The organism is Citrobacter sp. TBCS-14 (assembly GCF_005280805.1).
Taxonomy (GTDB): Bacteria; Pseudomonadota; Gammaproteobacteria; order Enterobacterales; family Enterobacteriaceae; genus Citrobacter; species Citrobacter gillenii.
Window position 1 is genome coordinate 172,562 of the sequence record NZ_SZWM01000164.1, and the last position, 114,794, is coordinate 287,355.

Below are 114,794 nucleotides of genomic sequence, written 5' to 3' on the forward strand. Positions count from 1 at the left end.
CCGCTGTTGCTGATTTCTGGTTTGCTGTCGCTGTATCCGCAAGCGGTGGGCGATCTGTTCCCGGGTGTGCGTTACTGGTTGCTGCAGGCGCACTTTGCGCTGGCGATAGTGAGTCTGTTTTTCATTTTTGGACATCTTTATCTCTGCACCACGGGACGCACCCCGGGCGAAACCTTCAGGTGCATGGTGGATGGCTATCATCGGCATTAAGCAATGATGATAACCTCTAGTGACTTACGGGCCTGGCGCGTCGGGCCCGTGTTGTACCGCTGGTTTCTGCGTTCGTTTCCGGACGGTGGCAGCTATGCGGATGTTCACCGTGCGCTTGAGCGAGAGGGTTTCGGCGACTGGGCGGACAGCCTCGTGGAATATGGCTGGTCTAAATGGCTGGATGAAGCACGTTTTGTGCAGCAGGATATTTTCGCGATGGCGCGTTTAGCCAGCCCGCAAACGGCAGACGACAATGGCAGACAGCTGGCGAGTGCAACGGACAGCGACAGCCTTGGCAGTGCAGGTGATAACGTCAAAATCGCCAGCGCCGGGTACGCCGCACAGATTGCCAGCGCGGGGTACAGCGCCCGCATTGGCAGCGTGGGGTACAATACGCATGTCGGCAGCTCCGGCAATCGCAGCAGAATTGCGGTTGCGGGAAATTCCACGCGCGTCAGCAGCGTGGGAAACGGCACGCGCATCGCCAGTACCGGCATGCGTGTGCGTATCAGTTCGTTGGGCGAGCGCAGCCGTATTGCCAGCAGCGGCGATCTCACGCAGATCGCCAGCTTTGGCCCTGAGTCAAAGATTGCTAACTGTGCTGACAATGTGCACATTATTGCCAGCGGTGAAAATGCGGTCGTTGCCAGTACCGGCGAGGTCGATTCAATCATTCTCGGCCCCGGTGGATGTGCCGCGCTTGCCTATCACGACGGGGAGAGAATGCGGTTTGCCGTTGCCATCGAGGGTGAGAATAATATCCGTGCCGGTGTGAAATACCGGCTCAACGACGACCACCAGTTCGTGGCCTGTTGAGCCGTGGCATTATTTTAGCGCGAACCGATGCCGGGCGACTTTCTCCAGCCCAAAACACAGCAGGTAGTAAACCAGTCCGGTAAAGACAAAAATCGCAGCCGGGTAAATCTGCACGCGGCTGTTCACCTGACCGGCAACCGTCGTCAGTTCAGGGACGTTGACGATAAACGCCAGCGACGTATCTTTTAGTAACCCAATAAAAATCCCCGTCAGCGATGGCAGAATATTACGCAGCACCTGTGGCAGTAAAATCAGCCACAACGTCTGAAACGGGCGAAATCCTTGAGCCACTGACGCCTCATACTGACCGCCAGGCAGCGCGTTTAAGCCCGCATACACGGAGTGCATTACCGAGGCGGCGGTAAACCAGGCTAGCGCCAGCGTGACGGTCGCCGCCCCTGGCAGATCGCTGCCTGTCAGCATGGGCAGCAGGTACCACATCCAGAAAATGACAAAAATGAGCGGAATACCGCGAATAAACTCCGCCCAGACAAACAGTCCCTTGCGCACCACGCCCGGGAACCGCCACGCGCAGCAGGCGAGGAGAATCCCGGCGGGCAGCGCCAGCACCGCAGCGCCAATTGCCATCAGTAACGTGAGCAGAACTCCCCCCGGCTGTCCCTGTGCCGCGCGTCCCCACAGGAGATAGTCCAGATTGTCGGTAATCACCGAAATATTAGCGATCATGCTGTGGACTCCGGATGCTCAAGATGTGGATTTTTACCGCAGATCGTTTTGCCGGTACGGGCCGAGGGCCAAGTCGCGTGAGCAGCATTCCCAGCACAAGCCCAGTGAGCAGATACAGCCCGGTGCCGACGGCAAACGCTTCCAGTGCGTGGGCGTTATAACTCTCGATTTGCCGAACCTGGTAGGTCAGTTCAGCGAAACCAATACCGCTGGCAAGCGATGAGAGCTTCATTAAATTGAGATACTGCCCGACGATTGGCTGCCAGGCGTTAGCCAGGCCCTGAGGCAACAGAATATGCCGAAAGGCCGCCCAGGAAGAAAAACCCTGCGCCACGGCGGCTTCCCGATGCCCGCTGGACACCGCCTGTAAACCGGAGGCGATTTCCTCCACCAAAAAAGCTGACGTAAAAATCCCCAGCCCCCAGGCCGAACAGAGAAACTCCGGCGTTAACCACCAGACCTCTCCCGGCAGAATGGACCACGGGTGCTCAGCATTGATGAAGGTAATTACCCCCCGGGGAAGCAGATTCCATGCGGCGAAATACCAGAACATCAGTTGTACCAGTAACGGCGTGTTGCGAAAAACTGAAACCCACACGCTGACCATGCCACCGGCGATGCGATTACCCGAAAGGCGCAGGCCGAGCAGTAAGATGGCCAGCAATGTGGCGAGTACGATCCCCACCAGTGTCACCCATAGCGTGGTCAGAAAACCTGACATTATCCATTGCAGAGGTTGCCCGCTCAGCACTCCCTGCCAGTCCATTGCGTGCATTATAACGATGACTCCTGATGTAACGGGTCGAGAACTTTTTTCAGGAAACGTCGGGTCCTTGGGTGCTGCGGGCGGGTAAAGAACGCCTCGGGGGGCGCCACTTCGAGAATGTCGCCGCCATCAATGAAAACCACCCGATCGGCAATCTCGCGGGCGAAATGCATTTCGTGAGTGACGACAATCATCGTGATGCCACTATGGGCGAGGTTTTTCATCACCAGCAGCACTTCGCCGATCATTTCGGGATCCAGCGCGGAAGTGGGTTCATCAAACAGGATGATTTGTGGAGAGGAGGCCAGGGCGCGCGCGATGGCAACGCGCTGTTGCTGACCGCCGGAAAGCTGTGCGGCGTAGGCCCCGGCTTTGTCAGCCAGTCCGACCTGTTCCAGCAGCTCAAGTGCGCGTCGTTTCGCCTCCGTTTTATTCCAGCCGTGAACATATTCCAGCGCCAACGAGATGTTCTGCTGCGCCGTCAGATGTGCGTAAAGATTGAACTGCTGGAACACAAAACCAATGCGACTGCGTAACTGACGTAAGGCCGCGCCGCGCAGCTGGCCGATCGGGTGATCATCAATGAAAATATCGCCCCCGCTAAGTGATTCAAGCTGATTGATCAGGCGAATAAGCGTAGATTTCCCTGAGCCGGAAGGGCCCAGAATGGTGACCACTTCACCGGGCTCCACGGTCAGGTTAACGTCATTTAACACCACCTGTGCGTCATACTGTTTATGCACATTGCGCAGCTCGACCCGCGCCTGACGCAACTGCGTAAAATCCGCAGCTGGCGCTGCGGAGCGAGGAAACAGACCTGAGAGCATATTACTTCGCTTCTATTTTAAAGGCGCGGGGCTGGGGATTTTTGGTTTCAGGCCCAAACCAGACATCGTAGATTTTGGCCGCCTGACCGGTCGACTCAAGTTTCAGCAGTTCGTCGTTTACCGCGTTTAACAGCGCCGTTTCGCCTTTTTTCACCCCTACGCCGATCTCTTCTTTACTCAGCAGGTCAGGTAAAATTTTGAAATCTGCTTTATCCGGTGCGCCACCTAACAGGCCCGCCAGAATAGTACTGTCCTGGGTGATGGCCTGAACATTGCCATTGCGCAGTGCGGTCAGCGCCAGCGGAATATCGTCGTAGGCCAGCACGCGTGACTGTGGGAAGCGCTGATGTAGCGCCTGTTCACCGGTAGTGCCTTTCACCGCGCCGATGCGTGCCTTGCTGTAATCATCAAGCTTGTCCGGGGATTTTGCGGGCACCAGGAACTGCTGTCCGGTGACAAAATAGGGGACCGAAAAGTCGATGACCTGCGCCCGCTCCGGCGTAATCGTAATATCCGCAACGATTAAATCGGCCTTACCGGATTGCAACAGCGGAATGCGGTTGGCCGGATTGGTTGCCACCAGTTCCAGTTTTACACCGAGTGATTTTGCCAGCGCTTCGGCAAAATCCACGTCATAGCCGACAATTTTATGTGTTTTCGCATCAACAGAGCCAAACGGTGGGTTAGCGTCGAACGTTGCGACTTTCACCACGCCTGCAGCTTTGATATCGGCCAGTTGATCGGCCTGAGCCTGCGAAGCCATCATGCCCGACGCGGACAATATGCTAAGAGCCAGGATTGATTTTTTAGCGCGCTGAATTTTCGTTGCCATCATTATATGAAATCCCTGTAGTTATTGGTTTGTGCTATTAACGCTCCCATAACTTATCGATGGCGCAAAATAAGAAAAAATTCTTATCTATATACAAAATGATATTAGTGAAATAGCTGTTAATAATGGGTAAATACAATGCAAATTATCCAGAAACGCTACTGTATTTCCATGCGGGCCTGTACCATAAACCGATAACCGATGTGGAATTGGGGGCCAGTCATGCTGCGTGATAATTTTAACGATTTCTATTATCTCAAAGAGGGCCAGGCGCTGCGTGTACGGGTTATTATTTGTATTATCCCAGTCGCAAACAGCACACCGCTGCCTTTGCTCAGCTGATTGAAGCATTGCGCTATACACGCTGACTGGAGATAAAAAAACCGGCATTACGCCGGTTCAGGGATTAGATTTTGCAGGCATCGCCGCAGTCATTATCCGCAATCATTTCCTGTGCTTTTTTGTCTGCATCTTCCAGACGTTCCGCATTGCGCTCTTGCGCTTCATCGAGCCCATCAAAGACCAGATTATCGAGATCAATTTCCATTAGTCACCTGTTCAGGTTCAGCGTTTAACATCCCCCTTATTATATTGCAAAAATGTTGCTGAACAGCAGCGATTCTTGCGATTTAGAGGCGACTATCAAATCAGATGTGCGTATTTTTCCGGTAGCGTGGTCCACAGATGTCGGTTGGCGGCGCTCAGGATGATATCCCGCATGCACTCCCGCGCCGTAACGCCTTGGCGAAGGCGAATGGCTTCCAGCAGCAGGCGGTGCTGTTCTACAGCATGCTCTGTTTCCCTGACCGAAGCCTCCTGTGTCTGTTTAAATGACAGCATCATAGCTGCTGAAAGCGCATTGCCAATCGACATCAAAAACGGGTTATGGCAGGACTTTAACAGCGCCGTGTGAAAGGCCAGATCGCCTTCTTCAAACAGCGCGATCTTATCCTGCTGTTGCCCACGCGACATCAGCGTCCAGGCCTCCTCAATGGCGGCCAAATCGCGGGCAGTGGCGTTGGCGGCGGCCAGCGCGGCGGCGTTAGGTTCGAACATTAGACGCGTTACCACCAGTTGTTCTGCGACATCAGGCGCAATACCCACTTCTTCCATCCAGCCCAGCACGTCGGTGTCGAGAAAACTCCAGAGTTCGCGCGGGTTTACCGTGCTGCGCCGTTTTGCCTGAATTGACAGCAAGCCTTTGGCTGACAGGACATGCAGCGCGTTTCGCACTGAGGTTCGCGAGGCAGAGTACTGCACGGCAAGTTCATTTTCACCGGGGAGCATCTCCCCATCGCTCAGGGTCCCGCAGATGATCTTCATTGCCAGATCGCGGGTGATCGTTTCGGAAATTGTGGCCTGGGGCGTCGTCATAGTGTGCCTTGAAGATAAGAGAGTCCTTTCATTGTAACTATAAAGCAGTAGGTAACGCATACAAGATTTTATTTCATGTCCGTTCAGATTAATAAATATAACGATTTATTGCACTTCTCGATCGCGCTCACAGATCGTTCATATAAAATTAACTACATTCTTGTCATACAAGATTGAGTTATTGAGGTTACAAGATGGCTGGGGCGTGGATTGCGATTGACTGGGGAACGTCTAACTTCCGAGCGTGGTTGATCAACGATAAGGACGTGCTGGATAAGCGCAGCGCCAACTGCGGGCTGCTTCATGTTGGACAAGGTCAGTTTGACGCGACGCTGAAAACGCTGTTAGGCGACTGGCTTACGCATGCCGCGCCGGTCATCGTGATGGCCGGGATGGTCGGCTCACAGCAGGGCTGGCATGACGTGGATTATTGTCCGATCCCAGCCGGGGTCGACAGTTTGATTTCGCGTAGCAAATATTTCATCACCTCATGGGGGAGCGAGGCGTGGATTATTCCGGGACTTCGTCAATCTTCCTCGGGTGAAATACCGGATGTGATGCGCGGTGAAGAGGTCCAGTTGCTCGGGCTGGCTTTACTGGCAGGGCTTGACGATTTTCAGGCGATTTTACCCGGTACGCACAGTAAACACGCTCGGGTCCGGCAGCGGCAGGTCACCGATTTTTCAACCTACATGACCGGTGAGTTGTACCACCTGCTGCTCGCGCATTCGCTGCTCGGACGCGCACTACCGGAAGCCGTTGAGGATGAGTCTGCTTTTTTGCGCGGCGTGAACGTTGCCCGTCGGGACCAGCCGTTAAGCCAACTGCTTTTTTCTGCCCGAACGCTGCGGCTTTCGGGAGAATTGCCTGCTTCCTCGGTAGGCGACTATCTCTCCGGCTTATTAATGGGGGCGGAGTTTACTACGGACTACTCCGGGCAAATCTGGCTTGTGGGCAGCGCGGCATTGACGCGTCGCTATCAGCTTGCCGCGACCGTGTGTGGGGTTCAGACACGCTGCATTGATGGCGATCGCTGTTTTATCGCCGGGATGCAGTCTCTTCAACATCAATTAACAGAGAAACGTAATGGACAGTTTTGATTTTGCCACGCTGTGGCAGAAAACGCCGCTGCCGATGATCGCCATTCTGCGCGGCCTGACGCCGGAGGATGCGCCTGAAATTGGTGATGCACTGCTTGAGGCGGGATTCACCTGGTTGGAGGTTCCGCTAAATTCACCACGAGCGCTCGATTCGATCACGCTGCTACGTGAACGCGCTGGCGCGCATGCTATCGTCGGGGCGGGTACCGTGTTGACGCCTGAACAGGTCGACAATGTCGTGGAGGCGGGCGGGCAGATGATTATCTCGCCAAATATGAACACGTCAGTGATCCACCGCAGCCGGGAACGTGGCGTCATCAGCTTACCGGGTGTGACGACACCGAGCGAAGCATTTATGGCGCTGGAGGCCGGAGCCAGTGGGCTGAAGTTTTATCCGGCGGAAATGATCTCCCCGGAGATACTGCGGGCGATCTGCGTGGTGCTGCCACCTCATATTGTTTGCATGCCGGTTGGCGGCGTTTCCGCCGAGGCGCAGCAGCTGAGACGCTGGTGCATGGGCGGTGCAAAAGGCTTTGGCTGCGGCGGCGGTCTGTACCGTGCGGGCGTAAGTCGTGAACAGGTTCTTCATAACGCACAGGCCTATGCGCAGGCATGGCAACAGGTAAACACCTGATCGTGCATCAATAACCCTTCAAGAGGCTGAAAGATGAATACGCGTACCCTTGATAGCGAAAATAAAAATGCGGTTTATCGTAAAGTGACCCGACGGCTGATCCCGTTTTTAATCCTGTGTTATTTCTTTGCTTACCTTGATCGTGTGAACGTGGGATTTGCCAAACTCCATATGCAGGATGCGCTGAATCTCAGCGATACGGTGTATGGCATTGGCGCGGGCATCTTTTTCATTGGTTACTTTATTTTTGAAGTACCCAGTAACCTGCTGATGCAGCGCTTTGGCCCCCGTTTTTGGATAGCGCGCATTATGGCCAGTTGGGCGGTGCTATCCGCATTAACGATGTTTGTCACCACCCCAACTCAGTTCTATGTCATTCGCTTCCTGCTCGGTGTAGCGGAAGCCGGGTTCTTCCCGGGTATTGTGTACTATTTAACGTTGTGGTTTCCCTCATGGCGCTCGGCGCGCACGCTGGGTCTGTTTATTCTGGTGACTCCGCTCTCGACTATTATCGGCAGCCCGCTGTCAGGGTTGATCCTGAAAATGTTTGAAGGTGTGGGTAATCTGCACAACTGGCAGTGGTTGTTCCTGGTGGAGGCGATCCCCTCATTCCTGCTGGCGTTTGTGGTACTGCGTTATCTCGACAACGATGTGAAATCGGCGACCTGGTTATCGGACCAGGAGAAAGCAGTAATTGAGCAGGATCTGCAAAAAGACCAGTTGGATAAAGACGCCGCCAATGCGGGAATGCCACAACATAGCCTGTCTGCGATGTTGCGTAACCGCTTTGTCTGGCTGCTGGCGGTGATCTTTTTTAGCTTCAACATTGGCTACTACGGGATTAACTTCTGGCTGCCGTCGATCATAAAAAGCTCAGGTGTGCAGGATGATTTAACGATTGGTCTGCTGGCAGCAGTTCCCTATATCTTCGGCGCAGCCTTCATGTTGTGGAACAGTCGTCATTCGGATTTGAAACAGGAGCGTCGCTGGCATATTGCGATCCCGGCAATCGTTGGCGCCATTGGACTGACATTCAGCGCCCTGAATGAAGGTTCAACGTTCTGGATGATGGCGTGGATCTGCGTGGCGATGTCCGGCACGTTATCACTGATTCCCACCTATATCAGCTTGCCTGGGACGCTGCTTTCGGGCACGGCCGCCGCCGCAGGCATCGCATTAGTCAACTCCATCGGTAATCTGGCCGGGTTCTTTGGCCCCACGGTTCTCGGCTGGCTGAAGGACACCACCGGCAGTACCAGCAGTGGATTGTACATTCTGGCGGGATTTCTGGTGCTGTGCGCACCGCTAATTTTCCTCATCCCGGCTCGCCTGGTTAACCCTCGCGATCGAAAAACGGCGGTACAGGCAGAAAACACCGTATTAACCAAAAGAGGTCATATATGAGCAGTTGTGGCAGCGGATGTGGCGGTTGTGGTGGCGAACACTTCAATCCGATCCTCAGTGGTGATGATGGCGCGTTAAAGCGCGCCCTCTACAAATCGATGGGCCACACGGACGAGCAACTTCGCCGTCCGGTGATTGCCGTAGTTAATAGCTACACCAATGCGACGGCGGGGCATGCCAACCTCAATGAGCTGACCGCGCATGTACTGAAAGGGATTGATGAAGCGGGCGGGGTGGGGATGGTATTTGGCACTATCGCCCCCTGCGACGGCATTGCCGAAGGGCATCTCGGCATGCGCTATATTCTGGCGGCGCGTGAAATCATCGCCAGTTCGATAGAAGTGATGATGCGTGCCCACCGCTTTGATGGCATGGTGCTGCTGGGCTCGTGCGACAAAATTGTTCCGGCTATGCTGATGGCGGCGGCGCGACTCGATATTCCGGCGATTCTGCTGAACGGCGGGCCGATGTATCCCGCAGAATATAAAGGCAAACACTGGGACGGCAATATTGTCACCGAGGCCATTGGCTGGAAACGTCGTGGCGAAATTGATGATGCTGAGTTCCGCCATATTGAGGATATTGCGGAGCCGGGACACGGTTCCTGCACCATGTACGGTACCGCCAATACCATGTGCTGTATTGCGGAAGTGCTGGGCATGAGCCTGCCGGGGAGCAGTACGTTGCCCGCTATCTCGGGTGAACGACGGGAGTGCGCCTATGCAACAGGGATGACCGCAGTCGATTTGGTGAAGCGCAGTGTGAACGCCCGTCAGATTATTACGCGCGAATCTATCCTTAATGCGATGACCTATTTATTGGCGACGGGGGGATCAACGAACGCCATTCTGCATCTACAGGCCATTTATTACGAAGCGGAACTGGGCCATCTTCCTCTCTCGGAATTTGACGCCCTCAGTCATCAGGTGCCACTGGTAGCCTCGCTTTATCCTGCATCGGAATACGACATGATCGATTTCTGGGAAGCGGGAGGCGTAGCGGCGGTGGAAAAAGAGATCGTCAATCTGCTCGATCTCACTTGCCTGACGGTGAATGGGCAGACAAAAGGAGAATGGCTGAGAGACGTTCCGGTCACCCGTCGCCCGGAAGTGATTCATACTCTGGCAATCCCGGTGCGAAATGAGTCAGGCGTCGCCGTGCTGCACGGCAATCTTTCGCCGATGGGTTGTGTGGTGAAACCTGCAGCGGTCCCGGATCATTTGATGGTATTCACCGGGCCGGCCGTGGTCTTTAACAGTGAAGACGACGCGGTGGCGACGATCCTCTCGGGCGATATCCAGCCCGGCAGCGTGCTGGTCTTGCGCTATGAAGGACCGAAAGGTGGGCCCGGGATGCCGGAAATGTACAAGCCAATGAAATTCCTCGAAGGGATGAACCTCTCTGATTCCTGCGCGCTGATCACTGACGGGCGTTTTTCAGGCTCGAATCGCGGACTATTCGTGGGGCATATTTCGCCCGAAGCCAGCGATGGCGGTGTACTGGCGTTGGTTGAAAACGGTGACTCCATCAGCATTGATATTCCAAAGCGCGCCTTAACGCTGAATGTGGCCGAGTGCGAGCTGAACGAACGTCAGCAACGTTGCCAACTGGTGCATAAAGAGGTCCCCCGCGGCTTCTTGCGGCTGTATCGTCGCTGGGCGTTACCGGCAGCGCAGGGGGCTGTGCTGGCTGACAGGGAGGACTTTTTATGAGTTCGGTCGATAACATTCGGGGCGTAAATCCCATTGTGGCGATGCCGTTTACGCCGCAAGGTGACGTTGATAGGGTGAGTTTTCGCCGCCTGTTAGCCCATCTTAGTGCCACCGGCGTTAACGGCCTGACGCTGTTTGGCATTGCCAGCGAATTTCCCAAGCTTGACGACAGTGAGCGAGGGCAGCTGGCGGAAACCTTTCTGGCTGAACTGGCGGATAGCCGCGTGTTTCGCGCGATCTCTGTTACTGACCACAGCACCGACCTTGCTGTACGTCGGGCGCGTCGGTATCAGAGTATGGGGGCTGACGCGCTGATGCTTTTGCCACCGTTTTTCCTGCAACCGTCACTTGCGGCCGTTCAGGCGCATATTTCTGCGGTGCTGGAGGCGGTGACTATTCCCGTGATGGTGCAATACGCACCGGGTTAGACCGGATTTCCGGTCACGCCAGCGCAGTTAGCCGAGGTGGCCAAACGCTATCCGCACGCGGTATTTAAGATTGAATGTAATCCGCCGGTGGCGTACACCCGCGAGTTTCTCCTGCATGCACCCGACGCCCACGTACTGAACGGCTACGCCGGTCTGTATATGCTACAAATGCTGGAAGCTCGAGGGAAAGGCGTGATGCCGGGGTGCTCGTTCAGCGAAATTTATGTGCGTATTTATCGTCACTGGCTGGCCGGAGAGCCGCAGCAGGCCGCGCAATTACATGACGCGCTGTTACCCTATATCCAGCGCTGGATGCAGCATTGTGAATACATCATTCAGATTGAAAAAAGGATATTGCTACGTCGGGGGATTATTGCTGATGAGTATTGTCGAAAACCCGGCTGGGCCTTAACGGATGAGGATAGAAATACAGTCGATCGCTTTATTGAACAGTTCGGTTTGTCGGTGTTGTCCGAACCGATAATCTGACATGCACGCCAACGCCGCGCCCCTGAACTGAAACACCGCTCCGGTGCGCGGCGGACCTCGCTAACCACCTCTTTTGTGTCCGTTTTTTAACCCGTCACAACTTGCCAGGATGTTAATAATATGTTTCGCAATCATGCGGCAAGCCTGTTTATTCAGGAACGTGATGCGCGATCATTTTTAACAATATCATGACAAAATCACTATACATATAACTTAATATCTTTTATACATTAATCGTTAACCCCTGTGACTATTCCACAAAAGAGAAAGAGATATGGAACAGATACCTGATAATAAAAACGATAATTTTCAAAAAGATGGCAAAGAGCAGTTCAACCGTTCGATCGGACTTATCTCTAACTTTGCGCTGGGTTTTACCTACCTGTCGCCACTCACCGCCGTGTATTCGCTGTTTGCGCTTGCTGTAACGCTGGCAGGGCCACCGGCGGTATGGTGGATTTTAATCGTCGCCTGTGGGCAGCTTCTGGTTGCGCTGGTGTTTGGCGAAGTGGCGTCTCAGTATCCGATAACCGGAGGGCTGTATCCCTGGGCCAGAAGGTTGTGGGGGAAAAAATATGCGTGGATCGCCGCCTGGATTTACCTGTGGGCGCTGGTGGTGACCATCACCTCAATCGCGGAATACACCTCAACCTTCGTCGAGTCATTATTCCACTATGGTCAGACTCCGGCCACCATGCTGCTGACATCCGTGGTGCTGCTGCTCTTGATGATGGCGGTGAATATGTCCGGGACAAAGAATCTTGCCCGGGTCGCCAAAATTGGTTTCTGGTGTGAGATCGTCAGCGTGATTGCGCTGGGGATTTACCTGCTGATATTCCACCGTTCACAGCCATTCTCGGTGATATTTGATTCAATGGGCGTGCTGGCCCAGGACGGGAGCTACTCCACCGCCTTTATGTCTGCCGCGCTGATGGGCCTGTTTATGTTCTTTGGCTTTGAAGCCTGCGGCAACGTTGCGGAAGAGGTGAAGAACCCAAGCAAAAAAATCCCGATTGCGATGATCCTGAGTATCGTGTTTGGTGCGATCTCGGCCATTATTTCCGTCATGGGGTATCTGCTGGCTTCGCCGAATCTGGTCAGTATTGTCAATGGTAAAACGGCCGATCCGATCCCGGCTATCCTCAATGAGGCCCTGGGGGAAACCGGCGCGACGGTCTTTATCATCGTCGCGATTATCGCCATGCTGTCGTGTATTCTCTCTCTCCAGGCTGCGCTGAGCCGCCTTATCTTTTCTTTCTCCCGTGACAGAATGCTGCCGGGAAGCGAGTGGATGTCCAAAATCTCTAAAAATGGTGTTCCCGATAATGCCATGGTGGTCAGTTGCTTACTGCCGGTGATTATCTGTGTTTGGGTCTATTTCCAGCCCGATAATCTGTCGCGCATTACCGCGTTTGCCGTTATCGGTATCTATATTTCCTTCCAGATGGTCGTGCTGGCAGCGCTGCGCCAGCGCCTGAAAGGCTGGAAACCGGCGGGTGAGTGGACCATCGGTGGTTGGGGGACTCTGGTTAACGTGCTGGCGTTAGCTTACGGGTTATGCGGGATTTGGCTGCTGGCCCAACCCGCTGACAGCAGTGATTTCATCGACCGCTGGACGGTGCTGTTTGGCCTGGCGATTGTGGTGGGTTCGGGGCTTATCTACATGTTCCTGACGCGTCCGTTTGGTCGCTCTGCGGCACCGGAAAATGATGCGATAGCCTACGCAAACAAGCTTAATATGGGGCAGGATAATTAAACAAAGGGCCTTCGGGCCCTTAGAGCCTATCCCCTTAGTGTTGATAGTGGTAAAGAATGAAGTAGTCGCTCTGATACACAATACGGGTATTCGTCGGTGACAGTAATTCTCCCACGCGACAGCGTGGCCAACTGGAGAAGATAATCCGGTTTTCCAGATTGGTCAGAATGACATAGTCAGGTTGGGGGCAGGAGAGCAGTTCTGCCTCGATCTGGCTAACCAGCAGATCGACAGCGGCGACGCCAAGAAACTGGTCATGGTAGTAAACGGGCACCGCCGAGGTCAGTGTGTAAGAAATGTTGCAGATATAGTCGACGTAAGGCCCGTGAATATAGGCTTCACCAGCAGGAGGAGAATGCTTAAACCACTCGAAGGTTCTGAAATCCAGCCGCTGTTGGGTGGCCTGATCTAAATCCAGATGCGCCTGACTCAGACCGTTATCTTTCTTATACCACCACTCCAGCAGCCAATACTCGTTGCGGGTTGGCGTATTCTCAATATGGCTGGCGAATCCGGCACCCGAGCAATAGTGATTGTGATTCAGCGTGTGTTTAATGTGCTGCTGAACAGTGGCTCTCACTGCCGGGTCGAGGACCACCTCTGCCGAGCCTTTTTGTACACCGGCAATCGCCTCGTGGATGCTCCTCGCCAGCGCAACGGTAGACTCTACGGTAGAGACAGTAATATCTTCAATTTTAAGGATTAATGCGCTAAGGGATGTCGAAGAGCTCATGGTCTTTCCTGCCTTCACTGATGGTCAGTTCGCGTTATATTTCAGCTTTTTTTCAATAAGATAATAGGTACAGGTATCGATAATCTGGGTGGCAAACTGCACCGATTCCGTCTCATTATGCGCGGCCAGCGCATCGGCCAGCGCCGAATAGAGCGCAATGATCTCGGCGTGAATAGTGCCAGAACGATAAAGTATAGCGACCAGCGAAGCCCACTCCGCCTGCACCTGCAGCTCCTGATTCGCCAGCCGCGCTGAATGCGAACTGGCGGCGATCGCCAGTAGGCAACGCATATCGGCCTGGGTCATTAATTCGGGTGAATCAGCCTTTCTTAACACCTCAACAAACTCGCGAAATTTAGCGATATCCGCATTGGTCATGCGCCGGGAGGCCAGCCTGGCGCTGTGGCTGATAATGGCGCAATGCATTTCGCCTAAGTCGGAAAGGTAATCGGTGCCAATCGATTTAAACGGATGCAGGACGCTATTTTTGCCATCAATATTTTCGCAAACGAAGCTGCCGCCATTTCGGCCACGAACCGTATGGATAAGATTATTAGCCCGAAGCGTGTTGAGTGCTTCTCTGATGGTGATATGTGAGACGCCCATCATCTTTGCCAGGTCGGTTTCGTTGGGCAGTTGCTCTTTTGGCTCGAGCAATCCCGTAATGATGGCGTTTGAAAGGCGCTGCACAATCTGGTCGGAACGACTGACCTGCCCGATAGGCGCAAATATGACCGCATGAGTAATCATAATCTTTTCTGCACTCAATTCCCTGAAACAACAACCCTTTCTAACACAAGCCTGTCAGGCAAGGAAGGTCAGAATGGTCGCGTTATTTTACCTGCCCATGCACAAAACCGTTGCACAGGCGGATGTGTGTCCCGTTAGCGTCAAATGACGATGAATAACCTTACCGCGAAAATGTAAAATTTAAGTTAAAAATGCGACGTTTATCATACTGTCAATGTTGCGCATTTGAAAAAATTTTACAATATATATATTACATAAGATTCTTTATGTATTAACGGGCAGGAGACAGTCATGAAAACCCTGAAGCATTTTATTAACGGACACTACGTGGCGGGCAGTACCGAAGACGCGTTTGAGCTGGTCAGCCCGGTGGACGGTGAAACATACGCGTTATCGCCCAATGGTGGGGCAGCAGAAGTCGATCTGGCCTACTCGGCCGCCTCTGCCGCGTTCAGTATCTGGAAGAAATCGACGCCCGCACAGCGGCAAAAAGCGCTTCTGGCGCTGGCTGATGAAATCGAACGCAATGTAGAGCGACTGGTTAACGCCCAGAGTCAGGAAACTGGACAGCTGCGCCATTTTATTGAGAAAGAAGAGATCGCGGCCTCCTGCGACGCTATTCGATTTTTTGCCGGTGCCGCGCGCTGCCTTGAAGGGAAGGCTGCCGGTGAATATTCTGCCGGGTTCACCTCAACCATTCGTCGCGAACCGCTGGGTATTGTGGGGCAAGTCACGCCGTGGAATTACCCGTTTATGATGGCGGTGTGGAAGATAGCCCCTGCGCTGGCGGCAGGCAATACGGTGGTGCTTAAACCGAGTGACACCACGCCGGTCAGCACGCTGCTGCTGGCTGAGCTGGCCGCGCCGCTGTTCCCGAAAGGGGCGTTTAATGTGGTATTAGGGAAAGCCAAAACCGGTTCGCTGGTGGTGTCGAACCCGACGGCCTCACTGGTTTCGATTACTGGCTCGGTACGTGCGGGTCTACAGGTGGCCGCGTCGGCGGCGGCAAACCTGACCAAAGCCCATTTGGAGTTGGGCGGTAAAGCGCCCGCCGTGGTATTTGCCGACGCGAATATCGACAGGGCGATTGAGACGATCGCTACCGCCGGCTTTTTCAATGCCGGGCAAGATTGTACTGCCGCCACGCGAATTCTCGTCGAGCAGTCCGTTTATGCTGAGTTTTTGGAAAAATTGATCCAGAAAACAAAAAGCATCAAATTTGGTCCCCCGCAGGATAGGGATGCGCTATATGGCGCGTTGAATAGCCGGAACCAACTGGAGCAGGTGCAAGGTTTTATTGCGCGTCTGCCTGCGCATGCAAAAATTGAAACGGGTGGCAGAGCAGGGCCCGGACCGGGCTTCTACTTTGAGCCAACCATCATCTCCGGTCTGCATCAGCACGACGAAGCCATTCAACATGAAGTGTTTGGTCCGGTAATGGCGATTCAGTCCTTTTCGACTGACGAAGACGCGTTGCACAAAGCCAATGATGTGGAATACGGCCTGGCCGCAAGCGTCTGGACCGGTAACCACGGCCGCGCACAGCGTTTTTGCATTGACCTCGATTTTGGCACGGTGTGGATCAACAACCATATTCCACTGTGTGCGGAAATGCCGCACGGCGGGTTCAAGAAATCCGGCTACGGTAAAGATCTCTCCTCTTATTCACTCGATGAGTACACCCGAGTGAAACATATCATGTGCGATATTTCTGAATAGCGGGTAATACGATGAAAACATTAAAAATAGCTGCGCTGTCGCTGGTGATGTTCTCGGAGTTTAGTCTGGCAGACAGCTCCCCGCTGAACACCGTAAAAGCGTATATGGCGGCCTGGAATGCGCATAACGCGCCGCTCGCAGCGCAGTATCTGGCCGACGACGCGGTCTATTACGATGCCGCCGCCGGGGAGCCGATAACTGGCAGGGAAAAAGCCGAGAAAGAGGTGATTGGAGCATTCATTAAGGCGGTCCCGGATCTGAACTGGAAAATGGTCGGCAAACCCGTCTATGACGAAGATACCGTGGCATTTCGTTGGGAGTTCTCGGGTAAAAATAGCGGCGAATGGGCAGGAAGTCCGCCGACAAATAATCCGATCAAATTTGAAGGCGTCAGCTATATTCATGTTAAGGCAGGAAAAATCACCTGGCAGGGTGATTATTATGATTCTAAAAAACTGGATGAAGAACTCAAGCCAGTGAAGTAGTCGGTGGTCCCCCTTGTGAGAGGGGGACCCTCTCATTTGTGCTGTGTTTAGGGCAGTGTGTGCGTGGCAAAAGGACAAGTTAATGGCAATTACCCGACGTGATTTTCTCAACGGTGTGGCGGTCACCATCGCCGCGGGGCTGACCCCTCTGGATATGGTCAGAGCGGCAGGAAAAGAACATGAATTTATCGATGGAAGTTATTACCCTCCCAGCCTGACGGGGCTGCGTGGTAACCATCCGGGCTCGTTTGAAATGGCTCACGCGCTGGGCCGGGAACAGAAAAAATTTGATTTAACGGCGCTTCCGGTCGAGGAAGAGTACGACCTGGTGGTGGTTGGTGGCGGCATTAGCGGGCTGGCGGCCGGATGTTTCTGGCGGCAACTTGTCGGGCAAAACAGCAAGGTTCTGATCCTCGACAACCATGATGATTTTGGCGGCCACGCCAAACGTAACGAATTTAGCACAGCCGGAAAAAAACTGATCGGCTATGGCGGCAGTGAGTCGTTTCAGTCGCCAGCGCATAATTTCAGCCCGGACGTACAAAAGCTGATGGAAACACTCGGCGTGAGCGCCACCAAGCTCAAAGAGAGTTTTGACGTCAACTTCTATCCAGACTGGCAGCTCAGTCGCGGTGTCTTTTTCGACAAAAAGAATTTTGGCGAGACCAAAATTGTCAGCGGCGATCCGGGACGCGCGGTTTCTGACGATATTCCACCGTACCGGCTCAACGGTCGTAAGATTGAAGACTTTATCAATGATTTTCCGTTGAGTGAGAGCGACCGAAAAGCGCTTATCGATCTGCATGTACGCCCTGGCGACTACCTTCCGGGCATGACGGTCGAGGAGAAAAGTAGCTGGCTGGATACCCACAGCTACAGTGAATTTCTGGCCACGAAAGTCGGTTTAAGCAAAATGGCACTGCTCTATTTCCAGCAGCGCTCCAACGATTTCTTTGCTATCGGTATTGAGGGCATTTCCTGTAGCGATGCCCGGGCATGCGCCTTACCGGGCATGGAAGCGTTAGGTCTGCCGCCGCTGGACGGCGAGTCACTGGCCGACCTCGAAGAGCCGTATGTTTATCACTTCCCCGATGGCAACGCGGGACTGGCACGAATAATGGTCAGATATATGCTCCCGGATGCCTTGCCGGGGACCACCATGGAGGATTCCGTCCTCGCCAGATTGCATTACGAAAAGCTGGATCTGCCGGAAAATACCACGCGTTTGCGCCTCAACAGTAGCGTGATTAATGCGGCCAACGTGCCGGGCGGCGTGGCCGTAACCTATCTGCGTGACGGCAAATTGCATCGTGTGCACGCAAAAAACGCCATCATGGCGGGTTATAATATGATGATCCCGTACCTGGTGCCGGAAATGCCGAAACAACAGCAGGCAGACCTCAAGCTGAACGTAAAGGCGCCGCTGGTGTACACCAACGTAGTGGTGAAAAACTGGCAGGCGTTTAAGCAACTCGGCGTACACGAGTTTTATTCCCCGGCTGCGCCGTACAGTCGCATTAAGCTCGACTATCCAGTCAGCATTGGCGGCTATCAGCACCCGGCGACCCCGGACGATCCGATGGTGATTCATATGGTCTATGTGCCAACCTATCCGGGCAGTAACTTACCGGCGAGAGAACAATTCCGACTGGGACGGGCCTATCTGCTGGGGACCACGTTTGCTGCGCATGAAGAGATGATCCGTGGCCAGTTGCAGGAGATGTTTGGCTCGACAGGCTTTGACAATCAACGTGATATCGCGGCTATTACGGTTAACCGCTGGGCACATGGCTATGCCTATTACGCCAACCCGCTGTTCGACGACATGGATGAAATGGAGAAGGTTGTTGAGCGGGCACGCCAACCCATCGGCCGAATTGCGATCGCTAACTCTGATGCCGACTGGAGCGCGTATGCACATGCGGCGATCGATCAGGCATTGCGGGCGGTTAACGAACTCAAGGGTATGAGGTGATCTATGCGTAATGTAACCGTTCTTGTCGCCTGTTTGTTTAGCGCGACGGTTTCCGCCGCGGACTCTCACGGTGAGTACATCGCCAGAATTTCAGACTGTGTAGCCTGTCACACCGCTGAGGGTGGGGACGCGATGGCAGGGGGCAAAAAGTTTCCCACGCCGGTCGGTGATATTTTCTCGACAAATATCACGCCGGACAAAACCCACGGCATCGGTAACTATTCCTACGAGGATTTTGAAAAAGCGGTGCGTCAGGGCATTGCCAAAGATGGCCATCCGCTTTACCCGGCCATGCCATATCCGTCTTACGCAAAGCTCTCCGACGAAGATGTCCAGGCGCTGTATCGCTACTTTATGCATGATGTCACGCCGTCTGCGACAGCAAATAAAGAGAATGAGATCCCCTGGCTGATTTCAGCCCGCTGGCCGCTGCATATCTGGAACTGGCTCTTTACCGACGCTCCTGCAACGGCTGCGGTAGGTAGCAACAGTACCGATGCCAGTGCCGCGCGGATCCAGCGCGGAGCTTATCTGGTTGAAGGACCCGGCCACTGTGGCTCCTGCCATACCCCGAGGGGAATGGCGATGAATGAGAAAGCCTATACTAATGCCGATGCGCAGTACCTGAGCGGGGCGATGATTGACGGCTGGTATGCGCCGTCCCTTCGGGGCACCGGGATGTCTGAGCAGGAGTTAACGTCGCTGTTACTGACCGGTAAAAGCAAGCATGCTGCGGTTTCGGGTTCAATGGCTGAAGTCGTCAGTGAGAGTACGCAATACCTGACGGATGAAGATGCTGCAGCGATTGCACAGTATCTGCGGAGCCTGAAAAACGCCAAACCGGAGCCGACACGAGCGGGCACCACCACGGCGTCCTGGTCGAATTCACCGCAGGCGGGAAAAGTGGTCTACAACCGTTATTGCTCGACCTGTCACGGTCAGGAAGGCAAGGGCACGGATAACAACGCGCCGTCACTTATCCACAATCCGCTGGTGATGGTTGACGATCCGACTCCGCTGTTCAGGGTGATTTCGCAGGGCGCGGAAACGCCGACCACGCGGGGCAACGTGTCGTTTAAGATGCCAGCGTATAACGGATTGCTGACCGAAGTTGAGATGCGCGATGTGATCAACTATGTACGAAAAAGTTGGGGTGAAGGCAATGGCGAGGTCAGTCAGGAGGAGCTTGCCGGACTTAAACCAGCTACACACTAAGCGTTATGCCTGATGGCGCTGCGCTTATCCGACCTATAAAAACCTTATTGTAGGTCGGATAAGACGCGTTAGTGACGCCATCCGGCAACGTTTATCCTACGTTTGCCTTGATAATGCCCGCCAGCCGGGAAAACGCCGCGGCCATCTCATGTTCTTCAATACTGGCAAAACCCAGCAACAGACCGCTGCGTTTCTCTTCGTTGACGTAGTAACGTGACAGCGGTCGTACCAATAACCCCTGCGTATTCGCCAGCTGTGCAATCATGCTGTCGTCGGCATGGGCTGGCAATTGTAATATCAGATGCAGCCCGGCGTTACTGTTGAACGGTCCCAGATAATCCTCTCCGAGTTGCGTGGCGATCAGGTCCACCAGTGTCTGACGACGGCGGCTGTACAGTTGGCGCATTTTACGGATATGCGCGGCGTAGTAGCCTTCGCGGATAAACTCTGCCAGCGCGGCCTGAATCAAAAGGTGTCCGCCGCGATAGAGGTCGTTATGCACTTTCTTCAGCGGTGCAGCGAGCGGTTTGGGCAGCACAACATACCCGAGTCGGAGGGCAGGATAGAGCGTTTTACTGAATGTGCCGATGTAGATAACTGGACTTTCTTCCTCCAGTCCTTGCAGTGAAGGAATAGGCTGCCCCGAAAAGCGAAACTCGCTGTCGTAGTCATCTTCCACGATCCAACTGCGTGTTTCACGTGCGCGAAACAGTAACTGCCGTCGCCGGCTCAGGCTCATCACCGACCCCAGCGGATACTGATGTGACGGTGTCACAAAAATCAGCTTCGGGGACACCGCTGACGACACTGGCGGTACCATGCCCTGTTCATCAACCGCCATCGCCGAGAAGTTAACCGCGTTGATGCGCAGAATATTTTTGATTCCCCAATAGCCTGGCTCTTCAATCCAGGCGTTATCGCCAGGGTTACACAGGGTGCGGGTCACCAGATCCAACGCCTGGTGAATGCCTTCGGTGATCAGTATCTGTTCAGGAGCACACCTGACGCCGCGCGCGGTACGCAAATAGTCCGCCAGCGTTTCTTTTAGTTCACCGTCGCCACCCGCCGCATCATAGGTGAGAAACTCCGGGCGCAGGCGTCTTGCCAGCCGGTCCTGAATTTTTTTAAGCGTGCGGTGGGGGAAATGTTGCACATCCGGAACGCCAGGAATAAACGCCCCCCACTGGCGCGGGCTGGCGCTGGCATTACCGAGCAGCTCCAGGCAGCGGGCGGACAGGCTGGCGCGGTCTTCCTGTGCGGGGGGGGCGTTTTTTTTATCGGGCCGTTGCGCGAGGTTGTCCAGCACGCTGTCGGTGACAAACGTGCCGCTGCTGGTGCGTGCAGAAATATACCCTTCGGCCTGCAGTTGCTCATACACTCGCAGGACGGTATTGCGCGATAACGCCAGTTCGCCCGCCAGATCGCGCGAAGGTGGCATACGGGTGGCGGGTTTCAAGCTGCCTTCAAGAATGCAGCTGCAGATGGCGGCATACAAACGCCGGTGCAGTTTCTCGTCGGTTTGCTGGCTAAATGCATGCTTGATCACATCTCCGGCAAGTGAACGCATTTGGATCCTTAAAATAAAACGATTTGGCTCTCGATTAAAGTACCAGATGGCGTCTAGATTTAAAGGGTAATTCAACCCTGAATGTGTTTATGAACAAGGTGTAGAGAATGAATAATAAAAACCTGCAACAACGTCGTCTGGATGCAACCCCGCGTGGCGTGGGCGTAATGTGTGACTTTTTCGCCCAGTCGGCAGAAAACAGCACCATTACCGATATCGAAGGCAATCAATATATTGATTTTGCTGCCGGGATTGCCGTCCTGAATACTGGACACCGTCATCCTCGTATGGTGCAGGCGGTTGAAGCGCAACTTCAAGCCTTTACCCACACGGCCTATCAGATTGTCCCGTACGAAAGCTACGTCTCGCTGGCGGAGAAAATCAATGCGGCCGCGCCGATTGACGGTTTGCGTAAAACCACGTTCTTTACCACCGGCGCAGAAGCTGTCGAAAACGCGGTTAAAATTGCCCGCGCACACACCGGCCGTCCCGGCGTGATCGCGTTTGGCGGGGGATTTCATGGCCGTACCTATATGACGATGGCGCTGACCGGCAAGGTCGCACCGTATAAAAAAGGCTTCGGGCCGTTCCCGGGATCGGTTTACCACGCACCGTATCCTTCTGAGTTGCAGGGCATCACCACCGCAGATTCGATAAAAGCCATCGAGCGTCTGTTTAAAGCTGATATCGACGCCAGCCAGGTCGCAGCGATTATCTTCGAACCCGTCCAGGGTGAAGGGGGCTTTGTGGTGGCCCCACCTGAATTCGTTGCCGCTATTCGTCGCATCTGCGATGAGCACGGTATTGTGATGATTGCCGATGAAGTCCAGAGTGGTTTTGCCCGCACCGGCGAGCTTTTTGCCATGGACCATTACGCCCACAAAGCCGATCTGATGACCATGGCGAAAAGCCTGGCGGGCGGTATGCCGCTGTCCGGCGTGGTCGGCAAAGCCGAAATTATGGATGCCCCTGCACCGGGTGGTCTGGGCGGTACCTATGCCGGTAACCCGCTCGCCGTGGCGGCCGCTCACGCGGTGCTTGATATCATTCATGATGAGCAACTGTGCCAGCGAGCAGCAGCGCTGGGTGAACAACTGCGTGCCACGCTGACCGATGCCCGTGCGTGGTGTCCGGAACTTGCCGAAGTGCGTGGGTTAGGATCGATGATTGCCGCTGAGTTTTGTGATGCCAGCACCGGAGAGCCTTCTGCGGCCACGGCGCAACGCGTACAGAAGAAAGCCCTTGAGCAGGGACTGCTGCTGCTTACCTGCGGCCAGTACGGCAACGTGATCCGTTTCCTCTACCCGCTGACCATTCCGCAGGAACAGTTCGTAAAAGCGCTGGAAATTATTAAATCCGTCACTAAATCGTGATAGTGCGCGTATAGCGTCAACCCTGGCCGACGGTGGTACACATCGTCGGCTTTTTTGTTCCTGTCGGTTTCTCAACGTCAATTGATCTTCATCGGTAGAGTTACCTGATTTATTGGAAATGCGTTGCCAGATACCTCGTTATATAATTTAATATATATCGATTTTTCTCCTGTCCAGATGGTATCTATGTTAACTCTTCGTTCATTTTTGCTGGTATGCGCCAGCATGTTGTTTGCGTTTTCGGCGCAGGCAGACCGCACGATAACCGATCAGCTTGGCCGCCAGGTCACGATCCCCGATAGCGTCAATAAGGTGGTGGTGTTACAACACCAGACGCTGAATATTCTGGTTCAACTGGATGCCACGCAGGACATTGTCGGCGTGATGTCGAGCTGGAAAAAACAGCTTGGACCGGCGTTCGCCCGCTTTATGCCGACGATTACGACCCTGCCGACGCCGGGCGATCTCACCAGCGTGAATATTGAAAGCCTGCTGGCTACCCACCCGCAAGTGGTGTTTGTTGCCAACTATGCACCTGCCGAGATGATCCAGCAGATTCAGAATGCCGGGATTCCGGTGGTGGCTATCTCATTACGTCAGGATGCTGCTGGCCAGCAGAACAAAATGAACCCGACTATGGCTGACGAAGAGCAGGTCTACAACGAAGGCTTAAAGCAGGGGATTCGCCTGATTGCCGACGTGGTGGGACGTAAACCGCAGGCTGAAACGCTGATCGACTACGTTTTTTCGGCCAGGGCTAAATTCAATGCGCCGGTAGCGGCGATTGCACAGGCGCAAAAAGTCCGTATCTATATGGCCAACCCCGATCTCATGACTTACGGTGCCGGAAAGTACACGGGCCTGATGATGCAGCATGCCGGAGGGCTAAACGTGGCTGCGGCGAGCGTTAAAGGCGCGCGGCAGGTTTCGCTGGAGCAGGTGTTAGCGTGGAACCCGCAGGTGATTTTTGTCCAGGACCGCTACCCGCAGGTGGTGACGGAGATCCTAAACGATCCCAACTGGCAGAACATCGATGCGGTAAAAAATCATCGCGTCTGGCTGATGCCGGAATACGCCAAAGCCTGGGGATATCCGATGCCGGAAGCGCTGGCGCTGGGTGAATTGTGGATGGCAAAAAAACTCTATCCGGATGCCTATAAAAACATCGATGTTGATGCGCAGGCACAGGATTACTACCACCGTTTTTACCGCGTGAACTGGCAGTCCGATGCTGCTAAGTAATCGCGCTTTCCCCCTGCAACCGATACTGATTACCGTGGTGCTACTGCTGGGTGTTGGCTCACTGTGTGTGGGGCAATATCCGCTGTCGCTGCGCGATGTGTTCTCATTGTTGAGCCATTACGCAGACTCGCAGGGTATGGCGCACCAGGTCGTCTGGACCGTCAGACTCCCGCGTATTTTGATGGCACTGCTGGCGGGCGGCGCGCTGGGGTTATGTGGGGCTACGCTGCAAGGCGTGTTTCATAATCCGCTGGTGGACCCGCATATTATTGGGGTGACCTCTGGCTCAGCATTTGGCGGCACGCTAGCGATTTTGTTTGGGCTTGATCCGTTCCTGATGATGGGGTCGACGTTCTTCTTTGGTCTGGCGGCGTTGATTCTGGTATATGCCATTGCCGCGCTACAGGGGCTGGAAAACACGCTGGTGCTGATCCTCTCGGGCATTATTTTGAGTGGTTTTTTTGCCGCGCTGGTGAGCCTGATTCAATACCAGGCCGATACCGAAGAGACGTTACCCAGCATTGTATTCTGGCTGTTGGGCAGTTTTGCGACCGCCAACTGGCATAAAGTGTGGCTGCTGACGGTGCCGGTCGGCATTGCGGCCATGCTGTTGTACCAGTTGCGCTGGCGAATCAACCTGTTATCACTCAACGATAAAGACGCCACAGCGCTCGGGGTGGCGGTGGTTCCGCTGCGGCGCAGCGTGTTGCTGTGCTGCGCATTGCTGGTTGCGGCGCAGGTCTCCGTCAGCGGCAGTATTGCCTGGGTGGGTCTGGTGATCCCGCATCTGGCCCGCCTGCTGGTAGGCGTTGATCACCGTCGGTTACTCCCCTGTGCTTTCTGGCTGGGCGGCGGTTTTATGATTGTGGTGGATGATATTGCCCGCACGCTGCTACCTACGGAAATTCCTCTGGGGATCATCACCGCCTTGCTCGGTGCGCCGCTGTTTGCCTTTTTGCTGATTCAGTCCAGCCGACGGGGGATACGATGATATCTGCCGCACTTAACGTCGATCAGTTGGAGTATGGCTACCGGATGCCGTTGTTTGCGCCGCTCACGTTCCGCTGTGAGAAAGGCAATATCTGGGCCGTGCTCGGGCGTAACGGTTTGGGGAAGAGCACGTTGCTGGATACGCTGACCGGTACGCTGCCGTTGTTGGGTGGAAACATACAAAGTGAGGGGGGAATGGGTATTGTGGCGCAGCATACGCGCTTACCGTTTCCCTACACCGTTAGCGATGTCGTGCTGATGGGCCGCGCGCAGCATGTAAAGTTATTTGCTCAACCGGGCCAGCAGGATAAAAAGCGGGCGGGAGCAGCTCAATATTGCGCATCTTGCGTCCTGTACCTTTTGTTCACTTTCCGGCGGGCAGCAACAGTTGGTAATGATCGCCCGGGCGTTGGTCACGGATTGTCAAACGCTGTTGCTTGATGAACCCTGTTCCGCGCTGGATTTAGCCAATCAGCAGGTGGTGCTGCAGCTTATCAGCGATCTGGCGTATCGCCAGGGCTGCAGCATACTCTTTACAACGCACGATCCGCAGCATGCACTACAGATAGCCAGTCATACGCTGCTGTTGTTGCCGCAGGGGAGATGGCTGGCGGGGCCAACTCAGGAGATTGTGACGGAAGATAATTTGTTCCAGGCGTACGGTTTACCGCTGCGAAAAATTAGCGTGGACCCGCATCCGACGCCGTTTATCGCGCCGCTGTTTACCATTCATCGTTAAGTGTTTTAAAACCGGCGCTGGCCAAACATGTTTGTCCGTCGCGCGCGAGGATAAAATCAACCAGCGCTTTGACGTTTTTAGACGCCTCGAGCACCGCCAGCTGGTATTCACAGCGAATGTTATGGTCCGTGGGGATCGTTACGCAGCGAATATCGGGCTGCCCGGCAAGTGCTGTTGCATAGTGCGCGTAGCCAATAAACAAATCCGCCAGGCCCTGGCGAATAATCCACGCGCTGGCCAGTTCGCCATTTGGCACCTTAACCGTGTCACGGCCACCGACAAGGGGAATAGCGCGTTCGCGCAGGCGCTGTCCAAGGCCGGGTTCGAGCATATCGAGGCTGTCGAATAATGCCCAGGTATAATCCCCGGAAGGGTCACAGCCGGGGGTTGAGGTGCCAATACGCAGGGTTGGATCTCGCAGTAACTCCAGCCATTCGCCGGTTTTGCGGGTGGTGAGGCTCAGTTGGTTCCAGCAAAAGGTATGCACGGACCGTGCCCTACCGCTGGCCAGCAACTGCTGCGGATGTGCACGATTGGCCGAGGCAAATAAGGCACAAGGTTCACCGGCTTCTATACGTTCGCGTAATAATCCGGCCGGGCCGTATTCCACACAAACGTCAATTCCGCTTAGAGACGTGAACTGGTTTATCAGCGGGGTAAAGGCCAGCCGTAAACTGCCAGCAGCGAAGAGCGTGATGGGGCATGACATAATGTAGTGAGTCCTGAATTCGAGGTCCGAAATGAATGACAGACATCTTAAACGTCATCATATTGTATATGACCAACTATTCGATGCAAATGGCAATAATTATCTGGGTAATAATTTTTTTAAGATATTAACAATTGAATTAATGATTAGCTGTACCCGGAAAGGCTGCTGTGTCTTTTTACTGTAAATCACAAACAGATCCAGATGGGTGGAGAAGTTATCAGGAAGTGTAGGGACCAGACCGTCGATATCTGTTTCTTTAATGATCAACTCGGGCATAAATAAATAACCAAGACCCGCTTTGGCGAGTTCGATTGCGGCATACGAGTTATCGCAGGCAAAATCACCGCTAATGATTATCTTTCTTATTTCTTTACGTGAGTCGTCATTTATATACCAGATGTTATGATTGTCTTCCATATGTGAGAAAAAAAGTATACAGGGACTGTGTCCATAATCTTCAATGGAGTGGATCGGATATCTCGCAATCATGTCGCGGGTGCCATATATATTGGCCGGAATCGATGTGATATTTCGCGCAATAAGTTCGTCATTGTCGGGCAATGAATGCGTAAACAAGATGTCGCAGTCATCACTAAAAGGGACGCCAAGGGTAAATTCAGCGTTGCTGAGGTTACTGGTGGTCAGCATTAATTTAATTTCCGGATGCTGCGCTTTCAACCCAGGAATGACGTACTTGGAGATAAATAACAGCTGACCGGTAGGGGCATGTATCCTGACAAACCCATCAGACGCCAGCTTATAGGCCATTGTAAACTTCTGGATATCTTCACATGACTTCATGTGTTTTTTGACATAGGGGAGAAGCTCTTCACCGAAACGGGTCAATTTTATCGGCCGACAAGAGCGATCGAACACGGAGAATCCAAAACGGTCCTCCAGTTGTTGTAAGGTTCTACTGATATTGGGTTGCGCAATTTTTAGCGTTTCCGCAGCCAGACTCAAACTACGGGTACACGAAAGTTCATAAAGGATACGGAGTTCGTTATCGTTAAAGCTGATTTTCTGGACCACTGAGACCTCAGATATGCCTTGTGAATATTATCTGTATACATTCCCGCACGGCTTCGGCCAGTGTCTTTTGAAATTGAATGTATACAGTCCAGCCAACAAAAATAGCGCAGGCATGTTACGTGAACATACCTTTTAAACGGTTGCACAATAATATTTTAACCAATTCTTATCCATTAAAAGATAGCATGGTTTGTGTAAGAAAACAAAAAAGCAAAATGCGAAAATTACAATGAATAAACGTGTTGTTACGGGGTTCATGACTATTTTGATAATGGGTGGGCGGTAGATAAAGCCTGTTTCTACCCATTTTAAGGTTACTGCAGGAGTGTAGGTAACGCATTATATCTATTACGCATAATGTTATGCACATTGTTTGCGAGACGCATGAGGTGAATCTGACTAGAATACCGCGCAAATTTATGGTCACAGGCTGGATTCAGGGATAACGAGTTAATACTTAAGCAAATTTTACCGAATGAATAACGTTTTATTCACTTTTATTACAAATTAAACCCTGAGCCCTCTGTAAAAGTCGCACACTTATTATGATCGAAAGAACTGCATGGCTTTGCCTGATTGTACACCTGTCGATCATTACGACGCCGGTACTGGCAACAATAACAAGCGAACCTCAATCGTCGCAATGGCAAAGCGAATTACTTGCACGACCTTCTGTTGTTTATGTGCTTCAGGCCGAAGAAACGACGGATTCCGTTGCCGAACGCTTAGGTCTGACGACCACCCAACTGCGCTATTTCAACCAATTCAGAACATTTAACAAACCGTTTGAACAATTAGATCAGGGTGATGAGCTTGATATTCCGGCCCCAGCCTTCGGTGGGAATAAGGCGGCAGGCGCGAGTGACAAGCTACACCAGGAACAGGAAAACGACACCGGGGTTAAACGCCTTGCCAGCGGTGCTTCGGGCCTGGCGAATATTCTGGAAAACGGCGATGCGGCACAAGCGGCCAGCGGTCTGGTCCGTTCGGAAATTAACAGTAAAGCGAATGAAACAGTCACTGGCTGGTTAGGGCAGTTTGGCACGGTACGGGCGCAGTTGAATGTCGGCGAACAATTTTCCCTTGATGACAGCAGCGTAGATTGGCTGGTGCCGGTATATGAAACACAGACGAATGTCTTATTCACCCAACTGGGTTATCAGAATCAGGACGACCGTAATACGCTGAACGTTGGCGTGGGCGTACGTCATTTCAGCCATGACTGGATGCTGGGATTTAATACCTTTTATGACGCCGATTTGAGTGGCGATCATCGTCGCCTTGGCGTTGGGGCTGAACTGTGGCGCGACTATTTTCAACTTGCTACCAACGGGTATTTCAGACTGTCTGACTGGAAGGCCTCGAAAGACGTGGAAAATTATGACGAACGCCCGGCGAACGGTTTTGATGTCAGAGTGCAAGGTTGGTTGCCTGACTATCCGCACCTTGGCGGCAAGTTTATCTATGAGCAGTATTTTGGCGATGAGGTCGGGCTGTCTGGCGAAGACGAACGTGAGAAAAATGCCTGGGCCTTCACGACCGGTATCACCTGGACGCCGTTCCCACTGATGACGCTGGGTATTGAGCAGAGTATGGAAAAGGGTGATGAGCGAGACACCAGCGTGCAAATGGAGCTGGCGTGGCGACCGGGTGAAACCCTGGAATCTCAACTTTCACCTGATGAAGTGGCCTCTCTGCGCGAGCTGGAAGGTAGCCGCTACAGCCTGGTTGATCGTAATAATGTCATCACTCTGGAATATCAGGCACAGGATCTTGTGCAGTTGACGCTTTCTGAAGAGGCGATTCAGGACGCTGAATATACGGTGCATACGATTTCGACCGATGTCACGAGTGAATACCCGCTGGCGCAGGTCACCTGGGATAACGCGGCGTTTCTGGCGGCTGGCGGAGAGTTTCGCGAGCTGAGCGTGAATATGTTTTCACTGACATTGCCTCCTTACCAACGCTCGCCATCCTCAGACGGGACGGCAAACCAGTATCGCGTCGTTGCGATGGCAGAGGATACCGAAGGGAACACCAGTAATGCCCAGACCTTGCTGATTGAGGTTCTACCCGTAAATCTGGCGTTTGGCGATGCGTTACAGGTCACCGGTAACGGTGCGCCCGCTGATGGTAAAACGCCGGTTACTGTGACCGCAACCCTGGTCGATGATGACGGCAAACCGGTTAGCGGAAAAAATATCACCATGGGAATGACATTCGCCGACGGCAGTATCACCGCTGAGGATGTGATGAGCGATGCGGCTGGGCGGGCGATGTACAGCGTGGTCTCTCACGTTGCGGGTCAGGCAACGGCGACGGCCAGGGTGCATGAACTGAGCCAGAGCGCGAAAGTATTGTATAGCCAGGTGAATTCGGGTGTCGATGAAATGTACTCGGCGTTGCTGGTGAACCCGGCGGTGATTCGGGCCGATGGCGAAGATGTTGCTGAAATGACCTACAAAGCCAATAACAGCGAGGGCGAGCCGGTAACGGGCCTCGAGAACGTGTCGTTTCAGGTGTCCGGTGTGCCCAATACCACCTCCACAGTAGTGCGTGAAGTCGCGCCGGGTATCTATCGTGCAAAGTTGAGCGGTATTCATGCCGGGAAAGGCGTGGTGCAGGTTATGCAGGGAAATGTCGTGGCGAAGACCTTGCGCCGTCCGGTTACCCTCATCTCCACCGGTAACCCTGTCGACCCGCCGCAATCTTCTTTAAATGCGACGCCGGGAAGAATATCCGCCAATGGTAACGCGGAATCGACTCTGGTTCTGCAGTTAACCGACAGCAGCGGGAACCCACTGAAAGAAAAAAACGTCCGATTTACCAGTAGCCTCGCCGGAACGACGATCGGCAACGTCACTAACCGGGAGGATGGTACGTATACCGCCACATTGACGGGTACTGCAACCGGAAACGCAAAAATAAGGACGCATGTTAACGGGTTTCTGACCACTATCGCGCCGACGGTGGTCAAGCTGGTACGTGATGACAATTCGGTCAGTCTTGAGGCTGTGGTGGTGCTTGACGATCATGCGCTGGCGGATGGTGTAGATGAGAATGTCATCAAAGTCACCACCTTTAACGCGGATGGGACGCCAGCTGCGGGTGAAACCGTACGACTGTACGCGAACAATCATGCGGATATTCCTCCAGCAGCCACCACCGATGCTAACGGTGAGGTCTCGGTGTCGTTGACCAGTCGGGTCGCGGGTGAGGTCACGGTGATTGTTGAACTTAACGGCAGCACAGAGGAAGTTGAAACGAGTTTTGCCGTTGATGATGACAGCCTGGATCCAGCGAAATCTCAACTGAATGTCGTCCCTGAACGTATTGAAGCGAATGGCAATGCTGAATCATTTATTCACTTTTTATTAAGGGATCAGCAGGGCAACCCGGTTACCGGGCAAAAAGTGACCTTCACCAGTCCTCTGGAGGGCACGACTATCAGTCAGGCTAAGGATAACCATAACGGCCTGTATAAAGCGTCGTTATCTGGCGTAACAGCGGGCGTGGCCGAGATTTCTGTCAACGTGAATGACCATCACTTTGCGGTTACTCCAGTGAGCGTTACGCTCACGCCAAAAGTGGGTGAGGCCGGGCAGGGCGTCACGCAGGTGGTGGCAGACAATGCGCCGGCCAATGGCAGATCGGCGAATCAGGTGAAGGTCACCATACACCATGCGGATGGGCGTCCGGCCAGCGCGCAGGCGGTGCGATTCGTGGCGACTAACGGGGCGGCAGTACCCACCTCGGTGATGACTAATAGCGAAGGCGAAGCAATGGCCATGGTGACCAACCGCATCGCCGGAAAATCCGTGGTGTCGGTGATGTTAAACGGACATGTCCAGCAGGTTGAACTCACCTTTCTGTCTGATGAAGGCAGCGCCACCATTTTCCCTGGCGACCTGCGCATCATAGCGGACAACGCATTAGCTAACGGCACTGCTGAAAATAAAGTCAGCGCGACCGTCAGGGATGCGTTTGGTAATCCTGTGGCGGGGCAGCAGGTGAAATTTAAGGCCAGCCACGGCGTACGTGCTTCTGCACAGGGTGTGACTGATGCGAACGGCGTGATAACAGCGACCCTGACGAGCACGGCTGCGGGACGCAGCGAGGTTGTGGCGCTAATTAATCGTCGCGGCGAGCACGTGTCGGTTAATTTTGCCCCCTTTGCATCATCGGTGAAAGTGCTACGCAATGGGCAAGCGCTGACCACCCATCCGCAGGTGGGCGACCGTTTATCCGCTGTCGTCATGTGCGGTGAAATTGTCTGCGAAGAGCAGCCAGAACATTTTCAGTGGCAGGGGGAAACCGCTGCAGGCAGTAACCAGTTCACCGCGATTCCACAGGCGACGGGCCGTATCTATGTTGTGTCTGGCGAATGGCAAAAACGTGCTTTGCGCGTGGAAACACAAGAATCACCCTGAAACCCGTAATTTCCCGGCTGACGCCTTAATCCCTTTTTATTATTGAGTACGCAAATGAAACGCAAAAACTTTACCTTAACCGCCAGTAGCGCGATGTTAATCCTGTCATTTCCCGCCCTGGCCGTCTTGTCCGATCCAACCGATACCGTAAAAGGACGCGTGCCGGTTATCACCCAGAGCACGATTGTTTCTGCTGATACCAACAGCAACGGCGTCTTCGACATTGGCGATGTGATTTCCATCAGCCAGCAAGGCGCGTTCAGCGACCCGGACGGGGATGCAGAATCGCAAAGAACCTTTCAGTGGCAGGCGGATGGGGCAGATATTTCGGGTGCCACCAGTGATTCCTACACCGTGACGGCGAGTGATTTAGGCAAAAAGATCACCGTGTTGGTTACGCCGCATACTGATCCAACGATAACCGATCCGGATACCGGTATCGCAGTTGCGTCAAATGAGCTGTCAGCGGCTTCTGCATCAACGCCGATCGCCGTACAGATTGATGGCGCAGTGAATGGCTTCCCGCAGGTTGATACTGAACTTAGCGCCGTCGTACAACTGGCTGACGGCAGCGCCGGTGATGCTGGCACCTATCAGTGGAAGATTGAGACCGCGATTGGTTCTGGCGTATACCAAAATATTCCAGGTGCGAACGGTAAGACTTACAAACCGGTAGCCGGGGATCAGAAACGTAAGATACAGATCGAGGTGAATTAATGTCACCCATTGTGCAGCAGCGAAGTGTTCAAGCGCTGCTGCGTATAATCGCCGTTCATTCGGATTGCCTGAGCTATGAAGCTGAATAGTGTCGCGCTCACTCTGCGCAGCGCCGCGGGTGTGCTGGTTGTTTTTGTCGCCACGGAAGCCCTGGCGGTGACAGCTCAGACCGAGACGGTAAAAGGACGCCCGCCCGTGGCCGGTCAACTGCAGGTGATTAACACCTCTGCGCCGGGATTAAATCCGGCTCAGGGAGATACGCTGGAGATTGCGTATCAATTTCACGATCCTGATGGTTTGCAGGAAAGTCCATCAGAGACCCTGTTTCGCTGGTTGGCCGACGAGCAGGTAATCTCAGGGGCGAATGAGCGTCTTTATACGCCCGGCCCCGCGCAGAATAAACGCTACCTGACGTTTAAGGTGTTGCCGGTTGAGATTGAACCTTCCGATCCCGACCGACCGGATGCGCCTTTTGTCAGCCCAAACGCGAACGCGCCGGTGCTACCCGCGCGAGCAGACTTGTCGGCCGCGTTTCATTATGCTTCGCCAGCGCTGCGCTGGGGGGATGCGTATATGCACTGTGCGAACAACGGCATGCGTTTACCAGATGAGGGCGATCTGCAGGATATGTTTGTGACCTACACTCGGGCAAATCGTGTGGGGCAAGATTCTAAAGGCGATTTACGGCATACCTATGGCATTGCTGGACGTAACGCTATCTGGACGACACGCGCGCTCAATGATACGCACCATGCGGTGATTAATGCTTTTACCGATGGGCGTAGTAGCGCGGCGGCAAACGCCAGCAGACAGACAGTGGTGTGCGCGCAAACCGGTATACCTGACATGCTCCCGGCGATCGTCAATTTAGCGATACCGGCGCCCCGCGAAGGGGAAGATGTCACGCTTTCCTATCTTTATCAGGGGAATGAGACGATTCCCGATCGGTCGCGTTTTCAGTGGTTTCGTGCGGATAACGCCGCAGGAACGGCCAGAAAAACGGCAATTCCAGGCGCGGTTGAAAAAAGTTATACCCCCGTTGCAGAGGATGTAAATCGCTATCTGGTGGTGGAAGCCACGCCAGCAAGCTATGACACGGTAATGGGGACAATGGTCAGTACGGTCAGCGAGCAAGTGGCACCAGGCGGCAGCAACGTCCTCCCTGGGAACACGACTATTCACGTCAATGGCGCCACGTTTGATACCGACAGCGGTTTTCCTCGCAGCGGATTGGTTGGTGCCAGTTTCCAGTTGCGCATGAATGGCAATGCTGCCAGCAACCGGGAGTATTCCTGGCATGACGATCGTTCGTGGTTAAGCGTGGATGATAAGGGTGTGGTGACGTTTAACCGTCGGCCTGAAGGCGCAGAGAAAACTGCCACCATTACCATACGGTCGAAAAATGACGGTGGGTCTTATGCTTATACCTTCACGGTCACGAAGTGGTTAATCACTGACGGCAATCCAACAGGATTTAATAATGACTGGTGTGGTAAACAAGATGATGGCTATCGTCGGCCGACTGCAGAGGAATCGACCCGCAACGGCGAGCGAGCGGCTTCAACCGGACGCTGGTGGAGCGAGTGGGGGCCGTTGTACAACTTTGGTGGCAACTGGGTCAACGCACCTTACTGGATAGATGAACTGGGCAGTAAAAATACGTTGAATATGAGTAACGGGATAGTGACGAATACCAGGAAAAGCAGTCACGTGGTCTGTATAGCGGATGTGAATTAAGGCGTTTTTCTTAACGGATGGTTGCCTGTAAGACGGTGAGGAAAGCAGGCAGCCACAGCCAATTGTTGAAGGCCGAATAGCAATTACGTAAGAGTGTTTTTTTGAAAACAAAGAAAGTTTAGATAAGGACGAGAGAGTAAGCACCAAATCAACGGGAATTGATTTGGTGCGTCCGAGTGGACTCGAACCACCGACCCCCACCATGTCAAGGTGGTGCTCTAACCAACTGAGCTACGGACGCAAGATGGTGCGTTCAATTGGACTCGAACCAACGACCCCCACCATGTCAAGGTGGTGCTCTAACCAACTGAGCTATGAACGCAACGTTGTAGGTGACAACGGGGACGAATATTAGCGGCACAGACCGAATGAGGCAAGAGGGAAATTGTGTTTTTCTGCATGTTTTCACGCGATTGCAGAGTAATTAAGCAAGTTGATTATATTTTGTTGATTTTACGGCGTGTTTTTTATTCACCCGATCCTTTGGGTGCACAAGTCAGGCGTGCGGGGGAGAATCAGAACCACTCCAGTAAGTCCCGAATGTCGCGAACATCCGGGGCTTTTTGCTGTTATGGCGAGTCGTTACAGCCGGTATCTTTATGTCTGGCCCAGTCGACCATGCCCTGAAAGTCAACAATGACCACCGACTCATCCCCGACGACCCAGGCATCGTGCCCTGGAGGGATGCGTGACAGATCGCCGGGGCGGCAATCAAATTCACTGCCATCGTCCATTTTTACCCGCAGCACCCCGGCTACGTGGTATTGAAAATGCGGGGCTTCACAACTCTTTGTTCCCGCTATCGACTGGATCGATGTCGCCCATCGCCAGCCGGGCTCCAGCACCGCACGTCCGACGATGGCTCCGCCGATATTGAGAAGTTCCAGTCGTCCATTCGCAAACTCGCGAACCTCATCTGGTATATCGAATGATTTCACATCTGCTTTGTCCATTGCGCACCTCCTTAGCTTGATTACGCACATGGCCGCTCTTCAATTATATCAGCCTGGTTGTTTTTTGTTCGGTTTCGCCATGGGGAATTCTGCAACAGGACCTACCCGTAGACCGGGTTTAAGCCGTGCCCGGATTAGCGTAAAATGTCCGCTTTCTGCCGCAACGCTACTGGCTAACTCAACCAAGTGAATTTTTGATGAAAAATAATCCGACGCTCTCCCTGATGTGTTTTCAGATGCTGGAATCTGGCGCGAGTCGCCGTACGGTGAAAAGGGCTCTGACATCCCGCCGTGTCAAGGGACGTCAGGCTGTGGTGCTGCTCTGCAAGCAAGAGATGGCGCTGCTGAGAAGCGGGAAATTGCGCGTGTCAGAAAACGGGTAATCCCAGCCCACACTTCACTTCCCTTACTGTTTTCTGCGTGACGTCGTGCGCCCGCTCGCTCCCTTTTTGCAATAGCGCCATCAACATGCCCTTATCCTGGATGTAGGTCGCACGGCGTTCTCGCATGGGGGCAATGAGTTCTTGTAAACACACCTCCAGCTCATTTTTACAGGTTTTATCCCCCAGCCCGCCTTGTTGATAGTTCGCTTTCATCTCCGCAACTTTTGCTTTGTTCGGGTGAAAGGCATCCAGATATGTGAACACTATATTGCCGTCTATCTGCCCCGGGTCGGTCACTTTTAAATGGTGAGGGTCGGTGTACATGGCGCTGACCGCGCGATGAATGGCCTCTTCGCTGGCAGAAAGGAGCAACGTATTGCCAAGTGATTTCGACATTTTGGCGTTGCCGTCGATACCCGGGAGGCGGCTGGTTTCGCTGAGCATTGCCTTACAATGCTGTAAAACGGGAGTCGGTAACAGGCTATTCATCTTATGTACAATTTCGTTAGTCTGCTCGAGCATCGGTAATTGATCGTCGCCGACGGGAACAACGTTGGCTTTGAAGGCCGTAATATCTGCCGCCTGGCTGATCGGGTAAACCAGGAAACCAACCGGCAAAGAGCGGGTGAACCCTTTTTGCATAATTTCATTTTTTACCGTTGGGTTACGCTCTACGCGCGCCACGGTAACAATGTTCATATAAAGCGCAGTCAGTTCAGCAAGCGCCGGTAGAGCAGACTGCAAGCAAATTGTCGTGAGTGAAGGATCAATCCCCGCGGCAAGATAATCGGCGAGCACTTCGGGGATGTTATTGCGGATCTTTTGCGGATTGCTGCCGTTATCGGTAAGCCCCTGAAGATCCGCGACCAGCACAAATTGTTGATAATCACGTTGCAGGGCAACACGCTGGCGTAGCGAGCCAACAAAGTGGCCGAGATGTAATGGGCCAGTTGGGCGATCGCCAGTAAGAATAATGGTTTTGTTGTTCATGCCAGACTCCTTAGTCATCAAACCGAAAGGGGTCTTTCAAATGCAAATAACCGCCTTTCGGCGGTTATTTAAAATGGGGAAAACACATTCTGGCCGCCTTTAAGAAGGCTGCCACCACAGGTTGTTATTAACGCTGTTTACATCGTGTTTTGTATTCATTTAATGAACATATCATGGTGTGATGAAGAGGTAAAGCCATGCACGCTGCGAGCTGATTGGCGTGACAACCGTTGTTATCGCGCGTTCTCACGCAACTGTACTTTACCTGTCAGATACGTTGTGGCTTGACCACCAATATGGACACGATCGCCCACTAACTTGCAGCGTAAATCCCCGCCGCGCTCGGACACCTGGCGTGCCAGCATCTGTGTTTTATTCAGTTTCTCAGCCCAGTATGGAATGAGCATGCTATGTGCCGAACCTGTGACAGGGTCTTCCGCAACGGCCTCGCCTGGGCAGAAGAAACGACTGACAAAATCGTATTCCCCATCGCCTGGCGCCGTAATGCAGACCATTTTTCCCAGCGGAAGCATGGCGTGAATATCCGGGCGTACTGCTGCAATCTGCTGCTGATTCTCCATAACGACCATGTAATCACGTGCCACGCGGACTTCTTTGTATTCCGTGATACCCAGCGTTTCCAATAGTAAAGGCGGCGGTATAACCGATTCGGTATTCCAGGCGGGGAAATCAAGCGTCAGCCATTCGCCACTGCGGGTCACGGTCAGCGGGCCAACAAATCGGGTTTCGAAGTGAATTGTGGTGTCCGGGTAGTCAAGATGTTCAAAGATGACGTGTGCAGCAGCCAGTGTGGCATGCCCGCATAAATTAATTTCACCCTGAGTGGTAAACCAACGTAGCTCAAAGCCGCTATCGGTGGTGACAAAGAAGGCGGTTTCTGACTGGTTATGTTGCTGAGACATTTTTAATAATATCTCATCGGGCAACCATTCTGTAAGAGGACACACTGCGGCGGCATTGCCACCAAAAGTGGTGTCGGTAAAGGCATCTATCATGTAAAAATCAATGTGCTTCATCGTATAGTCCTCTTGTTGTTCTCCGGTCATCTCACGCTCTACCATGCCATGACAACGTGCAATTTCGTATTGGTTTATGCTCTTGCAGGCAATAACATATCGCGATATGCCCGCGTTTAGCTCGCTTGCAGCATACCGAAGCTCACGATTCGCGATCGGCCCAACTCTTTGGCGCGATACAAGGCCACGTCAGCGGCGCGCAGCAGGTTGTCGCTTTGGGCGTGCTGTGGGTAGCTGGCAACGCCAATAGACACGTCGATATGGCTGATGTCCGACGTCCCAAAGCGCAGCGTAAGCGCATGCACGCCGTTATAGATGTCCGTCGCCATGCGGTTAGCCTCTTCTTCACCCATGCCGCTGAGCAGGACCAGAAACTCTTCACCACCGTAGCGGAACGCCATCCCACTGTCGCGTATGGCGCGCTGAATAATCGCGGCAACGCCCTTGATAACGCCATCGCCCGCCTCGTGGCCGAACCGATCGTTGACATCTTTGAAGTGATCAATATCAATCATCAGGCAACTGATGGGTGTCTGATTATGTATCGCCTGGCCCATCTGGGTGCGCAAAGTGTCTTCCAGATGATGGCGATTGCGCAGACCGGTCAGCGGGTCGTAGAGTGCTTTTTCCAGTAACGCATCGCGCAGACGCTGATTGGCTAATGCCAGACCGAGCGCTTCTGCCATCAGTTCCAGATACGCGCGGGAAGGCGCGGTATCATCGCTGAGATTCTGAAATGAGAGCAGGCCGATAGCCTCCCCCTGAGCAATCAACGGCACACACAGCGTGTGAGCCTGACATGACTCTGGCAGATGGTAGCAGGCGATGTCCGGCTCGCCGTGGACCGGGGGATGACTCTGCCCGCGACGCACGGCCCAGCATTCGTCCGGGTGGAAGGCATCCGCTTTTCCCTGCGGAGAAAGCCACTCAGCGACGCAGCGCATCTGCCACGGTTCCCGATCAAGAATGTAGAGGCGTCCGGCGACGCCGGGAGCAATATTCGGCGCGAACAGTTGTGCAACATTGATAACGTCAGCGAAGTTCTCACAACCCTGTAAGCGCTGAGTCATCCGTGCCAACAGTTCGCGTATCGCCCAGTCGGCGTCACGCTCTTTCTCCAGCCGCTGCCGTACCAGGCCGTTCTCGCGAAAAATGCGGATGGCCTGTGCCATATCGCCGATTTCATCAATCTGGTTAAAGTTAGGTGTTTCAACCGCGTAATCCTGCGAGGCCAGTCGATGAACGACGTCGCTCAGTCGCACGACGGGGCGTAGCACCCGACGTTTTAAAATAAAGCCGAGGACAAACAAAAACAGCAGTGCCGTCAGTCCGACCATCACTTCAGACAGCGTGCGCAGTGTACGGGACGTCTGCGTGGCGTCCTCAATGGCGTTGCGGGCGCGGCTGTCGAGCATCTGGCGGAAATGGTCTATTTTATCCTGCGTCCGTTCGAGCTCCTGCTCATAGGATTTACCGAAGAGCAGGGCGATAGCCTGCGCCTGCTCTCCGCGCGCGACGCTTTCGATCGCCGTCTGTTGTTCGTTCTGTAGCGTATCAACAATTTGCAATCCCTCGTGCAGGAGCGCCAATTCTTCCCCTGATGCTCCGGTATCCTTCAGTTTTGTCAATCGGTGCTCAACGGCTTTTAGCGAGGTCTCTTTTTGTTGGTAGGCTTGCAACGCATCAGGATCTTTACTGACCACATACAGGCGCGCCAGATCGGACAGTGACCAGGCGTCAATTTCAACTTCTTCGGTCAGCTGATCGAATATATACCGCTGTTCTACCGCCTGTCGTTCGGTGTTATCGGCGTTTGACGCCATTAGCATGACCACGCCGGAGGCGAGGGTCAGGCATACCGTCGCACTGTAGGCCCAGTTGGTGATTGTGGCTATTCGCACCTGTTTATTCCTTTTGCGACGAGTAATGAATGTGCATGATTGAAATTATAGAAAACGTATGATTTTGCGTGACAATAAAAAGGCGACCCCGTGGTCGCCCTTTGTTATCGTCATACCGTTATAAATCTGGAGGATTTTTTCCTTCTTCCATAAAGTCTTTATCGATCTCCTCCACGTTGCCCTCGTGATCGCGCCCGGATAACAGATTCCAGCAGGCAAGGAACAGTGCCGCGATCAATGGGCCAATGACAAACCCGTTAATACCGTAAATCTCCATCCCGCCGAGGGTGGAAATCAAAATTAGATAATCGGGCATCTTGGTGTCTTTGCCCACCAGCAATGGGCGCAAAATATTGTCTACCAGCCCGACGATAATGACGAAGAATCCGACGATAAACAGTCCTTGCCACAACTGCTGTGTGGCAAAGAGGAAAATTGCCGCGGGTACCCAGACAATGGCTGAACCCACTGCAGGCACCAGTGAGAGAAACGCCATCAATGCGCCCCACAGAACGCTGCCGTCGATGTCCACAATGGCAAAAGCAATACCACCGAGTGTGCCCTGAACCACCGCGACCACCGCTGTGCCTTTTACCGTGGCACGGGTGACACCGACAAATTTGGCAAACAGGTGCTGTTTAGCGAAATCGGTCAGCGGTAAAGAATCCAGAATCTGACGCACCAGGTACGGCCCGTCCTTGAGCAGGAAAAACAGCAGATACAGCATGATGCCAAAGCTGATGGCAAAGCCGAATGTCCCTTTGCCAATCAGGAATGCACTGCCGGCGAGGTACTGCCCGCCCTGTAATGCAACATCGGAGAGCTTTTGCTGAATTTGTGCCACGTTATCCAGATGGTGGTCCGCAAGGAATCCTCTGGCCCAGTCAGGAAGATACGACAGGATCGCGGTGACGACTTCCGGGAACTGCGTGTTGTTCTGTTGCAGCTTGCTGTACACCACGTTCAGTTCGATAGCCAGTGATGACAGGATCACCATCAGGGGAATAAAGACAATCAGGCAGATAATGCCAATGGTGATAAGCGACGCCAGCCCGTTGCGATCGCCCAGCGCGCTGCGCAGTTTGTTTTTCACCGGATTAAAAATAGTGGTTAATATCGCGGCCCACAGAATGGCGGAAAAGTAAGGGGACAGCACATCAAAGAACGCCCACGTCACCAGGGCGAGAATGAAAATGAAAAAACCTTTGGTCAGTCCGTTAAAACGCATTAGTGGATCCTGTAAATAAGAAGCAGTCCCGACTATAGAACTGTTCAGCGGATTTACCAACCTGCAACTGTCGGCGTGCCAGGGCACGCTGAGCGAAATGGACGCGAGTCTACCGGGGTTTATTCATGTCCGGTGTTTACTCGTTTACCAATATCTTTGAGCTGAGAATACTTTTCCAGCAACTGCGGAGCATCATCCAGGCTCATGGCAAACATCCACATATAGGTCATCACAGAGTAAATGTGACCCGCATCAGCCCCGCCGCCGAACGTCATGATGAGGATCGTCATGCCAAATAACAGAGCGACCACAATGCCAATGGACAAGTAACCCAGCGCCTCACGGTCGGATAAACAAATACGCAGCCTGGACAACAGGCGGTAATGTTTGCCGAGCGGGGAGGCGGCGGCACTATTGACCATGGCTATCTCTTTTTCCAGTCGATTATTTAATCGCAGGAAAAGCGCTTCGTTTTTGCGCGTATAGCTGCTCAGGAACAGTGAAAAAAAACCAAGAATGACAAGGCAGGCCACACCCGTCCACAACTCTATAACCAGCAGCATGATGGCAGCCCCCAGAATAGAGGCGATCGAGGTGATCAGCGCAGGCAGATGCTTTTCAAAAAAATCGACGAACTCGCGGGAAAGCGCGACCCGTGCTGCAATGGTCGAGGTATTTTGATTGTCCCGACGTTGAGCGAGAATGACGGGAACAGCCAACTCAGCATAGATCCGGGTAAATGTACGGGTATCAACACTCCGACGAGCCGCCCCTATGGCCCACATAATAAAGACCACAACGGCATAAAAAACCGCGTGTAAGGCGTTACCCGCAATAATTGCATTGATGGCAAAGCCGGCCATTAGCGGATACAGCAGATACGTCAGGTTCTCGGCAACTACGAGAAGAAATGTGACCAGGAGTTTTTTACGGTGGCGGCGGGCCAGAGACTTAAGCGTGCCAACTGCACTGTATAAGGATGTGGATTTATCGTGACTCTTCAGGCTTATCATTATCTGTGATTCTGTTAAAATTAATAATTGAGCGGTTGCTCAATTATTGCAGGTCGAGTGTATTTGAGCGGTTGCTCAAAGTCAATGCGGGGTGAATTGATGAAAAAAAAGACAGAAGAGTTGAGAGTACGAATTCTGGATGGCGCGGTGGCGCTGTTTATCGAAAAAGGGATAGAGAAGGTGACAACCCGGGAGTTGACGGAACATCTCGGCCTTTCTCGCAGCCATATCTATCACTACTTTAAGGACTGGCAGTCACTGTGCCTTGCCGCGCTGGAAAGATTTATGCAACAAGAGCTGGACGATTTAGCCGAATCGTTAGCCGGGCGCGAACCTCACGAAAAGTTAAGCGTATTGATCAAATACTACCTTCCTGAAGGTCCGGATGCCGTCTGGCAGCTTTATGACTCTTTATGGCGTCTGGCGAGCCATGACGCCGCTTACGCAGAGCTTGCAGAGCGCAATATGAATTGCTGGATGGAAATGATCGCCGACATTATTCGTGAAGGTGTGGGGTTGAAAGCGTTCCGGGCGCTGGATGCCGAACGTGTTACACGCCAGTTCGTTGCCATGCTTAACGGGTACTCAGAGAACCTGATTATTCATCCTTCACCTGAAAAATGTCAGTTGGCCAGCGACGATCTCCACGACTTTATCAGGCAGATGTTGTAAAGCTGTATAGTTCGCGCGTAGCCAATGTTCAGAAAGGCGAAAAAGGATAGAGCTGATACACCGCTACCATCACGGAGATGCTCAATAATACGCTGATGATAAAGTAGGTTTTGAATGGCTGTTTTTGTGTTTTGTGGCGAAAGAGTTGCTGACCTGCTATCGCGCCGGGCCATCCGCCGACAACGCCAAACATCAGTAATGTGAACTCTGGCACTCTGCGCCAGGCTTTTCGCGCCGCCATTTTGTCCATGCCGTAAATCACCAGCGTCAGTACGTTGGCGAGCAGTAACCATATAATAAAGGGATGAGATGTAAACAGGCTGCCGATCGCGGCGAGGATCAGCAGCAAATAACAACCGCGATTGAGATTCATAGTATTCGCCACAGCCATTTCCAGAGAGTATCGACCCTGCATTGTACGCAATACCCACGGTGAGCTGAACCCCTGTCGGAAGCCGTAACCATAACCTGTTACTCATAAACCTTACTGGAATAATGTTCTATTCTAAAATTTGTCTTTTTAATACCAGACTTGTGCGCAAGGACGCTCACAAATAAAAATACGCGATGCCAATTGACTTACATCAATCTTTAGTCCTATTTTTACTACTCCTTTAGAGATAAATACACATCCCTCTTTAAGGGGTTGTTACAGATATGGACAGAGATGATAGAGGGTTATTGCTAAGAGGAGAGGCTTGACGAGTGGGGAAATTGAAAAGTTAATGGCTGGGCAGGTGTGAATGTCTACATTAATATATTATAAACCGATTTTTATTATATATCGTAATGTATTGTCAGTGCTTATAATTAAAGTGAGCATAGTGTAATGCAGATTCACTTTTATGTATTCAATGCCACCATATTTTCCTTTCAATATCACTGTGTCTTCTCATCGTTCTTCTGATTTCCCACTTGTTATGATAACTTTCATATGAAGTAAATGCGCTAAATAGATGCTGCTTTTAACATTTAACGAACAAATTTCAAGGTGTTTTCAGCCGTTGACTTGAATTTACCAGACGGTCATATTTCAACACGCGAAATATCACTACCGCCCGTGGACGCGGTGCAACGGATTTAACGAACTGGAAACCAAAGAATGAAAAAAGTACTCATCGCTAGCCTGACCTTAGTCGCAATGACCACCGCACCAGCGCACGCCATCAACGCACAGTACCGTGCCCAGTTGGAGCGTTCCGGCTGCAACGAGATGAATGCTGGCAAGGGGTGCGACATCCACAAAACAAAGGCAGAGAATGCAAAAAACGCCGTGAAGCATACACCTAACTCGGTAAATGAATCCAACGTGCCGCAGTACGTTAAAGAGGCTGAGAATATTATCAACCTCAAAGGGATCGCCGCAGAAGAATATTTGATAGAGCGTGGCTGGCGTCAGCAGGCAGATGGCGACTGGGAAAAAGGCGCTCACCTGATGCGCGTCATTGAGGATAAAAAAGGATTTGTGGCAAATGCCCAGATCATCAAGTAATAAAAGACCCCACACCGGGGGCCAGCCTTCGGTTGTTCAAATTCGTTCCTGACGAATTTATCACACAATTACTGACTTTATGAAATTCGAATTATTTTGGATATAGGGGGGATGTTCTTCAGAAATATGTAGTTTATCGCCATGGATAAAGAAAAGCTTTTTAAAGCATAAAATACGTGGCGGTATGATTGGGTGAGCTGTAAATAAAAACATTGACGATATACACAAAGGGTAAATGTAATGAAAGCAAAATTAATTATGGTGTTGCTTTGTTTGTCTGTGGTGGGTAATGCTAACGCTATTAGCGCCTCATACCGTAGCCAGCTTGAGAAATCAGGTTGCACACAAGTTACTGATGGTAACGGCACATGTGATATTCATAAAAGTAAACGCGAAAACATGAAACATCATCACGCGGAATTAGCCCCCGCTGAACGCACTATAGATCAGGCTGTAGCCGGTAAAAAATTGAGTGAGGTTGTTCCCCTACTGGTTGCTAATGGCTGGGAACAGGATGATAACGCACCTTTAGAATTTGTCTCAAAAGAAGGTGTACGGATGATTTTAGACGTTAATCAGTCTAATGATCAGGTACAGGGCGTAAATTTAAAATAATGAATAATCCTATTTTTATACTGTGGGCGGTAGTCTGTTTAGTAGGTTACATCATAACACTTCATCTTTATCGAGTTGATCAATGAAAACTATTTTTAAAATTCTGATGGTTTCTGCGGTTTGTGGTTCCCTCTATGGCTGTGTGGTACCTCTTGCAAATGATGATTATCAGGGAGCTGGCCACCATCATCATAAAAACAATAAGGGTTATAATGAAGAAGCAGGAAATCATAGCCATTATGTGACTCGAGACGGATTCACTCTGCCGCCTTGTGATGAAATCCCCGATGCCTCCCAGGCAGATAATGGCAACCGTTGCTGGTTCGAATGATAAACGATACGCAACTGACAGCGTTGTCGTGTTAGCGCATTGATAGTGCTCGCGTTCAATACTTCAAGGGAGGCGATACGTCTCCCTTTATCATCTTATATATTAAAGGGTTATCATTTCCTTCCCTTATTTACAAGGATGCGCTACTCTCACGAATGCGTTCGCAACCAAAATGGTTCGGGTCTGTATGCGTGCTTATTAAAGGCTACTAAAAATGAAAAAAACAATCCCAGAATATACGCCAGTTGACTTATCTTGTTGGGCAAGGAAGGAGCATTTTGAGGTATTTCAGACCTTTGCTCAAAGCACAATTAACCAAACAGTTCTCTTAGACATTACCGCGCTGTTAAAACATATAAAAGAGGTTGGCTGGAAATTTTATCCTACTATTATTTTCCTGCTTTCTAAAGTCGTAAACAGACATACAGAGTTTCGTATGGCGATAAAGGACAATGAGCTTGTCATATGGAATGAAGTTCATCCAAGTTATACGATTTTCCATAATGAAACGGAGACCTTTTCATCATTATGGAGTCACTACGATGGCAATATTCATCACTTTCAACATGTTTATGCAGAAGACATGGCACGTTATGGTAATAACCTTTCTTACTGGCCTAAGGGAGAGTCGCTGGAAAATATATTTTTCGTGTCGGCCATTCCTTGGGTAAGTTTTACCAGTTTCAATATCAACGTTGCCAACATGCAGAACTTTTTTTCCCCCATGTTCACTATTGGGAAATACTACAACCAGGATGGAAAAGTAATGTTACCCCTCGCCGTTCAGGTACATCATTCCGTGTGCGATGGTTTTCATGTGGCAAGATTGATCAATGAGTTACAAGAGATTAGCGATAACATATTGCACCATTCAGAAGAGCGCAATGCTTGATGTGCCAGACGATCTCTTATTACAAGCAAGGATAGCAGTCATGTCTGCTAAGAGTACATAACCTCCTGCTAAAGGGCTGCTTGAACGTAAAGCCGCCCTTTATTTTGCCTGTGATGAAGCAACAATGTTACTCAGTCATGCCGTGGTTAATGCGCGTTAACGGTTCATTGACATTAAAGATTTTGAATTGCACGTTTTGCACACCCAGCGGCTTCAGACGGGCTGTATGCTTTTTAACATATGCCAGCGCAGTTTCTTCGTCCTGGAACAGGTAGATGCCGCCGGCTTCCTGGGTTGCTTCGTTTTCTGTCCAGATTTTCCAGATAAAGCCAGGCTCCTGGTTAATGGATTCTGCCAGGTCGACAAGCTGGCGTGACATCTCTTCGCCAAACGGGCCCTGAAAATCAAAGTGCAACTGCAATAGTGTGTTTGACATAATTCCTCCATGGATAACGCTGATGCGGGTAAGTCAGTATCTTATTTTTAATTTATTGCACAATAAACGGCAAAAGATCGCTGATTCGCCAGTCGGTTGAAAATTCGTTATGATCCGCTCCCGTACTTTATCATGGCTGCCTGATGTCTACTCTCGTTGATACCTTTATTGCTCCGCCGTGCCATGACGAGATAGAGGTCCTCTATCAGGACGACCATCTGCTTCTTATCAATAAACCCACCGGTTTGCTAAGCCTGTCGGGAAAAAATCCGCAAAATATCGACTCGGTACATCACCGGCTGGTTCAGATTTATCCCGGCTGCACGCTGGTGCATCGACTTGATTTTGGCACTTCCGGGCTGATGGTGATTGCCCGCAATAAGGCTACCAATGCTGCGCTGTGCCAGCAATTCAGCCTACGCGCTGTTACCAAGGTGTATAGCGCCTTGCTCTGTGGGCATTTGAGCGAGGATGAAGGGGTGATAGACGCTGCTATTGCCAAGGATCCGGCGCTGTTTCCGCTGATGTCGATATGCGCCATCAGCGGCAAACCCGCGCGCTCCCGCTATCGGGTTGTCGAGCGCTTTAATCATCCGATGAAAGACGGGACTGTATTGCCATTAACGCGGGTACAGCTTTTCCCCGAAACCGGTCGCACTCATCAGTTGCGTATTCACTGTCAACATCTGGGATACGCCATTTGGGGCTGCGATCTGTACGGGGGGCGTCTGTTGCCGGGTACAGAACGGACGCCACGACTGATGCTGCATGCCAGCGAACTGCATTTTAAGCATCCTGTCAGCGGAGAAGCGATCAACGCCCACAATGGCAGTCCGTTCTGAATAGGGTGGAGACAATAGCCGCCGGGGGGCGGCTATTGCGGGGGGGTTATCGCGCCGCGCGTTGTAAAATAATGGCGGACGGCTGGCGTTGCAGATAACGCATGCGCAGCATCATCATTACTGCAGCAGAGGTCAGACCGATAATAAAGCCGATCCAGAAACCTGCTGGACCCATGCGTTCAACTACCAGGTCGGTCAGTGCGAGGATATATCCGCTCGGTAAACCCAACACCCAGTAAGCGATAAAGGTGATAAAGAAAATGGAGCGCGTATCTTTATAACCACGCAGGATCCCACTGCCAATGACCTGAATCGAGTCCGATATTTGATACACGGCGGCCAGTAACATGAGCTGGGCAGCCAGCGTCACCACTTCAGGATTATTGTTGTAGAGCAGGGCGATGTGCTCACGCAGGGTCACGGTGAACACTGCGGTTAACACCGCCATGCAAACACCGACGCCCAACCCGGTTCTGGCTGCAGTTTGGGCGTCAAGCGTTGACCCCTGGCCCAGACGATAACCCACGCGAATCGTTACGGCGGCAGCCAGCGACATCGGCAGAACGAACATGAGCGAGCTAAAGTTCAGCGCGATTTGGTGTCCGGCCACGTCCACAATCCCCAGCGGGGAAACCAGCAATGCCACTACGGCGAACAACGTTACTTCAAAGAATAATGCCAGCGCAATCGGTAAGCCCAACTGGATCAGGCGCTTCATCACCGCGGTATCGGGTTTCTGGAAACCGCGGACGTTGCGAATATCACGCATTGAGCGCGCACGTTTAACGTAGGACAACATGGCGAGAAACATCACCCAGTACACCGCCGCAGTGGCAACGCCGCAGCCTACGCCGCCGAGTTCTGGCATGCCAAAATGCCCATAGATGAAAATGTAGTTAACCGGGATGTTGACCAACAGGCCGAGAAACCCCATCACCATCGCCGGTTTGGTTTTGGCCAGACCTTCACACTGGTTACGAGCTACCTGGAAGAATAAATAGCCAGGCGCGCCCCACAACAGCGCGCGCAGGTAGCCGACGGCTTTATCGGCCAGCGCCGGATCGATATTATCCATGGAGCGGATAATGTATCCCGCATTCCAGAGCACCACCATAATGAGCACAGATACGCTGCCCGCCAGCCAGAAACCCTGGCGTATTTGATGAGCAATGCGGTCGCGGCGACCCGATCCGTTAAGTTGCGCGATGACTGGCGTCAATGCCAGCAGGAGTCCGTGACCAAATAAGATGGCCGGGAGCCAAATGGAGGTCCCGATAGCGACGGCAGCCATGTCCGTCGCGCTGTATCCACCCGCCATGACGGTATCGACGAACCCCATTGCGGTTTGGGCGATTTGCGCAAGAATCACCGGAATTGCCAGAGCTAATAACTGACGCGCTTCGATTACATACTTTTGCACGTTTACACCATTATATTGTTGTTATTTGAGAGACTAAAAAAGCCGCCTGAGAGGGCAGCAAGAAGAAAATACAGGGGAAATTGCAGTCTATTGTAGCGAGGAATACGTAATTCTCCAGTGAAAAAACAGGTGGGGGCGGTGCATTGCTGGCAACCGCAATTTTCACCTGCTATTGTGCACAACAGATATGTCTTAATTACGTTCAGGAGTTAGAGGTATGTTTACGGGTATTGTGCAGGGCACCGCGAAACTGGTGTCTATTGATGAGAAACCAAATTTTCGTACGCATGTAGTGGAGTTACCTGAATACATGCTGGATGGCCTGGAGACGGGTGCATCAGTTGCACACAATGGTTGTTGTCTGACGGTGACCGACATTAACGGCAATCACATCAGCTTTGACCTGATGAAAGAAACGCTGCGTATTACCAATCTGGGCGAGCTTAAAGTGGGCGATCGGGTCAACGTAGAGCGCGCGGCAAAATTCAGCGATGAGATCGGCGGGCATTTAATGTCAGGCCATATTATGACTACCGCTGAGATATCAAAAATTCTGACCTCAGAAAATAATCGTCAGATCTGGTTTAAGGTGCAGGATGCGTCGTTGATGAAATATATCCTGTACAAAGGATTTATCGGCATTGATGGTATCAGCCTGACGGTTGGCGAAGTAACACCGACGCGTTTTTGCGTGCATTTGATCCCGGAAACGCTGGAGCGTACGACGCTTGGTAAGAAAAAACTGGGGGCTCGGGTCAACATCGAAATCGACCCACAAACGCAGGCGGTCGTGGATACCGTTGAGCGCGTGCTGGCGGCAAAAGAAAGTGCAGTAAATCACGTCACCGGCGAAGTCTAAGCCGGCGCGTTTCCAGGCCCCCGTTGAAGGCGGGGGCGAGAATGACTAGCGTGGAACGCGCAGACCGTGTTCTACGCCACGTGAGAACACCACCTGCCAGAGCTGAATATCACGGGCGCGAAATGCGCCGGCACAGGCGTTGAGGTAGTAGCTGAACATACGTTTAAAGCGCTCGGTGTAGTGATCGGTGATTTCAGGCCAGGTTGCCATAAAGCGCGTATGCCAGGCCATCAGTGTAGTATCGTAATCGGCGCCAAAGTTGTGCCAGTCTTCCATCACAAAATGCGGCTCGCTGGCTTTCGCAATCTGGCGCACGGACGGCAAGCAACCATTCGGGAAAATATACTTATTGATCCACGGATCGACGTTATTGTCGGTTTTTCTGGATCCAATGCTGTGGAGCAAAAACAGACCCTCTGGTTTTAAATTGCGATCGACAACATCAAAATAGGTGTTGTAGTTTTTTGGACCCACATGCTCAAACATGCCAACGGAGACAATGCGGTCGAAACGATCGTGCAGGTCGCGGTAATCTTCAAGCAAAATAGTGACATCCAGCCCTTCACACCGTGTTTGTGCCAGTTTCTGCTGTTCGGCAGAAATGGTCACCCCCACGACGCTGACGCCGTAATGGGCGGCCATAAACTGGGACAAGCCTCCCCAGCCGCAGCCAATGTCCAGCACGCGCATCCCCGGTTTGAGCTGTAATTTTTCGGCGATCATATTGAGCTTCGCCTGTTGGGCTGACTCCAGGGTCGTGGCGTCCTTCCAGTAGGCACAGGAATATTGCATGTAGGGATCAAGCATGCGGGTGAAGAGATCGTTGCCTAAATCGTAGTGTTCTTTTCCGACAACCCACGCGCGTTTTTTATTCTGTAAATTGAACAGGCGCGCGGCGGCGATTCGCAGCGTGTCTTTAAAGTGGCGGGGGAGTTGGCCTTCAAGGCCGGCACGTAAAACCTGAGTAAAAAACATGTCCAGCCGATCGCATTCCCACCAGCCATCCATATAACTTTCACCTAAACCCAGCGAACCTTCCTGTAAAACTCGCTTGTAAAAATCGGGGTTGTTAACGCGAATATCTGCCGGTGCAGTACCATTAATGGTAATGCCCGCACGGTTTAATAATTCACTGGTGATTCGATACCAGTCATCATCTGGTACGCTGACGTCTTCTATACACGATGAACTCATAGCTTCTCCATCACAGGTCGGTGATCAGAACCTTAAAACAGCGTAGACGCTTTTTTGGGCTTTGTGAGAAATCTCACGGAATGAATCCGCGAATCTGTTTTCCGACGTAGAACAGAGGAAGGGAGAACCCCTTACCGAAAAGGCCATCCGTGGTTAAGCGGGAACATGCGTGTTCCCGTTAACACATAAAAATTATCGTTTTTGTAACAACTAGAAATCAGTATAGGCCTGAATTTTTGTGGGTTCAATCAAAAAATATTAGCCCGCTAATTAATTATTCAAGCGCTATGAATGTGATTCGCCGGGCGCAGCAGTAGAAACCTCATCAGCGTGAGAGCGACATTCTTTCTGCGACTGCATTTTGTACCCCAGCGCGGCCAGCAACACCGTAGACAGCATGACGCCAGTAGTGGTGAATAGCGGCGTGCTGATCAACCACGACACAACCAGACTTGCCAGGAAGCATAAGCCCAGTTGAAGCGTATTCTGCAGCGCTGCGGCACGTCCTGTTGCCTGTGGGAAGGGACGCAAAGCCTGAGCAACGACAATCGGATAGATAGCACCGTTCGCTATTGCCATCACGCAGAATGGGATCAGGATTTCGGCCAGCGCAACGTGGTGAATAAAGCCGACCGCCCAGGTAGCGATAACGCTCACCGCATACAGAATGAGCAGCCACGGCAGTAATTGACGACCTTCCCATTTTTGCAGGGCGGCACGACAGCCGTATCCGCCGATCAAAAAGGCGATGGTTTGCGGCACATAGCTCAGGCCAATGACGGCCGGGCTATAGCCCATCTCGCTCAGGATAAACGGCGAGCCGGTCAGCCACGCGAAAAAGCTCGCGGAACAGGCCGCATAAATCAGCACGTTGCCGCGGTAGGTTCTGGAGCGCAGCAGGGTGGCAAAGGTGAGCTTATCCTGGCTATCGTCACGCGCTTTAGCCGTGGGCTTCAGGCGCAGGGCCGGCAGCATCAGGATCAGGGTGATGGCAAACAGGGTGGCAAAAATAGCCTGCCAGGAAAAATGCATCAGGATCCAACTGCCTAATAATGGCGCGAGCGCGGGAGATAACCCGACCAGCGGCATAATGGTGGCAAAGATACGGTTCACTTTTTGCGAGGGATAATAATCAGCAACCAACGCCTGCCAGATAACCGACGCCGCACAGACGCCCACAGCCTGGATAAAGCGCAACACCAGCAAGCCGGTGGCGTTTTCGACCCAAAGCATGCCAAGACTGCTCAGCGCGAAGATGGAGAGGCCCAGTAGCAAAATAGGCTTGCGGCCATAATGGTCGGAGAGTGGCCCCCACAGAAGTTGCGCGATGGCAAAACCCGCTAAGAACAGGCTAAGGCTGGCGCTGACGGCTGATGCTGGGGTTTGCAAATCGGACTGAATAGCCGCAAATGCTGGCAAATACATATCCGTTGCCAGAAAACCGAGCACGCTAAGACCTGCCAGCCAGACTAAAAACCCTTTTCCAGGTTGCATCATTATTTCTCTTTATAAGCAATAGAACAGTGCCGCTGAGTGTAGTGAGTGAAATTCTTGCTGTGAAACGCTAATATTTGCTTATTGATTTCAAATTTTTTGCAGGCAGAGTATGTGGTCAGAATATTCCCTTGAAGTGGTGGATGCAGTCGCACGCAACGGCAGCTTTAGTTCTGCCGCCCAGGAGTTGCACCGCGTGCCTTCGGCGGTGAGCTATACCGTGCGTCAACTGGAGGAGTGGCTGGCTGTGCCTCTTTTCGAACGTCGCCATCGGGATGTGGAATTAACCCCCGCCGGGGCGTGTTTTTTAAAAGAAGGGCGCTCTGTTATCAAAAAAATGCAGATCACTCGCCAACAATGTCAGCAAATTGCCAACGGCTGGCGTGGGCAACTGGCGATTGCCGTCGATAATATTGTCAGGCCGGAACGGACCCGGCAGATGATTGTGGATTTCTACCGTCATTTTGATGATGTGGAGTTAATCGTTTTTCAGGAGGTGTTTAACGGCGTCTGGGATGCGTTATCGGACGGGCGCGTGGAGTTGGCGATTGGCGCGACGCAGGCTATTCCGGTAGGGGGGCGCTATACGTTTCGCGATATGGGAATGTTGAGCTGGAACTGCGTGGTGGCAAGTCACCATCCGCTGGCGTCGATGCCGGGACCGCTCAGTGACGATACGTTGCGCAACTGGCCGTCGCTGGTACGAGAAGACACCTCCCGTACGTTGCCAAAACGTATTACCTGGCTACTGGATAACCAAAAACGGGTGGTAGTGCCTGACTGGGAGTCATCTGCCACCTGCTTATCGGCTGGGCTATGTGTTGGGATGGTGCCGACGCATTTTTCCAAACCGTGGATCGACAGCGGAAAATGGGTTGCACTACAGCTTGAAAATCCCTTTCCTGATGCCGCGTGTTGCCTGACCTGGCAGCAAAACGATACGTCACCCGCACTGAGATGGCTGCTGGACTATTTAGGGGACAGTGAAACGTTGAATAAAGAGTGGCTGCGGGAGCCAGAGTAAGGCTCCCGCACAACAGATTATCGACGATAATCGCGGAACGGACCATCGGCCACGGAGCGACGTTCTACCAGGCGCGGGTGCACCTCAATAGACTGTGACTCTTCGCGTTTATTCACGATACGGTCTAACAGCATGTTAAAGGCCGTTTCACCGAGCGAATCTTTTGGCTGATGAATGGTGGTTAATGCCGGGGTGAAGAAGCGGGCGTTACGCACGTTGTCGTAACCAATCAGCGACACATCTTGCGGGACGCGCAGGCCCATCTCGTCAGCGGCGCAAAGCGCGCCCATCGCCATGATATCACCACCACAGAAGACGGCGGTCGGGCGGTGCGACTGGGAGAGGATCTGCTGCATGGCGCGATACCCGGATTCAGGCTCAAAATCGCCCTGGACAATCCAGTTGTCAGGCACTTTAATCAGCGCTTCTTCCATCGCCTTCATAAAGCCCGCCAGGCGTCCGGCGCCGGTGTTACGCTCCATAGGCCCTGGGATCACACCAATCTCGCGATGACCGCGTTCAACCAGATAACGGCCTGCCATATAACCGCCTTCAAAGGCGTTATCGATGACCGTATCGGTAAAATCGGCTTTGGCTTCGCCCCAATCCATCACCACCATCGGAATATGGCGATATTCTTCGAGCATGGAAAGCAGAGGTTCCGGGTATTCAGAACACATCACCAGCAGACCATCTACGCGCTTCTGCGCCATCATGGAGAGGTAGGCCTGCTGCTTCTCGAGGCTGTTCCACGCGTTGCCCAGAATCAACGTATAGCCTTTCTGGAAGCAGTTCTTCTCAACGGCTTCGATGATTTCCGCAAAGTAGGCGGCTTCGCTGCTGGTCGCCAACAAGCCAATCGATTTAGTGTGATTCACCTTCAGACTGCGTGCCACCGCGCTTGGGGAATAATGTAGTTCTTTAATTGCTGCCCAGACGGCATTGCGCGTTTCTTCCGCGACAAAGCGTGTTTTGTTAATTACGTGTGATACGGTTGTAGTGGAAACGTTTGCTCGCTTCGCTACATCTTTAATTGTTGCCATTACATCTCACTCCAGACCATATCCTAAGTTCCTGAGAATACTCCAGGTAAACGTTTGCCTTCACACACCCTTCGCGCAACATCAGGGTTGCGGTACGCCAGGAAAACGACACGGAACGTCAGGAAGGGGTCAATGGCCGGTACGCTAATCAAGTAAGCGTGGAATTTTGTCTGATCTTTACGAAAAGGGGAAGAGTTAAAAGCATTTATCAATATAAATCGTGAGAGATTTTTACCTTCAAGTGTGCAAAAATGCGCAATATCACTTTTTGTGTGGGAATAAAAAGGAGAAAACTTGATGAGCACCGATCTGAAATTTTCGTTAGTCACCACCATTATTGTTCTGGGTTTGATTGTTGCCAGTGGTTTAACCGCCGCGCTGCATTGATGTATCGCCGAGGGAGAGCTATCTCCCTCATCCCGCCAACCCGTCCTCCCACTGCTATTGTTTGCAAATAAGCAAAAGTCTTTTGCATCTTTGTTAACTTTATTATTTTTGCGATCAATGTCATGCTTTTGACTCTTATTCTGTGTCGTGCCACGGCTCGACGTTACGGAGTCGCTGTATGAAAATAAATTATCCACTACTGGCGCTGGCGATAGGGGCGTTTGGTATCGGCACGACAGAGTTTTCTCCGATGGGGTTATTACCCGTCATCGCTAAAGGCGTCGATGTCTCGATTCCGGCGGCAGGGATGCTAATTAGCGCCTATGCGGTAGGGGTGATGGTCGGTGCACCGTTAATGACCTTATTGCTTTCTCATCGCGGGCGCCGCAATGCGCTGATTTTTCTGATGGCGATTTTTACGCTCGGCAACGTGCTGTCGGCGTTATCTCCCGATTACACTACTCTGATGCTGTCGCGTATTCTGACCAGTCTTAACCATGGGGCCTTTTTTGGTCTCGGCTCGGTTGTAGCGGCAAGCGTGGTGCCAAAGCACAAACAGGCCAGCGCTGTCGCCACCATGTTTATGGGACTCACCATCGCCAATATTGGTGGCGTTCCTGCAGCGACCTGGCTGGGTGAAACCATCGGCTGGCGCATGTCCTTTATAGCAACGGCGGGTCTGGGGGTTATCTCGATGGTCAGCCTGTTCTTCTCGTTGCCGAAAGGCGGAGCAGGGGAGCGCCCGAACGTGCGCAAAGAGCTGGCGGTGCTCATGCGCCCGCAGGTGGTGTCAGCGTTGCTGACTACTGTGCTGGGAGCCGGTGCGATGTTCACGCTCTATACCTATATTTCACCGGTGCTGCATAGCATCACCCATGCCACGCCTGCCTTTGTAACCGGAATGCTGGTGCTGATTGGCGTCGGGTTCTCAATCGGTAACTATCTGGGCGGCAAACTGGCGGACCGCTCAGTCAACGGCACGCTGAAAGGCTTCTTACTGCTATTGATGGTGATTATGCTGGCAATCCCGTTACTGGCGCGTAGTGAATTGGGTGCAGCCATCAGCATGGTAGTCTGGGGTGCGGCAACCTTTGCAGTAGTTCCGCCGTTACAGATGCGTGTGATGCGCGTTGCCAGCGACGCGCCGGGCTTATCATCCTCGGTCAACATTGGTGCGTTTAATCTGGGGAATGCGCTAGGTGCGGCGGCGGGTGGCGCAGTGATATCGGGTGGTTTAGGTTACAGTTTTGTCCCGGTGATGGGGGCAATTGTGGCTGGGATGGCGTTGCTACTGGTCTTTGTCTCCGCGAGAAAACAGCCTGACGAGGCCTGCAGCGTCACGAACTAACGCTAAAACGCAGAAGGGAGTCCCTTCTGCGTTATCATTTTTATGCTGCGAAGTTTTTCGCAACAAACTCCCAGTTCACCAGCGCCCAGAAATGTTCCAGGTAGCCAGGACGCGCGTTGCGATAGTCGATGTAGTAGGCGTGTTCCCACACATCAACGGTCATCAGCGGCGTTGCATCGGTGGTCAGCGGTGTTCCGGCATTTGACGTGGAAACGATAGCCAGTTTGCCATCAGTACCTTTTACCAGCCAGGTCCAGCCAGCGCCGAAGTTTTTGATCGCCGCATCGGTGAATTGCGCTTTGAAGTCAGCGAAGCTACCAAAAGATGCAACAATGGCTTCAGCCAGTTCACCGGTCGGTTCGCCGCCCGCGTTGGGTGCCAGGCAGTTCCAGTAGAAGGTGTGGTTCCAGACCTGAGCCGCGTTGTTAAACACACCACCTTCAGAGCTACGTACGATCTCTTCCAGTGATTTGCCTTCAAACGCCGTGCCTTTGATCAAGTTATTCAGGTTAGTAACGTAAGTCTGGTGGTGTTTGCCATAGTGGTATTCCAGCGTTTCAGCAGAAATGTGCGGCGCCAGAGCATCTTTGGCATACGGTAATGCAGGTAATTCGAACGACATTGCTTCTCTCCTTATTATTTATATTGAGTACACACAATAGCCTCATTGTGAGTAAGGATAGGGTAGCAAATTGAAAGGTTATGCAAAAGAAGAACTTACCCTACAGCACATACTGTAGGGTAAGATTTTAGCGAATTGTTTTTGGCGTCATGACACGACGAGCACCCACATAGTGGCGCTGCCAGTAATCTTCACTCAGGGAGGTGATTTGGATCTCCTGACCGCTACGTGGTGACTGAATAAACTTACCGTTGCCAACGTAGACACCAACGTGATCGGCGGTGCCGCGGCCCTGGGTACGGAAGAAGACCAAATCGCCGTTTTTCAGTTCATCGCGGTCGATCGGTGCTGCGTCGCGCAGGTGGTACATTTCATTGGCAGTACGCGGAATGCGGAACTTCACCAGGTCCTTATACGCGTAATAAACCAGACCACTGCAATCAAAACCGGTTCTCGGCGAAGAGCCACCCCAGCGGTAGGGTTTACCGATCTGGTTCATCAGAGTAGACATCGCGGTTTTGGTCGCTTTTTGCACTTTCACTTTATGGGCATCAGCGAGGGCTACCGGGGCTGTTGATTTTACTTTTACACAGCGCGGCTTGTGACCTTTGCGCGGGGTGCATTTTTCAGTCCAGGTGACCGCAGCGGTTTGTGTTGTTGCGACTTTACTGCGACGGTTGACCGTTTTGGTTGTTTTTGCAGGTGTCGCGGTGCGTTTTTTGGAAGAGGAAGCGGTTTTGGTGCTGGATTTACTGGTGGTTTTTTTTGCCGTTTTCTTGCTGGTTTGTGTGACTTTTTTACTGGCTGTCGCGCTTTTCTTTTTATCTACCGTTTTGAGCGTGTGGGAAACGGCAGGTGTCGTCCTGGCCTGCTTGGAAGCATGGGCCACTGACGTAAAAGGGAGTGTGGTAAAAAGCAAAGCACAGAGCGTGATCGAGATCCGGTTTATCCGCGCCACTGAGCAGTCCTCTATTAGGGCAGGTCTATCATGCCTGCGTGTGATTTTCAAAACTTGATGATTCTAATCTATAGAAACGGGGAAAGTTAATAGCTTTTTTTGTTTAAAATAGTGTTTCGTTACCGACCGCAAAAAAAAACAGCAATCAACGCCAATACTGGCGAAGGGATAATCAATTCCTTGTGCATAAAAGGGATAAGTAATATTCTGAATGCAACTTATGGCGACTGGCGATAAAATAATAACCGTAAGAAAAATGTTATTTTCCGTTGTCAGTCAGACCCGTTACAATGTCAGACTACTGCCGTAAAAGAAGTTAAGGAAGCAAGATAATGAGCACCACTATCGAAAAAATCCAGCGCCAGATCGCTGAAAACCCGATTCTCCTGTACATGAAAGGTTCTCCAAAACTGCCAAGCTGCGGTTTTTCCGCTCAGGCTGTGCAGGCGCTGTCTGCCTGTGGTGAACGCTTTGCTTATGTTGATATTCTGCAAAACCCGGATATTCGCGCCGAGTTGCCGAAATACGCAAACTGGCCAACCTTCCCGCAGCTGTGGGTTGATGGTGAGCTGGTTGGCGGCTGCGACATTTTAATCGAAATGTACCAGCGCGGTGAATTGCAGCAGCTTATCAAAGAGACTGCGGCGAAGTACAAAACCGAAGAGCCGGACGCTGAGTAATCAGCAGAAACGAAAAAGCGACCAGTCTGGTCGCTTTTTTTATGGTCCGCTTATGCCTCTTCAGGCATTGGCAGGGGCCACCCACCAAGGCGTTTCCAGCGGTTAACGATTTCGCAAAACAGCACTGCCGTCCGTTCGGTGTCATACAGCGCAGAGTGCGCCTGGTTGCCATCAAACTCCATTCCTGCAGCCAGACACGCTTTAGACAGTACGGTTTGCCCGAGCGAAAGACCGCTTAAGGCCGCAGTGTCAAAGGTCACAAATGGGTGAAATGGGTTGCGCTTCAGCGAGGCGCGTTCGGCGGCTGCCATCATGAAGCTGTGATCGAAGGTGGCATTGTGCGCAACCATAATCGCCCGATTGCAGCCGCTGTCTTTGATGCCTTTACGCACCATTTTGAAGATGGCGTGCAGGGCGTCGTATTCGCTGACCGCGCCGCGCAGCGGGTTGCTCGGATCAATACCGTTAAACGCAAGTGCTTCTGGTTGCAGATTTGCCCCTTCAAACGGTTCGACGTGGAAATGCAACGTCATGTCCGGCATCAGCCAGCCTTGTTCATCCATTTTCAGCGTGATGGCCGCAATCTCGAGCAGCGCATCGGTTTTGGCGTTAAATCCCGCTGTTTCTACATCAATGACGACAGGATAAAAACCACGAAAACGGTCACACAGACCGGAAAGTTGAGCGTTATCGGACATCTGGGTCTCTTAATACGGGAAAATTGCAGCGCGTATTATGACAAAATGATGAGTATAAAACTACGGGCACAGACGATCTGCGCCCGAGGGGAGGTTAGTCACCCAGGCCGCGGCCTGCGTCTTTCTCTTCGATCAGTTCGATTTTGTAACCGTCCGGATCTTCTACAAATGCGATAACCGTCGTCCCGCCTTTGACCGGACCCGCTTCGCGCGTCACGTTGCCGCCGTTCTGACGAATGCGCTCGCAGGCTTCTGCGGCGTTGTCTACGCTCAGAGCAATGTGGCCGTAGGCAGTGCCCAGGTCATATTTGTCGACGCCCCAGTTGTAGGTCAGCTCAATGACGGCTTCATCGGTCTCAGGACCGTAACCGACAAAGGCCAGAGAATACTTGTATTCAGGGTTTTCACTGGTACGCAGCAGCTTCATGCCCAGCACGTTGGTGTAAAATTCGATGGAACGCTGCAGGTCACCTACGCGCAGCATGGTATGAAGTAAACGCATCTTTTTCCCCTTCAAAAATGGCTAGTACATTCAATATGTTGTTTTAGTATAGCGGCGTTGTTGCGCCGCTATCAATGCCAGAACGGAGATTGCGCAATTACAGGGTCGGATAATCCGTGTAACCCTCTGCACCGCCGCCGTAGAAACTCTCTGCGCGCTGTGGGTTCAGTTCTGCTTTGTGCTGCAAACGTGCGACCAAATCCGGGTTGGCAATATAGGCGCGGCCAAAGGCGACGGCGTCGATCAACCCTTTCTCAATCAGCGCTTCTGCTTTTTCCGGGGTGTAGGCACCAGCACCAATAATCGGACCGTGGAAACGCGCGCGAACTTTCTCGCGGAACGCATCGCTATACGGCTCTCCGCCGGCCCAGTCTGGTTCGGACATGTGCAGATAAGCGATACCACGTTTACCCAGCTGTTCAATCAGGTACAACGCATCGGCTTCTTCATTCGGGCCGTTATCAACGTTCTGGAAAGAGCCGATAGGGGATATGCGGATGCCAATCCGGTCTGCGCCCCATTCTTTGATACCGGCATCAACGACTTCCAGCACCAGACGTGCACGATTTTCGACGCTGCCGCCGTACTGATCGGTACGCTGGTTAGAGGTGGGTGACAGGAACTGGTGTAGCAAATAGCCATGGGCAGAGTGCAGCTCAACCATGTCAAAGCCAGCCTCGCGTGCGTTGGCGATTGCCTGACGGAAATCATTGACGATGCCCGGGATTTCGTCGGTTTCCAGGGCGCGCGGCATTGAGGTGTCGGCACGCGTTGCCAGACCGTTTTCATCGCGCAGCGAGGTACGGGTACCGGCGCTGATGGCGGAAGGGGCAACTGGCGGTTGTCCGTTCGGCTGCAGGCTGACGTGAGAGATACGACCGGTGTGCCACAACTGTACGGCAATATGACCTTGTTCAGCGTGGACGGCGGCGGTGATTTTTTTCCAGGCTTCAATTTGTGCTGCGCTGTGTAATCCCGGCGCACCGGCGTAGCCTTTTGCCTGAGCAGATATCTGAGTGGCCTCGCTGATGATAAGACCAGCGCTGGCGCGTTGGCGATAGTACTCGGCCATCAGCGGAGTTGGGATGTCGCCAGGTTCGATGCTACGCAGGCGCGTCAGTGGGGCCATAAATACGCGGTTGGCCGCCGTGATGGCTCCTACTTTCAGCGGGGAAAACAATTTTTCAGATGACATATTAACTCCAGGTATGAATAGACCGGTCGTCTAGCGATTGGGTAAATAAAAACGCCTGTTAAACGGCAGGCGTTGCAATAATGTTTTTAACGTGTGCCAGCGCATTTTCCAGTGGGGTGGCACTGCGAGACATCTTGGCCTGCAGGTTGGCCCCGAGCCACAGCGCATACAGCACCTGCGCTTGCTGCAGCGGTTCGCCGCTAAACGACAGGCAGTGTGTGTCGCGACCTTTTTCCAGCGCTTGCGCCAGCAGGGTAATAATGTGCCGAGCGCCTTTATCCATCGCCGTACGCATATCTTCAGAGAGATCGCATACTTCAGCCGACAGTTTGACCGTTAAGCAACCGCTAATAATGCCGTGTTGACTAAACTGATTCAGGGTTTCCTGATAGTAGGCGAGGATTCTGTCGCGGTAGTTACCGGCACCCGACGCTAAATGTGTGGCCAGCCGAAGGTGGTAGGCCGCGTAATGGCGTTCAAGCATGGAAACACCGAACGCTTCTTTAGAGCGAAAATAGTGGTAAAACGACCCTTTGGGCACCTCGGCGGTTTTCAGCAGTTCGCTTAAACCCATACCGGTGAAACCGCGCTGCATGCAAAGCTGCTCGCCGGTTGCCAGAAGATGTTCGCGTGTGTCGTGTTCAGTTGCTTTGTTCATGGCATGGAGTGTAATAGACCAGTCGGTCTAATGCAATAGCGCTTGCCAGAAATTCAGTTAGCGTCTTCAATAGGTATAACTATCTTACGTAAGGAGGGGATGTGGCCGAACAGCTGGAGTTTTTCCCCGTCCAGAGCCCGTGCCGTGGGATCTGCCAGTCCGACGAACGCGGCTTTTGCCGTGGATGTTTTCGTAGCCGGGATGAGCGCTTTAACTGGCAGAAAATGAGCGATGCCGAAAAGCAGGATGTGCTGCGTCTTTGTCGTCAGCGTCTGATGCGTAAATTACGTGCAAACAAACCCAGCCCGTCAGAAGAACCGCAACAACCTTCACTCTTTTAAAAGCGTAATTGCGTATACTCGATGCACACTCATTGTTAAGGAAGCTGCTATGGTTCAGCGTATTACTATTGCGCCGCAAGGCCCGGAATTTTCTCGCTTTGTCATGGGGTACTGGCGGCTGATGGACTGGAATATGTCCGCGCGCCAGCTCGTCAGCTTTATTGAAGAACATCTTGACCTGGGCGTAACCACCGTCGATCACGCTGATATTTATGGTGGATACCAGTGCGAAGCGGCGTTTGGCGAGGCGATGAAGCTGGCTCCGCATCTGCGTGAAAAAATGCAGATCGTGACCAAATGCGGTATTGCCACCACGGCACGGGCGGAAAATACCCTCGGTCACTACATCACCGACAGCGACCATATTATTGCCAGCGCGGAGCAGTCGCTGAAACTGCTGGCGACCGACCATATTGATCTGCTCTTGATCCATCGTCCCGATCCGCTGATGGATGCCGACGAAGTGGCTGAAGCGTTTAAGAAACTGCATCATAGCGGCAAAGTGCGTCACTTTGGCGTGTCTAACTTTACGCCTGCGCAGTTTTCCCTGTTGCAATCACGTCTGCCGTTTACGCTGGCAACCAATCAGGTTGAGATTTCCCCGGTGCATCAGCCACTGCTGCTGGATGGCACCTTAGATCAGCTGCAACAACTGCGCATCCGGCCAATGGCCTGGTCCTGTTTGGGTGGTGGACGACTGTTCAATGATGATGCTTTCCAACCGCTGCGCAATGAACTCGCCGTCATTGCGCAAGAATTGAATGCGCAGTCCATTGAGCAGGTGGTCTATGCGTGGATCCTCCGTCTACCGTCACAGCCGCTGCCGATTATTGGCTCAGGGAAAATTGAGCGTGTTCGCGCTGCTATTGAGGCCGAATCGTTAACCATGACCCGCCAGCAATGGTTCCGTATCCGTAAAGCCGCGCTGGGTTACGACGTACCGTAATCGCGTTTTCGGCGTTCCGTCGCTCAAAATTGCGTCACTGGTTTACACTTATCAGTCAGACACATAGTGACGGAGGTCGTATGAAGCGTTTGAGTATCGCCATAATCACCTTACTGGCCTGTGCGGGCGCACAGGCTGCCAGTGAGCAAGTTGAGATGAACCTGGTGACTTCGCAAGGGGTAGGTCAGTCGATTGGTTCAGTAACTATTTCTGAAACTGCGCAAGGGCTGGCGTTTACGCCTGACCTGAAAGCACTGCCGCCAGGAGAACATGGTTTCCATGTCCATGCCAACGGCAGCTGTCAGCCTGCGATTAAAGAAGGCAAAGCTTCTGCCGCTGAATCGGCAGGGGGACATCTTGACCCGCATAAAACCGGAAAACATGAAGGTCCGGAGGGGGCTGGGCACATGGGCGACCTACCGTTGCTGGTGGTCAATGCCGAAGGTCACGCCACAACGGCTGTTACCGCCCCACGCCTGAAATCACTGGATGAGGTCAAAGGTAAGGCGCTGATGGTCCATGTGGGTGGCGATAACATGTCCGATCAGCCAAAACCTCTAGGCGGTGGCGGGGCGCGTTACGCCTGCGGGGTTATCAAATAATCAACGGCTCAGCGTGCCTGGCGGCGGAGCCTGTTCAAGCTGAGACAACGAACAGTGTAAACGCCAGATAAGCGCCGCCAGCTCTTGTGCGGCAGGCTGATGATGATGGGCAAGCGTATCGCAGATGCGCTGTAACTCGTTAAGCGTGGCATTCAGTGGACGCTGCTGGACGCCACGCTCGCTCATCACATCGCGCAGCAGTGAAATACACACGTCCCTGACGCGGGCCAACGGATCGGAGCGCGCTTCCCAGGCGCGCAGCTGCCACACCACATGCGTGCAGTTCAGCAACACGACGCCCCAGCGTAATAACCACCGACGCGCCAGCGCATCCTGGCTGTTACTGAGCTGGCTGACATGATGATAGGTTAACGACTCAAATTCATTTTCGCTGTGTGCCGGATGCCGACTGAGCTGATCGACAAAATCCCGGCGCAGGGCGCGAATATGACGTCGACTCTTTCTCGCGTCTGAGCCTGGCCGCAGGATAGCAAAGGCCAACCAGGATAGCGCTACGCCGGTTATTTTTGCCAGATTATCATTCAGGAAATCGGCGAAGTCATACACCGGCGGATTGGTCACGGCGATAAACGATCCCATAAAGACGATCAATTGCCCCCAAAGCCCCGCCAGAGCAGGCATTTGCAGCTTTAGCAGTTGCATGGTGGCGAGCAGTGGGAAGAGAAACAGAATGAATTGCCACAGGTCGGTAATTTGTACCATCAGACCGAACTTCACCACAAAGCTGAACAATGACAGCAGCACTAACGTGCGCATCAGCAGTGAGAGTGATTTGAACGGGGTGGCAACGGCGGAATACAGTACGCAGCTAATCGCCGCCAGCGTCAGCGCACCCGCGCCGGATTCCCATTGTGCGCCGATGCTCCACGCGCCAATCACCATCAACGTGATGAAGGTACGTAACCCACTCCAGATGGCTTCCGCGTTGTCGGTATGGCGGGCCAGGCCCGGCGTGCGGCTCACGCTGATGCGCTCGGCAGTCACGCCTTTTTCCAGCAAATGCAGATAATGGCTGCTTTGCAGGTAAATTCGGCAGAAATAACGTAGCCGTTGCCAGAAGGCGACATGCCGGTAGTCGTGGGAGTCCTGCGGACGCAGGGGGGCAATAATGCGGGCTACCGTGTAGCTATCGGTATCGGATTTCACCAGTGCACTGAGTAGCTGTTCGATGACTTCCCGGGTGTGAGCAGGAGGATTTGGCCAGTTAAGCAGCATTCTGCGCAGGCTGGAGATCACGCTGGTCAGACGCAGTTGCTGATGCAGCAGTGAATTGAGCAGGGCATTCTGCCGTCGAAAGCGATAGTGGCTCCAGAATGCCTGAATACGCAGCAGATTCATGGTCAGAATCTGGCCGATTACCCCTTCGTGTGCTGAGCGGATCGCATCGGTGGTTTCGGGTTGCCAGAGTAAGCTGGCATGTTCCAGCAAACGCGCGTGCATGTTTTTCAGCGCCGTCAGCAACGCTGTACCATCAGACGTGCTGGGCAGGATCATCATCATCATGCCCCCACAGAGTATCCCGACCATCACTTCGCACACGCGCGCCTGGGCAATATCCCACAGTTGCGTAACCTCAATGGTGTTGACCATCGGAAACGCAATAATAGCCGCGGTGTAGCCTGCCAGTTGAAACGCGTAGGCCACGTTGTTGGTAAAGTGCGCGCAGGCCCAGGTGCATAAACCAATCCAGGCCGACATGCTGAGTAAAAATAACCACGGTTCATTGAGGGTGTGGCCAGCAATAATCAATGCCGCCGTGGCACCAAGCAAACTGCCTGCCACGCGGCCCAGACTTTTGCTGATGACACCGCCCACGGTGGGAAAACTAACCACCGCAGCGGAGGTCATCGCCCAGTAGGGTTCATCCAGATTCAGGTAATAGGCGAATGTTAACGCCAGGCACATCGCGATGGTGTTTCGCAGCGCGTAACGCCACTGTGCCGCGGTGGCTTTCAACCACGGTAAATTGCCCGGCGTCAGGTGAAGCCGTTTCATTTTTTCTGACCAATCGACACGCTGCAGGTGGTACCTGAAACCAGTGTGACATCGTGCGGTAGTGCGTCAAATTCGATACGCACGGGTACCCGTTGCGCCAGACGCACCCACGGTACGGTGGGTTTGATGTCAGGAATCAGACCGGAATCACTCTCTACACTTTGATCGTAAATCGCACGACCAATACTGGAAACGTGACCCTGTAACTTTATATTGCCGCTGTACAATGTAATCAGCGCCGGTGCGCCCTCGCGAATATGGCGGAGCTTGGTTTCTTCAAAATAGCCCATCACATAAAATGAACGACTGTCGACCAGCGCAAACAGGGGTTTACCGGTACTGGCATAATCGCCACCGCGTGTAGAAAGATTCGTCACCCAACCAGCGACAGGAGCTTTAACTTCCGTTTGGGTCAATTGCCACTGCGCTTGCCGTAATTGGGCCTGAGCTGCCTCCACGCTTGCCTGCATCGCTTTCACGTTGAGGTTGGCCGTGTCCAGATCCTCGGCAGAGATATAATTTTGCGACAGATGACGGCGGCGATTGGCTTCGTTATTAGCCTTTGCCAGATCGGACTGTGCTTTCGCCAGCTGCGCCTGTGCATTCAGTTCAGCAATATGAAACGGCGTCTTATCGATAACAAACAGCACGTCGCCTGCATTAACAAACTGATTATCTTTAATATTGAGTTGGGTAATGCTGCCGGAAACCTGTGGGGTGATACTTACCTGCTCCGCACGAACTTTGCCATCGCGCGTCCAGGGAGACTGCATATAATAATTCCACATCCACCAACCCGCGAGAACGGCAACAACTGCGACTATAATAGTGGAGAAGTATTTAACGGTTTTGAGCGACATAATCACCACACAATCAGCATAACAAAGCCCAGACACACGCAAAGCGCAAAGAGCGACAGATCCATTAACAAGGGATGCCAGATTTCGCCGGAGTACATCCAGTCGCGCAGTACGCGATGAACAACCAACCAGAAGATAAATCCGCAGATAAACGCTTTGAAAAGTGGAGGGAAGTAGACAGATGCACCGATCATTAAATCTTGTAGGGGCAATCCTGTTGCATTAAACATAAACTTCACGGGCAAAATCCTTGACGGAAGAGAGCATTGCTATAGGTTTAGCAAAAAAAGGGACAATCAGTCTCTTTAACGCATAATGTCTGAAAAAATGTCATCCGGTAAGCAAATTTGGCAATACATTTGTTTTGGGAATACAAATGCTGCACACTATTCTAAAATCAGCATAACAACTTAGCAAGCTAATTATAAGGAGATGAAATTGGAATCGCCACTAGGTTCTGATCTGGCACGGTTGGTGCGCATTTGGCGTGCTCTGATTGACCATCGCCTGAAGCCTTTGGAGTTGACGCAGACGCATTGGGTGACGCTGCACAACATTCATCAGCTGCCACCGGATCAATCGCAGATCCAGCTGGCTAAAGCGATAGGGATTGAGCAGCCTTCTCTGGTGCGTACGCTCGACCAACTGGAAGAAAAGGGACTCATTTCACGACAGACTTGCGCCAGCGATCGTCGAGCAAAGAGAATTAAACTGACGGAGAAAGCCGAGCCGCTGATCGCTGATATGGAAGCGGTTATCAACAAAACGCGCGGAGAGATTCTGGAAGGGATTTCAACCGAGGAAATTAATCTGCTGATTAAACTGGTTGCCCGACTGGAACACAATATTATTGAGCTACAGTCTCAGGGCTGATGCGAAAATCTACGTGTGGCCAGTATCTGACTGACCACACGTAAATTCGATTAGCGCGGAGAAACGGTAACTTCTTTGCCGTTGCTGGCCATCACAACACGCTGACCTGAAGCGAATTTGGTCGCGCCTTGTTTCTGCACCACCATAATGGTGTTCCCGTCATCCTTACGGATTTCCAGTTCCACACCCTGTGTTTTATTGATCGCACCCTGGACGCTTTGACCTGCTACGCCGCCTGCAACCGCACCTGCCGCCGTAGCTAATGAACGACCAGAACCGCCGCCGACGGTGTTACCAAGGAATCCACCGAGTACAGCGCCGCCGATCGCACCGATGACGTTGGCATCATCGCCACCCTGAATTTGCACCGGACGGACATGAACGATCGTACCGTAGGTTACGTTCTGTACCTGTTTCGCTTCGGATGCGGTATACACGTCACCTGAAAGACTATCACTGTTAACACAACCTGCTAAAGATAATCCCATTAATGAAACAATCAGTGCACGTTTAATCATTTATAACTCTCCTTTACACCACGAAACGCTAATAAAGCACCCTTCATGGTTAAATTATATGGCATTTGTGAGCCTAAGGTCACATGTTCTACTGGAACAATATGAAAATCTTAACCGAAATCAGGTTAACTGAGTATAAACGAATCATTCATCAAATTGATTGAATAGATGGCAGCTTGTCATGATTAGCCATCAAAAATCATCAACGAAGCATGGAATTAATCAGCACTTTATGGTTGAGTGTCAAGGCTAACGTGTTTAAAAGGATGACGTATGAAATCGGGCCGTTTTATCGGTGTTATGTCTGGAACCAGCCTTGATGGTGTTGATGTTGTGCTGGCAGCAATAGATGAAACGATGGTCGCGCAGCAGGCGAGTCTGACCTGGCCCATCCCTCTCCATTTGAAACAGGCTATTCTCGATATCTGCCAGGGGCAGCAACTCACCCTCTCGCAGTATGGGCAACTGGATACACAATTGGGGCGTTTATTCGCCGAGGCGGTAAATGCGCTGCTGGCGCAGCAAAAATTAAAGCCGCAGGATATTGTCGCAATTGGCTGCCACGGACAAACCGTCTGGCATGAGCCGACAGGCAGTGCGCCGCATACCCTGCAAATTGGCGACAACAACCAGATTGTGGCGCATACCGGCATCACCGTAGTCGGCGATTTTCGCCGGCGTGATATCGCGCTAGGCGGGCAGGGTGCACCACTGGTTCCCGCTTTTCATCAGGCGCTGTTGGCGCACCCAACTGAGCGTCGGATGGTGTTGAATATCGGCGGTATAGCTAATTTGTCACTGCTTATTCCTCAGCGCCCTGTACGAGGTTATGACACCGGACCAGGTAATATGCTGATGGATGCCTGGATCTGGCGGCAATGTGGAAAACCTTACGATAAAGACGCGCAATGGGCCTGCGAAGGTACGGTTATTCTTCCGTTGTTGCAAAGCATGCTGAGCGATCCCTATTTTGCCGCGCCGGCACCTAAAAGCACCGGCCGCGAGTACTTTAATTATGGTTGGATCGAACGTCATCTGGCGCAGTTCCCGGGACTGGCCGCGCGTGATGTGCAGACGACGCTTGCTGAACTGACGGCGGTGACGATATCCGAGCAGGTCCTGTTGAGCGGTGGCTGCGAGCGCTTGATGGTCTGCGGCGGTGGAAGCCGTAATCCGCTGCTGATGATGCGCCTGGCGGCACTGTTGCCCGGCACGGAAGTGACCTCGACCGATGAAGCCGGTATTAGCGGGGATGATATGGAAGCGTTAGCTTTTGCCTGGCTGGCATGGCGCACGCTGGCGGGATTACCGGGCAATTTACCCTCAGTTACCGGTGCGACGGAATCCAGCGTTTTAGGCGCTATTTTTCCCGCAAACCCACGAACTCAGAGTTAACTGAAATTATCCTGGCGACGATGCCGGTAAACTAGGGATGTTAGGGAGGGGGTTATTCCCCTCCGGGACCAGGAATGTCTTCAGGATAGGGCTATGAAAAAACTGTTATTGGTATGTTTGCCGGTACTGCTTACCGGCTGTAGTGTCTACAACCAATTTGTCGAGCGTATGCAAACGGATACCCTCGAATATCGCTGTGATGAAAAACCGCTGACCGTGAAATTGAACAATACCCAACAAACGGCAAGCTTTGTTTACGATAATCAGTTAGTGAATCTTAAACAGGGTGTATCAGCATCGGGCGCGCGTTACACCGATGGCATCTATGTCTTCTGGTCTAAAGGCGACAGCGCGACGGTCTATAAACGTGACAGAGTTGTGTTAAATAACTGTCAGTTACAGAACCCGAAGCGTTGAGATTTTCACCTGGGCGGCGCACAATAGCGTCACCCACTGACAATCCGTAGCCCAAACATCATGTCTGATAACGACGAATTGCAGCAAATCGCGCATCTGCGCCGTGAATACACGAAAGGCGGTCTTCGCCGCCGCGATCTTCCCGCCGAGCCGCTTGCGCTTTTTGAGCGCTGGCTCGGACAAGCCTGTGACGCCAAACTCGCCGATCCGACTGCCATGGTAGTGGCCACCGTTGATGAAAACGGCCAGCCGTACCAGCGCATCGTGTTGCTCAAACATTATGATGACAAAGGTTTGGTATTTTATACCAACATGGGCAGCCGTAAGGCGCACCAGATAGAGCATAACCCCCGCATTAGCCTGCTGTTTCCGTGGCATACGCTGGAACGGCAGGTGATGGTGATTGGTAAGGCCGAACGTCTTTCTACGCTTGAGGTAGTGAAGTACTTCCACAGTCGCCCACGCGACAGCCAAATTGGCGCCTGGGTATCAAAACAGTCCAGTCGTATCTCCGCACGCGGTATTCTCGAAAGCAAATTTCTTGAACTGAAGCAGAAGTTTCAGCAGGGGGAAGTCCCGCTGCCAAGTTTCTGGGGCGGTTTTCGCGTGAGTATTGAGCAAATGGAGTTCTGGCAGGGCGGCGAAAACCGCTTACACGATCGTTTTTTATACCAGCGTGAAGACAACGCGTGGAAAATCGATCGCCTGGCCCCCTAAAGATGCAAAATTCTTGTTTTAAGCGCTGGCACTGATGAATCCGGCGCTTTATTCTATGTCTCTTTCGCATCAGGCGAAAAGTCGTGTACCGGCAAAGGTGCAGTCGTTTTATACATGGAGATTTTGATGGCAAGCAGTAACTTGATTAAACAATTGCAAGAGCGGGGGCTGGTGGCCCAGGTGACGGACGAAGAAGCGTTAGCAGAGCGACTGGCGCAAGGCCCGATCGCGCTCTATTGCGGCTTCGACCCTACCGCTGACAGCTTGCATTTGGGGCATCTGGTTCCATTGTTATGCCTGAAACGCTTCCAGCAGGCAGGCCATAAGCCTGTCGCACTGGTAGGTGGTGCAACCGGTCTGATTGGTGACCCGAGCTTTAAAGCCGCCGAGCGTAAACTGAATACCGAAGACACCGTGCAAGAGTGGGTGGATAAAATCCGCAAACAGGTTGCACCGTTCCTCGATTTCGACTGTGGCGACAACTCCGCGATTGCTGCGAACAACTACGACTGGTTTGGCGGTATGAATGTACTGACTTTCCTGCGTGATATCGGCAAGCATTTCTCTGTGAACCAGATGATCAACAAAGAAGCGGTGAAGCAGCGTCTGAACCGTGACGATCAGGGCATCTCCTTTACCGAGTTTTCTTACAACCTGCTGCAAGGGTATGACTTCGCCTGCCTGAACAAACTGCACGGTGTGGCGCTGCAAATCGGGGGTTCTGACCAGTGGGGTAACATTACCTCCGGTATCGATCTGACCCGCCGTTTACACCAGAATCAGGTGTTCGGCCTGACGGTTCCGCTGATCACCAAAGCAGACGGGACCAAGTTCGGTAAAACGGAAGGTGGCGCAGTCTGGCTGGATCCGAAGAAAACCAGTCCGTACAAGTTCTACCAGTTCTGGATTAACACCGCCGATGCCGATGTCTATCGCTTCCTTAAATTCTTCACCTTTATGGACATTGAAGAGATCAATGCCCTGGAAGAAGAAGATAAGAACAGCGGTAAAGCGCCGCGTGCCCAGTATGTTCTGGCGGAGCAGGTTACGCGTCTGGTTCACGGTGAAGAAGGTCTGGTGGCGGCAAAACGCATCACCGAATGCCTGTTCAACGGGAACTTAAGCGATCTCAGCGAAGCCGATTTCGAGCAGTTGGCGCAGGATGGCGTGCCGATGATCGAAATGGAAAAAGGTGCCGATCTGATGCAGGCGCTGGTGGACTCAGAACTGCAGCCGTCTCGCGGCCAGGCGCGTAAGACCATTGCGTCGAATGCGGTAACCATCAACGGTGAAAAACAGTCAGATCCGGAATACTTCTTCCAGGACAGTGACATTTTGTTTGGGCGCTACACGTTACTGCGCCGCGGCAAAAAGAACTATTGTCTGATTTGCTGGAAATAATGCGTTAAGGAATGGGAGTGAGAAATCACTCCCTTATTTTTGTTCAGGTAAAAAAATGAAGAATATCCTCGCCATCCAGTCCCACGTTGTTTTTGGTCATGCGGGCAACAGTGCAGCAGAATTTCCGATGCGCCGTCTTGGCGCCAACGTCTGGCCTCTTAATACCGTTCAGTTCTCTAACCATACCCAATACGGCAAATGGACCGGCTGCGTGATGCCGCCCAGCCACCTGACCGAAATTGTCCAGGGTATTGCCGATATCGATAAACTTAAAACCTGTGATGCAGTGCTGAGCGGCTACCTCGGTTCAGCAGAGCAGGGCGAACATATTCTGGGAATTGTCCGTCAGGTAAAGTCGGCTAATCCACAGGCGAAGTATTTCTGCGACCCCGTGATGGGACATCCGGAAAAAGGCTGTATTGTCGCACCGGGCGTCGCCGAGTTTCACGTGCGCCATGCGTTACCGGCCAGCGATATTATCGCGCCTAATTTGGTAGAGCTTGAGATCCTTTGCGAGCACGCGGTGACCAACGTTGATGAAGCGGTATTAGCGGCGCGTGAGCTGATTGCTCAAGGGCCTGAGGTGGTGCTGGTGAAACATCTTGCTCGCGCAGGGATGAGTCCCGACCGTTTCGAGATGCTGCTGGTCACCGCTGAGCAGGCGTGGCATATCAGTCGTCCGCTGGTGGATTTTGGTGCGCGTCAACCTGTGGGTGTGGGTGATGTGACCAGCGGTTTGCTACTGGTGAAACTGTTACAGGGCGCGACGGTGCAGCAGGCGCTTGAGCATGTAACGGCGGCGGTGTATGAGATTATGATTGCGACCAAAGAGATGCATGAGTATGAACTGCAGGTCGTTGCTGCACAGGATCGCATTGCAAAACCAGAACACTATTTTAGCGCTACGCAGCTGTAATTAATGCCCGATGGCGCTCACGCTTATCGGGCTTACGTTTGTTTGGCTGTAGGCCGGGTGAGCAAGCGCCACCCGGCAACAACCATTAATTTAACCCTTCTGCCTTAAGCGCCGCTGCCACTGCCGGGCGCTCAGCCATCCGCGCCATATAGGCTTCGATATGGCTTAATCCTGCCATATTCAATTTCACAGCATACGCCCAACGCAGTACGGTGAACAGATAAGCATCTGCAATGGAAAAACGCTGGCCGCAGATCCACGGGTTGTCCTGCAGTGAATCGTTCACATACTGCATTTTTTTCTCCAGCAGTGCGCGTACGGTCGGCTTGTACTCTTCCGGCGTATCGGGACGGAATAATGGCGTAAAGCCTTTATGCAGTTCTGTCGCAATATAGTTAAGCCACTCCAGCGTTTTGTAACGCGAGAGGCTGCTGGTTGGGGCAAGAAGCTGGCGATCGGGTACCGAATCGGCCAGGTACTGCATGATGGCCACACCTTCGGTTAGTAGCGTACCATCGTCCAGCAGCAGAGCAGGAACTTGTCCCTTTGGGTTTACCGCGAAAAAATCATCGCCGTTTTCCAGGCGTTTCTTCATCAGATCAACACCATCAAGGGTGAAATCTTTACCGCTTTCGCGAAGCGTGATGTGCGAAGCGAGAGAACACGCGCCCGGTTTGTAGAACAGTTTCATCGGTAACTCCTTTTGGCTGAGGTATATCGTATGGTAGTGCGACCTCAGCCAAAAAAAAAGCCGCTAACATCAGTTAGCGGCCTGAAAAGAAGTTTCCCTGAGAATTACGCTGTTGCGGTCTTAGAGGCTTTCTCGCTGACATCATCGTCCTGAGTCATACGGTTCAGCTTCGGTGCTGTCAGCAGCATCAGAACAGCGATAACTGCCGTTGCAATACCGATTTGCAGGAACACACGGCCATAGACTTCCAGAGACATCAGTGGGTCGGTCACATTCTCCGGTACAGCCATCATGTTAGCAACATAGCCACCGATGATGTTTGCACCGGCAGTGGTCAGGAACCAGCTACCCATGATGAAGCCCATCAGACGCTGTGGTACCAACTGCGCAACCATTGCCAGACCCAGACCAGAGATCATCAGTTCACCGATACTCTGCAGACCGTAGCAAATGATCAGCCAGTTAACGGAAACGATACCCGCATCGGTGGCAAATTTCGCACCCAGCGGTAGGATCAGGAACGCACCGGAACACAGCACCATACCGATAGCAAACTTGGTCGGCATTGGCAGTGTGTCACCCATCTTGTTATAGATAGCGGCAAGGATTGGGCTACCAATGATGATCCAGAACGGGTTCAGTGCCTGATACTGCTCAGGTTCGAACGCGATGCCCAGAATAGAGTGCTCAACGTTACGAATTGCAAAGAAGTTCAGTGATGTCGGCATCTGGCTGTACAGCACGAAGAAGATAATCGCTTCCAGCATCAGAATGAAGGCGACGATCATTTTACGACGCGCGGCACCTTTCATGGCGAAGGCTTCTTTACCGAAGATAAACACGATACCCATAGCCACGACGCCCAGAACCATACGTGCAATGCCCTGGTTGTGCAGTAACCATGTTGCGATAACAATCAACACCACCACGCCAACAATGGTCAGCAGCAGGTTGCGGAAGTTGATCGGCTCAAAGTCTGGTTTAGACCCGTATTGTTTAACCCAACGCTGGCAGAATGCGAAGTTTACGACGGTAATCAGCATCCCGACGACGCTCAGTGCGAACGCGGTGCTCCAGCCGTATCGTGCCGCCAGCCATGGAGTAGCAAGCATTGAGAAGAATGAACCGATGTTGACGGACATGTAGTACATAGTAAATGCACCATCAAGACGCGGGTCATCTTTGGCATAGCAGGTAGAAAGCAGGGAGGATGGGTTCGCTTTAAACAGGCCATTACCGACCGCGATGGCCGCCATACCCATATAAACGATACCAGCATCATGACCGGACCATGCGACCAGCGCATAACCGATAGCCAGTACAATGGCACCCAGCATAATGACACGCTTAGTACCCAGAACTTTATCACCTAACCAGCCGCCAATAGCCACCAGGCCGTAAACCAGGGCACTAAAGGAGGAGAAAAGGGTGATGGAATCCGCTTCTGACATACCCAGTTGTTTCACCAGGTAGACGGCCATAATCCCTTGCAGGCCGTAGTAGCCAAAACGTTCCCACAGCTCAATTGAGAAAATGAGATAGAACGCTTTTGGTTGTTTGAAGGCGTTTAAGCTCACGCTTTCAGTTGGTTTATTGTTTGCAGTAGACACTTTTACCTCTTTTTTTACATCCCATATCTACGGGGGTGTTCAGGTACGTGATGAGTCAAGTTCATCCGTCCGATTGTTATAGTGGGAGGGGAAACGGCAAGTAATGTTCACTATCTTGCCCCTTCAGACAAGAGGTTTGTAATATTCTGTTACATATATCCAGAGTGGTGAAATCATCGGGGCAGGTAAATGTTATCTAGCGTTAAATTTCTTCAATTGAAAAATGGCAGTTTTTTTCACTGTTCAATGGGGGCGAAAATGGCAAAGCGGCGATATGTTCTGCTATTCAGTGTTGAATCCAGTGATATAGGCCATTATCTGAAAAATACCCAGTGTAATGTTTTGTATCGAATCGACGAGAATAGGTCATCTGATTGTCATTTTAACTATAAAAATAAGAAAAATTAACATCAAATTATCAATGTGATCTTGATCACGTATGAATAGAAATTTCTACTACTAAAAAAACGATTAACCTGCTCAGGTGTTAAAGCACAAGAATATTGCATTAGATATACGCAATAGCATGGCATCATTGTCGGGGATTAAGCGATTGGAGAGTGCATAACTAATCGTTATGGTAATAAGGGGCAACGAACGTTACCCCGATTGCATTAGATGTCGACTTTTTCTTTGAATTCACAGAGATCCTCAATGATACAGGAGCCGCAGCGCGGCTTCCTGGCAATGCAGGTGTAGCGACCATGAAGAATTAACCAGTGATGGCAGTCGACTTTAAATTCACTGGGAACGACTTTCAGCAGTTTTTCTTCGACCTGCTCGACGTTTTTCCCTGGGGCGAATTGTGTTCGGTTACACACCCGAAATATATGAGTATCGACAGCGATAGTGGGCCAGCCAAAGGCGGTATTGAGCACCACGTTGGCGGTTTTACGCCCGACGCCAGGCAACGCTTCCAGTGCTGCTCTGTCCTCCGGAACCTCGCCATTGTGCTGTTCGAGCAAAATACGGCAGGTTTTAATCACGTTCTCCGCTTTGCTGTTGAACAATCCGATGGTCTTAATATAAGACTTTACGCCGTCGACCCCGAGTTCTAGCATCGCGGCTGGGGTGTTAGCGACAGGGTACAGTTTTGCGGTGGCTTTATTGACGCTGACATCGGTCGCCTGCGCCGAAAGCAGCACCGAAATCAGTAGCTCAAACGGCGACGTAAAATTGAGTTCGGTGGTGGGGTGCGGATTGTTATCGCGCAGGCGCGTCAGTATTTCCAGCCGTTTTGCTTTGTTCATGACACATTCCCTGTTTCACCCGCCGGAACGTCTGTTAACGCAGCCTGCGCGCGACGTTTCTTCATCTTCTCGTCAATAAGATACTTGATGGCCAGCATCAGCCCCAGCCCGATGAACGCGCCTGGCGGCAGCATGGCTAACAGGAACGGTGTGTCTGTATGGAAAATCTCAATGCGCAGCACTTTTGCCCAGCTACCCAGCAGACCATCAGCGCCATCAAACAACGTGCCGTTGCCGATAATCTCGCGCAGTGAGCCCAGCACAAACATCGCACCGGTTGCCCCCATTCCGATGGAAAACCCATCCAGCGCGGAGAGTGCGGGGCCTTTTTTTGCCGCAAAGGCCTCGGCACGACCAACCACAATACAGTTGGTCACAATCAACGGGATGAAGATCCCCAACGACTGATACAACCCGAAGGCGTAGGCGTTAATAAGCATCTGTACGGCACTGACTACCGACGCGATGATCATGACATAAATAGGAATACGAATCTCAGACGGCGTCCAGCGGCGCAGGGCAGAGATGGTCAGGTTGGTTAGCGTTAAAACCAGTGTGGTAGCAAGTCCCAGCCCAAGGGCATTGGTCGCGGTAGAGGTGACTGCCAGCAGCGGGCACATGCCAAGTAACTGTACCAGTGCGGAGTTGTTTTTCCACAATCCCTGAACAATAACGTCTTTAATTTCGCTCATGGTTTATTCTCCACAGGCGGGAAGTTGAGGAAGTTGTGCAGGCAACGTCTGTGCATACAGGCCTGCGCGTTTCACCGCATTGACGACTGCGCGGGGGGTGATGGTGGCACCGGTGAACTGGTCGAAGTCACCGCCATCTTTTTTCACCGCCCAATGAGGATCGTTTTCAGCAGAGATCGTTTTGCCGCTAAAGTGCGTTATCCAGTCGGACAGTCGAAGCTCGATTTTATCGCCCAGACCCGGCGTTTCATGATGCTCCGTGACCCGCGTACCCAGCACGGTACCGTTAAAATCGACACCAACCAGCAGTTGTATCGCGCCGGAGTAGCCGTCTGGCGCGGTGGCTTCGAGGATGGCAGCGACCGGTCGCTCGTCCTGGCGGGCAATATAAACACGGTGTATCCCTTTACCCAACGCCGGAGCCGTGACCAGATAACAGCTGTCGCGCAGATTATTATTGTAGCGGTCAGTTGGCAGAACCTGATCAAACAGCGCTTTTTGCTGCAGCGTTGCCTGCTCGTCAATCGTAGACTTAGTCAGTTGATTGATTGCCGCTGTTAAGCCCGTAGAACCAGCGGCAAAGAGTGCCAGAGTGATACCGTGTTTACGAATCGTTTTCAACATAGGGTGTCCTTAGCGATGTCCGTACACGCGAGGGCGGGTGTAATAATCAATCAACGGGACCGTGATATTTGCCAACAATACCGCAAAGGCCACGCCATCCGGATACCCACCAAAACTGCGAATCAGCCATACCAACAGACCGGCAAGTGCACCAAAAATCAGCCGACCGCGATTGGTTGTCGATGCCGTAACGGGATCGGTAAGAATAAAGAACGCACCGAGCATGGTTGCGCCAGAGAGCAGGTGCAGCTGTGGTGACGCCAGCGACTCGGGAGAGAAAAGCCAGCCTAACGTCGCACAGACAGCGAGCGACAGCAGGAAACTGACCGGAATATGCCAGCGAATAGCGTTTTTCCACAATAGCATGACGCCGCCCGCCAGCCAGGCCAGGTTTACCCACTGCCAGCCTGCGCCTGCAAGCATCCCGCTGTAAATGGGGTACTGCATAACCTGTTCTACCGTGCGTCCGGCGTGCAACGATGTCTTGAACGTATCAAGCGGCGTCGCCTGGCTAATGCCATCGATACCCATGCGTAAGGTGTTCATATCACCGCTGCTTGAGGTATGTCCGGTAAAAATGACGTTAATGGCGTCAACAAATCCCGGTACCGTGGCCGCAATTTCATGCGGGGGAAGCCAGCTTGTCATCTGCACCGGGAAGGAGATAAGCAGAACCACATAGCCGATCATCGCCGGGTTAAACGGGTTTTGCCCGAGGCCGCCATACAGTTGCTTGGCAATGATCACGGCAAATACGGTGCCTAGGACCACCATCCACCAGGGGGCTAGCGGCGGAAGGCTGACGGCAAGCAGTAGCCCGGTGAGCAAGGCGGAGTTGTCTTTTAAAATAGCGACAACCGGCTGTTTACGCAGTTTCAATACGCCTGCTTCAGCGGCAATGGCGCTGATGGCGGCGAGAAAAATCTGTACCAACGTGCCCCAACCAAAAAACCAAAGCTGAGCGGCAATCCCCGGTAACGCGGCAATTAACACCAGCAGCATAATACGCGATGTCTGGCGCTGGTTATGGGTATAGGGAGAGCTTGCGATTCTGAATACCATTTATTCCTCGTTAACAACCTGCTGCTGGGCGGCCTTTTTAGCCTGAGCGCGTGCAATAGCGGCCGCAACGGCGGCTTTGCGTGGATCAACTGGTTCGGTGGTCTCGGCGACAACCTGCTGCTCAAGTTTGCGTGCTTTAGCACGGGCAATGGCGGCTTCTACCGCGGCTTTACGCGGGTCAACCGGTTCGTCTGTCTCGGCGACGGCCTGCTGCTGCTCAAGTTTGCGTGCTTTAGCGCGGGCAATGGCGGCTTCTACCGCGGCTTTGCTCGGGTCAACCGGTTTGGCAGCCTCGGCGACGGCCTGTTGCTGCTCAAGCTTGCGTGCTTTGGCACGGGCAATAGCGGCTTCTACCGCGGCTTTGCGCGGATCGGTATCGGTGGTGCTGTCGGTAGCAGGCACATTTTCCGCCTGTTTGGCCCGGGCCTGTGCTTTCCGTGCTTCTCTGGCGGCAATGGCTGCACTATTATCCGGTTTCTCTCCGGCCTGAATAACAATCGGTTGTAAAGCCTGTGCTTGTTTCTCTTTCACCCGTGCAAGTGCGGCAGCAATGGCATCGTTGTCCTTCGCGGCAGGCTGAACGGCGGCGCTTTTATGACGTTCAAGACGCGCGGCTTTTTCACGCTCCAGGCGTGCCTGTCTGGCTTCGAATCGTGCTTTTGCCTCTGCGGCGCGTTTTTCTTCCTGGCTTATGGCGTAAATCTCAGCTTTTTCCTGACGGAAATACTGCACCAGCGGAATATTGCTGGGACATACCCACGCACAGGCACCGCATTCAATGCAGTCAGCGATATTGTGACCGATTGCTTTGTCGTGCTGCTGTCCTTTACTGAACCAGTAAAGCTGCTGAGGCAAGAGATCGGCCGGGCAGGCGTCGGCGCAGGCGCTACAGCGAATGCAGCCTTTTTCTTCCTGCTGTTCACCCATTTCACTGGCAGATGGCGCCAACAGGCAGTTGGTGATCTTCACTACGGGGACATCAAGCCAGGGGAGAGTGAAGCCCATTAGCGGGCCGCCCATGATGACCATTTGCTCTGCGGAAGGGCAAAAACCTGCGTCATCAAGCAGGTGGCGAACAGGCGTGCCTAAACGTGCCCAGACGTTGCCCGGACGGCTAACGGCTTCGCCGGTCAGCGTTACGACGCGTTCGGTGATCGGTTCTCCGTCGATCACGGCGCGTTTGATAGCATAGGCCGTACCGACGTTTTGCATCAGGACGCCGATATCCGAGGAGCGTCCACCGTGTGGGACCTGTTTTCCGGTCAGAATTTGGGTCAACTGCTTCGCGCCGCCGGAAGGATATTTGGTTGGGATAACGCGCAGGCTGATATCATGTGAGTCCGCCAGCACCGCGCGCAGCATTGATATCGCTTGCGGTTTGTTATCTTCAATCCCCAACAGGATCTCGCGCGGTTGAAGAATGTGGGCCAGAATGCGGATGCCTTCCACCACCTGAGCTGCACAATCCTGCATCAGGCGATCGTCAGCAGTAATGTAGGGCTCACATTCCGCAGCGTTGATGATCAATGTTTCAATTTTATCGCCGCCGCCCTGCAGTTTTACGCCAGTAGGGAAACCAGCACCGCCCAGTCCGGCAACGCCGAACTGATGAATACGGGCAATAAGCTCTTCTCGGCTGCGGGAACGATAGTCAGCCCAGCCTTCACGCTCAATCCAGTGATCTTCGCCATCTGCATCGATTATGACGCTGAGCTCTGCCAATGCTGAAGGGTGCGCAGTGGAGTGCGGAGCAATGGCCACAACGGTGCCGGAGGTTGGCGCGTGCACTGGCAGCATTTTGCCTCGTCCACGCGTCAGCGCCTGGCCGCGCAGGACGTGGTCACCGACGTTTACGCACAGCTCACCCTCAGCACCAATATGCTGTTTGAGCGGAATCACCAGACGCGGCGGCAGTGGGACTTGTCGCAGCGGCGTGCCGTTTGACTGGGCTTTCATTTCGGGCGGATGAATGCCGCCTTCGAAGTCCCAAATTTTGTTTTTTCTGAATGCAGAGAATAGCTTAAACATGTTGTTCCACGGGAATGATGCGCACGGGGATAGTGTTCAAATCCCACTTCCAGCTATCAGGCGTTTCGGCAACCGGACGTAATTCAATACACTGAGTCGGGCAGGGATCAACGCACAGGTTGCATCCGGTACAGAGATCGCTCATGACTGTGTGCATCGCACGCGTCGCGCCGACGATGGCATCAACCGGGCAGGCCTGAATGCACTTTGTACAGCCAATACAGTTATTTTCATCAATGACCGCCAGCATTCTCACCGGCGTAACGTCCTGTTCATCGCCATCAATAGGCTGCGGATCGACGTTCAGCAGCGTCGCAATTTTTAGCATCACCGCTTCACCACCGGGGGCGCAGCGATTGATTTTTTCGCCCTGACAGCCAATCGCTTCCGCATACGGGCGACAGCCAGGGTAACCGCACTGGCCACATTGACTTTGCGGAAGGATCTCATCGATTTTTTCAACGACCGGGTCGTCCTCAACGGCAAAACGTCGGGAGGCATAGCCTAAAACAGCGCCGAATGCCAGACCCAGTAGACTCACTGCAGCAACGGCAATCCAGATAGCATTCATTACAGCTTCACCAAACCACTAAAGCCCATAAAGGCCAATGACATTAAACCGGCGGTAATCAGCGCAATCGCATTACCGCGAAAAGGTGCCGGAACATCAGCCACAGCGAGGCGCTCACGAATGGCGGCGAACAGTACCATCACCAGCGAGAAGCCGACGGCAGCGGAAAAACCGTACAGCGCCGACTGTAAAAAGTTATGACCGAGGTTGATATTCAACAACGCGACGCCCAGTACCGCACAGTTAGTGGTGATCAACGGTAAGAAGATCCCCAGCAGGCGATACAGAGCAGGACTCGTTTTGCGCACCACCATTTCGGTAAATTGCACGACCACGGCGATGACTAAGATAAACGCCAGCGTACGCAGGTAGATGAGATCGAGCGGGATGAGGATCCAGGTGTCAATCAGCCATGCGCAAATCGATGCCAGCGTCATTACAAAGGTCGTGGCGAGGCCCATGCCCATCGCCGTTTCCAGTTTTTTGGAAACGCCCATAAACGGGCAGAGACCCAGAAACTTGACCAGTACAAAGTTATTGACCAGTACAGTTCCGACAAACAGCAGCAGGTAATCAGTCATTTTTCGGCCTGAAATAAAAAAGCCGCCTATTATCTGACAATCTACAACAGGCGACAACAGGTTAACTGTAGGGTTATTACGGGTTCACAAACGTCGATTTCACGCGCTGCGAACGCTTGAAATAGGGCACCAGCAATGCAGCAGCCAACAACGGGAACAGTAGCTGGCGGACGGCAAAGGCATCCGGAACAGGTGAAAACGCAAAGGCTTTAATAGCCAGTAACACGGAGATCAGTAACCATAAAATATAGTGCTTAGGTACACAGCGTCGGCGTTTGAAAAACGCGATAGTCAGCCACAGCGTGTAGTACCACATGGCGATAGCGGTAATAAAGGAAACGCCCCATAACAGTAAATTAGTGGCGCTTTGTTCGCCGAGCGTCTGAAACGTCTGCGGAGTTGCCAGCGCAGTTACATACAACAGGATCGCCAGCGAAGCGCTCAACAACGCCACTAACAGCCAGGCCAGTGGACCAAGTAGCCAGCCTCCGATACGTTGTGCCGGTGTCGTCGTCATCTCTTCTCCAGATTTACGCGTGCAAACAAACATGCCATTCATTTTGGGGCGATTATTATAAAGCTTTTAACGATGAGCGCTACTTTCTTATTTATTGCACATAATGCCAGACGGATTTTGGCACCTGGCCGATATCAAACAGGCGTCCCCCGGAGATTAGCTCCGCCCGGCGGTGATCCGCCGCGCGATACATATTGATAATGTCGCGATCGTCGGTGAGCGTGTAGTTAAGATGATCGAACAGTTTTTCCAGGCTTTCGAGGGAATTGATTTTGCGGAATTTTAATAAGTAATCCTGAACAGTCATATGTGGAGATCCATATTAAGAAAATAACACCAACGGAGTAGTTAATATTAAAAAATAAACAAGGTTGCACAGATAAAAACGCAGGGTGTGCAAAGATACAAATAAGAGTGTTCGTACTGATAGATACGCAGGCACGCTGAGCACCCGGTCAAAGGGTAACGCGCTTCGCTATCGCAGGCAATAAGTGCCAAGGTGGGGGACTGCACAATTCGCTATTTTTGATAGAAATGACGCTGTTACAACCTAACCCAGCATGACTGCTGGGTTAAAAAAGGAGACCGTGGGTTATTTTTTCTGCACCGTATGCACCGAAGCCGTTGGTTCTGGTGGCTGGTAGTTGTCGATATGCGTGGCAATACCTAAAAGGATGACGGAAACCGCGAGAACAATCCAACCTGTTAACTCAATAAGACGATTCATTACTGACGACATTTGCTTTGATTTATCCTTAAACACAGGAGGCAAATGTTACTTATCAATAAGTAAGACGGCAAGAGCATTGGGAACGATTTCGACGACTTTTTCGCAGCAAGTTATCACTAAGTGGCATATGTTTGACTTAAGTTAAGAAACAACCTTTTCCCTGCAAAGGTTATTAAACTGTTGTGACGTTGCGATGTATGGTGTGAAATAGGTCGGTCCTGAATTGAGAGGCAATAACATGAGTGACAACATCCGCGTTGGGCTGATTGGCTATGGCTATGCCAGCAAAACTTTCCATGCCCCTCTGATTGTGGGCACCCCGGGGCTAGAGCTGGCCGCGGTATCCAGTAGTGACGAAGCAAAAGTGAAGGCGGACTGGCCTTCTGTTACGGTGGTGAGTGAGCCTAAGCATCTGTTTAACGATCCCCGCATCGACCTGATTGTGATCCCCACGCCGAATGACACGCATTTTCCGCTCGCTAAAGCAGCGCTGGAAGCGGGTAAACACGTGGTTGTTGATAAGCCATTTACCGTGACACTGTCACAAGCTCGCGAACTGGATGCGTTGGCGCGTAGCCTGGGTCGTGTGCTGTCTGTTTTCCATAACCGCCGCTGGGACAGTGATTTCCTGACGCTGAAAGCCCTGCTGGCAGACGGAGTGTTGGGTGAAGTCGCTTACTTTGAATCCCACTTCGATCGTTTCCGTCCGCAGGTCCGCGACCGCTGGCGTGAACAGGGCGGTCCAGGAAGCGGTATCTGGTACGATTTAGCGCCGCATCTGTTGGATCAGGCCATTAACCTGTTTGGTTTGCCCGTCAGCCTGACGGTGGACCTTGCGCAGTTGCGTCCTGGCGCACAATCGACAGATTATTTCCACGCCATTTTGACTTACCCTCAGCGTCGGGTGGTTCTGCACGGCACCATGCTGGCTGCCGCCGAGTCGGCACGCTACATCGTGCACGGTTCGCGTGGGAGCTATGTGAAATACGGTCTTGATCCGCAGGAAGAACGTTTAAAAAATGGTGAACGTTTGCCGCAGGAAGACTGGGGTTACGACATGCGCGATGGCGTGCTGACGCGGGTCGAAGGCGAAGAACGTGTGGAAGAGACCTGGTTAACCGTGCCGGGTAACTATCCGGCTTATTATGCGGGTATCCGTGATGCACTGAACGGCAATGGTGAAAACCCGGTTCCAGCACGACAGGCCATTCAAATTATGGAACTGATTGAGCTGGGTATTGAATCGGCAAAACATCGTTCTACGTTGTGTCTTGCCTGATTACGGAAATGCCGGATAAGCGTTAGCGCTATCCGGCACTATCATCGTTATGCCGCTGCGACTTTCTCACGCAACGCACGTTTCTCTTCAGTACTCAAAAACGCCATTTCCAGACCATTAATTTGCGCCTGACGGATCTGCTCGCGGCTCAACCCTGCAGCTGGAGCAGCAACGGTATATTCGTGAATAATATCCACGCCCTGAACCGCGGGATCGTCGGTGTTTAGACTGGCCAACACACCCTGTTCGAGGAACGTCTTCAGCGGATGTGCAGCCAGTGAAGCAACGGTGCTGGTCTGGATGTTGGAGGTCAGGCAGGATTCGATGCCAATTCGCTGCTCGGCAAGAAAATCCATCAATGCACGATCTTCCACAGCTTTAACGCCATGACCAATACGTTCAGCGCCCAGTTCTCTGATCGCCTGCCAGATGCTTTCAGGGCCTGCTGCTTCACCAGCGTGCACGGTAATGTGCCAGCCTGCATCGCGCGCCCGATTAAAATGAGACAGGAACAGACTGCCTGGGAAACCCAGTTCATCGCCCGCCAGGTCCAGTGCGGTAATGTGGTCACGGTGTGCTAACAGCGCATCCAGTTCCTGCAGGCAAGCGGCTTCGCCAAAAGTACGGCTCATAATGCCAATTAAGCGCGCTTCCACGCCAAAAGCCTTGCAGCCTTCACGTACGCCCGCAATCACTGCTTCAACCACGCCCGCGACGGGGAGTTGATGCGCCATCGCCATATAGCCGGGCGAAAAGCGCAGTTCCACATAGTGCAGCCCGTTACGGGCGGCATCTTCAATATTTTCAAATGCCACGCGGCGGCAGGCATCCAGTGAGGCCAGTACCTTCACGCCCCAGTCGAGCTTCGACAAAAAACTGACTAAATCCGGTTCTGTCGAGGTGACCTGCACGTGCGGGATCAGCGTTTCCAGCGTTTGAGCGGGAAGCGTTAAATTGAACTGACGGCCAAGATCGAGAATGGTTTGCGCACGAATGTTGCCATCAAGGTGGCGATGGATGTCGGTTAAGGGGAGGGATTTATCAATCATGGTCGCACTCTTTGTTTTTAGTAAAAGTGCGCACCATTATACAACAGAAACATCATCCGCTAAAACCATCCAGAAAGTAGGTATTCGCTTTGTAATAGCCTAATTTAGGCGTGATATTTGCTGAAATTATAGATGACAGATGTCGTGAGATTCGGAGTGATGATTTATGCTGTGATAACCGCAATTCATGATAATTGTTTTGAGCAGCGGTTATCTGAATAGCAGTTTACGCGACGAGTTTGGTATCGGCCTGGAATAGTTTATTGCACTGCGGGCAAATCAACATGGCACCTTTTTGTACGCGAGAAAAACTGTGTTCAGAATGCGCGGTGCAGTTAGGGCAAGGACATTTGATAAGAAAATTACGGCGGGATTTCACATTTTTACGTTCAGACATAGGCTCTTCCTGATTTGAGTGGAAGCCCACTATACACGGTTAGCTGAAAAATACTGTTTTTTCTCACATTGCCCTATTGTGCAATGGTGAGAGAATAACAAAGAAGGCGGATTCCCCAGCAGGTAAAATTGCGCAATACAGGACGTATTGCGCAAGTAAAGTCAGCGTAGCGAACGAATAGCGTTTATTAACCCATTCACACCTTTTTCCAGTTTTGCACGCGGACACCCGGCATTCAGACGGACAAAGCCGCGGCCTTCTTCACCATAGGTATATCCCGGCATGATCGCGACTTTTTGCTGATGGATGAGTACATCCTGCAACGCATGATCATCAATATTGAGCGGACGCAGGTCAATCCATGCCAGATAAGTTGATTGTGGGATCTGCCAGTTTAACTCAGGGAACGCAGCATTAAGCTCATGTGCGACATAGTGCAGATTAGCGGCCAGATAATCGCGTAACGCATCCAACCACGGGGAGCCGTGCTGATAAGCAGCAATATGCGCGGTAAGCGCCAGTACTGCAGGTGAGGAAAGGCCATCTCGGCCTTTTAGCGCCGCAAGGTAGTGGTTACGGCTATCGGCGTCTTCAACGATTCCGTAAGCCCCGGTTAGCGCCGGAATATTAAAACTCTTGGAGCCGGATGTGAGCAGCGCCCAGTCGCCTCGAGCAACCTGATTCCATGGGATATGAGGTTGTTGATCCCATACCATGTCCATATGAATCTCGTCGGAAATGACCTTCACGCCGTGCCGTTGGCACATGCTAGCCATGGTTTCCAGTTCATCTCGGGTCCAGACCTTGCCGGTCGGATTCTGCGGACTACAGAGCAGAAGAATTTTGCTTTCAGGCCGCGAGAGGGTTTCTTCCAGCTTAGCCATATCGCAATACCAGCCGTGCGCACGTTTCTCCAGTGCAACAGGGTGCACTGTACGCTGGTTGCCTTTGATGGCGTTGTAAAACGCATCGTAAGCTGGAGTATGGATAACCACCGTGTCACCCGTTGATGACCACTGGCGGATCAGCTCCGACACCATATAGATGACGGAGGGGCCATAAACTACAGATTGCGGATCGATTTGGGTGTTATGGCGGGTCAGGAACCAGTGGCTAATTGCCGCCAAAAAATCATCATTTTTCCAGCGACTGTAGCCCAACACACCGTGTGACAGGCGCTGCGTCAGCGCCTGGAGAATGCATGGTGCGGTGGCAAAATCCATATCTGAGATGGTGAATGGTAGCAGGTCGGCCGAACCAAACCGGTCGGCGACATAATCCCATTGGGTGCACCAGGTACCGTGCCTGTCCACTTCAGTTGAGAAATCAAACATATTGTTGCCCTTATGCCTGTACGGTATTCATCAGAACCGTCATTTCGTCCTTCACCGACTGGACCTGCGGACCGATGACGACCTGCAAGTTATGCTGATTGAGTTGAACGACACCAATCGCGCGATTGTCCTTCAGTGCCTGCACGTTCACAAGCGACATATCTTTCACGGAAAGACGCAAGCGGGTAATGCAATTATCCAGGCTGACGATATTTTCTGCACCACCCAGCGCCGCCAGAATAGCCGGGACGTTATAGCCTGATTTGCCCGGCGTTCCTGCCATGACTTTCTCAATATTGCTGGCAATTTCGACATCACGACCCGGTGTTTTAAGATTAAAGCGGGTGATGGCGAAGCGGAAGATGACGTAGTACACCGCGAACCAGATAGCAGCGACAACCGGTACCAGATACCACTTGGTGGACAACCCGTGCAGGATGCCAAACACCACGAAGTCAATCAGGTTGCCATCGGTATTGCCGATGGTGACGCCAAGTACTGCCATTACGGTGAACCCCAGCCCGGTCAACAGCGCGTGGATTACATACAGTACCGGTGCCACGAACAGGAATAAAAATTCCAGGGGTTCGGTGGTACCACCGATCACACAGGCAATCAGACCAGAGATTAATAATCCCTTAATTTTATGACGATTTTCAGGGCGAGCGCAGTGGTACATCGCTAACGCTGCGCCCGGCAAACCGCCGAGGAACGCCGGCATTTTACCCTGAGACAAGAAGCGCGTGGCGCTTTCAGAGAAGCCCTGGGGGGTCGGGCAGCTCAGTTGAGCCTGAAAAATAGTCAGCGCGCCGCTGACGCTATGACCACACACCTCCTGCGTACCGCCAGCTTCAGTGAAGCGAATTAAGGCCACCAGAATGTGATGCAGGCCAAACGGCAACAGCAGACGTTCACCGGTACCAAACAGCATCGGACCAAAATCACCGGCGCTATTGATGATGTTACCCAAGCCAGTGATACCCATGGCGAAGAACGGCCAAATCAGCGGAATGACCAGCCCGACCAGTCCCATCACTACCGACGAAATAATCGGCACAAAACGGGTACCACCGAAGAACGCCAGCGCATCCGGCAGGCGAATGTTGTGGAAACGTTCATGCAGCATCCAGACAATGATCCCGGCGATTACCGCACCGAGGATCCCAGTGTCGATCGACTGGATCCCCAGAATGTTTTGCACGTTGTTGGCTTTGAGGATCGCCGCATCCGTGGTGGGCAATATTCCCTTGGCCGTTAACCAAAAGTTGACGGCCAGGTTCATCACCGCATAGCCGACAAAACCGGCAAAGGCCGCAACGCCTTTGTTTTCGCGCGCCAGGCCAAGCGGGATAGCGATACAAAACATCACCGGCAGAAAACTAAATGCGAAGGATCCGACTTTGCTCATCCAGGTAAACAGCGCCTGCAACATCGGGTTCCCCAACGCGGGGATCAGCGTAATGACATCATGGCTGCTTAATGAGCTGCCGATCCCCAGCATGATCCCGCAAAACGAGAGCAGTGCTACGGGCAACATAAAGGTTTTGCCCAACTGCTGGAAAAATTCCCATAACGTGACTTTTGGTGTGGTTCTCGTCGTCATCTAACGACTCCTTGTAAAAAATCGACCAACGAATGATGGCGAGAAGATAAAACGTTTTACCTAATTTTAGTGCGTTACAAATCACATTATCGAAGGATAATAGGGCGTATAAATACGGATGATTGATAAAACGTTTTATCCATCACGTTATCAGGGAGCTTTCTGGTTTTATGGCTATAGCCAAAAAAATAACCATTCATGATGTAGCGCTGGCGGCCGGTGTCTCAGTCAGTACCGTCTCATTGGTTCTTAGCGGCAAAGGGCGTATCTCATCAGCGACCGGAGAACGGGTCAATGCTGCCATCGAACAACTGGGGTTCGTACGTAACCGCCAGGCATCGGCGCTGCGTGGCGGGCAGAGTGGGGTTATTGGGTTAATCGTTCGCGATCTCTCGACGCCGTTTTATGCCGAACTGACGGCAGGACTGACGGAAGCCTTAGAAGCTCAGGGGCGGATGGTATTTTTACTGCATGGCGGTAAGGACGGCGAACAGCTGGCCCAGCGTTTCTCGATGTTACTCAATCAGGGTGTTGACGGGGTGGTGATCGCCGGAGCCGCGGGCAGCAGCGACGCGTTACGGCAGTTGGCCGGTGAAAAGGGTATTCCGGTAGTGTTTGCTTCACGCGCCAGCTATCTGGATGATGCTGACACCGTCAGACCCGACAATATGCAGGCTGCGCAACTGTTAGTTGAGCATCTTGTCGGGCATGGTCATCAACGAATCGCCTGGTTAGGTGGACAGAGCTCCTCTCTGACCCGTGCAGAACGCGTGGGGGGATATTGCGCCACGCTGCTTAAATTTGGACTGCCTTTTCACAGCGATTGGGTACTGGAGTGCGCCTCAAGCCAGAAGCAGGCCGCAGACGCCGTGACGGCGCTACTACGGCATAACCCGACCATCAGTGCGGTGGTGTGCTATAACGAAACTATCGCCGTTGGGGCTTGGTTTGGCCTGATGAAAGCAGGGCGACAGAGTGGTGAAATTGGCGTTGACCGTTATTTTGAACAGCAGATCTCGCTAGCCGCCTTTGCCGATGTGGCAGAGAACGCTCTGGATGATTTACCGATTATTTGGGCCAGCACGCCTGCGCGTGAAATGGGATATACACTGGCTGAACGCGTACTCCAGCGAATCAGCAGTGATGAGGGGCATTCGCGCAATCTGACGTTATCCGCCAGACTGGTGACGCAAAAGTAATGCGCCAGAGGTAAAAAAGCCCGATAAATTGCTTTATCGGGCTGTGGCGGACATCACGCAGATGGAAATTACGGCTGCGGCATGGCCGGGGCATCTGGTGCGGAAAGTGTTGGCATACCAAACATGCCGACAAACTCATCCAGCGGCATTTTTTGGCCGTTGAGCGTCACCTGACCGTTTGCGTACTGCAGGCTGGAGCCGATGGTGTTGTCCTGTACCGTCGTGATGCGGAACATTTGACCCATCGCAGCAAGACCATTGACCTGCTGTTTCGCCATACCTGCCGCTTCTTCCTGCTGATACCCTTCCAGTTTGGCAATCTGGGTCATGAACTCAGTTGCCATATCCATCGGGATCGCCAGCTTTGCGTCCAGTGATTTCACTGAGCGATCCACTTCCTGGGCCAGCGTTTTTGGTTCTTCCTGGTTCGCATTCGGGTCTTTCAGGAACAGGGACAGATTAAAGCTGGTCTCACCCTTGGCATTTTTCCAGCTCAGTGGCGCAACGGTAATAACCGGCTCACCCTTCATCAGAATAGGCAGAGCGCTGAAGAACGCTTCGGTCACTTTCTGCTGATACAGCTCCGGGTTTTGCACTACGTCAATCTGTGACATCAATGCTTTGGTTTGGGCACTATACTGCTGGCTGAACTGATGTAATGCTTCGCCATCAATCTGGCCTACTTTCAGCGTCAGCTTACCGCTACCCAAATCTTGACCCTGCAATTTCAGGCTGTTGATCGTGTAATCCAGCTGGCTGTTGACGGTTTTACCCTCGTTAACCAGGTCTGATTTACCGTCGATGCCCATGCCTTCCAGCACCGCCAGCTCTTTGCCTTCGACGGAAATAGACAGCTTATCAAGGGACAATTTCTGATCGCCAATACGCTCACCAAAGCTGGCAACCGAGCTTGAGCCATCCGTCTTCAGATTATTAAAGGTAACTTGTACTTTTTGATCGTACTCGTTAACCGCATTGACCACGCCGCTTTGCGCTTCACCGGTCAGGGAAACCGCGTTACCGTCTTTGTCGGCGCTGAGCTGGAATTCGCCTCCGCTAAAGGCCACTTTCTCATCGCCTTTTTCGTAACTCAGCGGCTTGAGAGATATGTCAGAGCGGGTATCGCCGCTATAGCCCACGCGGGAATTGATGATGAAAGGTGACTCACCCTTGGCAATGTCAAATAACGGTTTGGTGACGTCATTATTCACCAGCGTGGTTTTGACTGCGGCCATCGCGGGTACCAGGTTGAATGACTTAAGCTGGGCTAGCGGGAAAGGGCCATGATCGACGGATTCATCCAAAATGATGCTTTGCCCTGGCTTCAGCCAGGCATTTTCCTGACCAGCAACAGGTTTTACCACCAGTTGCAGCTGGCTGCTGAACACGCCGCGCTGGTAGTTCTCATAACTCAGCTCAATGCCTGCCTCGGGCGAGAGGCGTTTGAGCTGATCGTTTGCCTGCGTCACCATCTCAGCAAGATGGGTTTCCAGTTTCTTTCCCGTGAACCATGCACCGCCCGTCCAGACGATTCCCAGTGCAACCACCACACCCGCAGCTACCAGCGTTTTTTTCATTTCGATATCCATAAAATAAATCCAGGCGTTTGAAGACGCCTGGAGGGGTGACATGTCTTTAACTCACTACTAGCTTAGCAAGAGTTGTTAAAAATATCAGTATCTTGCTACAGCTTGTTATAAACCCGCGCTAAACGACCGGTGCCGCTGACGTTCACCGGCGACTCATTGGCGCTGATAAATGCCGATTCACCTGCTTTCAGTACCAAGCGTTGCTCGCCCTTGCTCAGCACGGCTTCGCCCTCAACGCAGAACAAAATGGCGGCGCTGTGCTGGCTGATAGTGGCTTCACGGGCAGACAGTTCATGTAGGGAGAACGCGAAATCGTCAACCGGGATTGGGAAATCCAGTTCACTCTCTGTTTTGACTGGGGTTGTCAGCAGTTGATTCGCCGGTTTAGCGACAAACTGAACGTTGGCGACCAGTTCTGGAATATCGATGTATTTCGGCGTCAGTCCGGCGCGCAGTACGTTATCGGAGTTGGCCATGACCTCGAGCGCCACACCTTGCAAGTAGGCGTGTGGGGTTTCGGCAAACAAGAACATCGCCTCGCCTGGATTCAGCTTCACCACATTGAGCAGCAGCGGAGAGAACAGGCCGCTATCATCCGGATAGACATCCGCTATCAGACGGATAGTTTGCCACGGCTCACCCTGTTGGCTGTTAAGGGCAGATTGCAGTACGGCCAGCGCACGCGATTTCTCTTCGCCCTGCATATTCAACAAGCTGGCGAAAAGGTGGCTCAGACGCTCGGCGTTGGGTTCCTGCAGGAAGTGAGCGATGGCCGGATGCGCACCAGACACTGGCTGTAGCAGTGCCACAATCTCGGAGAACTCGCGAAACGCATTCATCGCCAGGAAAGGCGTCAGGGCAAACACCAGTTCGGGCTTGTGATTAGGATCTTTGTAATTACGCTCGGCGGCGTCCATTGGGATCCCTGCAGCGTTTTCTTTGGCAAAGCCAACCTCAGAATTGTGTTTGTTCGGGTGGACCTGAATCGAAAGAGGCTGGGCAGCGCAGAGCACTTTAAACAGGAAAGGCAGTTCACCAAAGCGTTGTGCTACGGCATCACCTAACAGTGCTGACTTATCGTGCTCGATCACGTCACGCAGGGAAACTGTCTGGCCGTCGGCGTTCTGAACCCGAGAACTGCTTTTCGGATGGGCGCCCATCCACAGCTCTGCCATCGGTTGCTGGGTCGGATTTTCAATGCCATAAAGTTCCGTTAAGGCAGTTTTGCTTCCCCAGGCATAGTTCTGCACTGAGTTGATGAGTTTTTGCATTATCAAGCCCTGTTTCAATGTGGAATTATCTCTGACTATTAAACCAAGAAACCCACGGGGAAGTAACCTGCGCATGTAAAAAGTCGTACTTGTCTCAGTTTTTGTTAAAAAATTGTGTAGGATATGGTGACTCGCTTTTAATACCCTGAGCAATTCTGGTTGCATAAAGGCCGTTGCTGGCACAACCGGACCCGCGACAGGGAAGCAGGGCAATGGAACATCTGCCCAGAGAATAACCAGACCGAGCAGTAAGTGAGAGCACAATGTCAAACAAACCCTTTCATTATCAGCATCCTTTCCCCCTCAAAAAGGATGATACCGAATACTATCTGTTGACCAGCGACCATGTTTCCGTTTCCGAATTTGAAGGCCACGAAATCATTAAAGTTGATCCGCAAGCCTTAACCCTCCTTGCCCGCCAGGCATTTCATGATGCCTCATTTATGCTGCGCCCGGCGCATCAGCAGCAGGTTGCGGATATTCTTCGCGACCCGGATGCCAGCGAGAACGACAAATATGTGGCCCTGCAATTCCTGCGTAACTCCGACATCGCGGCGAAAGGCGTGTTACCGACCTGCCAGGACACCGGTACGGCGATTATTGTCGGTAAAAAAGGGCAACGTGTCTGGACCGGCGGGGGTGATGAAGCCGCTCTGGCGCGTGGGGTGTATAACACTTATATCGAAGATAACCTGCGCTATTCGCAAAACGCCGCGCTGGATATGTATAACGAGGTGAACACCGGAACCAACCTGCCTGCGCAGATAGACCTGTATACCGTGGACGGTGACGAGTACAAATTCCTCTGCATCGCCAAAGGCGGGGGATCGGCGAATAAAACCTATCTGTATCAGGAAACCAAAGCGCTGCTCACGCCGGGTAAATTGAAAAATTATCTGGTCGAGAAAATGCGTACGCTGGGAACCGCAGCCTGTCCGCCGTATCACATTGCTTTTGTGATTGGTGGAACCTCGGCAGAAGCAACGTTGAAAACCGTTAAGCTGGCGTCGGCAAAATATTATGATGAATTGCCGACTGAAGGTAATGAGCATGGTCAGGCGTTCCGCGATGTCGAGCTGGAAAAAGAGCTGTTGATTGAAGCGCAAAACCTTGGACTGGGCGCGCAGTTCGGCGGGAAATACTTCGCCCACGATATTCGCGTGATCCGCCTGCCGCGCCACGGTGCGTCATGCCCGGTTGGCATGGGCGTCTCCTGTTCAGCGGATCGTAATATCAAAGCCAAAATCAACCGCCAGGGGATCTGGATTGAGAAGCTGGAAAATAATCCCGGCAAGTACATCCCGGAAACGTTGCGTCAGGCCGGTGAAGGCGAAGCGGTGCGCGTCGATCTTAACCGCCCGATGAAAGAGATCCTGGCTCAGTTGTCGCAGTATCCTGTTTCCACGCGTCTGTCACTGAATGGCACAATCATCGTCGGACGTGATATTGCGCATGCAAAACTGAAAGAGCGTCTGGATAACGGCGAAAGTTTGCCGCAGTATGTTAAAGATCATCCAATCTATTACGCGGGTCCGGCGAAAACGCCGGAAGGTTATGCTTCGGGTTCGCTGGGCCCAACCACCGCCGGGCGCATGGATTCATACGTTGATCAACTGCAGTCTGCGGGTGGCAGCATGATCATGCTGGCAAAAGGCAACCGCAGCCAGCAGGTTACTGACGCCTGCCATAAACACGGTGGCTTCTATTTAGGTAGCATCGGCGGTCCTGCGGCAGTGCTGGCGCAAGGCAGTATCAAGAGCCTGGAATGTGTGGAATACCCGGAACTGGGGATGGAAGCCATCTGGAAAATTGAAGTGGAAGATTTCCCGGCGTTTATCCTGGTGGATGACAAAGGTAACGATTTCTTCCAACAGATTCAGACGTCGCAGTGCGCACGCTGCGTTAAGTAACGTCAGCCGCCCCTCGGGGCGGTTTTTTTTACCGCACGAACCACCAAACGAGGGTTCCATCCTCGTCAATACTCATAAGACCAATGGCAATGGGCAATGTCGAAACATAACCTAATCAATTGTTAATATAAGGAGCAGGTCATGGTAACGGTACGCCGCGAAAATGATTCAATGGGGGCGATTGAGGTTCCGGCCGATAAACTCTGGGGCGCACAAACCCAACGATCGCTGGAGCATTTTCGTATCTCTACGGAGAAAATGCCGGTCTCGCTGATCCACGCGCTGGCGCTCACTAAACGTGCTGCCGCGAAGGTAAATCAGGACCTCGGGCTGCTGGCGGCAGAAAAAGCGAACGCCATCATGCAGGCGGCAGATGAAGTGCTGGCTGATAAACACGCTGACGAGTTTCCGCTGGCTATCTGGCAGACCGGTTCCGGTACGCAAAGCAATATGAACATGAACGAGGTGCTGGCGAACCGGGCCAGCGAACTGCTGGGCGGCGTGCGGGGGATGGAACGTAAAATACACCCCAACGATGACGTCAATAAAAGCCAAAGTTCAAATGACGTGTTCCCCACGGCGATGCACGTTGCCGCACTGCTGGCTCTGCGTAAGTCACTTATTCCACAATTGAATGTTTTAATTGAAACACTGAGTAAAAAATCCCACGCCTTTGCAGATATTGTCAAAATTGGCCGTACGCATTTGCAGGACGCTACACCGTTGACGCTGGGTCAGGAAATTTCTGGCTGGGTGGCGATGCTGGAACATAACCTGAAGCACATAGAAAACAGCCTGCCGCATGTGGCTGAACTGGCTTTGGGAGGAACGGCCGTCGGCACCGGACTGAATACACATCCTGAATATGCTCGCCGGGTCGCGGATGAACTGAGAGTGATCACCTGTGCACCGTTTGTCACCGCGCCGAATAAATTCGAAGCGCTGGCCACCTGTGATGCGCTGGTACATGCCCATGGTGCACTGAAAGGTCTGGCCGCATCGTTAATGAAAATTGCCAACGATGTGCGCTGGCTGGCATCTGGTCCGCGCTGTGGTATCGGCGAGATAGCGATTCCTGAAAACGAGCCAGGCAGCTCCATCATGCCTGGTAAGGTCAACCCCACACAATGTGAAGCCTTAACTATGCTGTGCTGTCAGGTAATGGGCAACGATGTGGCTATCAACATTGGCGGAGCCTCCGGTAATTTTGAGCTTAACGTCTACCGACCGATGGTTATCCATAATTTCCTGCAATCAGTTCGTCTGCTGGCAGATGGTATGGAAAGCTTCAATGCGCACTGCGCGACCGGCATTGAGCCCAATCGCGAGCGCATTGACCAGTTGCTCAACGAATCCCTGATGCTGGTGACTGCCCTGAATACCCATATTGGGTACGATAAAGCCGCAGAGATCGCCAAAAAGGCTCACAAAGAGGGGCTGACGTTAAAAGCCTCGGCGCTGGCGCTGGGCTACCTTAGCGAAGCCGAGTTCGACAGTTGGGTGCGCCCGGAACTGATGGTCGGAAGTATGCGACCGGGACGTTAATCTGCCACATACAGGTGCAGCCGGGGAATAATCAACCTCAGCGGCTGCGCCTGCGGTTTGAAACGGTGTTGCACGTTGTCGGCATCGTAATTCAGCAACTCGCCGATGTCCGGCACACTCATACCATTATCGTTATTAATCAGTGCAATCAGCGGTGTCGGACACGCATATTGCACTTGCTTTTGCTGCCCTTTGTACCAGACGCGGGCGATGGGCTGGACTTTCACCGGTCTTTTTATCTTCAGTTTCGCCTGTTGCGGCAGGGCGGCAATGTCCTGATACTCGCGCTCCAGACGGGCCTGCCACTCTTCGCGCGTCCATGGATGTACGCTGCGCGGTGAATTCAGGCTCTTTTCCAGTTGTTCCAGTACCTCATCGCGTTTCAGGTTTTTAATAATGTGTTTATTGGCCCAACCGAATCGCAGGGTCGCAGGTTCTCTGACCACCGTCAGCGTTCGATAAGCATTGAGGGTGATGAGTCCTGGTAAATGGCGATGCACCCATTCGAAACGTGCGGCGGGTGGCAGACCTGAATCCACCGTCACAATATGCTCAAAGGTTGTTTTCAACTGGTTGATACGCTGAATTTGCGCTTCCAGCGTCGCCTGAGAAGGGCTGTCGACCTGATAGCACAACACGCCGGGTAGGCGCACGGCAGCTTTGCTGCTGCGATTCTCGGACTGCTGTTGAATAAACAGGTGGCGATAGTGGCGCAGCGCCAGACTTTCAGCTTCTTTACCTAAATGTTGTTTTACGTCGATGGCCTCCAGCGGGGCGTGCTCCGACTCTTTTGCGATTTCTGGCAAGGAGAACACGCGGGCAATCAGTAGCGTGTGCTGCTGCAGATTTTCAGTGAATTGCGCCAGTTCTTGTTCCATCTGGCGAAAAGTGCTGTTCAGACGTTCAACGAGATCGTAACGAGCCATAGAGTTACCATTTTAGTTACAACATACTTTTTTATAGCACACCCAACGTTACCTGACCACCGAGCCGTAGGGGTCAGGCAGCGGAAAATTCAGGAATGTTATGCCAGAGGGGCCAGCTAAAGGTGAAACGCGCGCCGCCGAGCTCGCTTTCGTCACACATCACCGTACCGCCCATGGCCTGCGCAATCGAGTGGACGATGGCCAGCCCGAGTCCGCAGCCGCCGGTGGCCCGGTCGCGGCTGGGATCGAGACGAACAAACGGTTCAAAAACTTGCGCACGGGCGTCAGGTGGAATGCCGGGGCCATCGTCTTCGACGATCAGCATCGCTTGATTACCCTGAAGCAGCAGACTGGCGTGAACCGTAGACTGGCAGTAGCGCAGGGCGTTGTTGAGTAAATTATCCAGGACGCGCTCCATCAGGCGCATATCCAGCGCACCGTAATCACCGGAGGTTAGATGGCGCAGGCGCACCGTGCGGTCAGGATTAACGCTTTGTACATCGTCCAGATGGGTGGTGAGCCATACCGGTAGGTTTGGTTCCGTGAGGTTTAACTCATTCTGTGGCCGGTCGAGTCGCGCATAGGTGAGTAACTCTTCGATGAGCGCTTCCAACTGGCTAATATCACGATTCAGCGCCTGGGATTCCTGTTCGCTGAGGTTATCGCTCATCTCCAGCCGGTAGCGTAAACGCACCAGCGGTGTGCGCAGCTCATGGGCGATGCCATCAATCAGCTGTTTTTTGCTGGCAATGAGCGCATTGATATTGTCCGCCATTTGGTTAAACGCCACGCCGAGCCGCTCAAAACTGGAACCGCTGTCAAAATGTAGTCGTTCACTCAGGTGTCCTTCACCAAAACGTTGCGCCGCCGCTTCCAGCCTCAACATCTCCTTCCAGTGCGGACGCATCCAGATAAGCACCGGGAAGGCCAGTGAAATGGCGATGAACGCCATCAGCGCGACGTCCAGCAAGCGCATTTGATGCAGAAAATAGAGATAGGGAACCGGGCCGACGGCAAGGACATAATGGCTGCGAGGAATACGCTGAATAAAGGTGTACTGGTCGTCGAGTGCCACAATATCGCCCTCGCGCAGACGCTGCTGGGTAGGGGCATCCAGATGGTATTTATTCAGCGGCTCCACGCGCAGATCAAACGAGAGGTTTAAATCCATCTCTTTCAGCGTCTTCCCCCACTCATGGGGGGGGATCTCGCGAAGCTCACTGCGCATCAAATACAAGGAGCTTTTCATTAAATCATCAAGCGACTGCCTGCCGGCGCGCTCTGCGGTGAATTTATATACCAAACCGACCAGCAGAGTCATCACCAGAAAGCAGACGAACAGCAACAGGTAAAACTGTACAAACAGCTTCTTCATAACAAATCACCGGACGCTCAATAAGTTAGATAATACGCTTTTGCAGTCAGGGGCATCACCCACTGAAATAGAGGCAGAGTTATTCCTGCGGACTCCACCAGGCGCACTTATCTCGGTAGAGTACATGGTATATATCCTTTCTGCATGCTCATGGCTCATCAGTGTGGCAAGTCTGATGCCTGAATCTGCCTTAAGGTTAGTTTCCATTAAGCCTGCTTGAGAGTGGCTGCAGAATCCACATACGCCGAATGTCCGCTTTGGCGTAAAGCGGATGCCCTGTTGATATTGGAAGAAAAGTCATCAGAAACTGTCTTCCCGTATCAGTCAAAAGCGTCATAGATACAACTGTGTCCAGTATTCTACCGGATTCATTACTTGAAACCGGGTACTGAGGTACCTGCTAATGACATATCAAAATATAATCTTCAATTTATTAGGTTGAAAGAAAATTATTACGATTTATCAGGTTCTTATTGTTACCATTGCAACTTAATTCATCTGTTCTGACAATAGGGCAGTAGGCAACCGGTGTATACGGAAAACGTTATACATTAGGATTGCGAAAATCATCATGAGAAAAACTCTTTTCGTAAGATAACATTATGTTTTTAAAGGCAGAGTTCGAGGAGTGTCCATAAATGGATACTTTGCGTAGTTGATTCCTCATAAAAGGGAAATGATAATAACAGTCTAAATAACACTCTCGCAAGCTGCACTTTTAAATACTTGCTATAAATGAAATGTGATTGTGTTAAATATAGAATAATCTATATTTTCTCTGGTTTTGATATGACTATAGAAATAGGTGAATGGAATTCACTTTTAGTCACTATGTTATGTATGGTTATTTTATTGTATGCTATCGTTGTTATATAAAAATTAATTAATTGTTAATGACTACTCCTGTGGTGTAATTAAAATGAATATTAAAACAATCTTTGGTGGTGCGATAGCTGTGGCATTAGTTGTAGTCCTAAAAATAGGATTAAAAGTGGGAGCGGTTGCTGCTCTTTTTGGTGGTTCCGTGATTGCACACAATGCTTACGAGAGCCGTGTTGCTGAAGTGAAGCAAGAAGTGGCCCGTTTCAATGAAACTCATACTGACAGTAAATTTGAAGTTGATGAAAATAACAAACTATTTGTAGAACATTTTAAAAGCCCTGGTATCACAGAGCAGGTTGCCTATGATCTTATCAATGACCCTCAGTCAAAGGAGGCATTTGATAAAGGTATGTTGAAAGATAAATATGACACCATTCGTTCTAATCAGGCTCATGATAGCGAATGGACCAATAATTTTCTTATAAATCAGGGGTGGTGTCAGGTAATGTCTTATGAAACGATGATGGGACGACAGTTTGGCACATGGCGTATCTGTAAAGAGGATATGAACTAATGGGTACTATATTAAGTGTCATAGGATTAATTCTCTTTCGTTTTGGAATAAGTTCATTTGAGAATCTTGATTCATCTCAAGTGATTATTTGTTTTTTTCTTTTCATCGTTTTTATTATGATTGTAGCTATGGGTTTAGCATTAATATATGCGTGTTGTATTGTTATCAAGGAGAAGTTAAGTCCTCCATCCTATCAGCAATCTATTGATGAAATGTTTAGTGAAATGTTTGAGAAAAATGATTTAAGGTAGTATGAATAAAATAATTTCAGTATTTTAAATGCTGATGAAGCGCTGTGTCACGTGTAGAGATTTGCTACCCTTTAGTAAATGACTGAGATTTAATAAAAGGGTATCATACCTCATTGAAATAAGTTAATTGGAACATTGAAAAATTAACAGCTTGTTAGCGAGAAATCAAAATGAGCGCAGAAGCAGCTGTCAAAATCGTTGAGCCCCGGACGGCTAAGCTGGAACCACGTGGCGGTAAGTCGCCAATGCACTGGGATGACATTGCGGCAATGCTGGAGCGTGAAAATTCAGTGGGTTATCAGATGGTAATGGTTAACTACAGGTAATGAACGCAGAATAACGGGTTGAGTGACAATGTCACAAAATGGGTGAAAGGTATCTGCGTAAAAACAAACTGCCTGACAGGCTACCGGTGTAAAAGATGTGTCAAACGGTTGTCGCCCCCCGGTTACATCGGCCATTAAGCAGCCAGCAACGAACTCTTCAGTATCTGCACCACCTGTATGGTCCTTATGATCACTTCCCTGATGAGAAAAGCGTACAGAAAGTGCGTGATTGCTGAACTATAATTAACCAGGAAGTTGAACAGTCTCTACCCGTGGCGATAACACAAAAATCTCTTATAACTCCTTCGTATTGAATACCCTTTCCCTCACGGATTCTTTATTTTCACACACAGCGTATGTTGATGATTCCCATTGATAATGACATGCCATGCGATTTTTATAGCCTGGTTATCAATGGTTCAGCATTGCCATACGACCACGAATGGATTGATTAAAATGAAGAAATTATTAGGTCTTATTGCTTCACTGACCCTTCTGTCTGGCCCGGTTTTTGCGGTGTCGGCACCTGACTGCGTGAAGGTCGATAACGCTCAAATCGAAGCGCTATTTGATAAGTGGAACGCATCGTTAAAAACGGGCAACGCGAAGACGGTTTCAGAAAACTATCTCAGCGATGCGGTGTTACTGCCAACGGTATCCAATAAAGCCCGCTTAACGGATGCTGAACGCATTGATTATTTTGAGCATTTTCTGGCGAAGAAACCTACCGGAAAAATTGATACTCGCACTATTCGTCTGGGGTGCAACAAGGCGATAGATACCGGTACCTACACATTTACCTTCGCCGATAAATCTACCGTTTCAGCACGATATACGTTCACTTACGCATGGGATGGAAAAGAGTGGAAAATCTCTACCCATCATTCTTCGGCGATGCCTGAGGGGTAAAAAAAGTGCAGGGGGCGAGAATTCAGCGCTCCCTGTTTTTATCGATGATGTGATTTTATTTTATTCTGAATTCTATGGCGCAATCGACCATAAAGCAGCATAAACGATCTGTTTTTGAAGCTGGCGTTTGCCTCTTTCTCGAGGGCTGTATTTTTCAACCTAGCATAAAATTCTGTATAGATGTAGGTGTCGCCCTGACCCGTCATCGTTATAATGCGGTAAAAATCTCGCTAATGTTCCACCAGCGATTCACTCAGGCTGAAGAGGGTGGTATTACTTTGGAAAGCATATGTTCAGTACCTGGTTAAGCCGCTGGAAACTCATCCCTGATGGTGCTCCCATCGTGACTCATACATCGTATCTGCTACCCGTGACAACAATTCACGGTGGCAAGAAAGCCATTCTTAAACTCACGGATGATGACAGTGAGCGAACCGGTTGTCAGTTGATGACCTGGTGGAACGGGAAAGGGGCGGCGAGGGTGCTGGCTCATGAAAATGGGGCGATTCTGTTAGAACGTGCCACAGGGACACAATCGCTGACGGATATGTCCCGGGAAGACCAGGATGCGCGAGCCTGCCGCATCATTTGCCAAACTGCCCGTCGACTCCATGTTGCGGCAGATACCTCAACACCGCTGCTCACGCCGCTTGAACATTGGTTTCGCGATCTTGAGCCGACAGCGCAACGTTTTGGTGGGATCATGCTTCGTTGCGCGCAGGCAGCCAATGTGCTTTTCTCCACTGCGCAAGATGTCGTGGTGCTGCACGGTGATTTACACCACGGTAATGTGCTTGATTTTGCAGAGTCTGGATGGCTGGCTATCGATCCGAAAGGGTTGTTGGGTGAGCGTGGGTTTGATTACGCCAATATTTTCACCAATCCCGATCTTGCCGATCCTGGTATTGGCATCGCCATTGATCCATCGCGGTTCACCCAGCGCGTCAACATCGTTTCAGAGGCTGCCGGACTTAAACGCGAGCGTCTTCTTCTGTGGATCGCGGCATGGTGTGGACTTTCATCCGCCTGGTTTCTGCAAGACGGGGGCACTGCGGCAATAACCCTGCACGTGGCGGAGCTCGCGTTTGTTGAACTGGACTCAGGGTCTCTGCAACTTTGATCTACGACACGCGTCAGTAATTTTAAACCGTTATCATTAGGCTGATAAATATTTAGATTACCAATCAGTAAATGGCGGGTTAGGTTGTGTCTCTTATGAATAAGTTAATGGGCCGAAAACAATGAACACGTTGTTTTCAGTGTGCAAAAAACGTCCGGATATTATGCTGCTGGTGGCGATTTTGGTCGGGGCAAACATTGTGGCGTGGCTGTGGGCTTTCACGGTGTTTAGTTATCATACCTCGCTTCTGGCGCTGAGCCTGGTCGCCTGGTGTTACGGTTTGCGCCACGCCGTGGATGCCGATCATATCGCCGCCATCGACAGCGCAACCCGCAAACTGATGCAGCAAAAAAAGCGCGCATTGACCACCGGGGCATGGTTTTCTCTCGGACATTCCACCATTGTGGTACTGGCAAGTATTGGCATTGCCCTCACTACCAGCGTGTTTAAACATCATATGGCGTGGTTGCAGAATGTTGGGGGCGTGATCGGTACGGCCGTTTCTGCAGCGTTCTTGCTGATTCTGGCGACCATCAATCTGATTATCTTCTGCCAGGTATGGAAGGCATTCCGTCATTTAAAACGTACGGGCACCTATTACGGAACCGCGGAAGAAATCACGATTTCAGGGCCTCTGAGTTGGCTCTTCCGCTCGGCCTTTAGGCTGGTGGGGAAAGACTGGCATATGTATTTTGTCGGCTTTTTGTTTGGGCTGGGTTTTGATACTGCCACAGAAATTTCGCTGTTAGGCATTTCTGCTTCAGGTGCTTCCAGTGGGATGTCCATCTGGTCCATTCTAGTGTTTCCGGCATTGTTTACCTGTGGCATGGCGTTAATTGATTGCCTCGACAGTATTCTGATGGTCGGGGCCTATGGCTGGGCCTTTAATAAGCCGCAGCGGAAGCTGTATTACAATATGACAATCACCGGAACCTCGGTGATTGTGGCGGTATTTATTGGCGGGCTGGAAGCGTTAGGATTACTGTCCGATGCGTTTTCACTTCAGGGCGGAATGTGGGATACGGTAAGTAATATGAGTGACCACATGGGTAATGTTGGTTTTATGATTATTGCTGTATTTCTCGGTTGCTGGATCCTCTCCGCGCTGAATTATCGCTGGAAAAACTATGACAGGTTGATGCTCAGTTAACCTAAATAAAGCCTTCCTGTCAGCGGGAAGGCTATTATCTGGCACTGCTCTGAACGGTTATTCAGCGTTGCTGAGCGATGTGGACGGTTGCTGCGCGGACGTTTCTTTACGCAAAATTCGGTTAGCCAGCACGCCCGACATCATCGAACCGTTGACGTTTAATGCAGTCCTCGCCATATCGACAATCGGCTCAATAGCAATAAAAATCCCCACCAGCGCGACCGGAAAATTCAGCGTGGAAAGCACAATCAGTGCGGCAAACGTCCCACCACCACCGACGCCCGCCACCCCAATCGATCCCAGCGCAATCGCCGGTAGCATCGCGAGCAGAAAATGTACCGACAGCGGATCGATGCCCATTGTCGGTGCAATCATTGCTACCATAATAGCAGGGTAAATCCCGGCACAGCCATTCTGGCCCATGCTGGAACCAAATGAAGCCGCGATATTGGCAATGGTATTTTGTACGCCAAATTTTTCCTGCGCGGTAATGGCCAGTGGAATAGAGGCAGCGCTGCTGCGCGAAACAAACGCAAAGGTTAAAACCGGCCACACGGTTTTAAAATAGCGCACAGGATTGTTTCCGCTAAGCAGCAAAATTAGCGCATGCACGATAAACATCATCAGCACGGCAATGTAGCAGGCGGCAATAAAGCCTAACAAACTGGCAAATTGTTCAAACCGATAAGCGGAAAACACGCCAGCCATTAATGCCATCACGCCATAGGGGGTGAGGGCAATAACGATGCGCACCATTTTCATCACCCAAATCTGGATGGCGTTAATGCCCGCGCTTAATTTTTCACCTTCTTGCGGTGCATCTTGTTTTACTTTTAATAATGCTACCCCGGCAAGCAGAGTGAAAATCACAATACCAATAACAGAAACGCTTCTGGCCCCGGTAAGATCGAGGAAGATATTGGTGGGGATCAGCGAGGTGACTAGCTTAGGCAGTGAAACGGCGGCTGTTTTACTCACATCCTCAGCCGTCAACGTTGACTGCATATGGCCAAACGCGCTCGCATCCAGACCTAAAACGTGGGCGGTGAGCAGGCCAACAAATCCGGCGATCATCACCAGGCAGAGCATGCTCCCTACGATAGTGAGTGACATTTTGCCAATTCCGGCGCTGTTTTCGAGCTTATTAATCGCCGACAGAATAGAGATAAAGATTAGCGGAACCGCAACCAGTTTGAGTAAATTGACATAACCGTTACCGATGACGTTATACCAATCGATAATTATTTTGCTGTTGTCGGCTGCAATAAAATGCAGGGATAAGCCAATAACGGCACCGATAAAAATGGCAATGAAGACGCTTTTGGACAGGGAGTGACTTTTTTGGTCGATTCTGAATACAGCCCATGAACAAACCAAAAATAACGCGATATACGCGAGAGTAACGAACATAATGTAGCCTCTTGCCTCATTCAGCACCTGAAATGCCGGAAAGAGGGTGTATTTTTGAAATAAAACGCTGAGCCATAGTGGCTCAGGACCGGGACGGATTATAGGGAGGGGGACCACTGACAGCCACACAAAAAGTGTGGTTCAGACCGAGACGAGGTCTTTATGCTTATCCTGTAGACGATTTGCGTGACAGTGTAACGTTAAATGGCGAATTGGGCTGGGTTAAAACCAGCCTGGCGGGGTTATTTGCGTGGTTCATCATCCCAGGCGTGCGGGGCAAACAAATAGCCTTTATTACGGATGGTCTTGATGCGGTACGGCTCTGTGGCGTTATCCAGCAGTTTTTTGCGCAGTCTGGAAATCGCCACATCAACGCTGCGATCCATCCCGTCATAACTCACACCGCGCAGATTTTTCAGCAACGCATCGCGATCCATAATGTGTCCCGCATGGGTTGCCAGCTCCCACAGTAGTTCGAAATCGGCGGTAGATAGCGAAACGGGGTCACCAGCAAGTAGCACGGAACGATTGGTTGGATCGATAGTTAGCGTACCAAAGCGCAGTATGGTATGCGGCGTAAGGGTGGCCGCCTGAATACCTTTTGACTGCGTCGAATGTTCGTTCTGGCGTAAATGCAGGCGCAGGCGGGCCAGCAGCACCGCCGGCGGCGTCGTTTTCAGAATGTAGTCACAGGCTCCCATTTCGAGCGCCAGTATATGGTTCATATCGCTGTCGAGAGACGTCAGCAGAACAATTGGACCCTGCCAGCGCCCGCGCAAATCACGACAGATGGTCATTCCGTCTTTACCAGGCAGCATAATGTCTAACAACACCAGGTCGGGTTGAACCTGCAGGACCTTCTCTTCGGCTAAATCGCCGCGCGGTTCAAGGATGACCTCGATATCATGCCGGGCCAGGTAGGCGGCAATCAGCGAACCGACTTCAGGATCATCTTCAACAAATACGATGGTGTTCATATCATTCATTTTGATTATAAAGTGCCAACATACACCGCCCCTGTTTTTCCTTCCATTAATCTTTTCTAAACGAGAACGCTTCCGTTATGCTAGGGGCTGATGTTATTGATGTGTTAAGGCAAAGTGATGGGGTTACTTATAAAAGCGGCGCTGGGTGCGCTGGTGGTGGTGTTGATTGGCGTGCTGGCTAAAACAAAGAATTACTATATTGCCGGATTAATTCCGCTGTTCCCGACATTTGCGCTGATCGCTCACTATATTGTGGCCAGCGAGCGCGGTATTGAAGCGTTACGCACCACAATTGTCTTCAGTATGTGGTCAATTATTCCCTATTTTGTCTACCTTGTTTCACTGTGGTACTTCACCGGGTTTACGCGCCTGCCCGTCGCGCTCGGCGGGGCGGTAGTCTGCTGGGGCCTGAGCGCGTGGTTGCTGATTATTTGTTGGGTAAAACTGCACTAACGCAGGTGGCGACCGCCATCCAGGGCAAAACTACGCCCGGTGACAAAACAGCTGGTCAACAGATAATCGATTAACTCAATGACCTCTTTCTCGCCGGGCGCGGTTTTCATCAGTGACTTGTTCAGAGCCTGTTGACGATATTCGGCGTCGTCATCTTCGTTAAACAGAATAAGCGATGGTGCGATGGCGTTCACTTTGACTTCTGGTGCCAGTTTACGCGCGAATGAGCGGGTCATGTTGTCCAGTGCAGCCTTGCTGGCGGCATACGCGATATGTTTGTCGCTGCCGCGCTCGACGACGTAATCTGTAAAATGGATGATGTCGCCGGCGGCGTGGCCGTGGCCGCGCAGCAGGCCTTCCAGCGCGTGGTTTAGCAGGTAGGGCGTGTTGACATGGATCTGCATCATGCTGGACAACACGTCAGACAGCGGTTTACCGGGTTTTTCTGCAACCCAGGCGCTGGCATTGTGCACGATGGCGCGTAATCCATCCGTTCGGTTTTTTACGTCATCAGCGAAGGCCAGCACGCCGGCATCGGTCGAAAAATCGGCCTGAATGCACACCGCGCCGGCTTCTTGCAGACCATCAATCGATGGATAATGCGTACGATAGCTGATAATTACCGGCTGTTTTTGATTCAAAAAATGCCATGCAATTGCGAGGCCGATGCGACGGCCTGCGCCGGTGATAAGTATTGGCAGGGGCTTTTTACCCATCGTAATCTCCATTAACATCAAACGATGGGTATGACGTTTACCCCATCAACATCCAGGTAGCCGGAACGGCGGCGACCAGCAGCAGGCCGATCAAAACCAATTCCTGGCGGTTCAGCACGTTATCGTGCGTGTGCGTTTTTCTGGCGTAAAGAAAGACCAATAATCCTGGCGCATACAGCACCACAGACAGCAACAAGTGCATTGGGCCAGAAGCATATAATAACCATAAGCCATAAATGCAGGCACCGACACCAACAGCCTGATGAATCGGGCGGGTGGCGATTTTCAGCAAAAATGCGCCAACGAGAAAATAAGGCACCAGAATCATCTCGGAGGCAATCGTCAGCAGCGTATTATAGTCAGAGCCTGTGAGCCAGATCAGCACCAGACACACCTGTACGCAGATATTGGTGAGCCACAGTGAAGACGACGGTGCACCTTGCGCATTTTGACGTGCGAAAATGCGCGGGAACGCTTTGTGCGTCGATGCCAGAAACGGCACTTCGGCTGCCATAATCGTCCAGCTTAAATAGGCACCGCAGACGGAAACTATCAGACCGGCCGCAATAATAATTTCACCCCACGGCCCCATCATTTTGACCATCAGTCCGGCCATTGACGGGTTACGGATTTCAGCCAGTTCCGGGCGAGCAACCACGCCAAGGGAAAGCAGGGTAACCAACAGATAAACACCCAGCGCGGCCAATACCGCCAGCAGCGTGGCGCGACCGACATCGCGTTTATTGCGGGCACGTGCTGACACTACGACCGCGCCTTCTACCCCGATAAACACCCACAGCGTGATGAGCATGGTGTTTTTGACCTGTTCCCAGACCGGAACACCCAGCGCAATACCGGTAAAATCCAGAGTAAAGGTATCAAGCTTAAACAGCATAAAGGCCAGCACGACAAACAGACCCAGCGGCAATAATTTCGCCAGTGTCGCTACCAGGTTAATGCTGGCGGCGGTTTGTACACCGCGTAATACCAGAAAATGGACCACCCACAGCAGCACTGAGGCCCCGACGATAGACTGCCAGGTATTTCCATCGCCAAATAAACGCAATTCAGGCGTATCGGTGAAGAAGCTGAGTGCGGAAAAAACGATCACCAGATAAGAAACGTTGGCGATAACGGCGCACAGCCAGTAACCCCATGCCGAGCAGAAACCAATCAGTTCGCCAAAACCTTCACGGGCGTAGGTAAAAATACCGCCGTCCAGATCGGGACGGATGCGCGTCAGGATGAGCATGGCAAAGGCCAGCAGGAGAATTCCCGCGCCGGTAATCGCCCAACCAATCAGTAATGCGGCCGGGCTGGCAACCGCTGCCATATTTTGTGGCAGGCTGAAAACGCCCGCGCCGAGCATTGAGCTTAAAACCAGCGCGGTCAGTGCGCTCAGACCCAATTTCTTTTCCATTTGTATCCAGTGACAAAAACGAGAGTGAGAGAATAATTATTTTGGCAAACCGCATAAAAATGGAGGAAGCCACTAAGGCGCGGAATTTTACGGAGAGAAGGGAGCGCATGCAATGGGCATGGGGAGATTTGTGACTAAAAATGCGAAAGGCGGCAAAAAGCCGCCTTATATTGTTACTCGTGACCGTTATTTATACAGATCGGCACTGATGGTCACGTTGTTACCACGTTCCTGCCACTGGCGGGTAATGTGGTAGTACTTGGCGCCTTTTTTCGCGGCACGTTTAGCAACCTGATAAGAAACTTCAGTCATGTTGCCGTAGTTACCGGTGAACTTGATGCTGTCAAACGGCACCATCATGGCGGCGGTTGCTTTGTTCAGTTCTTCTACTTTCGTACCATCCGGAAGCGTGACAGTGTAACGTCCACCTTTGGTTGACTGCGTTTCGAAGAAACGACCCACTTCTGCACTCGGAGATGCGGTGGTAGCTACGCCCGGGATCTCAACTTTCTTCGCGGCTTCGCCACCGGCTGCTAATGCTGCACGTCCGGCATCAGAATCAGCTGGAATGGCGTCAGGGCTTTGTACAACACGTTTTTTCGCATCGGCTTTATAGACAAATGCGGTAATACGCTGGTTGCCACCCTGGTTAGCATCGACCTGACGGACAATATAGAAAGAGTAAGCCCCTTTCTCTCTCGCCGCTTTGGTGATGGCGTCGTTGACTTCAGGCTGGCTACGGTAGAAACCCTGCACCGTGACGGTATCGTACGGTTCCAGCAACACGGCCTGATCTTTGGGTAATTCTACAACACCGTTGATGACGCGATTTTTGTTAGCTTCCGCTTTTTCAGCGTCGGCTTTATAGACGTCGGCAACAACACGCCAGTTACCGCCGCTGCCAAAATCTGAGGTATCAACAACGTAAAAGGAGGCTGCACCGTCTTTATCTGCACGGCGGGATACGGCGGCAACCGCATCACCGATAGCATTAAAACGGCCGGTCACCACAATGCGGTCATAGGGTTTCAGGGCAGCCGCTTGCTCCGGCGTCAATTCTGTCGCTGCATTTACAGAAAAAGCAGTCGCAGAAAGAAGTGCGGACGCCAGGAGAGTGTTCTTAAGCTTCATAAAAATAATCCTTCGCCTTGCGCAAACCAGGTACTGGTATTGTTATTGACTAGAAACGTGGCTGATTATTGCATTTAAATTGTGTCAGTGTCTGCGTCATTTTTCACTCATCGTGCCAGCCGTCGTAACAACATCGATAACATTTAGTGATATGTCTAAAAATTCGGCATTTCAGCGCTAAAACTGATAAATCGGTTGAATTTCATAAGTTAATTTAATGTTAATCAATTGTTCCGTGGTGGCGCTTAATCATGTTTTGCCGCTTGGCTTGAGCGATTTATCGGCCTTTGCGGGCTATTTCAAGGGCATTATCCCTGTCTGCGGGTTAATTCATCCCGGTTTTGCGAATTTCATAATAAATACTGTTTTTTGGCGCTAGATCACAGGCGTTAATTTCAGTAGGTTATACAGAGTTTGTTACTGTTTTATTTTGTTGGGGTAACACTTACCTCTTACGTAAGTGCGCGCAGGCCGCTTGCGAACATTGATAAACCATCATCAAAAATACAGATGGAAGGGAACATTATGCGAATTGGCATACCAAGAGAACGGTTAACCAATGAAACCCGCGTAGCAGCCACACCGAAGACGGTTGAGCAGCTGCTGAAGCTGGGTTTTAGCGTCGCGGTTGAAAGCGGCGCGGGTCAACTGGCAAGTTTTGACGACAAGGCGTTTGTGCAAGCGGGCGCGGAAATTGTTGACGGGGATGCGGTCTGGCAGTCAGAGATTATCCTGAAGGTCAACGCACCAGAAGAATTTGAGATTCCGTTGTTGAATCCGGGGACCACGCTGGTCAGTTTCCTCTGGCCGGCGCAAAACCCGGAGTTGCTGCAAAAACTCGCCGAGCGCAATGTCACCGTGATGGCAATGGACTCCGTACCGCGTATTTCGCGTGCGCAGTCGCTGGATGCCCTCAGTTCGATGGCCAACATCGCCGGATATCGCGCCATTGTTGAAGCGGCGCATGAGTTCGGTCGCTTCTTTACAGGACAAATTACCGCCGCGGGTAAGGTCCCGCCAGCCAAAGTGATGGTGATCGGTGCCGGGGTGGCGGGTCTTGCGGCCATTGGTGCGGCCAACAGCCTGGGGGCGATTGTTCGCGCCTTCGATACGCGCCCGGAAGTGAAAGAACAAGTGCAAAGTATGGGCGCTGAATTCCTCGAGCTGGATTTCAAAGAGGAAGCGGGCAGCGGCGATGGTTACGCCAAGGTGATGTCCGAAGCGTTTATCAAAGCGGAAATGGAACTGTTCGCCGCGCAGGCGAAAGACGTCGATATTATCGTCACCACCGCGTTGATTCCGGGTAAACCGGCCCCGAAACTGATCACCCGTGAAATGGTTGACTCCATGAAAGCGGGCAGCGTGATTGTCGATCTCGCTGCGCAAAACGGCGGTAACTGCGAATACACCGTGGCAAATCAGGTGACCACGACCGAGAACGGCGTCAAGGTTATTGGTTATACCGACCTTCCGGGCCGTTTGCCGACGCAGTCTTCCCAGCTATACGGGACCAACCTCGTTAACCTGCTGAAGCTGCTGTGCAAAGAGAAAGACGGCAATATCACCGTGGATTTCGACGATGTGGTGGTGCGCGGTGTGACGGTGGTTCGCGAAGGTGAAATCACCTGGCCTGCGCCGCCGATCCAGGTTTCCGCTCAGCCTCAGGCGGCAGCAAAAGCTGCACCTGCACCGGTTGAAGAGAAAAAACCAGTCTCACCGTGGCGTAAATACGCCCTGATGGCGTTGGTGGTTATTCTGTTTGGCTGGCTGGCCGATGTGGCGCCAAAAGAGTTCCTTGGACACTTTACCGTGTTCGCGCTTTCCTGCGTGGTCGGTTACTACGTGGTCTGGAACGTGTCGCATGCGCTGCATACGCCGCTGATGTCTGTGACGAACGCCATCTCCGGGATCATCGTTGTGGGGGCATTATTGCAGATTGGCCAGGGTGGCTGGGTGAGTTTCCTGAGCTTTATCGCGGTACTTATTGCCAGCATTAATATTTTCGGTGGCTTCACCGTGACTCAGCGCATGCTGAAAATGTTCCGGAAAAACTAAGGGGTAGCACATGTCTGGAGGATTAGTTACAGCTGCATACATTGTTGCCGCGATCCTGTTTATTTTCAGTCTGGCGGGGCTTTCTAAGCATGAAACGTCCCAGCAGGGTAATAACTTCGGTATCGCCGGGATGGCGATTGCGCTGATTGCCACGATCTTTGGTCCGGATACCGGTAACGTCGCGTGGATTCTGGTTGCCATGATCATCGGTGGCGCGATTGGTATTCGTCTGGCGAAGAAAGTCGAAATGACCGAGATGCCGGAGCTGGTGGCGATCCTGCACAGCTTCGTTGGCCTGGCGGCGGTGCTGGTTGGTTTTAACAGCTACCTGTATCACGAAGCGGGTCTGGAACCGATTCTGGTGAATATTCACCTGACTGAAGTGTTCCTTGGCATCTTCATCGGTGCGGTGACCTTCACGGGTTCTATTGTGGCGTTTGGTAAACTGCGCGGCAAGATATCCTCTAAGCCGCTGATGCTGCCGAATCGCCACAAGCTGAACCTTGCGGCGCTGGTGGTTTCGTTCCTGCTGCTGGTGCTGTTCGTGCGTACTGAAAGCGTGGGTCTGCAGGTTCTGGCGTTGCTGGTGATGACCATTATCGCGTTGGCGTTTGGCTGGCATCTGGTGGCGTCTATCGGCGGGGCAGATATGCCGGTTGTGGTATCGATGCTGAACTCCTATTCAGGATGGGCGGCAGCGGCGGCGGGCTTTATGTTGAGCAACGATCTGCTGATCGTTACCGGTGCGCTGGTGGGTTCTTCGGGTGCGATCCTGTCTTACATTATGTGTAAGGCGATGAACCGCTCCTTCATCAGCGTCATTGCCGGTGGTTTTGGTACCGACGGTTCTTCTACTGGTGACGATCAGGAAGCGGGTGAGCATCGCGAGATTTCCGCGGAAGAAACGGCAGAAATGCTGAAGGATTCGCACTCGGTGATTATCACTCCAGGCTATGGCATGGCGGTGGCGCAGGCACAGTATCCGGTGGCCGAAATCACCGAGAAACTGCGTGCACGCGGCATCAAGGTGCGTTTCGGTATCCACCCGGTTGCCGGGCGTCTTCCGGGGCATATGAACGTGCTGCTGGCGGAAGCGAAGGTGCCTTACGATATCGTGCTGGAAATGGATGAAATCAACGATGATTTCGCCGATACAGACACCGTACTGGTCATCGGCGCGAACGATACCGTTAACCCGGCGGCGCTGGACGATCCGAAAAGCCCAATCGCCGGTATGCCGGTTCTGGAAGTGTGGAAGGCGCAGAATGTCATTGTGTTTAAACGTTCAATGAATACCGGTTATGCCGGCGTGCAGAACCCACTGTTCTTTAAAGATAACACCCATATGCTGTTTGGCGATGCCAAAGCCAGCGTGGATGCAATACTGAAAGCGCTGTAATTATTACTAGCATGTCATACGGCCTCCTCGGAGGCCGTTTTTTTATGGCACATTCCGCTTATTAGTGAGAGAGGCGGCTTCACGCTTTATTGAGATCGCCCAGCAAAACGGCAATGCTTTGGCCGCCTTCAGTTTGCTCAAGTGCAATTTTAACGATGATGGTGAGTGGGACAGAAAGCAGCATGCCAACCGGTCCCAGTAACCAGCCCCAGAATATCAACGACAGAAAAACCACCAGCGTCGATAGCCCCAGTCCGCGTCCCATGATGCGCGGTTCGAGAATGTTACCGAATATCAAGTTAATCGCCAGATAGCCCGCCAGCACCACCAGGGCATCGTAAAATCCGCTAAACACCAGTACCTGAGCAATAGGGGGGATCGCCGCCAGCACGGATCCGATATTGGGGATGTAGTTCAGCGCGAAAGCCAGCAGTCCCCAGACAAATGCGAAGCGGACATCCAGTGCGGCCAGCATGCCCCAGGCGACCAGACCGGTGACAATACTGATGGCCGTTTTGAGGACCAGGTAGTGTGACACGCTGTCGATTGCGCGTTGAATAGCGGCCATTCCCTCAACGGGTCTGCTCATCATTTGTTTGAGTTTGCCGGGTAACTGTGGCACTTCCAGTAGCATAAACACGACGGTCAGCAGCAGTAAAAAGATAGATGACATGGCATTGGACAATTGCGTCAGCAAATTGGTCACCAGCGTCATCGCCGCATTAGGGTCGATATACTTCACGAGTTCGTCGACGGAAACACCAATTCCCGCGCGCTGCAGCCACGGTTCGATATTTTTCAGCGGGATAACCAGTGAAGAACGGTATTGCGGTAGCGTTCTCGCTAATTCATTTAAGGATGTCCCTAAATATGCTAAAAGCAGCACCATTAGCATCACAATAATAACCACCAGCAATGACACGGCTAATACTCGCGGAATGCGAAGTTTGACCATTCGCTGGACCACGGGATTAAGCACCACGGCAATAAATAACGCCAGAATAAAGGGGACAATGATATCGGCCGCAAAGCGGACGCCGGTCAGAATGATCACCAGCATGCCCAACATAATGACTAATTTTAGGCCGCTAAGCGTGATAATGGGTTTCGCCATGTTTATTCCTGAAGAGTTATCCTGAACCTGGATAATAGTGTGATCTGCCTCGAGTCGTTATAACAAAAATCAAACGAACCAGGTAAAGAAGTGAAAAAATTTTGAGTTCGTCTTGAACCTATGATACAAATTGCGTGTGTTTAACTACCGAGGACAATTATCATCCGCGATGACGAGAAGCAACACTGCGGATAATTGTAATATTATGGACAATACGTTCAGGATGTTTTTGCGTTTACCTACACTTCTTCGTACCTCTTCTACTTTCCTGCTTGCAGGTGAGCAACTCTGGCGCAACGCGCTTTAGTCCCTTCTTCTGCCTGAGCTGGCGTTATGCGCTGAGCTATCTGATTTTATTTTTTGGTTTGCTGCATGCAGTAAGCCCAAAGTACTTTATTCTCTAGCAGGAGAAGTATCATGTTTTACTGGATTTTATTAGGTCTGGCCATTGCGGCTGAAATTACAGGTACGCTGTCGATGAAATGGGCAAGCGTAGGTAATGGTAATGCGGGCTTTATTTTAATGCTGGTAATGATCGCCTTATCGTATATTTTTCTCAGTTTCGCCGTTAAAAAAATTGCCCTCGGCGTGGCCTACGCGTTATGGGAAGGTATCGGTATTTTATTTATTACGCTGTTTAGCGTGCTGTTATTTGACGAAACCCTGTCGGCGATGAAGGTGGCCGGATTAGTCTCGCTAGTGTTCGGTATCGTGCTGATTAAATCAGGCACACGAAAGCCAGCAAAAGCGAGGGGCGAGGTGACCCATGCAGCAGTTTGAATGGGTTCACGGCGCCTGGTTGGGG

Annotated in this window: 111 protein-coding genes, 2 tRNA genes and 3 pseudogenes (2 of these 116 running past the window's edge); 55 read left to right on the forward strand and 61 right to left on the reverse strand. The window is 52.0% G+C overall.

Annotation, left to right across the window (positions count from 1 at the left end; all coding sequences use genetic code 11):
- Both phsC and ydhT read left to right on the forward strand, forming a co-directional pair.
- On the forward strand, window positions 1-210 hold the 3' end of the coding sequence (gene phsC, locus FDX22_RS04540) for a thiosulfate reductase cytochrome B subunit (protein ID WP_096757198.1). 576 nt of this gene lie to the left of the window's left edge; 210 of the gene's 786 nt are visible here — the last part of the coding sequence; its start codon lies off the left edge, out of view; the stop codon is at window positions 208-210.
- Window positions 211-213: 3 nt separating this feature from the next.
- Complete coding sequence (ydhT, locus tag FDX22_RS04545; RefSeq protein WP_117343031.1) at window positions 214-1,026, forward strand: protein YdhT; 813 nt, start codon at window positions 214-216, stop codon at window positions 1,024-1,026.
- Between the two features lie 9 nt (window positions 1,027-1,035).
- On the opposite strand, the gene FDX22_RS04550 is transcribed toward ydhT, so the two are convergent.
- The 6 genes from FDX22_RS04550 to FDX22_RS04575 all read right to left on the reverse strand — a co-directional run bounded on the left by FDX22_RS04550 (window position 1,036) and on the right by FDX22_RS04575 (window position 5,512).
- Complete coding sequence (locus FDX22_RS04550) at window positions 1,036-1,713, reverse strand: amino acid ABC transporter permease (protein ID WP_096757196.1); 678 nt, start codon at window positions 1,711-1,713, stop codon at window positions 1,036-1,038.
- Window positions 1,703-2,488, reverse strand: coding sequence for an amino acid ABC transporter permease (locus FDX22_RS04555; protein ID WP_135912116.1), 786 nt, complete (start codon window positions 2,486-2,488; stop codon window positions 1,703-1,705). Before FDX22_RS04555 ends, FDX22_RS04550 begins: the two co-directional genes overlap by 11 nt.
- Complete coding sequence (locus FDX22_RS04560) at window positions 2,488-3,306, reverse strand: amino acid ABC transporter ATP-binding protein (protein ID WP_135912115.1); 819 nt, start codon at window positions 3,304-3,306, stop codon at window positions 2,488-2,490. Before FDX22_RS04560 ends, FDX22_RS04555 begins: the two co-directional genes overlap by 1 nt.
- 1 nt (window position 3,307) lies before the next feature.
- Window positions 3,308-4,141, reverse strand: coding sequence for an ABC transporter substrate-binding protein (locus tag FDX22_RS04565; RefSeq protein WP_115258614.1), 834 nt, complete (start codon window positions 4,139-4,141; stop codon window positions 3,308-3,310).
- A 403-nt stretch (window positions 4,142-4,544) separates the two neighbouring features.
- Window positions 4,545-4,685: a hypothetical protein gene (locus FDX22_RS04570; protein WP_096757192.1), complete on the reverse strand. Its 141-nt coding sequence runs from the start codon at window positions 4,683-4,685 to the stop codon at window positions 4,545-4,547.
- Between the two features lie 95 nt (window positions 4,686-4,780).
- A complete protein-coding gene (locus tag FDX22_RS04575; RefSeq protein ID WP_115258613.1) occupies window positions 4,781-5,512 on the reverse strand; it encodes a FadR/GntR family transcriptional regulator in 732 nt (243 codons plus the stop codon).
- Between the two features lie 194 nt (window positions 5,513-5,706).
- Between FDX22_RS04575 and FDX22_RS04580 the strand changes: the two genes are divergently transcribed.
- The 6 genes and pseudogenes from FDX22_RS04580 (at window position 5,707) to FDX22_RS04605 (ending at window position 13,035) form a co-directional block, all read left to right on the forward strand.
- Window positions 5,707-6,612 carry a 2-dehydro-3-deoxygalactonokinase gene (locus tag FDX22_RS04580; RefSeq protein ID WP_115258612.1) on the forward strand — a complete coding sequence of 302 codons (906 nt, stop codon included), beginning with the start codon at window positions 5,707-5,709 and terminating at the stop codon, window positions 6,610-6,612.
- A complete protein-coding gene (locus FDX22_RS04585) occupies window positions 6,599-7,246 on the forward strand; it encodes a 2-dehydro-3-deoxy-6-phosphogalactonate aldolase (RefSeq protein ID WP_146716773.1) in 648 nt (215 codons plus the stop codon). The genes FDX22_RS04580 and FDX22_RS04585 overlap by 14 nt, the downstream gene beginning before the upstream one ends.
- 33 nt (window positions 7,247-7,279) lie before the next feature.
- Complete coding sequence (locus FDX22_RS04590) at window positions 7,280-8,650, forward strand: MFS transporter (RefSeq protein ID WP_115258610.1); 1,371 nt, start codon at window positions 7,280-7,282, stop codon at window positions 8,648-8,650.
- Window positions 8,647-10,362 (forward strand): dihydroxy-acid dehydratase, encoded by a 1,716-nt coding sequence (ilvD, locus tag FDX22_RS04595; protein ID WP_146716774.1) that lies wholly within the window; start codon window positions 8,647-8,649, stop codon window positions 10,360-10,362. Before FDX22_RS04590 ends, ilvD begins: the two co-directional genes overlap by 4 nt.
- Window positions 10,359-11,279: pseudogene (locus FDX22_RS04600) on the forward strand (dihydrodipicolinate synthase family protein). Before ilvD ends, FDX22_RS04600 begins: the two are co-directional and overlap by 4 nt.
- Before the next feature lie 274 nt (window positions 11,280-11,553).
- The gene (locus FDX22_RS04605; protein ID WP_096757191.1) at window positions 11,554-13,035 is read left to right on the forward strand and encodes an APC family permease; all 1,482 of its coding nucleotides are present in this window, start codon (window positions 11,554-11,556) and stop codon (window positions 13,033-13,035) included.
- Between the two features lie 34 nt (window positions 13,036-13,069).
- Here FDX22_RS04605 and FDX22_RS04610 read toward each other — a convergent pair whose 3' ends face one another.
- Both FDX22_RS04610 and FDX22_RS04615 read right to left on the reverse strand, forming a co-directional pair.
- Window positions 13,070-13,768, reverse strand: coding sequence for a cache domain-containing protein (locus tag FDX22_RS04610; RefSeq protein ID WP_146716775.1), 699 nt, complete (start codon window positions 13,766-13,768; stop codon window positions 13,070-13,072).
- A gap of 24 nt (window positions 13,769-13,792) precedes the next feature.
- Window positions 13,793-14,518 carry a FadR/GntR family transcriptional regulator gene (locus FDX22_RS04615; protein WP_115258605.1) on the reverse strand — a complete coding sequence of 242 codons (726 nt, stop codon included), beginning with the start codon at window positions 14,516-14,518 and terminating at the stop codon, window positions 13,793-13,795.
- Window positions 14,519-14,809: 291 nt separating this feature from the next.
- Here FDX22_RS04615 and FDX22_RS04620 point away from each other — a divergent pair, with 291 nt between their 5' ends.
- The 4 genes from FDX22_RS04620 to FDX22_RS04635 all read left to right on the forward strand — a co-directional run bounded on the left by FDX22_RS04620 (window position 14,810) and on the right by FDX22_RS04635 (window position 19,912).
- Window positions 14,810-16,237, forward strand: a complete 1,428-nt coding sequence (locus FDX22_RS04620) for an aminobutyraldehyde dehydrogenase (protein WP_146716776.1) — start codon at window positions 14,810-14,812, stop codon at window positions 16,235-16,237.
- 11 nt (window positions 16,238-16,248) lie between these two features.
- A complete protein-coding gene (locus FDX22_RS04625) occupies window positions 16,249-16,722 on the forward strand; it encodes an ester cyclase (protein ID WP_146716777.1) in 474 nt (157 codons plus the stop codon).
- 82 nt (window positions 16,723-16,804) lie between these two features.
- Window positions 16,805-18,697: an FAD/NAD(P)-binding protein gene (locus FDX22_RS04630; RefSeq protein ID WP_146716778.1), complete on the forward strand. Its 1,893-nt coding sequence runs from the start codon at window positions 16,805-16,807 to the stop codon at window positions 18,695-18,697.
- A gap of 3 nt (window positions 18,698-18,700) precedes the next feature.
- Complete coding sequence (locus FDX22_RS04635) at window positions 18,701-19,912, forward strand: cytochrome c (protein ID WP_146716779.1); 1,212 nt, start codon at window positions 18,701-18,703, stop codon at window positions 19,910-19,912.
- Window positions 19,913-20,003: 91 nt separating this feature from the next.
- Here FDX22_RS04635 and FDX22_RS04640 read toward each other — a convergent pair whose 3' ends face one another.
- Window positions 20,004-21,479 carry a PLP-dependent aminotransferase family protein gene (locus tag FDX22_RS04640; RefSeq protein WP_146716780.1) on the reverse strand — a complete coding sequence of 492 codons (1,476 nt, stop codon included), beginning with the start codon at window positions 21,477-21,479 and terminating at the stop codon, window positions 20,004-20,006.
- Window positions 21,480-21,586: 107 nt separating this feature from the next.
- Here FDX22_RS04640 and puuE point away from each other — a divergent pair, with 107 nt between their 5' ends.
- The 4 genes and pseudogenes from puuE (at window position 21,587) to FDX22_RS04660 (ending at window position 25,823) form a co-directional block, all read left to right on the forward strand.
- Complete coding sequence (puuE, locus tag FDX22_RS04645) at window positions 21,587-22,852, forward strand: 4-aminobutyrate transaminase (protein WP_135912111.1); 1,266 nt, start codon at window positions 21,587-21,589, stop codon at window positions 22,850-22,852.
- 186 nt (window positions 22,853-23,038) lie between these two features.
- Entirely contained in the window at window positions 23,039-24,094 is a 1,056-nt protein-coding gene (locus tag FDX22_RS04650; RefSeq protein WP_115258598.1) for an ABC transporter substrate-binding protein, read from the forward strand.
- Window positions 24,081-25,085 (forward strand): iron ABC transporter permease, encoded by a 1,005-nt coding sequence (locus FDX22_RS04655; RefSeq protein WP_146716781.1) that lies wholly within the window; start codon window positions 24,081-24,083, stop codon window positions 25,083-25,085. The genes FDX22_RS04650 and FDX22_RS04655 overlap by 14 nt, the downstream gene beginning before the upstream one ends.
- Window positions 25,082-25,823 (forward strand): annotated as a pseudogene (locus tag FDX22_RS04660) (ABC transporter ATP-binding protein). The gene FDX22_RS04655 and the pseudogene FDX22_RS04660 overlap by 4 nt, the downstream one beginning before the upstream one ends.
- Here FDX22_RS04660 and FDX22_RS04665 read toward each other — a convergent pair.
- Entirely contained in the window at window positions 25,807-26,532 is a 726-nt protein-coding gene (locus FDX22_RS04665; RefSeq protein WP_146716782.1) for a substrate-binding domain-containing protein, read from the reverse strand. The pseudogene FDX22_RS04660 and the gene FDX22_RS04665 overlap by 17 nt on opposite strands.
- Before the next feature lie 99 nt (window positions 26,533-26,631).
- On the reverse strand, window positions 26,632-27,567 hold the full coding sequence (locus tag FDX22_RS04670) for a LysR family transcriptional regulator (protein WP_146716783.1): 936 nt from the start codon (window positions 27,565-27,567) through the stop codon (window positions 26,632-26,634).
- A gap of 545 nt (window positions 27,568-28,112) precedes the next feature.
- Here FDX22_RS04670 and FDX22_RS04675 point away from each other — a divergent pair.
- From FDX22_RS04675 to FDX22_RS04685, 3 genes are all read left to right on the forward strand, one after another.
- On the forward strand, window positions 28,113-31,997 hold the full coding sequence (locus tag FDX22_RS04675; protein ID WP_146716784.1) for an inverse autotransporter beta domain-containing protein: 3,885 nt from the start codon (window positions 28,113-28,115) through the stop codon (window positions 31,995-31,997).
- A gap of 54 nt (window positions 31,998-32,051) precedes the next feature.
- Window positions 32,052-32,714 carry a ZirU family protein gene (locus FDX22_RS04680; protein WP_255432744.1) on the forward strand — a complete coding sequence of 221 codons (663 nt, stop codon included), beginning with the start codon at window positions 32,052-32,054 and terminating at the stop codon, window positions 32,712-32,714.
- Window positions 32,715-32,789: 75 nt separating this feature from the next.
- A complete protein-coding gene (locus FDX22_RS04685) occupies window positions 32,790-34,451 on the forward strand; it encodes a hypothetical protein (protein ID WP_146716785.1) in 1,662 nt (553 codons plus the stop codon).
- Between the two features lie 164 nt (window positions 34,452-34,615).
- Here the strand turns inward: FDX22_RS04685 and FDX22_RS04690 are convergent.
- The 3 genes from FDX22_RS04690 to FDX22_RS04700 all read right to left on the reverse strand — a co-directional run bounded on the left by FDX22_RS04690 (window position 34,616) and on the right by FDX22_RS04700 (window position 35,404).
- Window positions 34,616-34,692: transfer RNA gene (locus tag FDX22_RS04690), tRNA-Val, on the reverse strand.
- Between the two features lie 4 nt (window positions 34,693-34,696).
- Window positions 34,697-34,773: transfer RNA gene (locus FDX22_RS04695), tRNA-Val, on the reverse strand.
- Window positions 34,774-35,020: 247 nt separating this feature from the next.
- A complete protein-coding gene (locus FDX22_RS04700; RefSeq protein ID WP_096757175.1) occupies window positions 35,021-35,404 on the reverse strand; it encodes a cupin domain-containing protein in 384 nt (127 codons plus the stop codon).
- A gap of 197 nt (window positions 35,405-35,601) precedes the next feature.
- Between FDX22_RS04700 and FDX22_RS04705 the strand changes: the two genes are divergently transcribed.
- Window positions 35,602-35,787 carry a hypothetical protein gene (locus FDX22_RS04705; protein ID WP_115258589.1) on the forward strand — a complete coding sequence of 62 codons (186 nt, stop codon included), beginning with the start codon at window positions 35,602-35,604 and terminating at the stop codon, window positions 35,785-35,787.
- On the opposite strand, the gene trpS is transcribed toward FDX22_RS04705, so the two are convergent.
- The 5 genes from trpS to FDX22_RS04730 form a co-directional block, all read right to left on the reverse strand.
- Entirely contained in the window at window positions 35,773-36,777 is a 1,005-nt protein-coding gene (gene trpS / locus FDX22_RS04710; RefSeq protein ID WP_117343048.1) for a tryptophan--tRNA ligase, read from the reverse strand. The two genes, FDX22_RS04705 and trpS, sit on opposite strands and share 15 nt — an antisense overlap.
- Window positions 36,778-37,010: 233 nt before the next feature.
- The gene (locus tag FDX22_RS04715) at window positions 37,011-37,814 is read right to left on the reverse strand and encodes a PhzF family phenazine biosynthesis protein (protein WP_135912101.1); all 804 of its coding nucleotides are present in this window, start codon (window positions 37,812-37,814) and stop codon (window positions 37,011-37,013) included.
- Between the two features lie 116 nt (window positions 37,815-37,930).
- Window positions 37,931-39,715: a diguanylate cyclase gene (locus FDX22_RS04720; RefSeq protein WP_115258587.1), complete on the reverse strand. Its 1,785-nt coding sequence runs from the start codon at window positions 39,713-39,715 to the stop codon at window positions 37,931-37,933.
- Between the two features lie 118 nt (window positions 39,716-39,833).
- Window positions 39,834-40,943 carry an AI-2E family transporter gene (locus FDX22_RS04725; RefSeq protein WP_096757171.1) on the reverse strand — a complete coding sequence of 370 codons (1,110 nt, stop codon included), beginning with the start codon at window positions 40,941-40,943 and terminating at the stop codon, window positions 39,834-39,836.
- Window positions 40,944-41,062: 119 nt separating this feature from the next.
- Complete coding sequence (locus FDX22_RS04730; protein ID WP_181505844.1) at window positions 41,063-41,956, reverse strand: ABC transporter six-transmembrane domain-containing protein; 894 nt, start codon at window positions 41,954-41,956, stop codon at window positions 41,063-41,065.
- A gap of 99 nt (window positions 41,957-42,055) precedes the next feature.
- Here FDX22_RS04730 and FDX22_RS04735 point away from each other — a divergent pair, with 99 nt between their 5' ends.
- The gene (locus tag FDX22_RS04735) at window positions 42,056-42,628 is read left to right on the forward strand and encodes a TetR/AcrR family transcriptional regulator (protein ID WP_115258586.1); all 573 of its coding nucleotides are present in this window, start codon (window positions 42,056-42,058) and stop codon (window positions 42,626-42,628) included.
- Window positions 42,629-42,656: 28 nt separating this feature from the next.
- Here FDX22_RS04735 and FDX22_RS04740 read toward each other — a convergent pair whose 3' ends face one another.
- The gene (locus tag FDX22_RS04740) at window positions 42,657-43,001 is read right to left on the reverse strand and encodes a DUF1294 domain-containing protein (RefSeq protein WP_117343122.1); all 345 of its coding nucleotides are present in this window, start codon (window positions 42,999-43,001) and stop codon (window positions 42,657-42,659) included.
- A gap of 729 nt (window positions 43,002-43,730) precedes the next feature.
- Between FDX22_RS04740 and FDX22_RS04745 the strand changes: the two genes are divergently transcribed.
- The 4 genes from FDX22_RS04745 to catA all read left to right on the forward strand — a co-directional run bounded on the left by FDX22_RS04745 (window position 43,731) and on the right by catA (window position 45,958).
- The gene (locus FDX22_RS04745; RefSeq protein ID WP_115258585.1) at window positions 43,731-44,120 is read left to right on the forward strand and encodes a hypothetical protein; all 390 of its coding nucleotides are present in this window, start codon (window positions 43,731-43,733) and stop codon (window positions 44,118-44,120) included.
- A 240-nt stretch (window positions 44,121-44,360) separates the two neighbouring features.
- Window positions 44,361-44,735, forward strand: a complete 375-nt coding sequence (locus FDX22_RS04750; protein WP_115258584.1) for a hypothetical protein — start codon at window positions 44,361-44,363, stop codon at window positions 44,733-44,735.
- Between the two features lie 82 nt (window positions 44,736-44,817).
- On the forward strand, window positions 44,818-45,066 hold the full coding sequence (locus FDX22_RS04755; protein WP_135912098.1) for a hypothetical protein: 249 nt from the start codon (window positions 44,818-44,820) through the stop codon (window positions 45,064-45,066).
- A 214-nt stretch (window positions 45,067-45,280) separates the two neighbouring features.
- The gene (catA, locus tag FDX22_RS04760; RefSeq protein ID WP_137400072.1) at window positions 45,281-45,958 is read left to right on the forward strand and encodes a type A chloramphenicol O-acetyltransferase; all 678 of its coding nucleotides are present in this window, start codon (window positions 45,281-45,283) and stop codon (window positions 45,956-45,958) included.
- A 127-nt stretch (window positions 45,959-46,085) separates the two neighbouring features.
- Here the strand turns inward: catA and FDX22_RS04765 are convergent, their stop codons facing one another.
- A complete protein-coding gene (locus tag FDX22_RS04765; protein WP_137400073.1) occupies window positions 46,086-46,394 on the reverse strand; it encodes a monooxygenase in 309 nt (102 codons plus the stop codon).
- Between the two features lie 143 nt (window positions 46,395-46,537).
- Between FDX22_RS04765 and FDX22_RS04770 the strand changes: the two genes are divergently transcribed.
- Window positions 46,538-47,236 (forward strand): RluA family pseudouridine synthase, encoded by a 699-nt coding sequence (locus FDX22_RS04770; protein WP_146716786.1) that lies wholly within the window; start codon window positions 46,538-46,540, stop codon window positions 47,234-47,236.
- 46 nt (window positions 47,237-47,282) lie between these two features.
- On the opposite strand, the gene mdtK is transcribed toward FDX22_RS04770, so the two are convergent.
- Window positions 47,283-48,656 (reverse strand): MdtK family multidrug efflux MATE transporter, encoded by a 1,374-nt coding sequence (mdtK, locus tag FDX22_RS04775; RefSeq protein ID WP_096757166.1) that lies wholly within the window; start codon window positions 48,654-48,656, stop codon window positions 47,283-47,285.
- Window positions 48,657-48,873: 217 nt separating this feature from the next.
- Between mdtK and FDX22_RS04780 the strand changes: the two genes are divergently transcribed.
- Window positions 48,874-49,515, forward strand: coding sequence for a riboflavin synthase subunit alpha (locus FDX22_RS04780; protein WP_096757165.1), 642 nt, complete (start codon window positions 48,874-48,876; stop codon window positions 49,513-49,515).
- 45 nt (window positions 49,516-49,560) lie between these two features.
- On the opposite strand, the gene cfa is transcribed toward FDX22_RS04780, so the two are convergent.
- A complete protein-coding gene (gene cfa / locus FDX22_RS04785) occupies window positions 49,561-50,709 on the reverse strand; it encodes a cyclopropane fatty acyl phospholipid synthase (RefSeq protein ID WP_146716787.1) in 1,149 nt (382 codons plus the stop codon).
- Window positions 50,710-50,994: 285 nt separating this feature from the next.
- Entirely contained in the window at window positions 50,995-52,203 is a 1,209-nt protein-coding gene (gene punC, locus FDX22_RS04790) for a purine nucleoside transporter PunC (RefSeq protein WP_096757163.1), read from the reverse strand.
- A 112-nt stretch (window positions 52,204-52,315) separates the two neighbouring features.
- Between punC and punR the strand changes: the two genes are divergently transcribed.
- On the forward strand, window positions 52,316-53,227 hold the full coding sequence (gene punR / locus FDX22_RS04795) for a DNA-binding transcriptional activator PunR (protein WP_135912093.1): 912 nt from the start codon (window positions 52,316-52,318) through the stop codon (window positions 53,225-53,227).
- A 17-nt stretch (window positions 53,228-53,244) separates the two neighbouring features.
- Here the strand turns inward: punR and purR are convergent, their stop codons facing one another.
- Complete coding sequence (gene purR, locus FDX22_RS04800; RefSeq protein WP_096757161.1) at window positions 53,245-54,270, reverse strand: HTH-type transcriptional repressor PurR; 1,026 nt, start codon at window positions 54,268-54,270, stop codon at window positions 53,245-53,247.
- Between the two features lie 297 nt (window positions 54,271-54,567).
- Between purR and cydH the strand changes: the two genes are divergently transcribed.
- Window positions 54,568-54,657, forward strand: a complete 90-nt coding sequence (gene cydH / locus FDX22_RS04805; RefSeq protein WP_072036634.1) for a cytochrome bd-I accessory subunit CydH — start codon at window positions 54,568-54,570, stop codon at window positions 54,655-54,657.
- Between the two features lie 178 nt (window positions 54,658-54,835).
- Complete coding sequence (locus FDX22_RS04810) at window positions 54,836-56,005, forward strand: MFS transporter (RefSeq protein ID WP_146716788.1); 1,170 nt, start codon at window positions 54,836-54,838, stop codon at window positions 56,003-56,005.
- A gap of 40 nt (window positions 56,006-56,045) precedes the next feature.
- Here the strand turns inward: FDX22_RS04810 and sodB are convergent, their stop codons facing one another.
- Both sodB and FDX22_RS04820 read right to left on the reverse strand, forming a co-directional pair.
- On the reverse strand, window positions 56,046-56,627 hold the full coding sequence (sodB, locus tag FDX22_RS04815) for a superoxide dismutase [Fe] (protein WP_096757159.1): 582 nt from the start codon (window positions 56,625-56,627) through the stop codon (window positions 56,046-56,048).
- Window positions 56,628-56,754: 127 nt separating this feature from the next.
- Window positions 56,755-57,585 (reverse strand): C40 family peptidase, encoded by an 831-nt coding sequence (locus FDX22_RS04820; protein ID WP_117343058.1) that lies wholly within the window; start codon window positions 57,583-57,585, stop codon window positions 56,755-56,757.
- 332 nt (window positions 57,586-57,917) lie between these two features.
- Here FDX22_RS04820 and grxD point away from each other — a divergent pair, with 332 nt between their 5' ends.
- Complete coding sequence (grxD, locus tag FDX22_RS04825; protein WP_003832760.1) at window positions 57,918-58,265, forward strand: monothiol glutaredoxin 4; 348 nt, start codon at window positions 57,918-57,920, stop codon at window positions 58,263-58,265.
- Between the two features lie 50 nt (window positions 58,266-58,315).
- Here the strand turns inward: grxD and rnt are convergent, their stop codons facing one another.
- The 4 genes from rnt to FDX22_RS04845 all read right to left on the reverse strand — a co-directional run bounded on the left by rnt (window position 58,316) and on the right by FDX22_RS04845 (window position 61,318).
- Entirely contained in the window at window positions 58,316-58,963 is a 648-nt protein-coding gene (gene rnt, locus FDX22_RS04830; protein ID WP_096757157.1) for a ribonuclease T, read from the reverse strand.
- 94 nt (window positions 58,964-59,057) lie between these two features.
- A complete protein-coding gene (gene gloA / locus FDX22_RS04835; protein WP_115258575.1) occupies window positions 59,058-59,465 on the reverse strand; it encodes a lactoylglutathione lyase in 408 nt (135 codons plus the stop codon).
- A gap of 97 nt (window positions 59,466-59,562) precedes the next feature.
- Window positions 59,563-60,660, reverse strand: a complete 1,098-nt coding sequence (locus FDX22_RS04840) for an alkene reductase (RefSeq protein WP_146716789.1) — start codon at window positions 60,658-60,660, stop codon at window positions 59,563-59,565.
- 58 nt (window positions 60,661-60,718) lie between these two features.
- The gene (locus FDX22_RS04845; protein WP_117343060.1) at window positions 60,719-61,318 is read right to left on the reverse strand and encodes a TetR/AcrR family transcriptional regulator; all 600 of its coding nucleotides are present in this window, start codon (window positions 61,316-61,318) and stop codon (window positions 60,719-60,721) included.
- A gap of 101 nt (window positions 61,319-61,419) precedes the next feature.
- Between FDX22_RS04845 and FDX22_RS04850 the strand changes: the two genes are divergently transcribed.
- The 3 genes from FDX22_RS04850 (at window position 61,420) to sodC (ending at window position 63,207) form a co-directional block, all read left to right on the forward strand.
- Window positions 61,420-61,659 (forward strand): DUF1289 domain-containing protein, encoded by a 240-nt coding sequence (locus tag FDX22_RS04850; protein WP_137362581.1) that lies wholly within the window; start codon window positions 61,420-61,422, stop codon window positions 61,657-61,659.
- Between the two features lie 49 nt (window positions 61,660-61,708).
- Window positions 61,709-62,605, forward strand: coding sequence for an aldo/keto reductase family oxidoreductase (locus FDX22_RS04855; protein ID WP_137400077.1), 897 nt, complete (start codon window positions 61,709-61,711; stop codon window positions 62,603-62,605).
- An 80-nt stretch (window positions 62,606-62,685) separates the two neighbouring features.
- A complete protein-coding gene (gene sodC / locus FDX22_RS04860; protein ID WP_115258570.1) occupies window positions 62,686-63,207 on the forward strand; it encodes a superoxide dismutase [Cu-Zn] SodC in 522 nt (173 codons plus the stop codon).
- Here the strand turns inward: sodC and FDX22_RS04865 are convergent.
- The 3 genes and pseudogenes from FDX22_RS04865 to FDX22_RS04875 form a co-directional block, all read right to left on the reverse strand.
- A pseudogene (locus FDX22_RS04865) lies at window positions 63,183-65,223 on the reverse strand (FUSC family protein). The gene sodC and the pseudogene FDX22_RS04865 overlap by 25 nt on opposite strands.
- Window positions 65,220-66,083, reverse strand: a complete 864-nt coding sequence (locus tag FDX22_RS04870; protein ID WP_146716791.1) for an HlyD family secretion protein — start codon at window positions 66,081-66,083, stop codon at window positions 65,220-65,222. Before FDX22_RS04870 ends, FDX22_RS04865 begins: the two are co-directional and overlap by 4 nt.
- Before the next feature lie 2 nt (window positions 66,084-66,085).
- Window positions 66,086-66,322, reverse strand: coding sequence for a DUF1656 domain-containing protein (locus tag FDX22_RS04875; RefSeq protein WP_096757148.1), 237 nt, complete (start codon window positions 66,320-66,322; stop codon window positions 66,086-66,088).
- A gap of 193 nt (window positions 66,323-66,515) precedes the next feature.
- Here FDX22_RS04875 and slyA point away from each other — a divergent pair, with 193 nt between their 5' ends.
- Window positions 66,516-66,956, forward strand: coding sequence for a transcriptional regulator SlyA (gene slyA, locus FDX22_RS04880; protein WP_269473706.1), 441 nt, complete (start codon window positions 66,516-66,518; stop codon window positions 66,954-66,956).
- A gap of 50 nt (window positions 66,957-67,006) precedes the next feature.
- On the opposite strand, the gene slyB is transcribed toward slyA, so the two are convergent.
- Window positions 67,007-67,474: an outer membrane lipoprotein SlyB gene (gene slyB / locus FDX22_RS04885; RefSeq protein ID WP_096757147.1), complete on the reverse strand. Its 468-nt coding sequence runs from the start codon at window positions 67,472-67,474 to the stop codon at window positions 67,007-67,009.
- A gap of 273 nt (window positions 67,475-67,747) precedes the next feature.
- Here slyB and anmK point away from each other — a divergent pair, with 273 nt between their 5' ends.
- From anmK to pdxY, 5 genes are all read left to right on the forward strand, one after another.
- A complete protein-coding gene (anmK, locus tag FDX22_RS04890; protein WP_115258567.1) occupies window positions 67,748-68,869 on the forward strand; it encodes an anhydro-N-acetylmuramic acid kinase in 1,122 nt (373 codons plus the stop codon).
- Between the two features lie 93 nt (window positions 68,870-68,962).
- A complete protein-coding gene (gene mliC / locus FDX22_RS04895) occupies window positions 68,963-69,286 on the forward strand; it encodes a C-type lysozyme inhibitor (RefSeq protein ID WP_096757145.1) in 324 nt (107 codons plus the stop codon).
- A gap of 60 nt (window positions 69,287-69,346) precedes the next feature.
- On the forward strand, window positions 69,347-70,003 hold the full coding sequence (gene pdxH / locus FDX22_RS04900; RefSeq protein WP_096757144.1) for a pyridoxamine 5'-phosphate oxidase: 657 nt from the start codon (window positions 69,347-69,349) through the stop codon (window positions 70,001-70,003).
- A gap of 126 nt (window positions 70,004-70,129) precedes the next feature.
- A complete protein-coding gene (gene tyrS / locus FDX22_RS04905; protein WP_096757143.1) occupies window positions 70,130-71,404 on the forward strand; it encodes a tyrosine--tRNA ligase in 1,275 nt (424 codons plus the stop codon).
- Window positions 71,405-71,459: 55 nt separating this feature from the next.
- A complete protein-coding gene (gene pdxY, locus FDX22_RS04910) occupies window positions 71,460-72,320 on the forward strand; it encodes a pyridoxal kinase PdxY (protein WP_115258566.1) in 861 nt (286 codons plus the stop codon).
- A gap of 85 nt (window positions 72,321-72,405) precedes the next feature.
- Here the strand turns inward: pdxY and gstA are convergent, their stop codons facing one another.
- The 12 genes from gstA to blr all read right to left on the reverse strand — a co-directional run bounded on the left by gstA (window position 72,406) and on the right by blr (window position 82,673).
- The gene (gene gstA, locus FDX22_RS04915; RefSeq protein ID WP_096757141.1) at window positions 72,406-73,011 is read right to left on the reverse strand and encodes a glutathione transferase GstA; all 606 of its coding nucleotides are present in this window, start codon (window positions 73,009-73,011) and stop codon (window positions 72,406-72,408) included.
- A gap of 104 nt (window positions 73,012-73,115) precedes the next feature.
- Complete coding sequence (gene dtpA / locus FDX22_RS04920; RefSeq protein WP_115258565.1) at window positions 73,116-74,621, reverse strand: dipeptide/tripeptide permease DtpA; 1,506 nt, start codon at window positions 74,619-74,621, stop codon at window positions 73,116-73,118.
- A gap of 614 nt (window positions 74,622-75,235) precedes the next feature.
- Complete coding sequence (gene nth, locus FDX22_RS04925) at window positions 75,236-75,871, reverse strand: endonuclease III (RefSeq protein ID WP_096757138.1); 636 nt, start codon at window positions 75,869-75,871, stop codon at window positions 75,236-75,238.
- Window positions 75,868-76,563, reverse strand: coding sequence for an electron transport complex subunit E (locus FDX22_RS04930; protein WP_115258563.1), 696 nt, complete (start codon window positions 76,561-76,563; stop codon window positions 75,868-75,870). The genes nth and FDX22_RS04930 overlap by 4 nt, the downstream gene beginning before the upstream one ends.
- Window positions 76,564-76,566: 3 nt before the next feature.
- Window positions 76,567-77,187 (reverse strand): electron transport complex subunit RsxG, encoded by a 621-nt coding sequence (gene rsxG / locus FDX22_RS04935; protein ID WP_115258562.1) that lies wholly within the window; start codon window positions 77,185-77,187, stop codon window positions 76,567-76,569.
- A 9-nt stretch (window positions 77,188-77,196) separates the two neighbouring features.
- Window positions 77,197-78,249, reverse strand: coding sequence for an electron transport complex subunit RsxD (gene rsxD / locus FDX22_RS04940; RefSeq protein WP_146716792.1), 1,053 nt, complete (start codon window positions 78,247-78,249; stop codon window positions 77,197-77,199).
- Window positions 78,250-80,277 (reverse strand): electron transport complex subunit RsxC, encoded by a 2,028-nt coding sequence (rsxC, locus tag FDX22_RS04945; RefSeq protein ID WP_146716793.1) that lies wholly within the window; start codon window positions 80,275-80,277, stop codon window positions 78,250-78,252.
- A complete protein-coding gene (gene rsxB / locus FDX22_RS04950) occupies window positions 80,270-80,848 on the reverse strand; it encodes an electron transport complex subunit RsxB (protein WP_096757133.1) in 579 nt (192 codons plus the stop codon). Before rsxB ends, rsxC begins: the two co-directional genes overlap by 8 nt.
- Entirely contained in the window at window positions 80,848-81,429 is a 582-nt protein-coding gene (gene rsxA, locus FDX22_RS04955) for an electron transport complex subunit RsxA (RefSeq protein ID WP_005121199.1), read from the reverse strand. The genes rsxB and rsxA overlap by 1 nt, the downstream gene beginning before the upstream one ends.
- Window positions 81,430-81,505: 76 nt before the next feature.
- Window positions 81,506-81,946: a DUF2569 domain-containing protein gene (locus tag FDX22_RS04960; protein ID WP_115258559.1), complete on the reverse strand. Its 441-nt coding sequence runs from the start codon at window positions 81,944-81,946 to the stop codon at window positions 81,506-81,508.
- A gap of 91 nt (window positions 81,947-82,037) precedes the next feature.
- A complete protein-coding gene (gene ydgT / locus FDX22_RS04965; RefSeq protein ID WP_096757131.1) occupies window positions 82,038-82,253 on the reverse strand; it encodes a transcription modulator YdgT in 216 nt (71 codons plus the stop codon).
- 285 nt (window positions 82,254-82,538) lie between these two features.
- On the reverse strand, window positions 82,539-82,673 hold the full coding sequence (gene blr / locus FDX22_RS04970; RefSeq protein WP_117343071.1) for a division septum protein Blr: 135 nt from the start codon (window positions 82,671-82,673) through the stop codon (window positions 82,539-82,541).
- A gap of 241 nt (window positions 82,674-82,914) precedes the next feature.
- Here blr and FDX22_RS04975 point away from each other — a divergent pair, with 241 nt between their 5' ends.
- The gene (locus FDX22_RS04975; RefSeq protein ID WP_146716794.1) at window positions 82,915-83,955 is read left to right on the forward strand and encodes an oxidoreductase; all 1,041 of its coding nucleotides are present in this window, start codon (window positions 82,915-82,917) and stop codon (window positions 83,953-83,955) included.
- 47 nt (window positions 83,956-84,002) lie between these two features.
- Here FDX22_RS04975 and add read toward each other — a convergent pair whose 3' ends face one another.
- The 4 genes from add to malX all read right to left on the reverse strand — a co-directional run bounded on the left by add (window position 84,003) and on the right by malX (window position 88,338).
- Window positions 84,003-85,004, reverse strand: a complete 1,002-nt coding sequence (gene add / locus FDX22_RS04980) for an adenosine deaminase (RefSeq protein WP_117343072.1) — start codon at window positions 85,002-85,004, stop codon at window positions 84,003-84,005.
- Window positions 85,005-85,230: 226 nt separating this feature from the next.
- A complete protein-coding gene (locus tag FDX22_RS29970) occupies window positions 85,231-85,401 on the reverse strand; it encodes a YnfU family zinc-binding protein (RefSeq protein ID WP_164496619.1) in 171 nt (56 codons plus the stop codon).
- 161 nt (window positions 85,402-85,562) lie between these two features.
- Window positions 85,563-86,735: a MalY/PatB family protein gene (locus FDX22_RS04985; RefSeq protein ID WP_146716795.1), complete on the reverse strand. Its 1,173-nt coding sequence runs from the start codon at window positions 86,733-86,735 to the stop codon at window positions 85,563-85,565.
- A gap of 10 nt (window positions 86,736-86,745) precedes the next feature.
- Window positions 86,746-88,338: a maltose/glucose-specific PTS transporter subunit IIBC gene (gene malX / locus FDX22_RS04990; RefSeq protein ID WP_146716796.1), complete on the reverse strand. Its 1,593-nt coding sequence runs from the start codon at window positions 88,336-88,338 to the stop codon at window positions 86,746-86,748.
- A gap of 170 nt (window positions 88,339-88,508) precedes the next feature.
- Between malX and FDX22_RS04995 the strand changes: the two genes are divergently transcribed.
- A complete protein-coding gene (locus tag FDX22_RS04995; RefSeq protein WP_117343075.1) occupies window positions 88,509-89,537 on the forward strand; it encodes a Mal regulon transcriptional regulator MalI in 1,029 nt (342 codons plus the stop codon).
- A gap of 68 nt (window positions 89,538-89,605) precedes the next feature.
- On the opposite strand, the gene FDX22_RS05000 is transcribed toward FDX22_RS04995, so the two are convergent.
- Both FDX22_RS05000 and manA read right to left on the reverse strand, forming a co-directional pair.
- Window positions 89,606-91,114 (reverse strand): YdgA family protein, encoded by a 1,509-nt coding sequence (locus FDX22_RS05000; protein WP_117343123.1) that lies wholly within the window; start codon window positions 91,112-91,114, stop codon window positions 89,606-89,608.
- A gap of 107 nt (window positions 91,115-91,221) precedes the next feature.
- Window positions 91,222-92,397: a mannose-6-phosphate isomerase gene (manA, locus tag FDX22_RS05005; protein WP_146716797.1), complete on the reverse strand. Its 1,176-nt coding sequence runs from the start codon at window positions 92,395-92,397 to the stop codon at window positions 91,222-91,224.
- A gap of 263 nt (window positions 92,398-92,660) precedes the next feature.
- Between manA and fumB the strand changes: the two genes are divergently transcribed.
- Entirely contained in the window at window positions 92,661-94,307 is a 1,647-nt protein-coding gene (gene fumB / locus FDX22_RS05010; RefSeq protein ID WP_135912084.1) for a class I fumarate hydratase, read from the forward strand.
- 141 nt (window positions 94,308-94,448) lie between these two features.
- Window positions 94,449-95,852: a class II fumarate hydratase gene (gene fumC, locus FDX22_RS05015; protein WP_096757122.1), complete on the forward strand. Its 1,404-nt coding sequence runs from the start codon at window positions 94,449-94,451 to the stop codon at window positions 95,850-95,852.
- Here fumC and tus read toward each other — a convergent pair.
- Both tus and rstB read right to left on the reverse strand, forming a co-directional pair.
- Entirely contained in the window at window positions 95,849-96,778 is a 930-nt protein-coding gene (tus, locus tag FDX22_RS05020) for a DNA replication terminus site-binding protein (RefSeq protein WP_117343078.1), read from the reverse strand. The genes fumC and tus overlap by 4 nt on opposite strands.
- 73 nt (window positions 96,779-96,851) lie before the next feature.
- Window positions 96,852-98,153: a two-component system sensor histidine kinase RstB gene (gene rstB / locus FDX22_RS05025; protein ID WP_117343079.1), complete on the reverse strand. Its 1,302-nt coding sequence runs from the start codon at window positions 98,151-98,153 to the stop codon at window positions 96,852-96,854.
- A 919-nt stretch (window positions 98,154-99,072) separates the two neighbouring features.
- Here rstB and FDX22_RS05030 point away from each other — a divergent pair.
- The 6 genes from FDX22_RS05030 to FDX22_RS05050 all read left to right on the forward strand — a co-directional run bounded on the left by FDX22_RS05030 (window position 99,073) and on the right by FDX22_RS05050 (window position 103,305).
- Window positions 99,073-99,549 (forward strand): hypothetical protein, encoded by a 477-nt coding sequence (locus FDX22_RS05030; RefSeq protein ID WP_146716798.1) that lies wholly within the window; start codon window positions 99,073-99,075, stop codon window positions 99,547-99,549.
- On the forward strand, window positions 99,549-99,800 hold the full coding sequence (locus tag FDX22_RS05035; RefSeq protein ID WP_115258548.1) for a hypothetical protein: 252 nt from the start codon (window positions 99,549-99,551) through the stop codon (window positions 99,798-99,800). The genes FDX22_RS05030 and FDX22_RS05035 overlap by 1 nt, the downstream gene beginning before the upstream one ends.
- 170 nt (window positions 99,801-99,970) lie before the next feature.
- Window positions 99,971-100,126, forward strand: a complete 156-nt coding sequence (locus FDX22_RS29975) for a hypothetical protein (protein ID WP_170972988.1) — start codon at window positions 99,971-99,973, stop codon at window positions 100,124-100,126.
- A gap of 456 nt (window positions 100,127-100,582) precedes the next feature.
- Window positions 100,583-101,035, forward strand: coding sequence for an SgcJ/EcaC family oxidoreductase (locus tag FDX22_RS05040; RefSeq protein ID WP_146716799.1), 453 nt, complete (start codon window positions 100,583-100,585; stop codon window positions 101,033-101,035).
- Between the two features lie 289 nt (window positions 101,036-101,324).
- Window positions 101,325-102,155, forward strand: coding sequence for an aminoglycoside phosphotransferase family protein (locus FDX22_RS05045; protein ID WP_146716800.1), 831 nt, complete (start codon window positions 101,325-101,327; stop codon window positions 102,153-102,155).
- Window positions 102,156-102,276: 121 nt separating this feature from the next.
- Window positions 102,277-103,305 (forward strand): HoxN/HupN/NixA family nickel/cobalt transporter, encoded by a 1,029-nt coding sequence (locus tag FDX22_RS05050; RefSeq protein ID WP_146716801.1) that lies wholly within the window; start codon window positions 102,277-102,279, stop codon window positions 103,303-103,305.
- 57 nt (window positions 103,306-103,362) lie between these two features.
- Here FDX22_RS05050 and FDX22_RS05055 read toward each other — a convergent pair whose 3' ends face one another.
- Together FDX22_RS05055 and rstA are read right to left on the reverse strand one after the other, a co-directional pair.
- Window positions 103,363-104,715 (reverse strand): L-cystine transporter, encoded by a 1,353-nt coding sequence (locus FDX22_RS05055; protein WP_146716802.1) that lies wholly within the window; start codon window positions 104,713-104,715, stop codon window positions 103,363-103,365.
- A gap of 242 nt (window positions 104,716-104,957) precedes the next feature.
- Entirely contained in the window at window positions 104,958-105,701 is a 744-nt protein-coding gene (gene rstA / locus FDX22_RS05060) for a two-component system response regulator RstA (RefSeq protein WP_115258544.1), read from the reverse strand.
- A 117-nt stretch (window positions 105,702-105,818) separates the two neighbouring features.
- Between rstA and FDX22_RS05065 the strand changes: the two genes are divergently transcribed.
- The gene (locus FDX22_RS05065) at window positions 105,819-106,154 is read left to right on the forward strand and encodes a GlpM family protein (protein WP_146716803.1); all 336 of its coding nucleotides are present in this window, start codon (window positions 105,819-105,821) and stop codon (window positions 106,152-106,154) included.
- Here FDX22_RS05065 and folM read toward each other — a convergent pair.
- The 3 genes from folM to ydgH all read right to left on the reverse strand — a co-directional run bounded on the left by folM (window position 106,151) and on the right by ydgH (window position 109,421).
- Window positions 106,151-106,870: a dihydromonapterin reductase gene (folM, locus tag FDX22_RS05070; protein WP_096757113.1), complete on the reverse strand. Its 720-nt coding sequence runs from the start codon at window positions 106,868-106,870 to the stop codon at window positions 106,151-106,153. The genes FDX22_RS05065 and folM overlap by 4 nt on opposite strands.
- Before the next feature lie 37 nt (window positions 106,871-106,907).
- Complete coding sequence (locus FDX22_RS05075) at window positions 106,908-108,290, reverse strand: amino acid permease (protein ID WP_096757112.1); 1,383 nt, start codon at window positions 108,288-108,290, stop codon at window positions 106,908-106,910.
- Between the two features lie 186 nt (window positions 108,291-108,476).
- On the reverse strand, window positions 108,477-109,421 hold the full coding sequence (gene ydgH, locus FDX22_RS05080) for a DUF1471 family protein YdgH (RefSeq protein WP_096757111.1): 945 nt from the start codon (window positions 109,419-109,421) through the stop codon (window positions 108,477-108,479).
- Window positions 109,422-109,946: 525 nt separating this feature from the next.
- On the opposite strand from ydgH, the gene pntA reads away from it, so the two are divergent.
- Together pntA and pntB are read left to right on the forward strand one after the other, a co-directional pair.
- On the forward strand, window positions 109,947-111,476 hold the full coding sequence (pntA, locus tag FDX22_RS05085) for a Re/Si-specific NAD(P)(+) transhydrogenase subunit alpha (protein WP_096757110.1): 1,530 nt from the start codon (window positions 109,947-109,949) through the stop codon (window positions 111,474-111,476).
- Between the two features lie 10 nt (window positions 111,477-111,486).
- Window positions 111,487-112,875 carry a Re/Si-specific NAD(P)(+) transhydrogenase subunit beta gene (gene pntB / locus FDX22_RS05090; RefSeq protein ID WP_096757109.1) on the forward strand — a complete coding sequence of 463 codons (1,389 nt, stop codon included), beginning with the start codon at window positions 111,487-111,489 and terminating at the stop codon, window positions 112,873-112,875.
- A 79-nt stretch (window positions 112,876-112,954) separates the two neighbouring features.
- Here pntB and FDX22_RS05095 read toward each other — a convergent pair whose 3' ends face one another.
- Complete coding sequence (locus FDX22_RS05095) at window positions 112,955-113,989, reverse strand: AI-2E family transporter (protein WP_115258543.1); 1,035 nt, start codon at window positions 113,987-113,989, stop codon at window positions 112,955-112,957.
- A 414-nt stretch (window positions 113,990-114,403) separates the two neighbouring features.
- On the opposite strand from FDX22_RS05095, the gene mdtJ reads away from it, so the two are divergent.
- Together mdtJ and mdtI are read left to right on the forward strand one after the other, a co-directional pair.
- A complete protein-coding gene (gene mdtJ / locus FDX22_RS05105; protein ID WP_170972989.1) occupies window positions 114,404-114,769 on the forward strand; it encodes a multidrug/spermidine efflux SMR transporter subunit MdtJ in 366 nt (121 codons plus the stop codon).
- Window positions 114,756-114,794, forward strand: the 5' portion of a protein-coding gene (mdtI, locus tag FDX22_RS05110; RefSeq protein ID WP_040233868.1) for a multidrug/spermidine efflux SMR transporter subunit MdtI. The gene runs 291 nt beyond the window's last position; only the first 39 of its 330 coding nucleotides appear in the window; its start codon is at window positions 114,756-114,758; its stop codon lies beyond the right edge, outside the window. Before mdtJ ends, mdtI begins: the two co-directional genes overlap by 14 nt.

Bases quoted from the DNA above. Each gene is read 5' to 3' on its own strand.
- ydhT (WP_117343031.1), top strand. From the start codon at position 214: ATGATGATAACCTCTAGTGACTTACGGGCCTGGCGCGTCGGGCCCGTG.
- FDX22_RS04550 (WP_096757196.1), bottom strand. From the start codon at position 1,713: ATGATCGCTAATATTTCGGTGATTACCGACAATCTGGACTATCTCCTG.
- FDX22_RS04555 (WP_135912116.1), bottom strand. From the start codon at position 2,488: ATGCACGCAATGGACTGGCAGGGAGTGCTGAGCGGGCAACCTCTGCAA.
- FDX22_RS04560 (WP_135912115.1), bottom strand. From the start codon at position 3,306: ATGCTCTCAGGTCTGTTTCCTCGCTCCGCAGCGCCAGCTGCGGATTTT.
- FDX22_RS04565 (WP_115258614.1), bottom strand. From the start codon at position 4,141: ATGATGGCAACGAAAATTCAGCGCGCTAAAAAATCAATCCTGGCTCTT.
- FDX22_RS04570 (WP_096757192.1), bottom strand. From the start codon at position 4,685: ATGGAAATTGATCTCGATAATCTGGTCTTTGATGGGCTCGATGAAGCG.
- FDX22_RS04575 (WP_115258613.1), bottom strand. From the start codon at position 5,512: ATGACGACGCCCCAGGCCACAATTTCCGAAACGATCACCCGCGATCTG.
- FDX22_RS04580 (WP_115258612.1), top strand. From the start codon at position 5,707: ATGGCTGGGGCGTGGATTGCGATTGACTGGGGAACGTCTAACTTCCGA.
- FDX22_RS04585 (WP_146716773.1), top strand. From the start codon at position 6,599: ATGGACAGTTTTGATTTTGCCACGCTGTGGCAGAAAACGCCGCTGCCG.
- FDX22_RS04590 (WP_115258610.1), top strand. From the start codon at position 7,280: ATGAATACGCGTACCCTTGATAGCGAAAATAAAAATGCGGTTTATCGT.
- ilvD (WP_146716774.1), top strand. From the start codon at position 8,647: ATGAGCAGTTGTGGCAGCGGATGTGGCGGTTGTGGTGGCGAACACTTC.
- FDX22_RS04605 (WP_096757191.1), top strand. From the start codon at position 11,554: ATGGAACAGATACCTGATAATAAAAACGATAATTTTCAAAAAGATGGC.
- FDX22_RS04610 (WP_146716775.1), bottom strand. From the start codon at position 13,768: ATGAGCTCTTCGACATCCCTTAGCGCATTAATCCTTAAAATTGAAGAT.
- FDX22_RS04615 (WP_115258605.1), bottom strand. From the start codon at position 14,518: ATGATTACTCATGCGGTCATATTTGCGCCTATCGGGCAGGTCAGTCGT.
- FDX22_RS04620 (WP_146716776.1), top strand. From the start codon at position 14,810: ATGAAAACCCTGAAGCATTTTATTAACGGACACTACGTGGCGGGCAGT.
- FDX22_RS04625 (WP_146716777.1), top strand. From the start codon at position 16,249: ATGAAAACATTAAAAATAGCTGCGCTGTCGCTGGTGATGTTCTCGGAG.
- FDX22_RS04630 (WP_146716778.1), top strand. From the start codon at position 16,805: ATGGCAATTACCCGACGTGATTTTCTCAACGGTGTGGCGGTCACCATC.
- FDX22_RS04635 (WP_146716779.1), top strand. From the start codon at position 18,701: ATGCGTAATGTAACCGTTCTTGTCGCCTGTTTGTTTAGCGCGACGGTT.
- FDX22_RS04640 (WP_146716780.1), bottom strand. From the start codon at position 21,479: ATGCGTTCACTTGCCGGAGATGTGATCAAGCATGCATTTAGCCAGCAA.
- puuE (WP_135912111.1), top strand. From the start codon at position 21,587: ATGAATAATAAAAACCTGCAACAACGTCGTCTGGATGCAACCCCGCGT.
- FDX22_RS04650 (WP_115258598.1), top strand. From the start codon at position 23,039: ATGTTAACTCTTCGTTCATTTTTGCTGGTATGCGCCAGCATGTTGTTT.
- FDX22_RS04655 (WP_146716781.1), top strand. From the start codon at position 24,081: ATGCTGCTAAGTAATCGCGCTTTCCCCCTGCAACCGATACTGATTACC.
- FDX22_RS04665 (WP_146716782.1), bottom strand. From the start codon at position 26,532: ATGTCATGCCCCATCACGCTCTTCGCTGCTGGCAGTTTACGGCTGGCC.
- FDX22_RS04675 (WP_146716784.1), top strand. From the start codon at position 28,113: ATGATCGAAAGAACTGCATGGCTTTGCCTGATTGTACACCTGTCGATC.
- FDX22_RS04680 (WP_255432744.1), top strand. From the start codon at position 32,052: ATGAAACGCAAAAACTTTACCTTAACCGCCAGTAGCGCGATGTTAATC.
- FDX22_RS04685 (WP_146716785.1), top strand. From the start codon at position 32,790: ATGAAGCTGAATAGTGTCGCGCTCACTCTGCGCAGCGCCGCGGGTGTG.
- FDX22_RS04700 (WP_096757175.1), bottom strand. From the start codon at position 35,404: ATGGACAAAGCAGATGTGAAATCATTCGATATACCAGATGAGGTTCGC.
- FDX22_RS04705 (WP_115258589.1), top strand. From the start codon at position 35,602: ATGAAAAATAATCCGACGCTCTCCCTGATGTGTTTTCAGATGCTGGAA.
- trpS (WP_117343048.1), bottom strand. From the start codon at position 36,777: ATGAACAACAAAACCATTATTCTTACTGGCGATCGCCCAACTGGCCCA.
- FDX22_RS04715 (WP_135912101.1), bottom strand. From the start codon at position 37,814: ATGAAGCACATTGATTTTTACATGATAGATGCCTTTACCGACACCACT.
- FDX22_RS04725 (WP_096757171.1), bottom strand. From the start codon at position 40,943: ATGCGTTTTAACGGACTGACCAAAGGTTTTTTCATTTTCATTCTCGCC.
- FDX22_RS04730 (WP_181505844.1), bottom strand. From the start codon at position 41,956: ATGATAAGCCTGAAGAGTCACGATAAATCCACATCCTTATACAGTGCA.
- FDX22_RS04735 (WP_115258586.1), top strand. From the start codon at position 42,056: ATGAAAAAAAAGACAGAAGAGTTGAGAGTACGAATTCTGGATGGCGCG.
- FDX22_RS04740 (WP_117343122.1), bottom strand. From the start codon at position 43,001: ATGAATCTCAATCGCGGTTGTTATTTGCTGCTGATCCTCGCCGCGATC.
- FDX22_RS04745 (WP_115258585.1), top strand. From the start codon at position 43,731: ATGAAAAAAGTACTCATCGCTAGCCTGACCTTAGTCGCAATGACCACC.
- FDX22_RS04750 (WP_115258584.1), top strand. From the start codon at position 44,361: ATGAAAGCAAAATTAATTATGGTGTTGCTTTGTTTGTCTGTGGTGGGT.
- FDX22_RS04755 (WP_135912098.1), top strand. From the start codon at position 44,818: ATGAAAACTATTTTTAAAATTCTGATGGTTTCTGCGGTTTGTGGTTCC.
- catA (WP_137400072.1), top strand. From the start codon at position 45,281: ATGAAAAAAACAATCCCAGAATATACGCCAGTTGACTTATCTTGTTGG.
- FDX22_RS04765 (WP_137400073.1), bottom strand. From the start codon at position 46,394: ATGTCAAACACACTATTGCAGTTGCACTTTGATTTTCAGGGCCCGTTT.
- FDX22_RS04770 (WP_146716786.1), top strand. From the start codon at position 46,538: ATGTCTACTCTCGTTGATACCTTTATTGCTCCGCCGTGCCATGACGAG.
- FDX22_RS04780 (WP_096757165.1), top strand. From the start codon at position 48,874: ATGTTTACGGGTATTGTGCAGGGCACCGCGAAACTGGTGTCTATTGAT.
- cfa (WP_146716787.1), bottom strand. From the start codon at position 50,709: ATGAGTTCATCGTGTATAGAAGACGTCAGCGTACCAGATGATGACTGG.
- punC (WP_096757163.1), bottom strand. From the start codon at position 52,203: ATGCAACCTGGAAAAGGGTTTTTAGTCTGGCTGGCAGGTCTTAGCGTG.
- punR (WP_135912093.1), top strand. From the start codon at position 52,316: ATGTGGTCAGAATATTCCCTTGAAGTGGTGGATGCAGTCGCACGCAAC.
- purR (WP_096757161.1), bottom strand. From the start codon at position 54,270: ATGGCAACAATTAAAGATGTAGCGAAGCGAGCAAACGTTTCCACTACA.
- cydH (WP_072036634.1), top strand. From the start codon at position 54,568: ATGAGCACCGATCTGAAATTTTCGTTAGTCACCACCATTATTGTTCTG.
- FDX22_RS04810 (WP_146716788.1), top strand. From the start codon at position 54,836: ATGAAAATAAATTATCCACTACTGGCGCTGGCGATAGGGGCGTTTGGT.
- sodB (WP_096757159.1), bottom strand. From the start codon at position 56,627: ATGTCGTTCGAATTACCTGCATTACCGTATGCCAAAGATGCTCTGGCG.
- grxD (WP_003832760.1), top strand. From the start codon at position 57,918: ATGAGCACCACTATCGAAAAAATCCAGCGCCAGATCGCTGAAAACCCG.
- rnt (WP_096757157.1), bottom strand. From the start codon at position 58,963: ATGTCCGATAACGCTCAACTTTCCGGTCTGTGTGACCGTTTTCGTGGT.
- gloA (WP_115258575.1), bottom strand. From the start codon at position 59,465: ATGCGTTTACTTCATACCATGCTGCGCGTAGGTGACCTGCAGCGTTCC.
- FDX22_RS04840 (WP_146716789.1), bottom strand. From the start codon at position 60,660: ATGTCATCTGAAAAATTGTTTTCCCCGCTGAAAGTAGGAGCCATCACG.
- FDX22_RS04845 (WP_117343060.1), bottom strand. From the start codon at position 61,318: ATGAACAAAGCAACTGAACACGACACACGCGAACATCTTCTGGCAACC.
- FDX22_RS04855 (WP_137400077.1), top strand. From the start codon at position 61,709: ATGGTTCAGCGTATTACTATTGCGCCGCAAGGCCCGGAATTTTCTCGC.
- sodC (WP_115258570.1), top strand. From the start codon at position 62,686: ATGAAGCGTTTGAGTATCGCCATAATCACCTTACTGGCCTGTGCGGGC.
- FDX22_RS04870 (WP_146716791.1), bottom strand. From the start codon at position 66,083: ATGTCGCTCAAAACCGTTAAATACTTCTCCACTATTATAGTCGCAGTT.
- slyA (WP_269473706.1), top strand. From the start codon at position 66,516: ATGAAATTGGAATCGCCACTAGGTTCTGATCTGGCACGGTTGGTGCGC.
- slyB (WP_096757147.1), bottom strand. From the start codon at position 67,474: ATGATTAAACGTGCACTGATTGTTTCATTAATGGGATTATCTTTAGCA.
- anmK (WP_115258567.1), top strand. From the start codon at position 67,748: ATGAAATCGGGCCGTTTTATCGGTGTTATGTCTGGAACCAGCCTTGAT.
- mliC (WP_096757145.1), top strand. From the start codon at position 68,963: ATGAAAAAACTGTTATTGGTATGTTTGCCGGTACTGCTTACCGGCTGT.
- pdxH (WP_096757144.1), top strand. From the start codon at position 69,347: ATGTCTGATAACGACGAATTGCAGCAAATCGCGCATCTGCGCCGTGAA.
- tyrS (WP_096757143.1), top strand. From the start codon at position 70,130: ATGGCAAGCAGTAACTTGATTAAACAATTGCAAGAGCGGGGGCTGGTG.
- pdxY (WP_115258566.1), top strand. From the start codon at position 71,460: ATGAAGAATATCCTCGCCATCCAGTCCCACGTTGTTTTTGGTCATGCG.
- gstA (WP_096757141.1), bottom strand. From the start codon at position 73,011: ATGAAACTGTTCTACAAACCGGGCGCGTGTTCTCTCGCTTCGCACATC.
- nth (WP_096757138.1), bottom strand. From the start codon at position 75,871: ATGAACAAAGCAAAACGGCTGGAAATACTGACGCGCCTGCGCGATAAC.
- FDX22_RS04930 (WP_115258563.1), bottom strand. From the start codon at position 76,563: ATGAGCGAAATTAAAGACGTTATTGTTCAGGGATTGTGGAAAAACAAC.
- rsxG (WP_115258562.1), bottom strand. From the start codon at position 77,187: ATGTTGAAAACGATTCGTAAACACGGTATCACTCTGGCACTCTTTGCC.
- rsxD (WP_146716792.1), bottom strand. From the start codon at position 78,249: ATGGTATTCAGAATCGCAAGCTCTCCCTATACCCATAACCAGCGCCAG.
- rsxC (WP_146716793.1), bottom strand. From the start codon at position 80,277: ATGTTTAAGCTATTCTCTGCATTCAGAAAAAACAAAATTTGGGACTTC.
- rsxB (WP_096757133.1), bottom strand. From the start codon at position 80,848: ATGAATGCTATCTGGATTGCCGTTGCTGCAGTGAGTCTACTGGGTCTG.
- rsxA (WP_005121199.1), bottom strand. From the start codon at position 81,429: ATGACTGATTACCTGCTGCTGTTTGTCGGAACTGTACTGGTCAATAAC.
- FDX22_RS04960 (WP_115258559.1), bottom strand. From the start codon at position 81,946: ATGACGACGACACCGGCACAACGTATCGGAGGCTGGCTACTTGGTCCA.
- ydgT (WP_096757131.1), bottom strand. From the start codon at position 82,253: ATGACTGTTCAGGATTACTTATTAAAATTCCGCAAAATCAATTCCCTC.
- blr (WP_117343071.1), bottom strand. From the start codon at position 82,673: ATGAATCGTCTTATTGAGTTAACAGGTTGGATTGTTCTCGCGGTTTCC.
- FDX22_RS04975 (WP_146716794.1), top strand. From the start codon at position 82,915: ATGAGTGACAACATCCGCGTTGGGCTGATTGGCTATGGCTATGCCAGC.
- add (WP_117343072.1), bottom strand. From the start codon at position 85,004: ATGATTGATAAATCCCTCCCCTTAACCGACATCCATCGCCACCTTGAT.
- FDX22_RS29970 (WP_164496619.1), bottom strand. From the start codon at position 85,401: ATGTCTGAACGTAAAAATGTGAAATCCCGCCGTAATTTTCTTATCAAA.
- FDX22_RS04985 (WP_146716795.1), bottom strand. From the start codon at position 86,735: ATGTTTGATTTCTCAACTGAAGTGGACAGGCACGGTACCTGGTGCACC.
- malX (WP_146716796.1), bottom strand. From the start codon at position 88,338: ATGACGACGAGAACCACACCAAAAGTCACGTTATGGGAATTTTTCCAG.
- FDX22_RS04995 (WP_117343075.1), top strand. From the start codon at position 88,509: ATGGCTATAGCCAAAAAAATAACCATTCATGATGTAGCGCTGGCGGCC.
- FDX22_RS05000 (WP_117343123.1), bottom strand. From the start codon at position 91,114: ATGAAAAAAACGCTGGTAGCTGCGGGTGTGGTGGTTGCACTGGGAATC.
- manA (WP_146716797.1), bottom strand. From the start codon at position 92,397: ATGCAAAAACTCATCAACTCAGTGCAGAACTATGCCTGGGGAAGCAAA.
- fumB (WP_135912084.1), top strand. From the start codon at position 92,661: ATGTCAAACAAACCCTTTCATTATCAGCATCCTTTCCCCCTCAAAAAG.
- fumC (WP_096757122.1), top strand. From the start codon at position 94,449: ATGGTAACGGTACGCCGCGAAAATGATTCAATGGGGGCGATTGAGGTT.
- tus (WP_117343078.1), bottom strand. From the start codon at position 96,778: ATGGCTCGTTACGATCTCGTTGAACGTCTGAACAGCACTTTTCGCCAG.
- rstB (WP_117343079.1), bottom strand. From the start codon at position 98,153: ATGAAGAAGCTGTTTGTACAGTTTTACCTGTTGCTGTTCGTCTGCTTT.
- FDX22_RS05030 (WP_146716798.1), top strand. From the start codon at position 99,073: ATGAATATTAAAACAATCTTTGGTGGTGCGATAGCTGTGGCATTAGTT.
- FDX22_RS05035 (WP_115258548.1), top strand. From the start codon at position 99,549: ATGGGTACTATATTAAGTGTCATAGGATTAATTCTCTTTCGTTTTGGA.
- FDX22_RS29975 (WP_170972988.1), top strand. From the start codon at position 99,971: ATGAGCGCAGAAGCAGCTGTCAAAATCGTTGAGCCCCGGACGGCTAAG.
- FDX22_RS05040 (WP_146716799.1), top strand. From the start codon at position 100,583: ATGAAGAAATTATTAGGTCTTATTGCTTCACTGACCCTTCTGTCTGGC.
- FDX22_RS05045 (WP_146716800.1), top strand. From the start codon at position 101,325: ATGTTCAGTACCTGGTTAAGCCGCTGGAAACTCATCCCTGATGGTGCT.
- FDX22_RS05050 (WP_146716801.1), top strand. From the start codon at position 102,277: ATGAACACGTTGTTTTCAGTGTGCAAAAAACGTCCGGATATTATGCTG.
- FDX22_RS05055 (WP_146716802.1), bottom strand. From the start codon at position 104,715: ATGTTCGTTACTCTCGCGTATATCGCGTTATTTTTGGTTTGTTCATGG.
- rstA (WP_115258544.1), bottom strand. From the start codon at position 105,701: ATGAATGATATGAACACCATCGTATTTGTTGAAGATGATCCTGAAGTC.
- FDX22_RS05065 (WP_146716803.1), top strand. From the start codon at position 105,819: ATGGGGTTACTTATAAAAGCGGCGCTGGGTGCGCTGGTGGTGGTGTTG.
- folM (WP_096757113.1), bottom strand. From the start codon at position 106,870: ATGGGTAAAAAGCCCCTGCCAATACTTATCACCGGCGCAGGCCGTCGC.
- FDX22_RS05075 (WP_096757112.1), bottom strand. From the start codon at position 108,290: ATGGAAAAGAAATTGGGTCTGAGCGCACTGACCGCGCTGGTTTTAAGC.
- ydgH (WP_096757111.1), bottom strand. From the start codon at position 109,421: ATGAAGCTTAAGAACACTCTCCTGGCGTCCGCACTTCTTTCTGCGACT.
- pntA (WP_096757110.1), top strand. From the start codon at position 109,947: ATGCGAATTGGCATACCAAGAGAACGGTTAACCAATGAAACCCGCGTA.
- pntB (WP_096757109.1), top strand. From the start codon at position 111,487: ATGTCTGGAGGATTAGTTACAGCTGCATACATTGTTGCCGCGATCCTG.
- FDX22_RS05095 (WP_115258543.1), bottom strand. From the start codon at position 113,989: ATGGCGAAACCCATTATCACGCTTAGCGGCCTAAAATTAGTCATTATG.